Raw genomic sequence first — 93,455 nt, 5'->3', positions numbered from 1 at the left:
CATCCCTTCCTACTGATCAACAATGTCAAAGAACTCTAGAGCCGTAGCCCTCAACCTCCAGTCCGCGTCGCCGTCTCCTTGCCGCCGCACCCCGTCGGTGGAGGCGGGTTATAGGGCCCCTCGCCGGACCTGTAAACACCTTTTTTAAGAAAAAATGACAGAAAGTGCGAGACGCAAAATTTTTGCGCGAAACCACATATAGGTTTCACTTTTATGACCTGCAAGGTCGCGCCTGACGCGAAAATCCGGGTGAGGGACTATTGCGCACATGTTCAAGGCCGTTAAGATAGACCTGCCGCGCCAGGTAAAGCACCCGACTTGAGCCGGAATCCAGCCCCGAATTTCCTTTAAAAATTTGCAGAACACCGAAATGAGCCGCCAAATGCCCTCCAAACTGTCCCTGCCCGACCGGGAATCCCCGATCAAAGTCATTGATATGCATACCGGCGGCGAACCGCTTCGGATTATCACATCGGGATATCCAGCGATTCCGGGCGACGATATTCTGGCCAAACGTCGATATGCCCGCGACGAACTTGATCATCTGCGGCGGTTTCTGATGTTCGAACCGCGCGGTCATTACGACATGTATGGTGCCATTCTGGTCGAACCGAGCCTGCCGGATGCTGATCTGGCGGTTCTGTTCATTCACAATGAAGGCTATTCGACCATGTGCGGCCACGCCATCATCGCCCTTGGCCGATATGCGGTTGATTACGGGTTGGTTACACCGATTGAACCGGTAACGCCGGTTAATATTGAATGCCCCTGCGGGCTGGTACGTGCCGAAGTATCGGTGACCAATGGGAAAAGTGGTGCCGTCCGTTTCAAATCAGTCCCATCCTTCATGTTTGCTGCTGATATTGAGCTCGCACTTGCCGATGACCAGACATTCAAAACAGATATCGGATATGGCGGTGCATTCTATGCCGTTCTGGATGCCGGGCAATTCGGCCTTGAGGTCGGGTCTTCACCGGTGCGGCACCTGATCGATATTGCGCAGTCCGTATGCAGCGCGGTGAATGCCAGTGTCACGCTAAACCATCCTGATCATGATGATCTGGCGTTTTTGTATGGCGCGATCCTGACCGATGGCAAAGACGCATCCGCCCAGGAACCGACACGCAATATATGTGTCTTTGCCGATAATCAGGTTGACCGCAGCCCGACTGGATCAGGCGTTAGCGCAAGGCTTGCCATTCTTCATGCCAAAGGATTGATCATGCCCGGCACGGTTCGAAGGTTTGAAAGTGTTATCGGATCAGAATTCGATGGCAGCGTTGTTAGCACAAACCGATGCGGGCCCTTCCCGGCCATAATTGCCGAAGTATCCGGACAGGCTCATTACAGCGGCGAAGCCAGCTTTTGGCAGGATGGGAGTGATGAAATCGGACGTGGCTTTATTGTCCGGTAACAATTGACGTCAGTTCGAGAGGCCCTCGCTGGCGCGGGCACCACGCAGGCATTCGATCAGGCTGTTTTTCGAATTCTCGATATGGGCTTCGAGAAGTTCGACCGCATAGTCGACATCGCGCGCCTTGCAGGCATCAAGTATATGGTGATGTTCGCGTTCGGCCCGATCAGTTGCCCCGGAAAGAGCGAGCTGTGCCTGTGTGAAGCGGACCGTGTTGTTTCCGATCATGCGGATGATTTCCAGCGTTTTGGGCCGGTTCGACGCACGATAAAGCCGATCATGGAATTCACGGTTAAGTTCGCCCCATTTCGAAATATCCCCAGACCGAAAGGATTCGTCGTAAACGGCTAGTATGTCTTCGACCGATTTGATGTCTTCGGGTGTCAGACGCGGCACCGCATGACGCAGCAATTCGCATTCCAGCATTTTGCGAACTTCAAAAAGTTCTTCGATCTCGTCAAGCGAGAGATGGGCAACAATCGCCCCCTTATGCGGCTGGAACGATACCAGACCTTCGGCATCCAGACGTTGAAGCGCCTCACGGACCGGGATTCGAGACACATTATATTCGGTAGCAATCGCATCCTGACGCAACTGGAACCCGGCCGGGAAGTCACCCGACAGGATACGGGCACGCAAATCTTCAGTGACCTGATCAGTAATGGTGCGGCGGGTAAAACGCGGTGATGCGGTCATTTTGGCTCTTTTTATCTGTCCTGTGCGGTATCGGGTCCGGCTTCATATCCCCAAACGTCACCGCCCCCTTTTTCTAGTCATACCGATGCGTTGGTTTACGCGCAATATAATTGCAATCACGCCGCTACGGTATCAGGAGCTTGAGAACAGAAACCGGCCCCGATCAAACGCCTATTTCACGATAAATCCATGCGCGTAAGGATCACGGTCATCAATGAAAATCGTGTTGTAACCATGCTTGCGTGCCCAGCCCTCGATCCCGGGCACGACCGCGTCATAGTCGCCGACCTTTGTCTGTTCGACGACGGAGACACGGAACTGCGATCCGATAATGCTTTCATGAACCAGCTCATGCGCTGGGTCCCACTGCCCCTTGCCAACCAATTGTGCCAGACGCGCAGAAGAGCCCGTCCCGCAGGGAGATCGATCAATCCCCTTATCACCGTAAAACACTGCATTGCGATGGGTGCTGTCAGGCTGGGTCGGTTTTCCAGTCCACTGGATATGTGACAGGCCCTTGATATCCGGGTGAAGTGGGTGAATGAACTCGCCAACCTCGTTCAGGCGACGACGAAGTTCCGGACTGATGCGCTGAAAATCGCCAACCGCGTATTCGGCCATGTCAAGGAAGTTTTCCTGTGGCTCGACAATCGCATAGAAATTGCCGCCATAAGCAACATCAACCTTGATCGGGCCAAGATCGGGACAATCGACCTCGATATCCGTTTTATACAGGAAGGACGGTACATTGGTCAGCTTGACCGATTCCACGTAATCGCCAACCTGTTTGTATTCGGCAATCACCAGCCCGGCAGGCGTTTCAAGACGCAGTACTCCCGGGGTTTTCGGCTTTACCAGACCTTCCTCGATTGCCATGGTGACCGTCCCAATTGTGCCGTGACCGCACATCGGTAGGCAGCCAGACGTCTCGATAAACAGGATGGCTACATCGCAATCATCGCGGGTCGGTTCATAAAGGATCGAGCCCGACATGATGTCATGGCCACGCGGCTCGAACATCAGTCCGGTTCGTATCCAGTCATATTCCGCCAGAAAATGCGCACGCTTTTCAAGCATATTTGCACCTTCAAGCTTTGGTCCGCCACCGGCAACCACACGCACCGGATTACCGCAGGTATGTCCATCAATACAGAAGAAGCTGTGTTTTGCCATTTGGGGCGGCCTTATCCTTGGAAACGATCAATACGATACGGGGTCATGTTAATGGGGGCAGTCGCTTCACTCATCAGGTCGGCGATCAGCCGTCCGGTGGTGGCCGCCATGGTCAGGCCAAGATGGCCGTGACCGAATGCGAAGAAGACATTTTCATGTTTGGGGCTTGCCGAAATCACCGGTTTGGAATCCGGCATTGAGGGGCGGAATCCCATCCATTCTGTCCCCCCTTCAGCACTGAGTTTCGGAAGAACTTCCTTGCCTTTGGCAAACAGAGCCTTGGCGCGATCATAATTGGGGGCAGCAACCAGACCGCCAAGCTCAACCGCCCCGCCCACACGAATACCCATTTCCATCGGCGTCAGAACAAAGCTGTCATCGGCACAAATAATCATGCGCGATAGCTTCACGCCATTATAAGGGACCGTTGTGTTATAACCCCGTTCGGTATCAAGAGGCACCGATGAACCAAGTCGCGTGGCCAGCGTTTTTGACCATGCACCGCATGCAATAACAACCTTGTCGAAGGTAATCTGTTCACCTTGTGCCGTCATCGCGGCACGCGGTTTGCCATCGCGGTAAACGAAATCGATAACCTCGGCATTCTGAAACTTTCCACCGCGTTCGATGAAATGGTTGTAAAGGCCGGTAACAATCCTGAACGGATCCAGAACCCTGCCCCAATCCTCCTCCATCACACCACACGTGAAGATCGGGGCCAGATCGGGCTCAATATCCCTGACCTCATCCTTGGTCAGATCACGAATTTTGACCCCGTTACGACGGCGAAGATCAATTCCGTATTCGGCATCCCGGCGTGTTTTCTCGCTGCGATAAACCCCCATAGCGCCTTCTTTTTTAAACACCGCACCGGAAAGGCCTGCATCTGCGATCACCGGATCGTAATCTTCCCAAGCGCGGTTGAGGATGGCTGCTAATTCGGTTGCAATCTGCTCTACCCGGCTTTTCGAACTGGCGGCCAGGAAACGGATCAGCCACGGCATCATTTTAGGCAAATAGGACCAGCGCACCGAAAGCGGCCCTAGCGGATCCATCAGCCAGCCTGGCACATTTGTCCAGACACCCGGCATGGCAATAGGCGCGCATTCAGTGACGGCAATTCCCCCAGCATTACCAAAGGATGCCCCCATCCCCGGTTCTCCGCGATCCAGAAGGGTGACGTCATAGCCCTTCTTCAAAAGAGCCAAACCGACATTGACCCCGACTATCCCGGAGCCGACAACGACGGCATGCTGTTTTGACTGTGAGGGGGACTTTGAAGCGGAAGAAGGTTTTGGCATGTTCCGGGCCCTGACTGCTTTGGTGTGCGCGTTTTATCTTGATCTCTCGTCTCGTGCCAGATGGCAGCAAACTCCCCTGCGAAAATCACAGGAGAGCTCACACTTGCCATCAAATCATACGCAAATGCAATCACGCCTTACGGAGCTGATGCGATGAATGCGTTGATTGCAAAGCGAATTAAAGTTTCGGGCGTGTGTCGATGGCTTTCTGGATGGTTGCGCGGATGCGTTCCATCTCCTCGCCAACCAGCGGAAGACGCGGAGCACGGACATGGGCCTTACCCACGCCGGTCATCTCCTGTGCCAGTTTGATATACTGAACAAGCTTGGCATGAACATCCATGTGCAGGACCGGGGTAAACCAGCGATAGATTTCAAGCGCTTCCTTGTATTTCCCCTCAGACAGCAGCTTCCAAAGTGCGACCGATTCCTGCGGGAAAGCATCGGTAAAGCCCGAAATCCAGCCAACCGCACCCAGAACCTGGGTTTCCATGACAAGGTCATCCATGCCACAGAACAGAACGAAACGATCACCACAGGCATTATAGATGTCGGTAATACGGCGCGGGTCGCCGGAGCTTTCCTTGATCGCAACCAGGTTCTTCACATCGGCAAGCTGGTTGAATTCTTCAGGCTTGATATCGATGCGATAGGCACCGGGGTTGTTATAGATCATGATCGGTAGCTTGGTCTTGGCAGCAACCGACCGGAAATGCTCGATATTTTCGCGCGGATCGGCGGTATAGATCATGCCCGGCAGAAGCATCAGGCCATCAGCGCCAAGTTCTTCGCATTTCTGCACGTAGCGAATGGCAGCCTGGGTCGAGTTTTCGGCAACGCCCGACAGAACCGGTATGCGACCGTTGGTAACTTCGACAGCAAGCTTGAGAACCGCGATTTTTTCTTCCGGCTCAAGGGTTGCGTTCTCGCCGACCGAGCCCAGCATGACAAGGCCGTCAACACCGGCCTTGATCAGGGCTTCGATCTGATGGGCGGTCATATCGAAATCGATTGAACCATCTTCATTCATCTGGGTGGCAACGGCGGGGAATACGCCAGTCCAGTTCACCTGCATGGAAAGTAACCTCCTGATTTGGTCGCGCGCCCATTAGTGGGTTAGACCGTTTAATCGTTAAAACCCGGATATTTTCGAGCCTAAATTACTCATATGTATATTGTATACAAATTTTAGAATTCGATAGCAATGGGAAATTTTAGAAAATAAAAGGCCCCGCCATGCGGAGCCCATCTTGGTTTCATTGTCTCAGTTTTCCAATTTTATTACGGTATTAATCCAGGCTTACCGGAGATAACATCAAGGGTCTCGCGGATGATCACTGCATCACACAGCTCTTGCTCGACCATGACACGCGCATTCTGGCCAAACTTCTGACGCTTTGCATCATCCTCCATAAGGTTCTCAATCGCATCTGCCAAAGCTTCCGCATCACCCAACCCTACCAGCAAACCGGTCTGTTCCTGTTTTACGATTTCACGACAGCCTGGAACATCTGTTGCAACCATCGCCAGACCGCTCGCAGCGGCCTCAAGCAAAGACTTCGGCAACCCTTCCCGCCAAGATGGCAGAACAGCCAGATCAGATTGCCTGAGCAATTCAGCAACATCGCTTCTTTTTCCAAGCCACTCTATCAAACCGTCATTCTGCCATTTCACAAGGCTTTCGGTGTCGGCAGAGTCAGGATTTACCGGATCAGAATCACCGACCAAAAGTATTCGGTAATCTCGGGCTCTGGATTTGAGGATACGCGCGGCATCAACCAGTTCTGCCAATCCCTTGGACCACAACATTCGGGCCACGAAGATCACAGTTTTGCGTAAACCATCAATTCCATCCTGCTCCCGCGGATGGAATTGCCTTATATCCACACCGGAACCACGCACGAGAGAAAGGCGCGTCTTGCGGAAGCCAAATCCACGCATCAGATCGAAATCATCCGAATTCTGAACAATGATGTGGATTGATGGGCATCTGGCATAAAATCGCAACAACATCGAAACCACAGCACGCACCAAACGCGCTTTGGTCCCGTTTGAAACGAACATGAACCCGAGCCCGGTTACCATGTTTACGGAACGACGCGCGCCAACCATCAACCCAGCAAGGCAAGATAAAACAACACATTGTATTGCGACATTGATAACCACATCCGGTTGCTCTCGACAGATAAGGCATGCAAGCGCCCTGATCGTCTTCAGCGATTTCAAAGGGCTAAGTCCACCGCGCGCAATCGGCACATCGATAACACGGAAACCCTCGGATCGCAGTTGGACAGCGGCGTCATTCGCGTTGCACGCGACAATCACCTCATCGCCACGCAAAAGTGCGGCCCGACCCAAACCAATCCGATGGGAAACGAAAGACCAATCCTCTCCGCAGACGAATAACAGTTTGCGACTACGCTTTGCCGAGACATTTTTTTTCATATGACGGATTCCGTGATTATGACATCGGCTTTGCTAAACGCCTGCCAAAGTCCCGTCAATGACGGATCGACCTGCACATACTGATATGATTTAATTCCTGTTCCATATTTCATCCCTAACGTGCATCAGGACGATATCATGACGGATATGCGGGCATTATTACGGTTTCCCGGTGAAAGGCGGCTTGCCGTGGCCGACTGCCCCGTTCCCGCCCTATTGCCCGGTACCATTCTGGTCCGCACAGAGATATCTGTCATCAGTAATGGTACGGAAAGACAGCAAGCTAGCGAAACCAAAGCGTCCCTTATTAGAAAGGCATGGCAGCGACCGGATCTGGTAGCGTTGACAATTGAAAAGTTTCGTCGCGACGGCGCGCAGGCAACCCTCAATGCCGTTAAAGGACGCCTTGGCAGACCAATGGCGACCGGATACGCCAATTGCGGAACTGTCGAGGCAATGGCCCCGGATGTCACCGACTTTGATATTGGTCAGCGCGTTGCCTGTGCGGGTATGGAGCATGCCAATCATGCAGAATATAACATTGTCCCACGCAATCTGGCTTGCCCCGTCCCCAACACTGTATCAGACGAGATGGCAGCTTTTGCCACCCTTTACGCCATCGGACTTCATGCCGCCCACCAAGGAGAACTTGAGATCGGGCAGAAGGTAGCCGTGATTGGATGCGGCCTAATCGGTCAAATAGTCACTCAAATCACAATCGCAGCCGGTGCGATTGTGACCGTGATTGAACCGTTTTCGGAGCGCAGAAAAAAAGCAGAAGAAAGCGGGGCCAAGTATGCCTATGCAGATATCAGCACCGCCCCTGTTGACCAGTTCGATGCTGTGCTTGTTTGCAGTAATAATAACAAAGCAGCACGCACCGTAATTGAATCGGCCGCAAAGCTTTGCCGTGATCGTGGCATCATTGTCTGCGTTGGAGACGTTGCTGTGAACGCACCGCGCAATATCCTGTATCGCAAGGAAATTACCATCCGGCAGGTGCGGTCCTATGGCCCGGGCCGTTATGACGCGAACTACGAGCAACTGGGACAGGACTACCCGATCGGCCATGCCCGATGGACGGTAAAACGGAACATGGCGGCAGCACTATCCCTGATGGAAAGTGGAAAGCTCGACCCGGCCTCGCTTATCTCCCATCGGATTAACCTGCATGAAGCTTCTGATTTTCTATCAGGAGGTGATGACCCGACCATAATGGCGACGGTCATTAAATATCATCGAACCGATAGCAAACCGCAACCACCAGCCCCAGTCAAAAAGATCAGCAAGCCTAATGTCATGCCGGTCCGGATCGGATTGATAGGCGCGGGAAATTACATGAACAGCGTTTTGCTCCCTCGATTAAAGCTGCGCAAAAAGGTCGCATTGAATGCGGTCGTCTCGGGCAAAGGTCTTTCGGCACTGGCCATCTGCCGGCATATGCCGGATATAACTACCGCGTCCGATCCGGATGAAATTCTGTCAAATCACGATATCAATACGGTGTTTATTGCCACCCGGCACGATAGCCATGCTGACCTCGCCAGTAAGGCCTTGGGCGCAGGGAAACATGTCTGGCTGGAGAAGCCGCTTTGCATCCATCCGAAACAGATCGGCGCACTCAAACAGGCCGCAGGATTGAGCCAAACACAGGTATTCATGGTTGGACATAATCGTCGCTTTGCGCCGATGACAGCCTGCCTGAAACAGCATCTAATCAAAGGCAAAAAGCAATTCCGCTATCAGGTACGTCCCAATCCACTCCCTTCCGATCACTGGCTGTACCGTCCTGATCAAGGTGGCAGAACAATCGGAGAAATCAGTCATTTCATTGATCTGATTGGCTATCTGACAGGTGCTGAAATGATCAGCCTTTCATGTGACTGGATTGATCGCAAGGCCGGTGACAGCGTTTGGTACATGCACTTTGCCGACGGATCACGAGGCGAAGTTTCTTACATGCATGCCGCCCGACGCAATATGCCAAAGGAAACTCTTGAGGTCCTTGCACCGGGATTTTCTGCCACGATCCAAGATTGGCGGAAGCTTGTGATCAATGGCAACACTGTCATGCGAAAAGGCATTTTTAAAAGCCCTGACAAAGGGCATGACAACGCCATTGATTGCTTCATTGATGCCCTAAGCTCAGGCATCCACGACCATCGAATGCAAGGGATCGCAGCAGAAATAAGCTTGATGGACCAAATTCTGTCCGCGGCCGAAGGCAGCCGTCATGATGCCCCGGCATAAAGCACAATAAGCGGCAAAGTGATCACACTGATCAGCGTCGTGATCAGAATGGTCGTGGAAGACCGATCGATACAAACACTGTAGCTACCAGCAATGATTGCCACATTCGCCCCCGCAGGAAGAGCTGCAATCAGAACCACGATGGTCAACCACAGCGGTTGCAAGTCAAAAATAAAATGAGCGATCAGGAACACAAGAACCGGCTGCACAAACATTTTCGCAACAGTGCACAGCATGCTTGCGGACATATTGCCACGAACGGACTGCCCATAAAGCCCAGCCCCGACCAGAAGCAACGCGATTGTGGGCCCTGCCGTCCGAAACCGTTCGAGTGTTCCATCAATCATTTCGGGCAATCGAAGATCAATCAGGGACGCCAGTACACCAAGGATAATCGCAATGATAATCGGATTGCGCAAAACCCGAATGATACTGCGAACGACATTGGGCAACCAATGCCCGCCGCCAGAACGCGAACCTTCCACGATCATCACCGTAAGCCCCAACAAGGTCAGCGGATGGATCGACAGGATAATCAGAAGCGGTACCAGACCTTCTTCACCGTATACCGCCTGAACCAGAGGAATACCGAGCAGCACAATATTGGAGAAAACCCCGCCCATGGCGGTTACAGCCGCCTCGTCCGTTCTCGCCTTAAGCCACGCCCGTGCCACCATAAACACCAGTAAAAAGTTCAGAAGTGCGCCCGCATAGTAGCTACCCCACAAGCGCAAATCGAAATGCGCACTGATGTCGGATTGCGACAGGGTTTGAAACAACATAGCCGGAATAAAGGCATTCATCGCAAGGCGGGCAAGGAACGGAATGCCTTCGCGGCTGATAACGCGGAAACGGGTTAAAAGATAACCACACAGGATCGTCAAAAAAACAGGTCCAACTTTTCCAACGATCAGATCAAGCATCTTCCCCCCTGGCCGCCCGGTGACGGTCCCCAAACGGTCGCACCCTGTATCCAATAGCAGCAGTTCTATGAAAATACGGACGAATATCCGCAAAAAGAAAGGACAGTACCACGTGGTACCGTCCCGATCTTACAAAGCAATTTATGCGATGACCAGTCTGTAAAGCCATCGGACAACAGCGAAACTATTCAGCCCTGCTCTGTCATGGTTCGCTTGACCGCACTCTTCCAGCCGCCCAAAAGATGTTTCCGGCGACCAGCTTCAAGTTCTGGTTTGAATTCAGCATCCATATGCCAGTTTTCGGCGATATGATGGAGGTCGCGGTAAACCCCCGCCTGCAACCCCGCAAGATAGGCGGCACCAAGTGCAGTTGTTTCCGTCACAACCGGGCGCTGAACCGGAATATCAAGAATATCTGAGAGGTTCTGACACAACCAGTCATTGGCAACCATACCACCGTCAACCCGAACGGCCTTGGGCGAAACACCGTCTGCCGCCATCGCTTCGAACAGATCAAAGGTCTGATAACAAACGCTTTCAAGTGCGGCACGAACGAATTCACGTGGCCCCGTGTCACGGGTCAATCCGAAAATGGCACCGCGCGCATCCGGATCCCAATAAGGCGCACCAAGTCCGGTAAAGGCCGGAACAAGATAAACGCCGTGATTATCGTCAAGCGATTTGGCCAAACCTTCACTTTCGGCGGCCGATTTGATGATGCCAAGACCATCACGCAGCCACTGCACCGCCGCTCCGGCAACAAAAATCGCCCCTTCGATGGCATAGCTGGTTTTGCCATTCAAACGATAACCGACCGTGGTCAGCAAACGATGCTGCGATGTCACAGCATCATCCCCGGTATTGAGAATCACAAAACAACCGGTGCCATAGGTGCTTTTGATGTCGCCTGGCTCAAAGCAGCACTGACCGAATGCGGCCGCCTGCTGGTCGCCTGCCATACCCAGGACAGGAATTTCACGCCCAAAGATATCGGCATCCACCATTCCGAAATCGGCAGCACAATCCTTGACTTCCGGCAACATGCGCTTGGGAACACGGAAGATTTCGCACAACCTGTCATCCCAGACATTGTCGCGAATATTGAAAAGATTGGTGCGTGCGGCATTGGTGGCATCCGTCGCGTGCGATTTTCCGCCGGTCAAACGCCACAGCAGGAATGAGTCGACCGTACCAAACGCTAGGTCACCCTGTTCGGCCAGCGCCCGTGCACCGGTGACATGATCGAGTATCCACGCAGCCTTGGTTGCCGAGAAATACGGATCGATCAAAAGCCCGCTTCGATTATTGACATCAGTTTCAAGGTCCGGATCACGCTTTTTCAAATCATGGCACAAAGCCGCAGTCCGACGATCCTGCCAAACGATGGCATTATAAACGGCTTTGCCCGTCTTGCGGTCCCAAACCACGGTGGTTTCACGCTGGTTGGTGATGCCTATTGCCACAACGTTGGCAATATCGATCCGCGACAAAGCTTCGCGACAAACCGCAACAACCGTTTCCCAAAGGTCTTCAGGATCATGTTCCACCCAGCCACTATTGGGAAAATGTTGGGGAAATTCCTGTTGCGCGACCGCCACGGATCGGCCAGTGGCATCGAACACGATGGCGCGTGAGCTGGTGGTACCCTGATCAATTGCCAGAATGTAACGTGTATCGGTCATTTCTGTTTCCTCCCGAGCCGACAGTTGGTCTGCCGTACCGTTCCGGTCCTTTGCGGCGGCTGATTTTTACCGTGCATCCGACCGGTTCAACTGATTTTCTGTTTCTATTTAGAAAAGAAACACACCAAAAAACAATTCGTTTTCGAAAATTTTATCACATTTATTGACAAACCACCTATCCCGTTTGGCAGCTGATCAGCCAAAATGATATAAAAGACAACACGTTATCATACGCTCATCCAGCTTGAGCATTCATCAGGAAAAACGCCGCAATGATCATCGATCTGGTCTATGGCACCCGCCCCAACCTGATCAAGGCTGCCGCCCTTTATCTGACGTGGTGGGAAAGGCGCGATGATTTACCTTTTACCCTTCGTCTGATCGATACCGGCCAACACTGGGACCCGGCCCTTTCCGAAGGTTTGCGTTTTTCGCTTGGCATACCTGCTCCTGAAATCCGACTTGGAATCGGGCAACCGGGAAATAACCGGAGCACACTCGTTCAGAATGCAGACGATGCCTATTGCCGGGTGCTAGACCAATCACTGCCGCAGGCAACGATCGTCATCGGTGATGTTAACGGCTCTTTGGGTGTCGCGCGCGCGGCAAGAAGACATTCGATTTTTCTGATCCACCTCGAAGCCGGCTTGCGAGGCGGGTTTGATGCCATCGCCGAAGAAGCCAACCGGACTGAAATTGACATCCTTTGCGACATGCATTGGGCCCCGGATGAAACTGCGGCCAACAACCTGCGCAAAGAAGGCATCGACGCAAAGGGAATCCAAAATGTCGGTAATATCATAATTGATGCGATGCTCCGCTTTGGTGGAACGAGCATACCAATTGATCCTTCTTCGCCCGGTACCGGGCCTGTATTACTGACACTACATCGGGCTGAAAATATTGATAACCTTGTTCGACTATCATCAATCGTGAATGCGATTGTTGACCTTGCCCGGGAAACTCAAATCGTCTGGCCGCTTCACCACCGCGCACAAGAATCCCTTGTAAAAAGCAGTCTTTGGCGCCGAATTCGGGATGCCGAAAACATCAAGGTCACATCCCCCATGCTCTATCCCGATTTCCTGTCAGTTCTTTTTCACGCCCGCTATGTGATAACGGATTCTGGTGGTATGATTGATGAATGCGCCTGGCTTGGAAAAGCTGGGTGTATTTTGCGACCGACAACAGAACGTCCGACTGCATTGAGTGCTTCCGCACTGGAAATTTGTGAACCGGAAGACCTGGTCAAAAAAGCCGACAGCCTGTTCGAGGTAAAAATGCCCCCGTCCCCTTTCCGGCCTGCCGGCTGGGATGGCAAGGCAGCCGGGCGAATGCTTGATACGCTAATTCCGTTTGTTCGGTGAAGCTTACCGATAAATCGCGGCACGGGATTTGCAACCTTAAGTCCCATGACAGGATTTTACCGGCATTATTTTCCCATGGAGGATCGGGATGGCAATATATGACACCCTGATGAGCATCACCAACACGACGTCCAGCGTCAAAAGCACCTATGCGGCGGCAAAAACCATTGCGTCGAACAGTCGACCGCTGCCCGAAGAGAACAAGGAAAAAAATGCCGATATCGCCTATATCAAGGAACACGGCTTCACGACTTATGTGAAGGAGCTTGAAGAACGCAAGATCGAAGAGATGCGCCGCAAGATCCTTCAATCGATGGGCCTTGATGAGGAAAGTCTGGCCAAGATGGGCGCAACCGAACGTCAAGCAATCGAAAAAGCGATTGCTGATGCGATCGAGGAAAAGCTGAACGGCGCGTCACTCGCCAACAAGCAAAACAACGACGATGAAACACCGTCAGAACGACGTGATCGCATGCAGGCTGAAATTGCATTCAACCCGAATATGTTCGACGTTTTCACAGCACTTCAGTCTGAACTTTCGGATGGCTCGGTCCAGTCGATCACATCCGATAACAAGAAAAAGAACGAGAACGCAGCATAACATTGTGATTGCGTGTAAAAACCAAAGGCGCTGTCATTTCGACAGCGCCTTTTTCGTTTCGGAAGTCCGAAAATGCCTTAATCGTCAATGCCTGCCATGCAGACATATTTGACTTCAAGGTAATCCTCTACCCCGTATTTTGAACCTTCGCGGCCGATACCGGATTGCTTGTAGCCGCCAAACGGGGCAACTTCGGTTGCGATCACACCAGCATTGACACCGACCAGACCGGTTTCAAGGCCCTCGGCCAGCTTCCAAATGCGGCTAATGTCGCGTGAATAGAAGTAAGAGGCCAGACCGAACTCTGAATCATTGGCCATTTCCAGCACTTCATCATCACTGTGGAAGCGGATCAGCGGTGCCATCGGACCGAAAGTTTCCTCGCGGAAGACCAGCATATCCCGGTTGGCATCGGCAATCACGGTTGGCTCAAAGAAGCTGCCGCCTTTTGCGTGGCGCTTGCCACCGGTCAGAACCCGGCCACCTTTGGAAACGGCGTCGGCAATCTGGTTTTCAACCTTCTCGACAGCCTTTTCCGTGATCAGCGGGCCAAGGACAACACCTTCTTCGGTGCCATCGCCAACTTTCATCGCCGATGCCTTGGCGGCATATTTTTCGGCAAATTCGTCATAGACAGCATCATGAACAAAGATACGGTTTGCGCAAACACAGGTCTGGCCACTGTTGCGGTATTTCGAGGCAATCGCCCCTTCGACTGCGGCATCAATATCGGCATCTTCACAGACAATGAACGGAGCATTACCACCGAGCTCGAGGCTGATTTTTTTGACCGTGTCGGCACATTGACGCATCAGCAAACGTCCAACTGCGGTTGAACCGGTAAAAGTCAATTTGCGAACCGTCGGGTTTTCGGTCATTTCGGCACCGATGGTTTTGGCATCACCGGTCACAATAGATAGAAGCCCCTTTGGCAAACCGGCGCGTTCGGCCAGAACTGCCATGGCCAGAGCCGAATATGGAGTTTCTATTGCCGGTTTGACGACCATCGCACAGCCCACTGCCAAAGCCGGTGCCGCCTTGCGCGTGATCATCGCGGTGGGGAAGTTCCACGGCGTGATTGCCGCACAAACGCCAACCGGCTCTTTCAGAACAACAACCCGGCGCCCCTGTGCAAAAGTCGGAATAACATCGCCATAGATGCGTTTGCCTTCCTCGGCAAACCATTGGAGGAAAGACGACGCATAGGCTATTTCACCGCGCGCCTCTGCAAGCGGCTTGCCCTGTTCGGCCGTCATCAGGCGTGCCAGGTCTTCCTGATTTTCCATCATTAGGTCGTACCATTTCATCAAAATGGTCGAGCGTTCCTTGGCAGTCCGTTTCTTCCACTGCTTTTGCGCCTTTTCGGCGACTTCAATCGCGTGGGCAACGACATCGCGGCCCAAAACAGGCACAGTGCCAAGCACTTCGCCATTCGCGGGATTGGTGACCTGTTCGGTTTTGCCGTCTGGGGCGTCGACCCATTCACCGCCAATATAGGCTTGCTGGGTGAACAAGGACGGGTCTTTTAAAGAAATCATAGGAATGCCTCCGGAGTTTTGCTTTGGGATCGAAGCATGAAAGTCATGAACATCATCTAGTTCGATCCGTGGTGGTTGCCACATCTTCGCAAGTTAAAAGACCATTTGGCAATCGCAAACACCTCGACCGCCGCGCTTTGCAACAAGATTGCGTTGCCCATCAGCCATGGCTGGCATTTTCGCATAGTGGGCTGGCAAAACCGTAAGCTTCCGCGCCCGGGGGCAAATTGCACCGGGGTGACGTTGCAATCTTATGCAATTAGGGAACAGGTGATCTGTTTTATTTTTTTCGGATTCAAACGATTCTGATCAACTTTCCAGATCAAACCGGATCATCCCGTCATCGAACGGAAAGCCGAAACAAATCGTGCAGAATCGAAGATCTCAATTATAACAATACACTACAACCCCACATTCTTATTTCGTTATCGAAAATTAAAATTCTTCATAATTTTCGCTTGCAATTATTTTGGGTGGTTCGTAACGTTTTTGACATAACAGAATGACAGTTGAGAACATCTGTCACAAATCAGGGCAATCAGGGAGGAAGCGGTTGCTCACTTCAGAAACATACGACATTGCCATTATCGGCGGTGGCATCAACGGTGCAGGCATTGCGCGCGATGCGTCCGGCCGCGGCCTTAAAGTCTTTCTTTGCGAGAAGAACGACCTTGCAAGTGCGACTTCATCGGCCAGCACAAAGCTGATCCATGGCGGGTTGCGTTATCTGGAACATTACGAATTCCGTCTGGTGCGAGAGGCCCTGATCGAGCGCGAAGTGCTTTTGAACGCTGCCCCGCACATCATCTGGCCGCTTCGCTTTGTTCTCCCCCACGTTAAAGGATTACGTCCGGCCTGGATGATTCGACTGGGCCTGTTCCTGTATGATCATCTGGGGGGGCGCGAAAAACTTCCTGGCTCCGAAGGCATCCACCTTGATCATCATGTCGCCGGTGCCCCACTGGTAACTGGCATGAAAAAGGCGTTCATCTATTCCGATTGCTGGGTGCAGGATGCGCGCCTTGTTGTGCTTAATGCCATGGATGCCCGAAATCGCGGTGCAGTTATCCGTGTCGGCACCGAATGTGTATCGGCACGTCGCGAGGGCGATCTTTGGTCTGTTGCGGTTCGCGACAGTGCGGGTGAACACACGATCAAGGCCCGCTCGCTGGTCAATGCTGCCGGTCCATGGTGTGCCGAAATCCTTGAAAAACGCGTCGAAGCGAAAAAGAAGCATGGTATCCGCATGGTGCAGGGCAGTCACATCGTGGTGCCAAAACTGTTTGACCATGATTACTGCTATATCTTCCAGAATCCCGATGGTCGCATCGTATTTGCCATCCCCTATGAACAGGATTTTACTCTGATCGGCACTACGGACCGCGATTACGAAGGCGACCCGTCCAAAGTCGCGATCAGCAGCGATGAAATCAGCTATCTGTGCGAATTGGCCAACTCCTATTTCGCTCACAAGATCGCACCGGCCGATGTCGTCTGGTCCTATTCTGGTGTTCGCCCGCTTTATGGGGATGGCTCCGAAGACGCATCCCAGGTCACGCGCGACTACGTTCTTGAAATCGATAATGGTGACAAAGGTGCGCCACTTCTGAACATCTACGGCGGCAAAATCACCACCTATCGCAAACTGGCCGAATCAGCGATGAGCAAACTTTCGCCCTATCTCGGGGTTGCGGATGATCGCTGGACCGATAGCGTGCCCCTTCCAGGGGGCGACATGCCTAATGGCGATTTCGAAAGCTATCTTGCTGCAACGCAAAAGAAATTTCCGTGGATTCCGGCGGCTCAACTCTACCGCTATGTGCGAAACTACGGCACACTGACCCACACCATCATTGGCGATGCATCCGACCTTTCGGGGCTGGGCACGCATCTTGGCGATGATATTTACGAATGCGAACTGCGCTATCTGGCGGCTCAGGAATGGGCGCGTACTGCCGATGACGTTCTGTGGCGCCGATCCAAACTCGGCCTGCATCTGTCAAAGGACACCCAGACCGCCATTGCGCAATGGTTTGCGACTGAAACCAAATCGAATAACGCCGTGAAAACGGGCGAAGGAACAAATGTGAAATGACCCTTACGCTTGAAAACATAACCAAGACCGTGGAAGGGGAAACCCACGTCGACAATGTGTCGATGTCGCTGGAGCCGGGATCATTTAACGTCCTGCTCGGGCGGACACTGGCTGGCAAAACGACGCTTATGCGCATTATGGCCGGTCTTGAACCACCAACCGGCGGACGCATTCTGGTCAATGGCAAGGATGTCACCGGCATGCCGGTTCAGAAACGCAACGTCGCCATGGTCTACCAGCAGTTCATCAATTATCCGTCGATGAGCGTCTATGACAATATCGCATCACCGCTTAAATTGCAGGGCGTTGATGCTGCTGAAATTGAACGCCGTGTGAAATCCACCGCCGAACTGATGCATATCGAACATCTGCTGGATCGACTGCCACAGGAACTGTCGGGTGGTCAGCAGCAGCGCACCGCCATGGCGCGCGCCATGGTCAAGGATTGCACTCTGCTTCTGCTTGATGAACCACTGGTCAACCTTGACTATAAACTGCGCGAAGAACTGCGCGAAGAAATCCCGAACCTTCTGGCGAAACGCGACACAATTGTCGTTTACGCCACCACCGAGCCGATGGAGGCCCTTTTGCTGGGCGGCAAATGCGCGGTGATGCATGAAGGTCGCGTAACCCAGTTCGGCCCGACGACGCAGGTCTATCACAACCCGGCATTTGTCGAGACGGGTCTGATCTTTTCCGATCCGCCGATCAATCTGGTCAAGGCCGAAGTCCGCGATGGCGCACTTTATCTGGCAAGCGGCCATCAGGTCCCGCTGACCGGCCATCTTTCGGTACTCGCGAATGGCCAATACACCATCGGGGTTCGTGCAAATCATTTGTCGGTCGATCAGACCAGTACGGAATGCGTTGCGATGCAGGGCCAGGTTGAACTTGCTGAAATCACTGGCTCCGAGACTTTTGTCCATGTCCATTTCAATGATGTTTCCTGGGTGATCCAGGAAGAAGGTGTGCACAACCCGCGGCTTGGCGAGGCAGCCACCTTCTATGTCGATCCCAAACGTCTGTTTGCCTATGACGCCAATGATCGCCTTGTGGCGGCACCGCCCGTTGAAATTCAAAACGGCAAGGCCGCCTGAGGTTGGAGAATTAAAATGGCACGTATCGATCTTAAAAGCCTTGCGCACTCTTATTTCCCAGACCCGAAAGGGGACGAGGACTACGCCCTTCGCCGCATGGAACATGTTTGGGAAGATGGCGGGGCCTATGCCCTTCTTGGCCCGTCGGGCTGTGGCAAGACCACTTTGCTTAACATCATTTCCGGTCTTCTAACCCCGTCCGATGGACAGGTCCTTTTTGATGGCAAGGACGTCACCAGACTGGCCCCGGAAGAACGCAATATTGCGCAGGTTTTCCAGTTCCCGGTAATTTACGACACCATGACCGTTTACGAAAACCTTGCCTTCCCGCTGCGCAATCGTGGCGTTGATTCAAAACGGGTTGACGAACGTGTTCGCGAAATTGCCGGAATGCTCGACCTGACCGGCAAGCTAAAGCAAAAAGCACGCGGTCTGGGTGCGGACGAAAAACAGACGATTTCGCTTGGCCGCGGACTGGTTCGCGACGATGTTTCGGCGATCCTGTTTGACGAACCGCTAACCGTGATTGACCCGCATCTGAAATGGGTCCTGCGTCGCAAGCTTAAGGAAATTCACAACAAACTGCGCCCCACCATGGTCTATGTGACCCATGACCAGGTCGAAGCCCTGACTTTCGCAGACAAAGTCGTTGTCATGTATGGCGGCAAGGTCGTGCAGCTTGGAACCCCGCAGGAACTGTTTGAAAATCCGGCCCACACCTTTGTTGGTTACTTCATCGGAAGCCCCGGCATGAACATCATGCCCTGCAATATCGATGCAGGTGCAGCATGGATTGATGGCAAACGCATCGCGCTTTCGGATCGCCACATCGAAGCCGTTGCCAAGGCATCAGGCCCGATTGAACTTGGCATCCGTCCCGAATTCCTGCGCATCGAAACCGGAAACGGCTCCGAAGGCGACAACGGGATCGAGGTCAATATCGTCAAGGTCGAAGACCTTGGCCAATACAAGATCGCAACCACCCGTTTCGGATCATCCGAAATGAAGGTCAAGGTTAGCGAAGATCAGCAGATCACAGGCCAAAGTGGCATCCTCCGGTTTGCACCGGAATGGACCAAGCTTTACGCCGACAGTCAGCTGGTCGCGTGAGGGGGATGGGGAAATGAACAAGATTACCAACAATAAGGCATGGTTCCTCGTCCTGCCGGTCTTCTTTATCGTCGCCATCAGCGCGATCATTCCTTTGATGACGGTCGTGAACTATTCGGTTCAGGATATTTTTGATCCGCAAACCCGTTTCTTTGTCGGTGCCGACTGGTTCCGTCAGGTCCTTGAAGACAGCCGTCTGCATGATGCCCTGATCCGCCAGATCATTTATACCGGCAGCGTGCTGTTCATCGAAATTCCGCTGGGTATTGGCATTGCGTTAACCCTGCCACGCAAAGGCTGGGGTGTTTCGGCCTGCATGGTTCTTCTGGCTTTGCCATTGCTTATTCCATGGAACGTGGTTGGCACCATCTGGCAGATTTTTGGCCGTGCCGATATCGGTCTTGGTGGTTATGCGCTTAACATGATTGGCATGGACTACAACTACAGCCAGAACCCGATGGATGCGTGGGTGACCGTCCTTGTGATGGATATCTGGCACTGGACCAGCCTGATTGTTCTGCTGTGCTATGCCGGTCTTCGGTCGATCCCGGATGCCTATTATCAGGCCGCCAAGATTGACGGTGCTTCGAACTGGGCCGTGTTCCGGTTTATCCAGCTTCCGAAAATGCAGTCGGTCCTCGTGATCGGTGTCCTGCTGCGCTTCATGGACAGTTTCATGATCTATACCGAACCCTTCGTGCTTACGGGCGGCGGGCCCGGTACGGCCACCACATTCCTCAGCCAGTTTCTGGTCACGATTGCAGTGGGTCAGTTCGACCTTGGTCCGGCTGCGGCATTCTCGCTGATCTACTTCCTGATCATTCTGCTGGTTTGCTGGGTTTTCTATACCGTCGTAATGAACGCCGGAAAGCGGGAGGAACAATAAAATGCGGTTCCAGAAACGTCATATCGCACTTCTTCTTTATATCGTGTTCCTGTTGCTGCCGATTTATTGGCTGTTCAACATGTCGATCAAGACCAATTCGGAAATCCTGGGCGCAATGACCCTGTTCCCGGATAATCCGACACTGGCAAACTATGCAACCATCCTGACCGATCCGGCATGGTATTCGGGCTATATCAACTCAATGATCTATGTCGGGATCAACGTCGTGATCTCGCTTCTGGTTGCTCTGCCCGCGGCATATGCTTTTTCCCGCTATAACTTTACCGGTGATAAGCATCTGTTCTTCTGGCTCCTGACCAACCGCATGGCACCGCCTGCCGTGTTCCTGCTGCCGTTTTTCCAGCTTTATTCAAGTGTTGGCCTGTTTGACACCCATATCGCTGTGGCGCTTGCGCACTGCCTGTTCAACGTGCCGCTGGCCGTATGGATCCTTGAAGGTTTCATGTCGGGCATTCCAAAGGAAATCGACGAAACCGCCTATATCGACGGTTATTCCTTCCCGCGCTTCTTCACCACGATCTTCATTCCGCTGATCCGTTCGGGTATCGGTGTGACGGCCTTCTTCTGCTTCATGTTCAGCTGGGTTGAACTGTTGCTGGCCCGCACTCTGACTTCGGTCGATGCCAAACCGATCGTGGCTACCATGACCCGTACCGTTTCGGCATCGGGGCTTGATTGGGGTGTTCTGGCAGCGGCGGGTGTATTGACAATCGTGCCGGGGGCTTTGGTGATCTGGTTCGTTCGCAACTACATCGCCAAGGGCTTCGCGATGGGCCGCGTGTAATCGGAAAACAGGAAGGAATAAAACAATGACTTGGATGGCCTGGACCCCGATTACCGCCGTGTTCTTTTCCTGCATCATTTTGATGCTGATCGGAATGGGAATATGGCAGGCGGTTTCACCAACCGTTCCGCGCCGTGGCTTCCTGCCACTCGAAACAACCCGCGGGGATCGCCTTTTCATCAGTTTGCTTGGTGCAGCCTATATCCATCTCGGCTTTATGGCATTTAGCGATGCCGCCATCTGGATCGCATCAATCGTTGCCCTTTTCTGGCTCATCATCGTGATGCGATGGGGCTGAACAATCCGGAACGGGTACTGTTTCCTGCAACGGTGCCGTTCCTGTCGTCATTCATCGCGGCGGGTACTGTCTTCCCCCGTCACGGGTGAACCGGATTTTTCCGGAAGTGCAATGGAAGACAACCAGGGAGGAACGACATGATCGTCAAAGCCAAAGGCTCCTCTGCCATTCTCAAAGGCAGTGCAATTGCGGTCGCACTCGGTCTTGCGGTATTTGCCAATCCGGCAGCAGCAGACCAGTACACCGACGCGGCAAAAAAATGGATCGATAGCGAATTCCAGCCGTCGAGCCTTGATAAAGATGCCCAGATGGCCGAACTCGAATGGTTCATCAAAGCAGCCGAGCCGTTCCGCGGCATGGAAATCAACGTGGTATCCGAAACCATCACCACGCACGAATATGAATCAAAGGTTCTGGCTAAAGCCTTCTCGGAAATCACCGGGATCAAGCTGACCCATGACCTGATCGGTGAAGGCGACGTGATCGAAAAACTGCAGACCCAAATGCAGTCCGGTCGTAACATTTATGACGCCTACATCAATGACTCCGACCTGATCGGTACGCATTCGCGTTACGATGCGGTCGTTCCGCTGACCGACTTCATGGCAGGCGAAGGCAAGGACGTTACCTCGCCGACGCTCGACCTTGAAGACTTCATCGGCCTGTCCTTCACCACCGGTCCGGATGGCAAACTTTACCAGCTTCCCGACCAGCAGTTCGCGAACCTTTACTGGTTCCGCTATGACTGGTTCCAGCGCGAAGACCTGCAGAAGCAGTTCAAGGACAAATACGGCTATGACCTGGGTGTTCCGGTCAACTGGTCGGCATACGAAGACATCGCCGAATTCTTCACCAACGACGTGAAGGAAATCGACGGTAAAAAAGTCTATGGTCACATGGACTACGGCAAAAAAGACCCGTCTCTAGGTTGGCGCTTCACCGACGCATGGCTTTCGATGGCTGGCGCTGGTGACAAGGGCATCCCGAACGGTCTTCCTGTTGATGAATGGGGTATCCGCGTTGAAGGCTGCGCACCTGCAGGCTCCAGCGTCACCCGTGGTGGTGCGGCCAACGGCCCGGCGGCTGTTTACGCTCTGACCAAATACATCGACTGGCTTAAAGCCTATGCTCCGCCAGAAGCAGCCGGCATGACCTTTGGCGAAGCCGGTCCGGTTCCGGCACAGGGCCAGATCGCCCAGCAGATATTCTGGTACACCGCCTTCACCGCCGATATGGCGAAAAAAGGCACCCCGGTCGTGAACGAAGATGGCACGCCGAAATGGCGTATGGCACCTTCGCCGCACGGCCCGTACTGGGAAGAAGGCATGAAGCTTGGTTATCAGGATGTGGGTTCCTGGACCTTGATGAAGTCCACCCCGCCTGAGCGTCGTAAAGCTGCATGGCTTTATGCGCAGTTCGTCACGGCGAAAACCACCTCGCTCAAAAAGACCCTTACCGGTCTGACTCCGATCCGTCAGTCTGACCTTGATACCCAGGCGATGACCGACATCGCACCGAACTGGGGTGGTCTGGTTGAATTCTATCGTTCCCCGGCTCGCGTCCAGTGGTCGCCGACCGGCACCAACGTTCCGGATTACCCGAAACTAGCTCAGCTCTGGTGGCAGAACGTTGCCGAAGCTGTAACCGGCGAACGCACCCCGCAGGAAGCAATGGATAACCTTGCAACCGCGATGGACCGCGTTTTGGAACGTCTGGAACGTGCAGGTATCGGTGGTGAATGCGCACCGAAACTGAACGAGGAACAGGATGCCCAGTACTGGTTCGACCAGCCCGGTGCTCCGAAACCGAAACTTGATAACGAAAAACCGCAGGGTGAGACCGTCAAATACGACGATCTGATCGCGGAATGGAGTGCGGCCCAGAAATAATCCAGGCCTCACAACTGGGGGTGCCGGGGGTGATTTATCATCCCCGGCCGTCCCAACAATTTCTCTAACAACTTATTTGTTCGTACCGATTTCAAAACACGATCCGGCTTTTATGGATCGATAAAAACCGAAGACATCCGGCAAACCGGATGCAAGGTCCCATACAGGGAATGTCTGGCTCATGGCGGGCACGACAGGGAGGAAACAGTGAATACCGCGATTAAAAAACGTCGCGCTGGCCTTGGCATTCAAGGTCGGCTCATGGCTTCTTTTGCCCTGATTCTGGTGCTGGCCGGTATTTCATCGGTGGTTTCCTGGATCTCGTTTGGCAACAGTCGGGCGCTTGTCGCCGACATAACTAATGATAGCCTACCCTCGATCATCCGGCAGATGGAACTTGCCATGGATGGTGTCGGACTGGCGGCTCAGGCACCGGCACTGGCAACATCGCGCAATGCCGATGAACTGGCTGAAACAGAGGCACGCCTTGATGCCCTGATAGGCGATGCCCGCACCCGGCTTGGCGAAATTGCAGCGACCAATCCGGAACCTTTGATGTTGCCGGTTGCTCCGACCAATTCCGAAACGAACGCAAATGCGGGTGACGCAGAAACACCGGATCAGGTACCGAACCAGACCGTGGAACCGGAACAAACCGTTGCTGTCGACGCAATTGAAACCCTGACCGCACAGCTTGACGATATTGTTGCACGCCGCAACACACTGCATGAATTGACCATGCAGCGGCTTGAACTTGAAAAGCAGCGCGGTGATCTGACCCTTGATATGGTCTTTGCCTATAGCGATCTTTCAGAATTCATCAATCCGCTGGTCGAGGTTGTTGATATCGATGTCTCGCGCGGTATATCGCGTGTTGTAGATGGCAATAGCGATACGGTGGCTGAGCTGGAAGAAGCCATCAGATTTTCCCAACTGATTTCCGAAATCCGCGCCAACATGAATCTTGCATTTGGCATGTTGACCGCCGCCATCGCCGTGCCAGAAGGCGATGCCATGGACGAGGTCCGCAATCAATGGAGTTGGGCGGAACTTCGCATTTCAGACGCGCTGGAAAAATTGCCCAATAACAATGATGGCACTCAGATAAAAAAACTGGCCGAGGCATTGCTGGTTTATGGCGCAGGTAAAGACAGCGTTTTTGATCTTCGCGAAACCGAATGGGACAATCAGTACAAGACAGAACAAACTCTTGATGCGACCCTGACCAGCGCCGAAGCACTGAGTACATCCATCACACAACTCGTTGACGCCAAACGTCTTGAGGTTGACGACAGTGCAGCCAATGCGCTGACACAGGTGGTCCGTGATCAGCAGCTAATTGCCCTGATTGGTGTTACGGTGCTGGTGATCTCGCTTCTGATCCTGATTTTCTATGTCCGTGGCAACCTGATCAAACGTCTTCTGCGTGTGATTGACGGTATGCGCCGCGTCGCAAATGGTGATCTTTCGACCGAGGTTCGCGATGCCGGTCACGATGAAATCGGTCGCATGGCAGAAATTCTGGGACAGTTCCGCGAAACCAGTCTTGCCGCCCGGCGGGCCGAGGAAAATGTCACCCACGAACGCGAGATTGCCGAAACCGAACGCCGCCGCGCCATGCTGGAACTGGCCGACGCGTTCGAAGCATCGGTAATGCAGGTTGCAAAGGATGTCTCACGCGAGGCCGAAAACATCCAGATAACCTCCAATCAGGTGCGCGAACAGGCCGAAGTCGCATCCAGTAACGCCACAGGCGTTGCCGGTGCGTCCGAGGAAATATCGATCAATATGGCATCTGTTTCCGATGCGGCAAAGTCGCTGTCTGAGCGAGTCCGTGATACAGGCCTTCGCGCCCAGCAATCGGTGGATGCCGCCACCAACGCGGTAGATGCCGCCCGCCACACCAGCGAAACCATGCACGAGCTTGAAACCGGTGCGCAGGAAATCGGCGAAATCCTTAACCTTATTCAGGATATCGCCGCCCAGACCAACCTTCTGGCTCTGAATGCAACAATCGAGGCAGCCCGTGCAGGCGACGCAGGCAAAGGCTTTGCAGTTGTCGCGCAAGAGGTCAAAAACCTCGCCAATCAGACCGGCACGGCTACCGACCGGATTGCCCAGCGCATCACCGGGATCCAGACAACAACCGGTATCGCGGTACAGGCCATCACCACCATCCGCGACAGCATCACCGGCATTCACGAAACGGTTGGCGAAATGTCGGCAGCCGTTGACGAACAACAGGAATTCGTCGCCGAAATCGCAAGCAACGTCGAACAATCCGCCACCGCGGCCAGTGAAATGAACGCAACAATTGCACAGGTCAGCACAGCAGCAGATGACAATCTAAAGGCCGTCGATGGCCTGCGACAGGCAACAGATCGTCTGCGCCATCAATCCGACGATCTCGGAAAGCGCGTGCGCGATTTCCTTGACTCCATCCGGTCCGAGAAAGCAGCGACAACCCGCCAGCAAAACAACAAAACCATAGATGAAGCCTCCCTCCCGTGAGCGCACTTGTCTGGGGCCCGATAAGGATGCCCTTCCCCCGAACGTCACAGTCGGGTCCCGGATTTTTCGCCCGGTTTCGTTGGCTAACAAAAAGCGATATACAGGAAGCAGCATGAAAAATTTGATCGCGCATATCCTGAAATCCTCGACAGTGACGACAGGCATCACGCTTTGCCTGATGGCGACGGCAACCGCCGCATCCCCGCTTGATGAAGGGGTAAATTCGTATCGTCACGGCAATTTCGAAGCTTCGGCCAAAACATTTGCGCCGCTTGCCGAACAGGGCAACGCCACCGCGCAGTACCTTCTGGCCTGTCAGATGATTAACGGGGTTGGCGTCAATGCCGATGAAAAACGTGGCTGGGAGTTGATGAAAGCATCAGCCGACAATCACAATCCGGATGCCAGCATGGTCATCGCCCGAAGACTGGAAGCAACCGGTGCGAAAACCGACAATATCAGACCGCTTTATCAACAGGCTGCAGATCAGAACCAGACACAGGCAATGCTGTGGCTTGCCCTTGACGCCATGGATCAGGGCAAGCCCGATCAGGCAAAACAGCATCTGAGCACTGCCTGGGAAGCTGGCGATCCGCGGGCGGCAACCTTGCTTGCCAATCGGTTTGCAGACAGTGACGCCGCCCGTTATCAATATCTGCGTCAAGCCGCCGAACGTGGTGAAATGCGTGCAGCGGCCTATCTTGCTGAAGAAGCCCGCATCCTTGGTGACCCCGTCGAAGCTATTGGTTGGTGCGCCATCGCGACAGGCCTTCCAGGCCATGATCAGCATGCGGACTGGAAATCGATTGGCGATGCCGTAGAAAAAAACTGCAGTCAGTATGACAAGGATCTCTCCTCAGCTGACCGCGCCACAAACCGCGAAAAGGTCGATCAGTTCCTTGCAAGATTCTTTGACGGCTACAAACCCTGGAAGCCATGGCGACCCTGCGCCGTGAACTAGCCAAATGAAAAAATCCCCGATCTTGCTGATAGGGGATTTTAACTTGCAGGCCACATTAATTAATCTGGATCGTCGGCTTTGACCGCCTCGACAAGAAGCGTACTTCCTTCAATCCCGCAGACACGGACTTTCTGACCTTCAACAAGTTCCTCATCCGACTTCAGAACCCAGCTTGATCCATAGACGTTTTGACGAACGCGGCCATTGGTCGTCTTTTCAGTCAGAACAGTCGTTTTTCCGACCAGCGATGACCGCGTGCTGCTGACATCTTCCTCTTGCGCCCCCGAACGCGCGGGGCGAAAGAACCGCCGCCCGATTACAAATGACAGCACACTGAACACGCCAAATGCGATCAGTTGTAGTTCCACCGAGACATCGGGAACCAACAGAACAACAAAACCCGCTGCTGCTGCTGCAACTGACAACCACAGGAAAATGATCCCCGGCAGCAACATTTCAAGCACCAGCATAAGGCAGGCCAGAATCCACCAATGCCAGAACTCGATGCCCAGTTCAGAAAATAAATTCATTTTGGCAATCCCGAGATCGTTTTAGCTTTTGTCTGTCTGAGAAATCGTTTTGATCAATTCGGTTACACCGCCAATCGATCCAACAACACCAGACGCATCCAGCGGCATGAAGACAAGTTTGCTGTTAGGGCTTGATGCGATCTGGCCAAGCGATTCAACATATTTCTGGGCAACAAAGTAGTTGATTGCCTGAACATCGCCTTCGCGGATGGCCTTGGAAACCGTTTCGGTTGCTTTGGCTTCTGCCTCGGCGGTGCGTTCGCGTGCCCGCGCATCAAGCTCGGCAGCGGCCATGCGTCCTTCGGCAGCCAGGATCGCCGCAGATTTTTCACCTTCGGCGCGCTTGATGTTAGCTTCTCTCTCACCATCGGCCTCAAGAATCAGCGCGCGCTTCTCGCGCTCGGCCTTCATCTGACGGTTCATCGCTTCCGTAAGATCCTCGGGCGGCTGTACATCCTTGATTTCAACCCGGGTGATCTTAACCCCCCAATCACTGGTCGCTTCATCAAGAACAGCCAGAAGCAGCAGGCTGATTTTCTCCCGATTTGACAGCATTTCATCAAGTTCCATGGAACCAAGAACACTGCGCAAATTGGTCATGGCCAAATTCTGTACGGCATAATCAAGGCGCTCGACCTTATAGGCGGCATCTTTGGTATTGGTTACCCGGATAAAGACCACACCGTCGACCACAACGGATGCGTTATCGCGCGAAATCACTTCCTGGCTGGGGATATCAAGCACACGTTCCATAAGGCTCATGCGCTGTCCGACACGATCAAAAACCGGGATCAGGATATGCATTCCAGGATCAAGTGTCCGCAAATACCGACCAAGCCGTTCGACGGTAATTTCGTAACCCTGCGGCACGATCTTGACGCTCAAAAACGTCAGCACAACAGCCAGAAAGACAAAAGCGACAGAAAATATTGCAAAGGTCGAATGCATGATAAGCCCTAATTATTTAAGCTGGACGCCGAATAAACGGCATCAACAAGGTCCGTTTTATTCAAAACCTCAGCGAAACGATACGTTTAAAACAAAACAGATTTAATCATAGGGATAATATGCATTTGCTATGCAAGAAAATTGTGTGAATGCCTTATCGTAAAACCACCAGATACTTGAAGTACACGTCGAAACTCAAAGACGCTTTTCGTCGATATATCCCGACAGCATTTCATCAAGCGCACTGAGATCTTCGGGTGCGTTGACATTGACAAACGGAGCCATGTCGCCAGACCGCACCGGAAACGCCACATTAGCGGCCCCCATGGCACGCAGTGCCCCGCCAACGCGGCGGTCTTCATCGCGAAGTTGGTTGCCAATGATACCAGCCCCGGCGCGATGCCAGATAGCAGACAGGTAGTGATCCCGTCCGGCATGGCTGGCAAAGGCTGCTTTTTTACCGCCCTCTGTCGCCGCCTTAAGCAATTGGACGACCATATCATCGGGTACAATCGGGCAATCGACGGGAAAGGAAACCAGCCAGTCGACACCATCGGGCAAGCTCAATAGTCCGCCCAGAATCCCGCCCAACGGCCCCAGCCCCGGTTGGGGACTGTCTGGAACGACCGGCAGATTGAATTCAGCAAAAAATGCCCCGCCTTCGTTGCTGGAAATCATCAGGTGATTGCATTGCGCGGATGCCGCGCTGATCACATGCGCAATCAAGGGTTTGCCTGCCAGTTCACGAAACGGCTTGTTTCCACCCATACGTCGCCCCTCGCCCCCGGCAAGAATCAATCCGGCGACTTTGGGATGATCGGACAGGCTGTTTGCATCGGCTGACATCGGCAGGATAACGTCCGTTTATTTTGATCACGATGGCATGGCATCATTGCTGGGCAGGCATTTGCCAGTGGGGCATTTTGCCCCTATATAAGGGTCGAAGACAATGACAGCGTGCTGTCACGTGATCGGACGACCGAATACGCTTGATGATGACGACCGGGGACGGCCCCTTTGAACAAGGAGGCCGTTATGGCTTGGGTTGCATTACTTTTGGCCGGAATTCTGGAAGTTTGCTGGGCTGCGGGCCTTAAATATTCCAACGGTTTTACCAATCCTCTTCCGACAATTTTCACCCTGACGACCATGGCCGGAAGTTTCTGGCTGTTGACCTTTGCCATGCGTAGCATCCCGCTTGGCACCGCCTATGCGATCTGGACCGGTATCGGTGCGGTTGGCGCGGTGATATTTGGCGTGGTGGCACTTGGTGAAATGCTGAGTGTCGCAAGGATATTGTCCATTTCCCTGATCCTTGCCGGAATCGTCGGACTTAAGTTTTTCAGTCCGGCATGATCACTATCAAATGGAAACGGGCGGCCCCAAAACCACCCGTTTCCCTGATTTTATTTGAATGAGGATAAATCACACGCCGGCAGGAATGCCGCTACGCTCTACTTTACGCGGAGACGTCAGCTCTTTCCATTTTGAAAGCGCCTTGTTCACTGCTGGATAAGCATCCCGCCGCACGAATTCACCATCGCCGCATTTGCCAATCACGACGCCTTCTTCAGCGGCAATCCGGCCGCGGCTGATGGTGTAGCGTGGCAGACCGGTGACTTCATGGCCTTCGAACACGTTGTAATCAATTGCCGATTGCTGATGTTCGGCGGTGATGGTTTTCGATGCCTTCGGGTCCCAGACCACAAGGTCCGCATCCGCCCCGACAAGAATCGCGCCCTTGCGCGGATAGACGTTCAGGATTTTGGCGATATTGGTCGAGGTCACGGCAACGAATTCGTTCATCGTCAAACGACCGGTATTGACCCCATAGGTCCACAGCAACGGCATGCGGTCTTCAAGACCGCCGGTGCCGTTCGGGATTTTGGTAAAATCACCAACTCCCATGCGTTTCTGCTTTGTCGTGAAAGCACAATGGTCGGTCGCAACAACCTGCAAGCTGCCCGATGCCAGACCGTTCCAAAGACCGTCCTGATGCAGTTTGCTGCGGAAAGGTGGCGACATGACGCGACGGGCCGCGTGATCCCAGTCCGCGTTGGCATATTCACTTTCATCCAGAATCAGATGCTGAATCAGCGGCTCACCAAACACGCGCTTGCCATTGGCACGCGCACGGCGGATGGCTTCGTGCGCCGGTTCGCAGGACACATGCACGATATAAAGCGGCACATTGGCCATATCTGCAATCATGATCGCGCGGTTACACGCCTCGCCCTCGACATCAACAGGCCGGGAATAGGCGTGCGCTTCGGGCCCGTTATTACCAGCATCAAGCAGACGTTGCTGAAGTGTCGCGACCACATCGCCGTTTTCGGCATGAACCAGCGGCATCGCGCCGAGTTCCGAACAGCGAGAGAAGGATGCAAACATTTCATCGTCATCGACCATCAAAGCCCCCTTATAGGCCATGAAATGCTTGAAGGTGTTGATGCCCTTTTCCTCGACAACGATTTTCATCTCGTCAAAGACCTGCTCTCCCCACCATGTGATCGCCATGTGGAAAGAATAATCGCAAACCGCCTTGGTCGATTTGTTATCCCACGCCTGAAGTGCTTCAAGCAGCGACTGATTAGGTGCCGGCAGGCAGAAATCGACAACCATCGTTGTGCCACCTGCAACGGCGGCCTTGGTGCCGCTTTCAAAATCGTCTTCGGAATAGGTGCCCATAAAAGGCATTTCAAGATGGGTGTGCGGGTCAATCCCACCGGGCATGACATAGCAGCCGTCGGCATCAACAACCTTGTCCCCGGTCAGGTTCTGACCGATCGCGGCAATCTTGCCATCTTCAATCAGGATATCGGATTTATATGTCAGATCGGCGGTAACGATTGTTCCGCCACGAATAACCATGGACATGGGTGGCTCCTTGTCTGTCAGTCTATCGTAAGGCCCGGAAAGTTGCGGGAAAGCCCCGGCATCCCTGCCCGTTTTCAGTTTCATAAGATGGCTTGTCACCCGGCAGGTCAGTTACACCTGCCGGGTGACAGGATCGGATCGTTACATCGACGCCTTGTCGGTAACGGCGTGGCTCCACGCACCCTCCGGCTTTTTGGTGATAACCGGGTCGGAACCGCCCGACAGAAGGCTATCAACGGTGCGCTGATAGGCCGCTTCGTCAAGCTTTCCGTCGTCATCCAGCAGCTTGGCAATTTCCTGCATCATGCGTATCTGATGCTTTTCTGTCTGGGCACCGGTTGCGTCGTTATCCAGAACGATCATTGCGGCGTCTTCCGGGTTTTCCTTTGCCCACTGCCAGCCTTTCATGCTCGCAGCAACGAAGCGGCCCATCTTCTCGACAAATGCCTCGTCCTTCAGATTGTCTTCAAGAACATAAAGGCCGTCTTCAAGCGTCGCGACACCCTGATCTTCGTATTTGAAGACGTTCAACTGATCTTCGGTGATACCGGCATCAATGACCTGCCAGTATTCGTTATAGGTCATTGTTGAAATGCAATCGGCCTGCTTTTGCAACAGCGGATCAACGTTAAAGCCCTGTTTCAGAACCGTAACACCCTTTTCGCTGCCATCGGTCGGAATGCCAAGCTTCGACATCCAGCTCAGGAACGGATATTCGTTGCCAAAGAACCAGACGCCAAGCGTACGACCCGGGAAATCATCCGGGCTTTCAACACCGGTCTCCTTAAGGCAGGTCAGCATCATGCCTGACTTGGCAAAGGGCTGCGCAATGTTTACCAGCGCAACACCCTTTTCTCGCGATGCCAGTGCGGATGGCATCCAGTCGACGATCACATCGGCACCACCACCGGCAATAACCTGTGGCGGGGCAATGTCCGGGCCGCCCGGATTGATCGTGACGTCAAGACCGGCTTCTTCATAGAACCCCTTGTCCTGCGCCACATAGTAACCGGCGAACTGTGCCTGGGTTACCCATTTAAGCTGCAGGGTGACTTCGTCCGCTGCCATCGCCGAAAACGATGCCATACCGACACTTAACCCTAACGCAGTCGCAAATATTTTCTTCATTCGTCGATGTCTCCTCAGGTTATTGTCAAGTCCTCCCGACGGGCCGTCTTTTGATGCCTTTAATGGCGACGTACCCGAAATGACGGATGCCATGACGTCGCCTTTCTTTCGACGTAGGCCACAGCTCCGTAAAAGGCGGTCCCCGCCAGGGCCGCCAATGCAATTTCCGCCCAGACCATATCGACATTCATCCGCCCGACTTCTGTCGATATCCGGAATCCCATGCCTACAATCGGGGTGCCGAAAAATTCGGCAACGATGGCGCCAATCAGCGCCAGCGTGGAGTTGATTTTAAGTGCATTAAAGACAAACGGCATTGCGGCCGGTAACCGCAACCGAAACAGGGTCGACCAGTAACCCGACGCATAAGTCGCCATCAGGTCCTTCTCAAGCGCGCCTGCAGCATTCAACCCGGTCACGGTATTCACCAGCATCGGGAAAAACGTCATGATCACGATCACTGCCGCCTTGGATTGCCAGTCAAACCCGAACCACATCACCATGATCGGTGCCACACCGATGATCGGCAGGGCAGACACCATATTGCCCAGCGGCAAAAGCCCCCGTTTCAGAAACGGTACCCGATCCACCGCAATCGCCACGATAAAGGCACTGCCGCAACCGATCACATAGCCGCTGATCACGGCCTTGATGAAGGTCTGATGGAAATCGGCAGCCAGAATGTCGGTCGAATTGACAAAGCGAACGCCAATGGCACTTGGCGCAGGCAGCAAAACCTGCGGCACGCCAAAACCGGCCACGATCACTTCCCAAAGGAACAGCAACCAGACACCAAACGCGATTGGCACCAGAATATTCGCCGATTGCTGTTTGGCAGTTTCAAGGCTGCGATAGCGCGCAACAACATCAATCCCCCGCCAGACAAACGCCCAAAGCGACAGGATAAACAACCAGAACCCGGTTCCAGCATGACCGGCAATACCATAATCATAAAGTGCTTCAATCGCCTGCCAGCAGCCAAACACCGCCACCGCAAGGATGATCACCGCATACTGAATGTGCCCCACACCAAGCCACGTAAATGCAGCACCGGCAATCACGCATAGTGCCATCGCCACCGCAATACCGGAAATGTCGCTGACAAAGGCGATCTGTTTGCCGCTTTCCGGATCAACCCCGCTCAGCGGAAAGATCAAAGCCAGCAAAGCCGCGATTGCCGCAACCAGACAGAATTTATCAAGTTTCACGTCGGTCATCCGCGTACTCCCATCCGGGCAAGAACGCGACGTTCACACCAGCCGACCAACACCACCATAATCGCGGCAACAAAGGCCGCCGTCAGTAATGCCGACCAGATCTGGATCGTCTGCCCGTAGTAGGACCCGGCCAAAAGGCGTGCGCCCAACCCTGCCTGTGCCCCCGTCGGCAATTCACCGACAATTGCCCCCACCAGACTGATCGCAATCGCGACCTTCAGGCTGGCAAACAGATAGGGCATCGCCGATGGCAATCGCAACGCCCAGAAGGTCTGCCATTTCGAGGCATTATAGGTACGCATCAGATCAAGCTGGATCACCTGAGGCGACCGCAGTCCCTTGACCATGCTGATCGTCACCGGGAAGAAACACAGATAGGTCGAAATAATCGCCTTTGGCACCAGTCCCTTAAGGCCAATCGCACCCAGCACAACCACAATCATCGGTGCGATGGCAAGGATCGGAATGGTCTGGGATGAAATCACCCACGGCATCAGACTTTTTTCAAGTGTGATCACATGAACAATTCCGACCGCCAGCAGAATGCCAAGTGCGGTTCCGATCACAAACCCCAGCAGAGTCGATGAAAGCGTCACCCAGGTATGGTAAACCAGCGACCGTTTCGACGTGATCGCAGTCGCAAAAATGGTTTTATACATTTCCTGCGCGACCTGATGCGGGGCCGGAAGGATCGGTCGTTCCTGCGCCAGTGTATCTTCGATCAAACGCGTCGTTGTCCAGGTTTCCCCGGCACGGTTATAGCGGTCAATCTGGGTCGGCGCGTTCATGAACACCGCCCCGATATACCAGATGACAAACAGCGCAATCAGCACCACCGTCACCGGACCAGCCTGCCCGGACATCAAACGCGACCACAGCGATTCTCCGCCAATCGCGCCATTCATCGTTGCGGCATTACTCGTCATAGCTATGCCCCGCCCGCAGCCCTTCGCGCACACGATGGGCGACTTCCAAGAATTCTGGCGTTTCGCGGATGTCAAGGCCTCGATCCTTCGGGAAATCGGTTTTGATCACATCAATGATCCGGCCCGGCCTTGGCGACATCACAACGATCTTGGTCGACAGGTAAACCGCCTCGGGGATCGAATGGGTGACAAAGGCCACCGTCTTGTTGGTCCGCGCCCACAATTTCAGAAGCTGTTCGTTCAGATGATCGCGCACAATCTCATCCAACGCCCCGAACGGCTCATCCATCAGAAGCAGATCGGCATCGAAACTTAGAGCACGCGCAATTGATGCACGTTGCTGCATCCCGCCCGAAAGCTGCCACGGGAATTTCTTTTCAAACCCGTTCAGTTCAACAAGTTTAAGTGCCTCGTGCCCCCGCTTGATGCGTTCTTCGCGGGGAACTTCCATAATTTCCAGCGGCAGGGTCACGTTGCGTTCAATCGAGCGCCACGGCAGCAATGCCGGCGCCTGAAACACATAGCCATAGGCACGATTTTCACGCGCTTCCTGCGGGGAAACGCCATTGATCGAAATATCGCCACCCGTGGCCTTTTCCAGATCGGCAATCACACGTAACAGCGTTGTCTTGCCGCAACCCGACGGGCCGATAAAGGAAACGAACTCGCCGCGTTCGATTTTCAGATCAACATCAGACAGGGCATAGACCGGCCCGTCAGCGGTTTGAAAGGTCAACGACAGTTTTTGAATATCAACAACTGCGTCGGCGGATGCGGGCATTTGCGCCACATTATTGACGACTGCTTTTAACGTCATGGGGTATCCCCTGATCGAATGTCTCTCTAAAGCCTCCCTCAGGGTCGTTGCCCTGAACCTTGCCGACTTGTCTTTTGCCCGGTCATTTGGCGCCGGAATATAAAATGTCGGTCAAAGCAAAACGGCGAGCGGGACACATGCTCCGTTCGCCGTTAAATCTCAGTTGCCGTCGGTCAGGCGGGTATAGGTCGAAGGCCGACGGTCGCGGAAAAACTGCCATGTGTTCCGCACTTCACGTACCATGGACATATCCATGTCATGCACGATCAGTTCGTCCTGATCGCGCGATGCTTCCTTTTCAATCACGCCACGCGGATTGACAAAATAGCTCTGGCCGTAAAACTCGCCAATGTTCCACGGCATTTCGCGGCCAACCCGGTTGATCGCCCCGATATAACATCCGTTGGCAACTGCCGATGCGGGTTGTTCCAGCTTCCACAGATGTTCCGAAAGCCCGGCCACGGTTGCCGACGGATTGACGATATATTCCGCACCATTTAACGCCAGCGCACGCCAGCCTTCCGGGAAGTGTCGGTCATAGCAGATATAAACGCCAAGCTTGCAATATTGGGTATCAAACACCGGCCAGTCCGAAACGCCGGGCTTGAAGAAAAACTTCTCCCAGAAACCGGCAACCTGCGGAATATGGGTTTTGCGATATTTGCCAAGATAGGTCCCGTCGGCATCAATCACGGCGGCGGTGTTGTAATACACACCGGTAATTTCCTGCTCGTAGATCGGAACGACGATGACCATTTTATGCTTTTTGGCCAGTTCGCACATCAACTGCGTGGTCGGGCCATTCGGGATTTCTTCGGCCGCGGCGTACCATTTCGCATCCTGGCTCGGACAGAAATAGGGTTGTGTGAAAACTTCCTGAAAACACAAAACCTGCACGCCCTGCCGCCCTGCCTCTTCGATATAGGGCAGATGCGCGTCGATCATGGCCTGACGAATTTCGTCTGGCGACTGTTCGGTTGAACCCTTAAGGCTCATCTGAATCAGTCCGCCTCTCAGCATAGACATCCGAGATACCTCCTTGATCTGATATGTGCCATATGCCGGCTTTTGCCGATCTTGTGGCTTGGTCCGGTTTGCGTCCCCAATTCCCATGATGGGACGCAAACCGGAAAATCGTGAAACGTAACGTCTCCTTCGGGCTTTCGCCCACCCTGTCCGCAGCGGAACAGGGGAAAAAATCCCTAGTCGATTTCTTTCAGCACATCGCGCAGCGTGCCAAACAGCTGATCGATATGTGATTTTTCAATGATCAGCGGCGGCGAAAGCGCAATGATATCGCCCGTCGTGCGGATCAGAATGCCCTTCTCGAACGCCTGCAGGAACGCGCTGAAGGCGCGCTTGGTCGGGAAACCTTCGATCCCTTCAAGCTCGATCGCGCCGATCAGGCCAAGGTTACGAATATCCTTGACCTTCGGCAGATCAATCAGGCTGTGAACCGCATCTTCCCAATATTGACCAAGTTCCTGCCCTCTGGTGTAAAGGCCGTCCTCTTCATAGGTCTCAAGCGTCGCAAGGCCCGCCGCACAGGCAACCGGATTGCCCGAATAGGTGTAACCATGGAACAGCTCGATCATGTTTTCCGGGCCGGACATAAAGGTATCATGGATGTCGTCGGTCGCGAAAACAGCCCCCATCGGGATTGTCCCGTTGGTAAGCCCCTTTGCCGTTGTCACCAGATCCGGCTGAACACCGAAATAATCAACGGCAAACGGGGCACCAAGGCGCCCAAAACCGGTAATGACTTCATCAAAGATCAGAAGAATACCATGCTTGGTGCAAATCTCGCGCAGGCGTTCCAGGTAGCCTTTTGGCGGGATCAGAACACCGGTCGACCCAGCAACCGGTTCGACAATCACAGCAGCGATGGTCGACGGATCATGAAGCGCGCAAATACGTTCCAGATCATCGGCCAGAAACGCACCATGTTCCGGCTGGCCGCGGGTAACGCCGTTTTCGTCAGGCAGATAGGTGTGACGGATATGGTCAACCCCGCCCAGCATCTGGCCAAAGGTCTTGCGGTTGCCCGAAATACCACCAACCGAAATACCGCCAAAGTTAACACCGTGATAGCCGCGTTCACGACCGATCAAACGGGTCCGCTGCCCATCCCCGCGTGCCCGGTGATAGGCAATCGCGATTTTAAGTGCGGTTTCAACCGATTCAGAACCGGAATTGGTATAAAAAACATGGTTCAAATCGCCCGGCATAAGCTGCGCCAGACGGCTGGCAAGCTCGAACGCCTTGGGATGGCCCATCTGGAATGCCGGGGCATAATCCAGTTCGTCCATCTGTGCCTTGACCGCCTCGACGATCTTGGGACGCTTGTGACCTGCGTTGCAGCACCAAAGCCCGGCAGTACCGTCCAGAATCTGGCGGTTGTCATCGGTCTGGTAATACATGCCTTCCGCACTGACAAGCAAGCGTGGGGCCTGCTTGAACTGGCGGTTTGCCGTAAACGGCATCCAGAATGCCGAAAGATCGTTCGGCCGACTGATTTTCGTGGTGGCTGTCATAAAAAGGTCTCCCGTACCTTTCTTGTGCTTCCCTGACATCGTTCTGACGGACAAAATCCGTGACCAAACCAATGTCCGACTTTATTTAATATCCATCACACCCCGGATGCGTGATATGTCGCACACAGGATGGTCAGAACTGCACCGCATGGCGGCACAGGAAAAAATCGTTAGCACGGGAATCTCCCATGCACTAGCGCTTTAAAGTCACCGGGAACTGGTTTCGAATTTTCGACTGCCAAATGCCATTTCAGCGACCCTGATTTTTGTTTACGGCACCGAATTTCTGTTTATCTTTCACCGGAGTTGTTCAAAATTCTGGACATCTCTGGTTGGTTCGGCGCGTATTTTAGACTTGCTTTTTAGTATCTAAAGTAGAGATTATTTTAACCTGACCAAACGGTCAAGATAAATGACGCAATTTCGGGGAACGTCGATGAGTGCAGTCAAATCCGGGCAAAACGGCGCACATAAAGCCGCCATTCGCCAGGAAAACGAAGAGCAAATTCTTGCCGCTGCCGAGCTGGTTTTTGCCGATTACGGCTTCAAGGGCGCAACCACCGCGCGGATTGCCGAAATTGCCAAGGTGCCCAAGGCCAATGTGCATTACTATTTCAGCACCAAGGAAGCCCTTTACCGACGGATCATGGAAGACATTTGCGATCATTGGCTTGAAGCGGCAATGACATTTGAAAACAGTTCCGACCCGGCCGAAATTCTGCGCGGCTATATCGAAGCCAAGATGGATCTGTCGCGTGCCCGCCCGCACGGTTCGCGCGTCTGGGCGCACGAAATCATCCGTGGTGCAAAGTTCTCGTCCGACTACATTTCAACCACAGTCAAAAACTGGCTTGATAGCCGCGTGGTGGTAATCAATCGCTGGATCACAGAAGGCAAGATGGACAAGGTCGAACCCTACTCGCTAATGTATATGATCTTTGCCACAACCCAGCATTACGCCGACTTTGCCCGTCAGATCGAAATCTTCAATAACGATCACCCGTTATCGGATACCCAATTCGCCGAGGCCAAGGAAAATGTCGTGCGCATCATCCTGAAAGGCGTCGGGCTGTCTTAAAGACAACCACAGCAACAAAGCTGCCTGCCCCACACTAACGAATAGTTGAAAAATATACCCATCCCCCAAATCTGAAATCGACAAACACTGATCTATTTTCAACGGGGGCCAGCATGCATTTTCAACGCGTATTCATGTACGCGACCGGATTTGGCATCATGCCTATGCTTATTCTGACGTGCATGGTCCTGTCCGCAATCACCAATCATGCCCATGCCGCATCTGATACCTGCAAACAGATTGTCGTTGGTGGTGCGGCAGGATGGGAACCGATTTCTTACTTCGACAGCAATGGCCATGCACAAGGCATTTCGATTGATATCCTGCGTCGATACACGCAGGAAAACAATATCAGTCTGAAAGTACATTTTGAAATCCCGTGGAACCGGTCGATCCAGATGCTCGAAGCCGGTGAAATAGATGTGATGGCAGGCGCCTATTCCACGGCCGAACGGGCGATGACTTTCATCTATTCCCTTCCGTATGCATTCGATGATGTCATGGTCTTTCAGCATGTTGACCGACAATTTTCCGTGCAAAACATAGAAAGCCTGATCGGTCACAGCGGTGCCCGCCCGCAAGGCGGAAGCTACGGCGATTTCATTGACCGGTATGCCAATGATCGGCTCGACATGATTTATTCACCAACCGGCAACCGCATATTCGATATCCTGATGAACGGGCGGGTCGATTATGTGTTGCTCGGGCGGTATGACGGCATGGCCAATGTCGCGATTGATGGTATCGAGCAACAGGTGATTGCCATTGAACCACCACTGGCAGTGAATGAAGTTCAATTCATGTTTTCGCGCAGCAGCCCGTGCGTTCCGCACATCGCCCGGATCAACGACTTGATCACGGAACTCGACAGCAACGGACAACTTTCCGAATGGGTCGCCCTTCACCTGCCCAAATCCAACAGCAACTGACAAAAAAAGACCGGCACAAGGGCCGGTCCAGTCTGGAGTATTCAGGGGAGGTTCTCGATATCGCTTAAACCGACTGTGTCATGACCGTTTCATCGGCTTTGGCCAGAACGGCATGCAGCAAAACCTGCCCGCCTGCATCCGACCAATGCTTATGAACTTCTTCAATCTCGTTATGTGAAATGCCATCAACACACGGGATAAAGATCATCGCCGTCGGGGTCACTTGCGCCAGGTAGCACGCATCATGACCGGCACCCGACACGATCTCGCGAGCCGAATATCCGCCGATTTCGACAGCATTGCGGACCGCATCGACACAGGTTTTGTCAAACGGGACCGGGGCGTAATAGAAAATCTGTTCCAACTCGGTTTTCAGGCCGATGTCGGATGCGATTTTCTCCACCCCTTCGCGAAGCGCCTTATCCATATCGGCCAGGACCGCGTCGTCAGGATGGCGGAAATCGACAGTAAAGAACACCTCGCCCGGGATCACGTTGCGTGAATTGGGGTGAATCTGCATCATCCCAACCGTCGCACAGGCCAACGGGGAACGATCCAGACCGATCCTGTTGACCAGATCAACCACACGCGACGCCCCCAACAATGCATCCTTGCGGGTTTTCATCGGCGTCGGGCCGGCATGGGCCTCAACACCGGTGAACTTGATTTCGTACCAGCGCTGCCCCTGTGCATCGGTGACAATGCCGATATCCTTGCCTTCATCTTCAAGGATCGGGCCCTGTTCGATATGGGCCTCGAAATACGCGCCCATCGGATGGGCGTCAATCGTGGCTTCGTCATCGCCAAGATAGCCGATGCGTTTCAATTCCTCGCCCATCGTCTTGCCATCGACATCAGCGCGCGAATGGCCGTAATCAAGATCGAACACCTTGGCAAAAACGCCTGATGCCACCATTGCCGGGGCAAAGCGCGACCCTTCTTCGTTGGTCCAGCAAACGACTTCAAGCGGTGCTTCGGTTTCATATTTGGCTTCATTGAGCGTTCGGATCACTTCAAGTCCCGAAAGCACACCATAAACGCCATCATATTTTCCACCAGTCGGCTGACTATCAAGGTGGCTTCCCATAACGACAGGGGGCAGTTCAGGATTACGACCTTCACGGCGGGCAAAGATATTGCCCATCTTGTCGATACGGATCGTGCATCCCTCCGCCTTGCACCATTTGATGAACAAATCGCGGCTTTCACGATCCAGATCGGTCAGCGCCAATCGGCAAACGCCATCCTTGGCGGTTTTGCCAATCTTTGCCATCTCCATCAGGCTGTCCCAAAGCCGGTCACCATTGATCGACAGATTACGCACACTTGGTTGAACGGTCATGTAGATATCCTTTTGTCTGTCTTCCGGCTTGGGATTACTCGGCAGCCTGCCGCATCGGGTTAAGCGGATGTTCCGGCCAGGTCATATAAGGTTTGTCGGTTTTGACCGGCTCCATGGTGATGCAATCAGGGACCGGGCAGATGTGATAGCAAAGGTTGCAACCAACACATTCCTCGTCGATGACAACAAACTCACGGTGCCCGTCTTCCTTGACATTCATCGCAATCGCCTGATGCGATGTATCCTCGCATGCAATATGGCAACGACCACATTCGATACAATTGTCGGGGTTGATCACCGCCTTGGTATCGAAATTCATGTTAAGCTCGTTCCAATTCGCGACCTGCGGCACGGCCGCACGCGTGAACTGTTCGACACTGGTGTAACCCTTGTCATCCATCCACTGGCTCATGCCGTCGATCAGATCATCAACAACCCGGAAACCATAGATCATCGCGGCCGTGCAGACCTGCACCGCATTTGATCCCAGCGCCATGAATTCAACGGCGTCTTTCCATGTGGTAATGCCACCGATGCCGGAAATATGCAGATCGCGGGTTTCCGGCGTACGGGCAATTTCGGCGACCATGTTAAGGGCAATCGGCTTGACGGCCGACCCGCAGTAACCGCCATGCGTCCCCTTGCCATCAACCATCGGCTCGGGAACCATGCTTTCCAGATCGACCGAAATGATCGAGTTAACAGTGTTAATCAGCGACACGGCATCCGCCCCGCCTTTTAACGCGGCCTCCGCCGACCACAGGATGTTGGTGATGTTTGGCGTCAGTTTGGTAAAGACCGGAATATCAACCGCATCCTTGACCCAGCGCGTGACCTGTTCGACCATTTCAGGAACCTGCCCGATGGCCGATCCCATGCCGCGTTCGCACATTCCGTGCGGGCAGCCAAGGTTAAGCTCGATCCCGTGCACACCGCTTTCGGCGATCTGCTGAGCCAAATCCTTCCATGCCCGTTCTTCAATCGGGGCCATCATGGATCCGATAATCACATGATCGGGATATTCTTTACGGCATTCACGGATTTCCTGAAGGTTGACCGAAAGCGGCCTGTCGGAAATCAGTTCGATATTGTTGATACCAAGCAAACGGCGGTTCTGGTCATGATGCGCGCCATAGCGCGACGATACGTTAACCACCGGCGGGTCAATCCCCAGTGTCTTCCAGACAACGCCGCCCCATCCGGCTTCGAATGCGCGAACAACGTTGTATTTCTTGTCGGTCGGCGGTGCGGAGGCCAGCCAGAACGGGTTCAGTGAATCGATCCCGGCAATTTTGCAGCTTAGATCAGCCATTTTCTCTCTCCCTTTCTGGCTTATGCGGTTTTAAGGAACGCGTCGATGGCAATCGCGGCCTGCTTGCCGTCTTCGACCGACTGAACTGTCAGGTCCTCGCCACTTTTGATGCAATCCCCACCAGCAAAGATGCCAGATGCGGTTGTCTGGTAATTTTCATCGACCACGATCTTGCCACCGGCGATCTCCATTCCGGCAAGATCATCTGTTTTGATTTTCTGCCCGATGGCCTTCAGGATCTGGTCGGCGCGAATTTCAAATTTCTCACCGGTGCCGACAAGCTTGCCGTCATGAAGTTCCGTTTTCTCGAACTCCATGCCGATCAACTTGCCATTGGCCTTGATCGCGACCGGCTTGGCCCAGTGGCGCACGACAACGCCATTGATCTTGGCCAGTTCCTGTTCATATTCTGTGGCCGACATATGTTCAGCCCCGCGACGATAGACCAATGTGACTTCGTCCGCGCCAAGGCGTTTGGCCTGGATCGCGGCATCAACTGCAGTGTTGCCACCGCCGATCACGATCACATTATTGCCAACCGGCATGTCGGATTTCGGTTCGGTCTGGCGAAGTTGCTCGATAAAGGCAATCGCGTCATCGACACCATCAAATGCCTCTCCCGGCAGGCCAAGTTCGTTGGTCGCGCCAAGCCCGACCCCAACAAACACCGCATCATATCCGTCACGCAAAGCCCCAAGACTGATGTCACGGCCAAGCGCCTTGCCATACTCGATCCGGATGCCGCCAATGCCCAAAAGGAATTCAACCTCGCGCTGGGCGAAATCATTGGTCATTTTGTACGCCGCAAGACCATATTCATTAAGCCCGCCCGGCTTTGCCTTGGCCTCAAACACCGTCACATCATGGCCAAGCATCGCCGCGCGATGCGCGCATGAAAGCCCCGCCGGACCGGCACCGACCACCGCAATCTGTTTACCGGTCAGGGGGGCCCGTTTGAACGGATGGGGCAATTCATCGCGCGCCATCAGGTGATCAACCGCAAAACGCTGCAGACTGCCGATTTCAACCGCGACATCTTCGGACACATTGCGCACACAGGCTTGTTCGCACAGCACTTCTGTCGGACAGGCGCGCGCACAGGTGCCCCCCATGATATTGGCCGACAGGATGGTTTTGGCTGCCCCATCAGGGTTGCCGGTGCTGATTTTGCGGATGAAGCCCGGAATATCGATTGATGTCGGGCATGCCGTAACGCATGGCGCGTCATAGCAATACAGGCAGCGATTGCTTTCGGCCATGGCCTGCAAGGTGGAATAGGCCGGATGCAGATCGGAAAATCCGTCATCGGGATCATTATGGCCGATATGTCCCGAGCCGTGGATAGCACCTGATTTCGAAACTTGCTTGCCCTGCAAGATGGTCATGTTTTGTCTCCCTGCCAAAAAGGCGTCCTCTCCTGGCGTCAGCGAGAGACAAAACAAGAATGGCATTCTCAAAAAACCAGCCGCCCTTGGAAGCCTAAAAAAGCTCCGGATGGATTTATGGCGTATGCGGACGGGCGGGCCCGACCAACTCTGGGTCTTCAGTCAATGACATTCTTGGCGTATCCGTCCGGCTTATTGCCGGACTGTTTCCCAGTATTCGATCTGTCGCGCCTTTTTTGAATTTCGGGTTATTCCCGGTTGATAGCGCGTACAGATGCCTCTCTCTGACCCATACAGCATGTCCAATCCTGATCATTTGGTCAAGATTAAAATTCAACACAGGATTGCAAGATGTGTGAGACATTAAAATCGCGCCTTGCTATGCATCCATGCGCGCAGGCTTCCTTTCTGTAGTGACCGTTTCCGCGACCGAAATCACCAGTACACAAATCGACATCAAAACAACTGAAATCGCCGATGCAGCAGGCAAATCACTGCCCGTTTCCGCAATTTTGGAGTAGAGCACCAGAGGCAGGATATTTACTTGTGTCCCAACCAGAGCTAACGCCGTACCGTACGCACCAAACGCCACCGCCGATGTAAGACAGAATGCCGAGACAAAACCCGGTACAAGTTGGGGCACCAAAACATCAACATGCGCCCGAAAACCCGACGCCCCCATAGTCTTTGCAGCCTGGATCTGGCTTCGGTCAAAATTTATAAGTGGTGGCAACAAGATCATCACTACCCGCGGTATCAGATAGTATGAGTAGGCAAATCCCAAGCCGATTGGCGAGAAAATAAATCCGCCAACAACAGAAGGCTCAGCCCCGACTTCCGCCAAAAGCATTGTAACAAATCCCGCCCTGCCAAAGGTCAGAATAAATCCATAAGCAATAATCAGCCCGGAAAACGTCAGCGGCAGCGAGATCAGAAACATCAAAGCTGAGCGAAACCGTTCTGATTTTTGCGACAGATGCAAAGAGACGAAATAGCCCACGATCAAAGAAAAGAGCGGTGCGGCCAATCCGATCACCAGACTGCCACGCAACCCGGCCCAGAAAACGGGATCGGAGGCGACCCTGCCATAGGCAGAGCCACCATCCGAGAGCGAGTCAGCAACAACGAAAACCAGCGGCAAAATGAAGAACGCACCGAGAAACACCGTTGCCGGTAATGCAAGCCAGAGCAACGTGCTCTTGTGACGTCCAACCATTATCTTCATTCTCCGCTTTTCAGGTCTTTTTATTGCGTTAAAAACTCAGTCAATCACCAAGAACGGCCTTGGACCAACCGGTATCAATATCCGCCTTCAGCGCAGTCGCCTTGACGATATCAATCGGGCGAATCTGAGGGGCGTCGGGCATTTTATCAGCCACTTCTGGAGACAGCTTGACACCCGGAACCGACGGACGGACATATCCTTCGGCAAAGGTGGCCTGGCCCTCATCTGTCATGATGTAGTTGAGCCAAAGCTTTGCAGACGAAGGGTTCGGACCGTTTTTTACCATGCTGATCGCATAAGGCGCAGCCGCCGATGCTTCTTTCGGGATGACGACATCTATGTCATCCCCCATGCCGTCCTTGTATTTCGCTTTCAAGCCATCATTTTCATACCCAATCCAGATCGGAATTTCGCCTTTGAGGAACTGCGCATAGGGCGTCGTCCCGACGGTGCGCAGGACATTGCCGCTGTCATGCAGACGCGCAAGGTAATCGATACCCGGCTGAATGTTATCCATATCGCCGCCGTTGCCAAATGCCGCACCAAAAACAACAACCTGCCCCTGACCAGTCGAGCGCGGATCAAGATAGACAATCGAATTCTTGTATCCGGATTTCAGAAGATCAGCCCAGCTTTCCGGGGTTTCTTTGACCAGCTTTTTGTTTACCAGAAATGCAATATTGAGCTTGTGAACGGTAAACCATTTTCCGTCTTTCTCACGAAGTTCATCCGGCAGCTTGTCAAAATTGACAGGCTCAAACGGCGCAACAACATCCTTGGCTACCGCATCAAGTGCAGAACCGGCAAAGTAATAGGCAGTATCGGCTTGCGGACGATTGCGCGACTTGTCCAGCGCAACAACAGTCGCAGCCGAGCCTAGATCGTTATAGACCATTTCAACCCCCGGATAGCGGGCCTTGAAATTCTTGAATTGTGATGACCAGTTTGCCCAGGTCGGCCCGGTATCAAATGATACAATAAGACCTTCTTCCTGCGCTTTTTCATAAAGGGCCTGTTCACCATCATAAAGCTCAGGCCCGTCAAAGGCGCTGGCGGTAAACGGCGCAAGAGATAGAGCAGCAACCAGCGCCGCCTTGAACTTGAAATTCATCGAATGTCTCCTTGAGGGGGGGGGGATATCGGAATGGACTAAGAGCGAAGAATCCGAACCTGGTCCGGAGCAATCGAGACACCCGCAACAGTGCCACGATATCCTGTTTCACCAGTTATGATCTGGTCTCCAAGGGCAATGTCGTATCGACGTACTGCGCCAAGGAACCTGTCCTGAACAAGATCACCTTGGAAATAATTTACGCTATGATGCGTCCCACCCTCTGCGGCGGAGGGCTCACTGATCACCGGCATAACGGCTTCGGGGCGAACAAGCAGCGTCACGGATGCGCCGACTTGCCAATCCTCTGCGTTACAGACGACTTCGCCAAGCTCGGTCAACACCCGGTTGGGGCACAGCACTTTGCCCGGCCACAGATTGGCCTTGCCGACAAAGGCGGCGACTGTTTTATCAACTGGATTGTCGTAAAGATCACGCGGCGCGGCAAGCTGAAGCAAACTGCCTTCATGAATGACGGCGACCCTGTCTGCCATGGACAAGGCTTCTTCCTGATCGTGGGTAACAAGGATCGCGGCGATGTTGGCCGTGCGCTGGATATGGGTAATCAGATCACGCATCTCGCCACGCAAAGAAGCATCAAGCGCTGACAACGGTTCATCAAGCAAAAGCGCCTTTGGCTGATAGACAAGCGCACGTGCAAGCGCAACACGCTGCTGCTGCCCTCCAGAAAGGGTCGCGGGCATGCGATCAACGGCATGAGCCAGACCGACCTCCTGCAAGGCTTTGCGTGCGCGCTCAATTCGTTCATCGCGTGCAACACGGCGAAGCTGAAGCGGGTAGGCTATGTTTTCAAGCACCGTCATATGCGGGAACAGGGCGTAGGATTGAAACACAATGCCAAGATCACGATGCCGTGCAGCAACACCTTTCATATCCCGACCGCTGATCTCGATGCGTCCCTGCTGCGGGTCCATAAATCCGGCGAGAAGCTTCAAAAGAGTACTCTTCCCGGAACCGGAGGGACCGATCACCGCCAGCAGTTCTCCGGTTTTGACATCAAAATTGATATCAGTAAGACCGCCTTTGCCATCCGCATAACGATAGGTGACATTTTCAAAACGGATGGTCATGGGCGTGCCTTTTGACGAAAATGTGAGAAATGCGCCCCGGCAGCACTGGCACATGCCGCCATCAAGGCAAGAAAGATCAAAACCACCGTGGCCGCACAAGCCAACCCGGTCGCACCATAAAATGCCTGCAACAGGACAACCGGATAGGTTCGCGAAAGAAAGCCCGCCACAAGGTTGGAAATCTGGAATTCACCAATGGAAATCGCTGTAACCATCATCAGACCGGACAAGAGGCTGTAGCGGAGTGAGGGAATAACGATATCGCGAAAACGCTGCCAGAAACCTGCACCAAGCGTTTCGGCAACCCTTTCCATTCCAGCAATACCAAGCCGATCCATATCCCCAAGGAGGGTTCCCACCAGATATGGCAGCGTCAACACCACATGCGCACAGACCAGAAGCCAGGTCGTACCGAGCCAAGGGGTATAATTGCTTGAAAATACGATAATAAATCCAAAGCCCAAGACAAGCTCAGGTACGGCAACGGGCAATAGGGTGAAAATACGCGCGGCCAGTCGAATGCCACGGTTAGCTGCCGAAAACACAGCGTAAGCAAACGGCACCCCAAGCAGAACGTTGATAACACATGTAGCAACAACGACCTGCAAACTGGTCAGAAAGGCTCGCTGAAAACTGGAATCCCCGGCGACCTCAAGGTACCAATCGAATGTCATACCGCTGGGCAGCAGGCTGTTGGTCCAGCTCGTGCCAAATGACCCTACCACCAACAGAAGAATCGGTGTCACCAGATACAAACAATATAAAAAAGTCACCAGACCCATAAAAAAAATTCCAGAGTGGCAAGACTAGAAGGGAAACGATATCGCGGCCAAAAAAATGGCCCACCGAACATCGTCCGAGGGCCAAGCTATGCGAGTCTGAAAATTTACACAAATGTAAGTTTAATGACATTTGTGAACACAAAAATCGCCGCGACTGTCAATTCACACCCAGCCCCAAAAATGCACTGGCGATCTTTGACAAAACACTATCGACATCCTCGCAACGCACGACGCCGGGCACAACCGGCGCACTGGGAAGAGCGAAAACAGGACGATCATAATGCAGTCCATAAGCCATTTCCGTGATCGTGCCATATCCACCGCCCACAGCAATCAAAAGCCGTGCGGACCTTGCAATAACGGAATTACGCGTCGGACCAATACCGGTTGCCAACGGGATTGTGACATATGGATTTGCCGTCTCGAACTCATCACCGGGCAACAGACCAAGGACCATGCCCCCCGCTTCATAAGCCCCGCGTGACGCGGCTTCCATAACACCAGTGCGCCCGCCAGTCAGCAGGGTATAGCCAATTTCAGCCAACCCCTTCCCAAGCGCTTCGGCATCCGCGCACTCAGCGTCACTAGCAATCTTTGCGCCAATGACCGCAACCGGAACCTGGCGCACTTTTTGATTCTGAAACAACCAACGCACAGCCTCTTGTGGGGTAACCGCCTGTAAGTTCACCTCGGATATCACAACCGAACCGGCGACCTCATCGTCCTGAGCTTCCCAGCAAAGTGCCCAAGGATCAAATACTTTGCCCGCACAGCGCAGGACAGAGTTTCCCGTATCAATATGCAATTGCATGTTGCAATATCCTTTTTCCATCGCAATAAACTGGCCCGTTATGTAAACTAATTTACAATTCGAAACCAGAAAAGATTACAAGGCAGAAGAATGACATCGCCGACGACGCACGATATTCCAGTCGATCTGAGCCCCAGACAAAATGAAATCCTTCACATCATCCGTGATCAGGGATTTGCAACTCTTGAAGCTTTGGCCGACATTTTTGACGTGTCGACACAAACCATTCGTCGCGATGTCATCGACCTCAGCAAACAGGGATTTTTGCAACGTTTTCATGGCGGCGCAGGCCTACCCAACAGCATGGTCCGTCTGGGGCATGAACAGAAAAACCGCCTTTCGCCAGAAGCCAAACAACGTATCGGAGAGCGCGCAGCACGCATGATCCCGAACGGGGCATCTGTATTTCTTGATGTCGGCACCACGGTCGAAGCCCTTGCTCGTGCCCTTGGTAAACATCGTAACCTGCGACTGGTGACCAACAGCTTGCTGTGCGCTTCAATCGCCTCGGCGCAATCGCATCAGGAGATTCACGTTATCGGTGGCCTGATATATGGCAGCGACGGATCCTTGGTCAGCAACGACGCCCCCGCAGCCATTCGACGCTTTGCCTTTGATTACTGCGTGATCGGGTGTTCGGGCTTTGACAAAAATGGCACTCCGCTCGATCATGACAGGCAAAAGGTCGCGATCAAGAATGCAGCGATCCGCTCGTCACGGCACAGCATCCTGATTGCGGATCAATCGAAATTCCAAGCTCATCCCTTCATGCGAATTGCCGAAACCACGGATTTCAGTGATTTCGTTACCGACATGATCCCACCACCCCACATCAATGATGCCTTTGAACAGGCAGGGGTCTGCATCACCGTCGTCTGATAGAGAGTGACAGCAACACTGCGTAATGCAAGGACATGGCTGTTGCGCAGCAATGCTCCTATGCAACATAGCGCAAATATGCGATTTTAATCGGCACAGGCAGCAGGCTGTGATAGAAGCCGCAGCACAAGATTTCCCGCAGACGACAAAATAGAAAAGACCCGCAAGTGATGAGTAATCAATCGCGCCGTTCCGAATTGCTGATGCCCGCTGGCTCGCTCGAAAAACTGAAAGTCGCCGTCCTTTATGGGGCTGACGCGGTTTACATGGGCACGCCGGACCTCTCACTTCGGGTCAAAAGCCAGATGTCGCTTGATGATGTGGTCGAAGGGATCGACTTCGCCCATGAACATGGCGTTCGCGTTTACCTGACGCTGAACCTGTTCTCGCACAACAAGGATATCGACAAGCTGCCGGAATATGTCGACACCGTGCGCAAGGTCCGCCCCGACGGGCTGATCGTTGCCGATCCCGGTGTTTTCATGTTTGTCCGTGAACATGCCCCGGAACTTGACCTGCATGTTTCGACACAGGCCAATGTCTGTTCTTGGCAATCGGTCAAATTCTGGCAAAGCATCGGTGCCAAACTGGTCGTTCTGGGCCGCGAGGTTTCCTACGAAGAACTGACCGAAATCCGCGCCAAATGCCAGGACATCAAGATCGAGGCCTTCGTGCATGGCTCGATGTGCATGACCTATTCCGGGCGTTGCCTGTTGTCGAACTTCATGGCCGAACGCGGTGCAAATCAGGGTGCCTGCGCCAATTCGTGCCGCTGGAAATACAAAGTCCACATGAAGCTCAAGGACGGCACGGTCAAGGAACTCAAACTGACCGAAGAAAACCTCGAAATGTTTGACTTCTTCCTTGAAGAAGACATGCGTCCGGGCGAACTGATGGAAATTCAGGAAGACGAACGTGGTTCTTATATCCTGAATTCGCGCGATCTTTGCATCATGCCGAAGCTCGAAGATTACCTGAAAATCGGTGTCGATAGCCTCAAGGTCGAAGGCCGCGGCAAAAGCCCCTATTACGCTGGCCTCGTTGCGCGCGCCTATCGCATGGCGATTGATGACTGGTACAAGGACCCGGAAAACTGGTCAGCCGAAGAATATATGAAGGAACTGGCGACCATCCCGAACCGTGGCTATACGTTGGCATTCCACGATGGCCGCCTGACCAATTATGCACATGGCTATGACAGCAATACCAATGTGTCCGATTGGGAGTTTGCCGGAATGATCGAAGAAGTCGAAGACGACGCCTTCATCATGTCGGTCAAAAACCGCATGCTGCCCGGCGATGTGATCGAAATCGTCCCGCCGCGCTCGCGCCAGACCATTTTCATCCGCATGTATGAATTCATTGATGCTGCCACCGGTAAGGTCGGCGAAGCGGTGCATGCCAATACCCATCCGCGCATCCGCCTGCCGTTCTCCCTGTTTGAACAGGAAGACCCGGAATTCCTGAAGCGCGAAATCCTGCCGATGACCATCGTGCGCAAGGAAAAGGCCCTGTCCGAAGACGAATGGCAACGCCTGAAACTTGATCAGGAAGGCCACAAGATCGAAATGGGCAAAGGCAATGAAGAACGCTATGACGCCAAGCGCGAAGCGCTTCAGACTGCCCTTGATGACCGCCAGAAAGAACGCTCTTTCAGAACACCGCGCGTCGGCACCAAGGGATGCTGCGGCCGTGGCTGTAATGGCTGCCTGATCTTCTGGCACGATGAAAGTTACGCCAAGGCGCGTGAAATTCTTGCCAAACGCAAACAGGGCGAGATGCTCGAAAAAGACGGCAAAACGATTGCGGCTGAATAAGCTCGCGCCAAGCCCGAAGACAGAAACGGCAGTCTGATCAGGCTGCCGTTTTTCTTTTGGCTACCTGATGGCCTTTTCGGCCTGTTGCTCCAGCTTTTCGATCCGGCGCAAGCCCAGCCAGCCCAAGGCAAGAAACATAACAAGCAGGATCGGACTGAGCAGCGTCAGATTGCGTTCCAAAAGTTCCGACATCCCCTCGCCCAAGACGTATCCAAGCGCAAAGAACGCTCCGATCCAGATCAGAATCGAGATGATGCTCAGAGGCAGGAACCGCATGAATGACATGGAACTCATGCCGACCGGAAACACACTGATCGAGCGGACGGTGTTGGGATAGCGACACAGCATGATATAGGCGACACCATAATGCTCGAACAGGCGCATGGTTTTGCCCAGCCACTTTGAAAACGAGTCAGGAAGTTTTCTGACAATCGCATCGCCATATTTCCGGCCCAGCCAAAAGCGCACCATGTCTCCGACAAATGCGCCGGAAATCATCGCAGCCATGGATGGACCGATCAGAAGGCTTTCGGAGACGACAAAGATGCCGACAAAAACCGGCAGGATGCTGGCCTTGCTGACGCAATAGGTAAAGATCAGCGTATAGACCAGTTGCTGATGATCCTGAATCCAAAGATTTATTGTCTCGAACACGTCCGCACTCGCCCGACTGCCCCAAAGATAAGAAGGTTTCTAGATCAGTCAGGTCATATAAGCGAGTGTGCGGCTTCACACTATCATTAAGTCTCTTCGGATGTTTTGCCATCCAGAGGTTCACACCCCAGTGTGATCACAGAATTAAATACGTGACAAGCAAGGTGAGCTATGTGGCTTTGTAGCTCCGTGAGAAGTGCAACATCAATTGCGGTCTCAAATCTCCTCAGCTTTCGATCCACATAAAACACTTCAGACTGCCCTCTACTATCCGGCGCTCTCCAAGACCCGTGGCATAGTGGATTTCTGTAGGCAGCAACTTTCTTCAGCTCGTCGATTAACTCATCAATCATCAAAATCCGAACATTTTGATGAGCACGCACTGCATTTTCAAAATCAACGATTAGTTTCCCTAAAGGATCATACAAAGCCTTCGCTAACGTCAATTCCCATTTATCTAGCGCTTCTTCAGCTTGCTCTTCAGGAGCTTTCTTTGCTCCTGTTATGGCGGAAATAGCATGTCCAAGTCTTTCTTCCAAAAACCCGAATGAAGCAATCACACGACCTAACTGTTCCCAAAGTTCAGGAGGATGTCTATGCGTAGGAAACTGAGCAGGTTGGCTAGATGGATCACAATCCAAGAGCTTGGGTTTATGCTTAGGCTCCATTTAAGACCACCCTACACAAGTGATTAAGCTTCGGTCACACGATTTCAAACCGGATCGGCTGAGCACCTTCCCAAAGCGTCATCTTGCCGAGCTTCTCAAGGTCCTCAAAATTGCTGATGACCGTGATGAAATGGTTGCCCGCAAGCTGGCCGACCTTGGATGCAAAATGCACACCGCCATAGGCCAGCAGGATTTCGGTTTCGCTGATCCCGCCGAGATAGAGGATGATCTGGCCCGGAGCCGGAAAACTGGTATGGTTTTCGTAACCGACACCAAACTGATAATCGCCAAGCGGCATCCACACGCCCTCGCCGCTCCATCGGACATGGACGGCTTTGCTTTCAAACGGCATGCGATCCATGAACGCCTTGCAGGTTTGCGGCGCCTTGTCGATTTCAAGCCCCCCGTCAAAGGTAAAAGGGCCAGCGGTGATTTTAATCTTGGTCATGATAAATCCATTCAAACAAATAGCATGATCCAGCCCCACGCAAACGCAAGACTGATCAGGGTAACCGGGATGCCGATGCGGGCATAATCGCCAAAGCCGATGGTAATACCGGCGGCACGGGCCTGTTCGACCGCAATGATATTGGCAACCGAACCGACAATTAAAAAGTTGCCCGACAATGTGCTGAAAACCGCAAGCCCATGCAACAGCTCCGGCGTCCAGTCCGGGCCAAGCGACAGCAACATCATGACCAACGGCACATTGCCAATCGTGTTACTGCCCGCAAGCGAAAGGGTTGCCAGCACCGCCGGATTATCAATCCGAAGCCCGGACAAAGCATCACGGAAAAACGCGGCAATAGCATCATCCCCGGCCATTGCCCCGGTAACGATGAACAGCCCGCAAAACAGGGCCAGCAAATGCCAGTCGACTCTGCCCAGCACCTGATCAGTGCCAAGCCTTCGGCTGAGCAACAGCACGGCCACAATCAGCAGTGACCAAAGGGCGCGGTCCTCGACAAAGATAAAAATCGCAATTACCGCAAGGGTCGCCGCCACCGCCTTGATCAGCATCAGCCGGTCAAGGATGATCGCAGTGCCTTCGTCCAGCGCCGAGCCGTTTGGCACCGGATCAAACGCGGCCCGTGTCATCGGCCCAAAGCCAATCACGCCATAGACAATTAAAAGCCCGATCAGGGCGGGCACTCCGCACGCCAAAAGGAAGGCGGTAAAATCAAGCTGCCCGAATTCGGCAATCATCAGGTTCTGCGGATTGCCGATCAATGTCGCGGCCGATCCGGCATTGGCCGCACACGCCACCGCAATCACATAAGGACGCGGATCAAGCCTGCGTGCCATCACCCCCTGTATCAGGATCGGCGTCACCGCCCAGACGACAACATCGTTGGTCATCACCGCCGACAGGCCGCCACAAATTGCAATCACCCCGGCCAGAAGCCCGCGCGGAGTCAAATCAAGATGGGTGATCCGGCTACCGATCCAGTCAAAGAAACCGCTGGCGGCATATTGCGATGACAACACCATCAGGGTCAGCAAAACCGAAAGTGTCGCGAAATCGACCGATGCGAGTGCCGCATCCCCATCAACCGCGCCGCTTAACAAAAGCACCAGCGCCCCGATCAGCGCAATCCCCGTGCGATTGATCGCAAGCCCCGGCCAACGCCCCAGCGCCATGCCGATGTAGACTCCGCCAAATACGGCAACAACCAGCCAGTCCAATCCGTGTCATCCTGTTTAAATTCGGCGCGCAATAGCCGCCTGTTATTTACCGCTACTCTGGTAATCGGACGCGGTCAATCACATCTCGGGCAGGCTGCGGGATATGCACAAATTGCAATGCCCCATGTTGAAATCCGATAAATCACCTTCTTGCCAATCCCAAAACCGGCCTTTCGCGCCATTTTGTGCGAAGCAACATGCTTTGTTCGACGTTTCTGCGGTTGTTCCATGACAAAACGCCATAAAATTTCACTTGCACGTGGAGTTTAACAGGCGTACATCGCGACTTGCCCAAAGTCGCACGTGCCTGTGGTGGTCCTGCTTATGGAACCCTGTAGGACTTACTTAAAGCAACGACGGTGTAGGGCTTTTTTGGTCTCAGGTGGTTGTCCAAATACCACCGACACTGAAGAGGCACACCATCATTGCCCTACGTGCGGACGGGAAACTCCCATCCATAGCGAGGCAAAAAGTTTCGCAAGTTCCGGTAGGCACCGGAGCTTATCAGCCTGTCGGTAGTCCGCGTTACTGCGCCTCCACCGCGCCTAAACGCATCAGGTACCGCAAGCTGCCATATCGTGGAATGGGAGAACGCCCCAATGGCAACGCAGCGTATTATCGATTTTCTCGCCCAGAACCGACCGGAAGGTCCGTGCCTGGTCGTCGACCTTGACGTGGTTCAGCGTAACTACGAAACCTTCACCCGTGCCCTGCCGGATTCCCGCATTTTCTATGCGGTCAAGGCAAACCCGGCACCGGAAGTTCTCAGCCTGCTTGCCGATCTAGGTAGCAACTTCGACACTGCATCCGTGCCCGAAATCGAAATGGCGATGGCCGCAGGTGCGAGCCCAGAGCGTATTTCGTTTGGCAACACCATCAAGAAAGAACGCGACATTGCGCGTGCCTACGAAATGGGTGTTCGTCTGTTCGCCGTTGATTGCGTGGAAGAAGTCGAAAAGATTGCCCGTGTTGCGCCAGCTTCGCGTGTGTTCTGCCGTATCCTGACCGACGGCGAAGGTGCCGAATGGCCGCTGTCGCGCAAATTCGGTTGCGCGCCGAGCATGGCGCTTGAAGTACTCGAACATGCCCATCACATGGGTCTGGACGCCTATGGCGTTTCCTTCCATGTCGGATCGCAGCAGTGCAATCTTGATGCTTGGAACATCGCCCTTGCAGAAGCCTCTTCGATTTTCCGCACCCTGGCCGAAAAGGGCATCGTCCTTCGCATGGTCAATATGGGCGGCGGTTTCCCGACCCGTTATCTGCGCGACGTTCCGGCAACCGAAGCATACGGTGCTGCAATCATCGACGCGCTTCACAACCATTTCGGCAATCACATGCCCGAAACCATCATCGAACCGGGCCGTGGCATGGTTGGCGATGCAGGCGTGATCAAAGCTGAAGTCGTTCTGATTTCGCGCAAACATGCCGATGACGATGTGCGTTGGGTTTACCTTGATATCGGTAAATTCGGCGGCCTTGCCGAAACCATGGACGAGGCAATCCGTTATCCGATCACCACGATCCATGACGGCGGCGATGTTGCACCGTGCGTTCTTGCAGGTCCGACCTGTGATTCGGCCGACGTACTCTACGAAAAGAAACCCTACGACCTGCCGGTTGCACTGACAATCGGTGACGAGGTTCTGATCGAAGCAACCGGTGCTTATACCACCACTTATGCCTCGGTGGCGTTCAACGGTTTCGCACCGCTGACCGCCTATGTGATCTAGGGATCGCATCAATGATCGTGATTGATCGCGAAAACAGCCTTTCGCACGTTGAACGTGAAAAGCTGCTTGATCGCGTCATGGGTCCGGCGCGCTTTCAGAAATCGTCTGAATTGCTGCGTCGTGGCCGCCTTCCGGCTGACGGTCTGGCGTTTGTCGCCTTTGATGGCAAACACATGATCGGAACTGTCCGGTTGTGGAATGTCAAAGCCGGTGACAGCGGATCTTCGCTGTTGCTGGGGCCGCTTGCGGTTGAAAAGGCCTATAACGGCTCGGGCGTTGGTGCGGGTTTGATGTATGCGGCGCTCAATGCTGCACAGTCAGCCGGGCACCAGTCAGTTCTGCTGGTCGGCGACCCGGATTATTACGCGCGCTTCGGCTTCCATGCGGCCCCTGCCAACGGGCTTCTGATGCCCGGACATTTTGATCGCCACCGGTTCCTTGGCATCAATCTTGGCAATGGCGATGCCCTTTCAGGTTCCACGGGCATCCTTCGGGCCACTGGCCAGATGACACATTAAGATGGCACATTGATAAAACCGACCTTAATCTGATAAAAAAGCCCCGCAGCCGATGCTGCGGGGCTTCTCTGTTGCGGGCTTTTCGATCATCAACTAGTGCAGTTGTTGCGCGACAGCCAGCCGATAAAGATACCGTTATGTTCAAGCCGCTGATGGCTGAAACATTCGCCGCCGGGATAGGCACCGCTTGCCGGAGTAAAGCGCACGGTTCCCTCGCCTGGCAGACGGTTGGTATTGGCCTCGACCAGTTCGGTATGAACCTCGCCAAGTCCATCTGTTGGCGCAAGACAGTCATAGCGCCCGCCATTATTATTGATCGTGCGAACGCCGACCATGCCATGGTTCAACGGCCAGGCTTTCAGAACCGATGTCAGATCACCGCTTGATACGGCAAGGCAGGAATTGATTGCTGGCATCAGTTCGTTGATCAAACGTGTCCATTCCGGATTGTCGGGCTTTTCAAGTTCCTCGATATCGACGACCGGGAAATCGCCGGGGGCAAGTGCAAGCCCGGTAATTTCGGCCGAAACCGCACATTTGGTCGAACCACTCGGCCCGGTCCAGATCGCTTCCTGCCCTTTGCCACGAATTGAATATATCTCGTTGGCATATTCGTATCCCGACCCGGTCCGCTTGATGTTCAGAATCAGGGGTTCCCGGCCAAGGAATTCCACGACCGCCTCGTCCTTGCGGCCTTCAAATGTTGCAAAGAACCGGCTTTTATCCTCGCAGACAAAGGTCTGGCGTCCGGTAACCGGGGCCATTGCCGCCTCGACCAGGGCGGCTTCGATCCGGCTTAATGCGACCTTGCTTTGTGCCATCGCACCGCTGACTTCATGTTCATCCGGGGTACCCGGCGTGCCATTGACGGTTTTTGATCCCCCGGCAAACCGTCCCATCGCAAAATCAAGATTCAGGGTAAAGTTCAATGTCTCGCCATCGCTGCTGCCACCAAAATTGATACGCTTGGCATCTTCGGTGAAGCGCAGCAATGTGCCATTACGGTAATAGAATTTGATGTCCGAACTGCCATAATCGCCAAGGTCACGATGTTCCTCGACATAGACCGGCTCACCGTCTGTCGTGACATAGGCCTTGAATGTCGCCTTGCTGTCCCCGGCGCTATAACTGCCCGGGATCACGCGCAGATCGGGCAATTGCGCCTTGATGGCCGCTACATCGCGATCAACATCGGAGCTACCACCATTCCGTGCGGCGGCGGCGGATTCCGGTCCGACCCGCTTGACCAGAACCGAGACATCATCGGGCGCATCATTGGTCAGCACGGGATATGCCTGATCATTGCGAAACAGAAGATCGCCATTCTTGGTCTCGATCTTTGCCTCGATCACATATCGATGGCGTGGATCAATCTGTTTGGCGTCATAGGGCAGGATAAATACCATCGGCGGATTGGTCACCGGATGGGTGATGGATGCAATTTCCATCGACGGCGCATCGGCTTTTGATACATCAAGAAGTCGCACGACAAGGTTCGCACTGTTTGGTGCCAGCGCAATCCTTTCGCGGAAAACGACGGTGCCGGTAACCCGGTCCTGATTGGATTGTAGTCCGGTACAGCCCGTGACCAGGGCCAAAAGCCCGATCATCAATACCGCCTGCAACCTTCCCCAAATCCATGAAGAGAGTTTCATTATGGCCTCAGTTTGCTCGTGTTTTTATCGGGTGTAGTCCCCCACCCCTAATCGTGAACGCAAACAACAAGAAAACCAAGGCCAAAAAGCGGCAAAATTACTGATTAAAGTTATGTTATTTCATCACGGCACTCAGGCGGCAAAACCGCCTGACACCATGGAACCCAGTACCTGCCTAACCGGCAAAGCGGGTGCAAACCTGCCCCGCCACATCGGTTTCAATCGACAACAAAGCACCTTCAAGATCGTTGCCATTGCCGTCCAGCCCGACGGATGCTGACGTGATATAAAGCGTCTTGAGATCCGGGCCACCAAAAACACAACTGGTCGGCTGGGTCACCGGCAATTCGACTATACGATCCACCGATCCATCGGGTGCAAACCGGATCAGGCAACTCCCCCCCCAACGCGCGTTCCAGATATAGCCATCCGCATCCATTGCCGATCCATCCATATTCCCGCGCGCGTGCGGGCCAAAGAACAGTTTCGGGTTTGAAGGCACACCGGTCGCCATATCGAAATCATAGACATCAAGCGTGTTCCTGATCGTGTCGCCAAAGAACATCTTTGTGCCATTGGCCGACCACAGCAACGTATTGGAAATCCCGATATCAGCAACAAAGCGTTTGATATCGCCATTCGGCTCGACCCGGTTCAAAGTTCCCGTCGATACCGTCACGGGCAGGTCTTCGCCATTCGGGCCAATATTGTTTTGCATGCTCCCGTGCCAGAACCGCCCTGCCGGATCGACACGCGCCTCGTTCGACCGATTGCCGGGGTGATCTGCATCTGGGGCAACAAACGGCGTGGTCTGTCCACTTTCGGCATCCAGAAACGCCAAACCGTCGGCCAAGGCCACCAACAGCCCGCCAATCGTGCGTGGTACGATGGCCGATACTGGCTGATTGAAAGTCCAGCTGCGCGATCCGCCATCGCTCGGGCGCAAGGCGAATGCGGTTTTACCGACAATGTCGACCCAATAAAGGACACCATCCTCGACATCCCAATGCGGTCCTTCGCCCAGCGTACAGCGCAGATTTGGCAGAACCGTTTTAACTTTGGACATAATATCTCCCTGATATTCTGGCGGGTTTTCCCCGTTTTAACCTGTCCCTTTAATGCAAACCAGTCGGCCATCAAGCCACGATCCGGCGCAGGGAAATCATTATGTCTATTGCTATCGCGAAAGGGAGAAACTGAAAAGTCATTTTGTATGATGATTGACTTAAACCGCCAAACGCAATCGCAACTCGGTTGCATTTCCATCAGGTTATTGATAGGCATTCTCATATTCATGCAGCCTGCTTTGCCGGATGCGATCCGCGATTTTGCACCGGCACCGACTTCTTGCGAGTTTCCGCCCAATGTTCGATCTGAAAAATATCTCCTTCCAAAGCGAAGGCAAGAACCCGAAAACGCTGCTTGGCGATATATCGGTGTGCTTCCCGACAGGCGAATTCAGCGCGATTGTCGGACATAACGGATCGGGCAAAAGTACGCTTTTGAAATTGCTCGCCCGCAAAAATAAACCGGCATCCGGCCAGATCACGCTCGATACCCGGATTCTAGATACTCACAGCACGCGCGATTTCGCCCGCAAGGTCGCCTATCTGCCGCAAAGCCCGATTGTCCCAGCCCATCTCAGTGTCCGCGAACTGGTTGCCTTTGGCCGATATCCGTGGCGCGGTGCCTTTGGCCGATATCGCGCGGAAGATCACGAAAAAATCGACCGTGCTATGGAAATGACCCACGTCACCGAATTTGCCGACCGCTTTGTCGCAAGTCTTTCGGGTGGGGAACGCCAACGTGTCTGGCTCGCCATGCTGCTTGCCCAGGATGCCCCGGTTCTGTTGCTTGATGAACCGACATCCGCCCTTGATGTCGGTCATCAACGCGACATCCTGCAACTTGTCGCCAATCTTAAATCCGAAATCGGCCTTACCGTGATTGCCGTTCTGCACGATATCGACATGGTCGGGCGGTTTGCCGATCATATCCTCGCACTTCGCGGCGGCCAAACATGCTGGCAGGGCACAGCAGCCGACTTCATGCAGGCAGATACGCTTCGCAATATTTTCCAAACCGAAATAGGTGTGATCCGCTTGCCGGAATCCACTCATTATGTCAGTTACATAGCCTAGGACCCTGACCATGCGAAACCGTCTGATCGCTTCAATTGCCTGTTCCTGCATGATTGCAACCGGCATCCTTGCACCGACCATCGCCCCGACAATCGCATTGGCTGAAACCTATCGCCATGAAATGGGAACGGTAAATTTCGCAACACCCCCGACCCGGATTGCCGTATCGAACTGGTCACTGACGGAAACGGTTCTGGCCCTTGGTCTTGATCCGGTCGCCATCCCGGAGGCCGACGGATATCGCGCATGGGTCGTCGAACCTGCCCTACCCGCTGAATTTGCCGATCTTGGCGAACGCAGATCTCCTAACCTCGAAGTTCTGCGCGATAGTCGCCCCGACGTCATCCTGATCAGTAACGAAGTCGCCATGGCCTATGACAAGCTATCTGCTCTTGCCCCAACCATGGCCTATTCGATCTATAACAGCGATCAGTCCGCCCTTGAAAAGGCCGAGGAGCTCACGCGCAATATCGGTAAACTGACCGGGCGCAGCGACAAGGCCGAGGAAATCATCGCGTCGGCCAATCAACGGATCGCCGCCGCCGCCGACCGCATCCGTAAGGCCGTTGGTGATGATGCCAAATTCTCGGTCGTACGCATCCTTGATGGCGCCCATTTCCGCATTCACGGCACTACATCGCTTTTCGGATCGACACTGGCGCGGATGGAATTTGCCAATGCATGGACCGGCCCGCTTAATGGCTGGGGCTTCAGCAATGGCGAAATTGGCGATCTTGCCAAACTCGGCCCGGCTCATGTCGCCTATATCGAACCCACCCCCGATCCGGTAAAGGCCAAACTTTTTGCTTCTCCGGTCTGGAAGGCACTACCGTTCAACCGGCAAAACACCGTCTATGAAGTCCCTGCAAGCTGGACATTTGGCGGGCTTTTGTCGGCAGCACGTTTTGCCGAACAGCTCGCTGATGCCGTGACCAAGACCACCGCACAGGGATCGTAGACCGATATGATCAGACACCTGTTTCTTCGCCTCTTCGTGATCGCCGGTTTAACCGCACCACTTACGCCACAAATGGCCCATGCCGATCCGATCACCATTGAACATGAGCACGGCACCCTGAAGCTTGATGCCCCGGCTAAACGCATTGCCGTGACCAATTGGGCGACAACCGAAACCGTCATTGCACTGGGGTTGGACCCGGTCGCAATTGCCGATCCCGACGATTACCTTGACTGGGTTGCCAAGCCGGACCTTCCCGAGAACTTCACCGATATTGGCCAGCGCGCCGCCCCCAATATGGAAGCCCTGCGCGCAGCCAAGCCCGACCTGATCGTGATCAGCAAGAACCTTGAAATGGCATATGACAGTTTCAATGCCATCGCCCCAACCATCGTATTGTCGGTCTATAACAACAATCGCGATGCCCTGCCCGAGGCGCAAAAACTTCTCGAAACCCTCGCCAAGGCAACCGATCGTCAAGCCGAAGCCAAAGCATGGCTTGACGATGCCGATGTCAAATTCGCTGAATATGGCAATCGTGTCCGGGCCGCCATGCCGCCGGGTCGCGCCCTTGCCATTACCCAGTTCGTCTCCGAAAGTCATATCGGACTTTATGGCAAATCATCTCTGCCCGGCACGGTACTTGCAAAAATGGACCTGCCGCGGGCCTATCAGGGGCCAGTCAATAATTGGGGCTTTGCCAAGGGTGGCGTCGAGATTCTTGGGCCCCGCGCCCGGGATACACTGGTGTATCTGAACCCGGTGCCCGACGTGATCCGTGAAAAAGTCTGGGCATCCCCGGTCTGGAACATCCTTGATTTCGTTAAGAATGACCGGGTCTATGAATTGCCCGTCGTATGGGCCTATGGCGGCATGCCATCGGCCTTGCGCTTTGCCCGGCTTCTTGCCGAAAGTATGGAAAGCGGCCCGGTTAAATGAGCGGCCAAAAGTCCCGTGAAGCGAACCCTGCAATGACACGCGCCATCAATAGTGACATGAACCGCTTTTTCCATCGCGGCCCGGCGATCCTGTGCCTTGTCCTTGCGATCTGTTCCGTTGCCATCCTGATCAACGACCTTTGGCCGTTCCTGCAAAACGGCGCCGGGATGAATGCGCTGTTTCATCCCGACGAAACCGATTTCGACCAAATCCTGTTTCATTTCAGCACCCTGCCCCGTATCACAATGGCCTTTATCTGCGGGGCCGGTCTGGCCTTGGCTGGGGCGGCGATCCAGACGGTATTGCGCAACCCTTTGGCATCGCCGACCACCCTTGGGGTTGGTGCCGGTGTTGAATTTGCCTTGACGGTATTTCTGCTTCTGGCCCCTGCGGCCTTGGCCCCGTTCAAAGAAGCCGCTGCCCTTGCCGGTGGCATGATCGCCCTTGGCGCGGTTTATCTGATTGCATCGCGGCGCGCCAATGCGACACTGTGGCTGATCCTGGCCGGGATGATCATCAATCTGATGCTCCAATCGGGTACGCAGATTTTCTTGCTGTTTAACGAACAATATCTGCAATCGGTCTTCATGTGGGGGGCAGGAGACCTCGCGCAAAATGGCTGGGACTCAACGCAGTTTGTTTTGCCCCGCCTGCTGGTTGGTGTTGCGGTTGTGCTGTTGCTGTCACGCCCGCTTGATCTTCTTGCCCTTGGTGACGACACCGCAAGCTCGCTTGGTGCGCGTGTAACCATCCTGCGACTGCTGATTCTGGGCTTTGCCGTCTTCATTACCGCATCGGTCATTTCGGCCGCCGGATTGATCGGTTTTATCGGTCTGGCGGTTCCAGCCGCCCTGCGCATTGCCGGTCTGACGCGTTCGCGCGATCTGATGATCTATTCGCTGTTGACCGGGGGCTTTGCATTGCTGTGCATCGACTTCCTTGTCCGGCAGATGAACGGGCTTGGCGGTGACATCGTTCCGACGGGTGCGGCCACCGCATTGATCGGTGCCCCCTTCATCATTCTGATCCTGCGCAAGGCACGGATCATGCCCGGCCAGCAAAGCGAGGACCACCACCCCGATCAGCAGATTGTCTCGAAAAATGTGCTGAGCCTGGTACTGGTATTAGGGTTGGTTACAGGCCTCGGCTTATCTTTGTTTGTATCGTTTAACGGCCATGATTTTGTGCTTCTGACCGGCGGTGAAAGCTTCAACGACATCCTCCTCCAGCGTTCCGAACGGACCTTTGCCGCGGTCATTTGTGGTGCGGCACTGGCGGTTTCAGGCACGTTAATTCAACGCGTTGGTCGCAATCCTTTGGCCAGCCCTGAAATTACGGGCGTCAGTTCTGCTACAGCACTTGCCATGATCATCGCCCTTGTCTTCTTTGGCTTCGGGCAACGCGCCGATCTGATGTTTGTCGGGGCGGTCGGCGGGATCATTTCGCTGATCATTTTATTACTTCTATGCCGAAAATTCACCCACGCCCCGCATTACCTATTACTCAACGGCCTTGCTTTAACCGCCATTTTGGGTGCCATTGTACGGATTGCTCTGACCCGCAGCGGCACACAGACCTCAATGCTGATTTCATGGCTGGCTGGCACCACATATTTTACCCGCATGGACGAAGTCCTCATCGTAGCGGGGGTTACTGTGGCCTTGCTGATTGTGGTGATTGCGGTCCGTCGTCCGCTTGAACTGGCATCATTTGGCAATGATCAGGCCACCTCGCTAGGCCTTGGCATTTCAGGCTTTCAGTTCTTCATCATGCTGATTGCTGCCATCCTTGCCGCCAGTGCCACCCTGCTTGTCGGGCCGCTTAGTTTTGTCGGACTGATGGCACCGCATTTGGCGCATATTGCCGGGTATCGGCTTGCAGGCGGCCATTTGCTTGGTGCGGTTCTCATCGGGGCGAATGTAATGATGGTGGCCGAATGGATGGCCAGAAACCTGCTTTATCCGCAACAACTGCCAACCGGCCTGATCGCGGCACTGATTGGGACGGCCTATTTCCTGTTTCTGGCAATCCGAAAACGCTAGCGCTTTGGCCAGTTCTCAGCCATCGCATAAGCCTTTTCAAGGCTATCAGCATGTTTAATCGGAAATGGCAGCATCTTTGCAAAGTTGCTGCTCTCCAATTCTTCTGCATGACCTTCGTGGTCGTGGTCATCGACCCGGATCACGCCATACAGAAACGCCGATAACCTGTCACGATTTTGCTTAAACCAAAGGGCGGCCTGTTTGCGGGTTTCGTGATCCTGATCAGTATGGCCCTGAACCGTCATGATCAGAAGCACCGGTTGTGTTCGGACCGAAAGCGCATGAAGGGCGGTGATATAGGCAGCCCCGTCCGCTTCGCTTTGGGCATCTTTCATTTCAAACAGGACAATCCCGTGACGCGGTTCCGAACTTGTAAACATTCCGTCTCCTGAACACCGAAACACCCGGCGGGATGCCCCGCCGGGTTGCTATGCTGCTATATACCGCCAGATCAGAATTCCCGACGGAATCCGATCAGGATCGTCCGGCCAAGTCCGGCAATGGAATATCCGCGAAGGGCGGTTGCTGCCGGGTTTTCATAGCTGGCATCAAGAATATTCTCGATCCCAAGCCGCGCCGTTCCGCCCATCACCGGGTAATTCGCAGACAGGTTGAAAACCAGACTTGGTTTGATTGTCTCGTCTTTGATACGGTTACGTTGGGCGGTATATGTGCCATCAAACCGAACATTCAGATCATCCCAGACATAACTGTCGACATAGCCCGTGAACCGGAAGGGCGATGGAATGCGGTTGTTGGGCAGCCAGCTTTCCAGATCGCCGTCTTTATCTTTGTCATATTTTCCTTCAACATAAGACGCCAAAGCCCCGACATAGGTATTTTCGGTCAGATCATATTCTGCACTCAGCTCCGCACCGATGATGCGTTCTTTTTCCTGACTGAGCGCATTGGTCGCAGGGTCAAAATTGTTACCGTGTTCGTTGGTGCTCATATATACCGCCCCAGACGTCCGGAAATTACGCGCGTCATAACTTGCGGCAAGTTCATATGTCTTGACCTTGGATGCTTCGACATCGATCTGCGAGAAATTCAGTGGTACCCCTTGGGTCCCGGCACGACGGGTGTAGGCACCAACATCGGGAACGGCAAAACCTTCGCTATAGCTCAGTGATGTATCAAACTGATCGGTCCAGTGAACCACCGCAGATGCGTTATAGGTAACGGCATCATAGGTCGTGCTGCCGCCGGTAAATTGTGCTGCAGGGAAAAAGGCAGTCGCGACGCCACCGACATAGCGCATATAGTTAGGCCGCAGGAAATCATCGACCATCAGATCATATATCTCATAACGAACGCCGCCAGAAACATCGACAAAACGCGTGATCGGCGCACTTAATTGGGCAAAAACCGCTTTGCCGTCCTGATCCATTGGTGCGCCGATGTCGCGTCCACTAACGGTGCGATACTTGATCTCATCAAATGTCAGATCCCCGCCCCAGCTAAGTGTCAGTCCGTCATACAAATCGTCAATTCCGGTATCGGTTGAAAGTTTGACCCCATATTTCTGCCCATCAATAACCGACTGTCCCAGCGGATCCTCAACAGCGGGGCTGCCCGGTAATGCGACCAGCGCAAAATTGTAGGTCGCATCATACTGTGCCCGCGACGCCTGCTTGTAGGTGTCATTGTAAAACAGTTTAAGATCGCCACGGCCCAAAGCCCCCAGATCAAACTCGTATCCAGCAGTCAAATATTCGCTTTCTTCCTCAAGCGGCTGCCCGTCATATGGGGCCAAAAAATTCACTGCCGCAGGATTGGCCCGCACGTCGGGATAGTAATCCGGCTTCTGACTGAACCGGACGATTTCGGTCGAAAGCGAAACCCGGTGTCCTTCAAGAAAACCATAGCCGAGCTTGCCAAACAGGTTCAGATTCTCGGCATTGTCAAAACTACCCTGCCCCATCATCGGGTCGGACGGCATTTGTTTCCCATAGCCGCTATACTGGTTTTCGGATGTTGATCCGGTAACACTTGCAGCATAGTCGAATTTCCCCACGCCACCGCTGCCGGAAAGAGTAAGCGACGGCGCAAGGCTGTCACCGATATCCTGAGTGAATGCTTTTACATGGGTATCGACAACAAAGATGTTCTCCCCCGGTGTCCCGGTCTTGGTTACGATATTGACCGTCGCCCCGGTTGCACCCTCTCCGTTCAGGGCGCTTGAACCCGGAATAACTTCGATGCTTTCGATCAGTTCCGGATCAATCATTGACAGAATGCGGCTGGAATTACGTAGCGGCGTATTGCGACCAATCCCGTCAACAAGCACCTGTATGTCGCGCCCTCGAAAAGTTTCCGTGCTGCTGGTCAGGGTTTGCGCATCGAACATAAAGCCGGGAACAGCATCCCGCAAAAGGGTCGAAAGACTGTTGGACTTTGCGAGCTGCGCCTCAATCTGGTCGCGGCCAATTACCACCACTGACGGAGACATGCTTTTTATTGAGCGTTTCGAACGACTTGCCGAAACCACAATATCCTGCAGGATGATCTCGCCACTATCCGACTTTGCCGCCGGAATGATTTTTACGCTGTCAGCCCCGATAAACTCAAAATCATACCCACTACCTGCCAGCAGGGTTCGCAATGCTTCCGTCGCGGTTACATCCCCTGCAAACGGCGTTGCAACCACCCCTGCAAGATCGCCCTGTACAATCAGCTGCAAAGCAAACTCGGTCGCCAGTTGATCAAGTGCCGCGCGAAGATCTTGCGTTTCAATGCGGATTGTATGGACCGTATTAGCGTCCTGTGCCTGCACCATTCCGGTACTGCAGATCATCAGGACAGACACAAGTGCGCTTGTTCCAAGCAGGCGCATCATCGCGCTTCGTTCGTTTTTCAAGATCATTCCCCCATATCTGAAAGATAATAATGCAAATCACTATTACCCTCATGACGAATGGCTCGCGGGAATGAGGAGGTCATTTTGTTTATTTTTTTGAAATCAGATGAAAACCACCCGGATAGGCCTTATTTTCAAGGTCATAGGCTGCCATCAGAGCATTCATCGCACTGTCGGGTTTTGCCAGATCGAAATTTCCGGTAACGAAAATATCGCCCATACGCGGATCAAGGATAAAGTTCTGCCCCGGCAAAAGCGGCGAAATCCGTGCGATCAATTCCTCAAGCGACATCTCGTTAACCATCCAGCGACCATTCCGCCATCCGGCAATGCGATCCACATCGCGCGTACCATAACGCATGTCACCCGTTGGCAACTGCCACGCGGCACGCCCGGCGGAAAGCTTTGCCAAACGTATGTTGCCGTCACTCTGGCGCAGATCGACCAAACCTTCGCTGACTTCCACCCGGGCGAGCCCCCCCCATTTCGAAGCCACAAAGGCGGTGCCGACGGCCTGGGCGGTAATATCATTCAGACGAACCCGCAAAGGCCGGGATTTGTCAGGAGCAACTTCAATATAAATGCCACCTTCAAGAACCGTAATATCGCGCCCGGTATCATCATATTTGACCGCAAGCCGTGTTCCCGGTTCCATCCAGACCCGTGAACCATCTGTCAGTTCGTGAATTTCGCGGACCGCACTGGCATCGTTGGCTGCGATCAGATCCGGATCGCGACGAAGCCCGCCCAGCACAAACAGACCAACGAGGACCAATCCGATAGCTGCCGCCAGCTTCGGCCGAAACCGGCGTTTGCCGGATCGCATTCCCGGCAATCGCCCCTGCCCGCCTTCAAGTGCGCCAAGACGTTCAAGATCGGCGCGGATGCCGTCAAGATCGACGGGTTGTCTTTCAGTGTTTTCCTGCACTGGTCGCGGACTATCCGTTACGGCTATTTCCATGCTGCGCCATGTCTGGCGTGCCCGCATCAAAAGCCGCACATTGCCTGAATTTTCAGCCTGCCAGTTCTCAAAAGCCGTCTGCTCACATCGATCCAGATCCCCCTGGTCAAGTCGGATTGCCCAAAAATCGGCAATGTCTTCATTGCTTTGGCAGTCGTCGGGATAGCGAAACTCTGTCATGGCAATGGCGGGATCCGGCAATTGATCGAATAGCTTGATATGTAAAAGACGAATGGCAAAGCACAAAGAGGATATTCAGTTTTCATATCGCGCCAGCACCGTTCGACAATGTTTAAGGGCATGACGCAAGTGTTTTTCGACCATATTGCGACTGATGCCAAGGGCTTCTGCGGCCTCCGCCGGACTGAGATGGTCGCGCTTGCACAGCAGGAAAGCATCCCGGCAGCGCGGCGGCAATCCATCAATCGCCCGACCGACAATAGCGATACGTTGCCGGTCTGCACTTATTTGTTCTGGTGTCACACTATCCCCGATTGCATCGGGTATATCGGCAAGATCGGCGGGATCGGTAAAATCAAGCGGATTTCGATTGCGACGGCGCAGCGTATCAATCGCCAGATTGGTTGCCATTCGCATCAGATAGGCAGGCGGATTGTCAACGTCGCGCGGGTCGACGCCACGTTTGCGAAGTTGGATATAAAGGTCTTGCAACACATCATGGCTTTCCTCGCCAGCGGGCAGATATTTCTGCACCTGACGCAACAGGCGCCCGTGGTATTGTTGATATATCCCATCCCAGAAACGGTCCCTGACCGTCATGTCTCTCACCGGCTCAATCAATAATGATAACGGTTATCATTTTCATCAATGCTTATACAGCGCACGGTTTCAGGGTCAATCCCAAAAGCAAAAGGCCCGCTTGCGCAGACCTTTGACTTTAAAGTGAGCGGTGATTTGATCAGTCTTCAAAGTGGCCTTTGGCAGCAAAACCACCACCCTGATAGATCACAGCCGGGTCGTGACGGTCTTCGACCGGGAAGGCTGCCTCGATTTCTGCGCGGAAGATCTCGGAACTATCCAGCGGCTGCCAGCCGATCAGTTCGGCATGGTCGTTGCTCCACCATTTGGTGCGGTTGTTCGAAACCCCATACATCACCAGATGGCCGGTCATCGGTGCATCAAACACTGCCTTCATCAGGGAAATGAAGTCACGCGGGCTCATCCAGGTCGACAACATCCGGCGATCGCGCGGCTTTTCAAAACATGATCCGATACGAAGCGAGACGGTTTCAACATCGAACTTGTCGAAATAGTAACTCGCCAAGGCCTCGCCGTAGCATTTGGTGACGCCATACAGACTGTCAGGGCGCAGTTCGGATTTGTCATCAAGCTTGGTCGTGCGCTTGTGGAACCCGATGGCGTGGTTCGAACTGGCAAACAGGATGCGTGGCTTGCCGTTTTTGCGGGCACCTTCATACAGGTTATAGGTGCCAAGGAAATTGGCCTGCAGCAGGTCATCAAATGCGGCTTCGACCGAAATCCCGCCCAGATGAATGATCCCGTCGCAATCCTTGGTCAATTCATGGACAGCCGAACGATCCGAAAGATCGCACGGCACGACTTCCTCGCCCGGACCAGCCGGATCCATCGGCGCGATATCCGAAAGGCGCAGCACATCGGCATAGCCTTTCAGCCCCTCACGCAGGATTTTCCCAAGGTTGCCAGCAGCACCGGTAATCAGCAAACGTTTCATTGTCTTCCTCTTTGAAGTCATCTTGCCCCGCGATCAGCCACCACCAAACACAAGGTTCGGCAACGTCAGCGAAATCGCAGGCACATAGGTTGTCAGCATAAGCGCCGTCAGGATCGCCAGATAAAACGGCCAGATCGTCATGACGGCCTTTTCAATCTTCACCCCGCCAATCGCACAACCGACAAACAGGCAGGAACCCACCGGCGGCGTACAAAGGCCAAGGCCCAAATTCATCATCAAAACCATGCCAAACTGGATCGGATCCATGCCAAATTGGGTCGCCAGCGGCAGGAAGATCGGCGTACAGATCAGGATCAATGCCGCCATATCCATGATCATGCCCGCCACCAGCAACATAAGATTGATCAGCAACAGAACCATGATCGGATTATCGGTGATCGATGTAATCGCATGGGCCAGTGCATCGGGCACCTGATAGAAGGCCAGCATATAGCCATAGGCCGATGCACACCCGACCAGCAACATGACAAGAGCCGTCGTTTTAGCCGATTGCTTGACCGCAGCAACAAAGCCCGCCCAATTGAGTTCACGATAAACAATCCCGGTAATGATCAACGCATAAGCCACGCCAATCGCACCGGATTCTGTCACGGTAAAGATACCGCTCAGAACGCCGCCGACGATAATGACCGCCGTGAAAAATCCGGGGATGGCACGAATGGCCGTAACCCCGACAACGCGCCATCCCGGAAACGGAACCGACGGGTAACCGTGTTTTATCGCTACCAGCCACGTGGCAAGCCCAAGCAACAGACACATGATGATACCCGGCACCAGACCGGCCATGAACAGCTTGGAAATCGAAATCCCGCCGCCGGCCGCGACAGCATACAGGATCATGTTATGGCTGGGCGGGATCATGATACCCGCAATCGACGAGGTCACCGTGACGTTGACCGCATAATCCGCACGGTAGCCTTCCTTTTTCATCACCGGAATAAGGATCGAGCCAAGCGCGGAGGTATCGGCAACAGCAGACCCGGAAATGCCGCCAAACAGCATCGATGAAAATACGTTTACAATGCCAAGTCCGCCACGGCGGCTGCCGACAAGGGCGGTTGCGAACTGCACCAGCCGGTTGGCGATCCCGCCATGCAGCATCAGTTCACCGGCAAAGATAAAGAACGGAATGGCCAGAAGCGAAAAGGCACTGATCCCCGAACCGATGCGCTGAAATGCGATCAGGGTTGGCAGACCTTCGAAGAAGAAAGTCGCAAGGGCAGCAACGCCAAGTGCAAGGGCAACGGGCATACCAATGACAATGCCAATGGCAAACAGGCCCAAAAGAATGGTCATGCCCATTTATTCGGTGTCCTTATCAAGCAATTCGTCACTGTAAAAACGGCTTTGTGCGATGGTGTTCCAGCCACTGAGGATTTTAAGGATATGGACAACGCTGTAAAAAGCGATGCCTGCCCCGCAAACCATCATCGGGATCGACCGCATGCCATCGGGGATGTGAATGATCGGCATTTTCTTGGCCCAGTTAAAGACAACAAGATCATACCCGCCGATAAACATGTAATAACCAAACACCACCATTGCGGCATAGCTGATCAGTGCCATGACCGCCGCCGCCTTGGGCGGCAATGCATCGCGGAAAAACGATACCGAAAGATGGCTGTTGTCGCGAATACAGGCGGCAGCAACCGGAAAGGTGATCAGAACGATCAGGATCAGAGAAAGCTGCTCGACCCAGGTAGGGGTTTCATTGAGCACATAGCGCCCGAAAACCAGCCAGGCAAAAGCGGGAATAAGCGCCACCAGCGCAATTCCGCCGATCAGATTAAGGATTTTGGCAAGTCTGCCACCCAAACGGTCAAGCATCCCGGTGAGTTGAGAAAACATTCGCACGCCGCCAGAAATGGATTAACGAAAAAGACTGGATACAAGCGTAAAGAAGGGCGGCGAGAATGTCGCCGCCCTTCCATGGCTTGATCAATTATTTCTGGGCGTCCTGGATCGCCTTGACCAGACCGGCCAGATCCGGGTTGGCTTTGATGAAGTTGTCATAGACAGGCTTCATCGCATCTTGGAACGCGGCCTTGTCAGCGATTTCGTTCACTTCGATACCGGCAGCAACAACTTTCTCTTTGGACTGTTCTGCACGTTCCGCCCAGGCAGCGCGCTGAACCTTGACCGACTCATCGGCTGCTTCCTGAAGGATTTTCTTTTCGTCATCCGACAGACCGTCATACAGCGCCTTGTTGACGCACAGGCATTCCGGAAGGATCAGGTGCTGGGTCACGGAATAGTATTTCGCCGCTTCGAAATGGCCCGAGCTGTCATAAGACGGATAGTTATTTTCCGCACCGTCGATCACACCGGTTTTAAGCGACTGGTAAACTTCGCCATACGGCATCGGGGTTGCGTTACCGCCAAGGGCACCAACCATCTGTACATACAGATCGTTGCTCATCACGCGGAATTTAAGCCCCTTGAGGTCTTCTGGCGTGTTGATCGGGTGCTTGGTGTTATAGAAGGAACGCGCACCTGAATCGTACCAGCCAAGTGCCTGAAGGCCCGCATTTGCAAGGCCGTCTGCGATCTGCTGACCTGCCGGACCATCCATGACGTCATGCATGGCATCGACGTTTTTAAAGATGAAAGGCAGCGAAACAACGTTGGCTTCCGGTGCGACTTCACCCAACGGACCAAGGTTGAAAACAGCCCAGTCCAGACCGCCAAGGCGAACCTGCTGGATGGCATCGGGCTGATCGCCCAGAACGCCGCCGTGATAAACCTTGGCTTCAAGGTTTCCACCGGATTTTTCATTGATCAGACGGGCGAATTCCTCCATTCCGGTCGAAACAGGATAGTCTGCCGGATGGATATTCCAGCCGCGCCATTCACGTGCTTGCGCACCGGCAACAAAAGCGACCGATATCGCCGCTGCGGCAAGTGTCAGCGTCGTGGTTTTCATAAACTTGTTCATTGATATTCCTCCCGTGACTTTATGTCGTTTAACGTTAAAGTCTTGTTTTCCCTGATGGGACCAGTTGTTGTCAGAAAACCTTACATCTTGTAACTTGTAACAACAAGTAATGGTTTTTCTGACAGCCGAATTTTGCGCGCCATTTACTTTTGCGGCGTCACAGAGGTAATCCCGGCAGAAGCCACCTGCCGGGGTCGTCAAGCTTAGGCAGCCTTAAGTGCGTCCTCGCCGAACGCCTTACGGATAACGTCAGCCAGCATGTCATGTTCTTCACCGCTCAGATCGGTAAGGGGGCTGCGAACCGGGCCGGTATCACGGCCAATAACGCGCATCCCTGCCTTGACGATCGACACGGCATAACCCGTGCCGCGATCACGCACCGCAAGATACGGATAGAAGAAGTCGGTCAGGATACGGTTCATCGTCGCATCGTCGTCAGTTGTCAGCGCGTCATAGAATTCCAGCGCCTGCTTGGGCAGGAAGTTAAAGATCGCTGACGAATAGGTGGTCACACCCGCCGCCTTGTATGCCTTGGCAAAAACTTCGGCCGTCGGCATCCCACCGATATAGGAAAGACGATCCCCCATCGTGACACAAACGCGCGTGACCAGTTCGATATCGCCGTGCCCATCCTTGAAGCCGACCAGATTGGGACACTCGTCACACAATTTCGAAAGCGTTTCAGCAGACAGGATCGAGTTGTCGCGGTTGTAAACAATCACACCGACACTCACCGCATTACAAACCGCCTTGACGCGCTCATACAGGCCTTCCTGCTTGGCACCAACCAGATATTGCGGCAGCAAAAGCAGGCCATCGGCACCGGCTTTTTCGCATTCACGGGCCAGTTCGACGGCCATGGCGGTGCCATAACCGCAACCAGCAATGATCGGGGTATCACCAGCAACTTCTTTCGCGACACGGACGGTTTCAACAACTTCCGCCGGGGTCAGCGAGAAAAATTCACCCGTACCACCAGCCGCAAACAGTGCCGCTGCCGGATACTGGGCCAGCCAGGCAACATGCGTACGGTAGGTATTCATATCCAGAGAACCATCCGCCCTGAACGGCGTAACCGGGAAAGACAGAAGACCGGCACCAATTGCCGTTTTCAGATCCTGATAATGCATAAAACGTCCTTCAATTCACAAGTCAGCGACATAATCTATGATGATCCTATAAATTCATCATATCATTGTGTCAATCATATTACTTATCGACTTTAGTCTGGGTGTAAAACCGCCACTTTCCAGGATTATTAACCGTTATCGCCTTTATCGAAAATCATCATACAAACGCAACCTACATCAAAAAGAGACGACTCCCGGAAATTGATATGATGACTTCATCCAAATGCTCCGCTAGGCTGCTGAGAACGCCACGAAAAACACTCCAAAAACATAAGGATAGGCACAGGGAATGACCGACATCACCAAAGCAAGCCGAATTCTGGCCGATGCTTTCACCCAAAACATCCTGATTGATCCCCTGCCCGACGGTGCCAACCCGACCGACTTCGAAACGGCGTACGAGGTTCAGCAGGCAACCCTTGCCCTGACAGGTGCAAAACAAACCGGCTGGAAGCTCTCGGTGGCAACACTTGACGCACAGGCGGGGCTTGGGCTTGACGGGCCGTTGATCGGGCCACTGCTTGATGGCCGGATCATTGCCGACGGAGCCACCATCACCACAAATGATGTCCATTTCCCGAATATCGAGGCCGAGATTGCCGTGGTCATGGCGAGCACTCCTGGTGCCAATGCTACCGCCAAAGCGATCCTTGATCACATCAAAAGCGTGCATCTGGCGATAGAGATCGCAGATCGCCGGTTTACCAAAAAACAGGGACCGGTCTCGACATTGGCCGATTTGAATTCCACCGGCTATCTGGTGCTTGGCCCGGAAATTGCCGATTGGCGCGAGATGGCGTTTCTGAATGGCCCGGTAGAAACACGGTCCGATGACAAGGTTCTGGCGCAAAACAGCGCCCCCGCCGCATGGCCTGATCCGTTTGGCGGATTGGCCTATCTGGTGCGGTTTCTGGCCAAACGCGGTCAGCACTTAAAAGCAGGCGATGTCATCACCACCGGGGCCTGCGCCCCGCCGACCTTGACCAAACATGGCCGTATCGAAGCGATTTTTGAAGGTGTCGGCACCGTGCGCGCCGAAATCAAAACCGCCTGAAAACGTACAGAAAATGGCAAAGGGGCCTTGCGCTGCAAACCGCACGGCCCTTTTGTTTTCAGTATCTATACATCTTCGCGGAACCGGTTGACCGGCACCCCCACGACATCGACACGCAGCATGACAAGTTTGCCCGCATCGGGGAATTCGGCGCGTTTATCAGCCGGGTAATTTTCCATGTGACTGGTGACATAAAGCGTTTTCATATCCACCCCGCCAAAGCACGGCATGGTCGGATTTGGCATCGGCATATCAATTGATAGCAACAAGGTACCATCAGGGGCAAAACGGTTCAGTTTGCCCGCCGAAACGCCTGCACTCCAATAACAGCCTTCCATGTCAACCGCCGCACCATCCGGGCGTCCGACCGTGTCGTTAAGGTCAAGGAAAAGCTCGCAATTACTGATCGCGCCGGTCTTGGCATCAAAATCCCAGCGATTGACCCAAGGCCCACGAGAATCCGAATGATACATAATGCGACCATCGGGCGACCATGCCAGACCGTTGGAAATCTTGATCCCGCCGACCTTGTGTTCGACTTCCCCCGATCCGGTCACGCGATACAGCGATGCCACGGGCTGCTTGTCGGCATTCTGATCCATGGTGCCGACCCAGAATGCCCCGTCCGGGCCGATTTTGCCGTCGTTAGTGCGGCTCATGTCATTATCGCCTTCGACCGCGGCAAGCTTTTCGCGCACCCCGGTTTTCGGATCAAACAGGATAATGTCACTTTTCAGCGCCACGACCAGACGCCCCTGATCGGTCAGACCGAAACAGCCGACTTCGCTTTCAAATGACCAGCTATGGCGCTGCCCGGTTTCGATATCAAGCGCATGGATTTTCTGACCGATGATATCGGCCCAGTAAAGGCGGTTATTGTCGCCGTCCCAGTTCGGGCATTCGCCCAGTTCAAACCGTTCCTCCAGCAGAATGCAGGGCTGCTGTACGGCTGAAATATCACCTGACATGATCCGTTCCTGTATTCTTTCCGACGCAATTCGTCATATGACTTGTGTGCAGGCGCACAGGGGCACTTGTCAACAAATTTGCGTGGAAACTTTACAGGATGTTCTGTGCGTGGAAGTCGCGACGTTACATATCACGCGCATGGTCGGTTACCCGCTGGCGGGCTTGATGCAGGTGATAGCGCATCAGCAATTCCGCGCTTTCGCCGTCCTGTCCACGGATCGCGTCATAAATCTGACGATGTTCCAAAAGAACCTTTTTTACCCTTTCGGCCGATCCGGTGCGCGTGATGTTCAAGGCGACATTCATGGTTTTGGCAATCACGCCATGTAGGGACGTCAGCATGGTGACAAAGATATCATTGCCGCTGGCGCGTGCGATTGACATGTGGAACTCAAAATCCGCCTGATCGGCTATATCACCGGCTGCAATGCCTTCTTCAAGCATCTTAAGCGCACGTTCGATGTCGCGATGATGACGCAGTGTGGCGCGTTCGGCGGCCATGCGCGCGGTTGCCCCCTCGATCGCAATGCGGGCTTCAAAACAGCGCAGTAACCCGGCCACATCATTGATCCCGCCAAACTCGATCAACCCTTGTGGTGGTCGTTTCTTGACGAATGATCCAACTCCCTGACGGGCATAGACCAACCCGTCAGACTGCAATTTGCGCAGGGCTTCGCGCACCACGGGCCGCGACACACCAAAGGATGCACATATTTCATTTTCAGAGGGCAGCTTGGCCCCTTCGGACAGATTGCCCGATACAATCTGCTCAAGTATCTGCCCATAAAGCTGATCCGCAAGCTTTTCACGCTTCTGGATTTTAAGTTGCAAGCCGGTCATTTCCCCAATCCCCGTCAACTTGTCATCTTGTCATTCTTACTTGTAAGTTTTATCGGCAAATACTTGCAGGGTAAAGGGGAAGCAATCAGTCGACGAGTGAATAATCGCGCCTGCCAATCTGCTCTTCATCCTGATCGACAAGACCATGACCCGATCCGGTCAAAAGGCTTGGCGTCAGCGTCATGACACCCGAAAGCGTATCATTATAGCCCAGCACCCTGACATCGCCGAATTCCTTGAAATCTGGACGATTATGGACGTTTGGCACATGCGATACCGGTTCGACACAAAATGTCTTGCCGTTGTCCGGGATATAGAATTGCAGGTTCGCCAACGTATCGCTGGCTTCCAGAAGCAGGCTTAACTGCCTGTCTGCCCAGACCATCGTCGCCTGTTTGTTCCAGCCGATATAATGAATATCCAGCCCCTTGTGATGGCGGATCATTTTTCCATCGGCAAAATCGCGACCAAGATCGATCACCGTGCGCGTAGTGGGTAACTTGCCTTCGTCCGTTCCGAAACAGTCGGTCGCAACAAACTGTACCCACGCACTTTCGCCGCCAGGGAACCATGGATGCAACCCGATCCCGTATGGCATCGGGTCCTTGCCAAGATGGCGCACACCGATTTCGATTGAAATGGTATCGTTTGCGACCTTGATCTGCTGCCAGGCGACATAACAAAAACCGGTCTGCGGATCATCATGTTTGTGATTGAGCCGGATGGTATCAACCGTTGGACGTTCGATCTCCCAGATACTTGAAATACCAAATCCGTGAATGGCATGCGGGTCCGGTGCCCGATTTACTGGAACATTGATGGTTTTGCCATCGAATTCGAACTGGGCATAACCCAGCCGGTTGGCAAAGGGTACCATCGGAAAACATCCAAGATGCGAAGGATTGCCCGATGTCAGGGAATAATCGTCAACCGGACGCAACAGGTTGACCACCCCGTTACCGTCGGGACGCACCCAGTCGATGCGCGAAATGGCCCCGCCGCGGGGCACAATTCCGACCCTGAACGGGCCACTGTTCCAGCGATATTCCGGTTCGGCCGATTTGGCCATTTTCCTTGCCTCATCACTATATCAAAATCATATGATGACTTTCCGTCACCAACATCGTAGGACTATTTCAGGATGTTAAATTCATCGTTATTAACATCCGGTTCCGATCATAGCGGATTTGCAGAGCAAGAAAATGAGCAACAACTCCGCGCAGAACGCGCCACGAAAAGTTTCGCTAACCGAAAAGGTCATTGCAAGCCTGCGTCACGAAATTGAAAGCGGCATGCGCACGCCCGGCAGCAAACTTCCGACCGAGCCGGTTTTGACCGAACAGTTCGGCGTCAGCCGCACGGTGGTCCGCGAAGCCATTGCAGCCCTTAAGGCCGATGGCCTGCTCGAACCGCGCCAAGGAGCAGGTGTGTTTGTGCTGGCTCCCAGTCCACGCAAACTAGGCAGTACGATCTTTGCCGTCGATTCCGCGCAGATTTCCGATGTCCTGGAAATTCTTGAACTGCGCATGGCCGTCGAGATCGAGGCCGCCGGTCTTGCCTGTGCACGAAGCTCTGCCGCCCAACAGGCCAAAATATACGAAGCCCTGCAGGAAATGACCGATTGCTTTGAACGCGGCAATCCGACCGAAAAGGCCGATTTCGAATTCCATCGCGCGATTGCCGATGCGACCAATAACCGGCGTTATGTCGAGTTTCTCGAACATCTGGGCGATAAAACCATCCCGCGCGCGCAATTGCGCCGCCGCCCTCCCGAGGTCGAAGACCAGAAAAACTATATGCAGAAAATTCTGGCCGAACACCATCGCATCTTTGATGCGATTGCATCGCGTGATGCCGAAACGGCCCGCACCGCAATGCGCGAACATCTCAGCCAAAGTCAGGCCCGCTATCAAAGCCTGCTGCGGCAGCGCTAGGCAGACTCTAGCTCTGCTCGATCAGGGTGACGATATCACGCATGTCATCGAAAACAATATCGGCCCCGGCGTCATAAAGCCGGGTCGATGCATCTTCACGCTGCCCGGCATAATGCCCGCCCCCGATATAACCGATGCAGGTCATGCCTGCTGCCACGGCGGCCTTCACCCCGGCAATCGAATCCTCGATCACGATTGCCTGATCCGGACGAAACCCCATTTTATCAGCGGCATATAAAAACAGGTCCGGTGCCGGTTTACCGTTCAGGACGAAATCGGCGCTGTAAATATCGGTTCCGAACCAATGGCCCAGTCCCGTCACCTTCATTGTCCGTTCAAGCCGCTGCACCGAACTGCTTGATGAAATGCAAAACGCGATCTTGCGTTTTTTAAGCGCGGCAAGGACCGTATCGATCGCGTCTGTTTTCCGAAGTTCAACGTCATAGCGGGCAAACAGGCGCTCATAAAAGAACGGCTTGAATTCGAGGGCAATGTCACGTCCGGTTTCAAGGCGGATATGTTCGATCGGGGCGACACTTGATCGCCCGGTAAAGCGTGCTGCAACTTCTGCTAGACTTAGCGGTGCACCGTAATGATCAAGCACATCGACAAGTGTCGCCAAGGAGATCGGTTCGCTGTCGACCAAGACGCCGTCACAATCAAAAAGAACGACACCCTTACCAGTCATGATCGGTGCCAGTGTCTGGGTGCGGACGTTATCTTGGACATTTCCGGGGGCCATGTTGAACCTGGCTTCATTGGGTTTGATGACAAAAGTCTATACAAATGCGAATATCACCGTCAACCAAAATGAGCATTTGACCAAATGATGCACTTTTGCTCAATTACGCATCATGTAAATTTATTGCGGACAAAAAGATACGCGGAAATCGCTTGAAATCAGGGTCGGATTTGCGCTCAAAACGCATCACACTACCAATCGGCCCCGCGGGAGGAAGATCAAATGAGCCCTACAGATAAGTTCATCATCGGTGTGGATGTTGGCACCGGAAGCGCACGCGCTGGCGTGTTTAGCGTCGATGGAAAGTTACTTGGCAGCGCCGCCCATGCCATCGCCATGAACAAGCCAAAACCTGATTTTGTCGAACAGGACTCGGAAAATATCTGGCAAGCGGTTTGCCAGTCGGTTCGCGATGCGCTGGCAAAATCAAATATTGCCGCCGATCAGGTCGCAGCCATCGGATTTGATGCCACCTGTTCGCTCGTGATCCGCGATATCGATAACCGTCCGCTTGGCGTAACACCGGGTGGTGCGGATAACTGGGATGTTATTGTCTGGATGGATCACCGTGCCATCCGCGAAGCCGAAGAATGCACCAAAACCGGCGCCAAGGTGCTAGAATATATCGGCGGCACCATGTCCCCCGAAATGGAATTGCCCAAACTGATGTGGCTGAAACGCCATCATCGTCAGAACTGGGATAAAATGGGCGCGGCATATGACCTTGCCGATTTCCTGTCTTTCCGCGCAACCGGCAGCAACGACCGGTCCTGCTGCACGATCACCTGTAAATGGACTTACCTGGCACATCAGGATGATCCGTGGGATCGCGCGTTTCTTGATCAGATCGACCTGGAAGATTTCCCTGCCAAGGCCGGAATTGACCGCAAGGCATTGGGTGTTGGTGATCTGATCGGCAATCTGTCAGATCAGGGGGCCGCCGAACTTGGCTTGACGACCGATTGCGTTGTGGGGGCAGGCTTGATTGATGCTCATGCAGGTGCCCTTGGCACGCTTGGCGAATATCTGGATGGCAATCTTGATGAACGCTTTGCCATGATTGCCGGAACATCCACTTGCCATATGGCTCTATCCTCCAAACCGCGTTTCATTAAAGGTGTCTGGGGCCCCTATTTCGGGGCGATTGCGCCGGGTCTTTGGCTCAACGAAGGAGGTCAGTCTGCAACCGGTGCGCTGCTTGATCATATCGTGGCCATGCATCCGTTTTCGCACGACATGGGCCGTGATGCGCACAAACTTGCCGGGGAAAAACTTTTGCCGCGAATGACGGAAACACCCGATCTTGCACCGCGCCTGCATGTCCTGCCCGATTTTCATGGCAATCGGTCGCCACTTGCCGACTCAGAAGCACTCGGCGTGATTTCAGGCCTCAGCCTTGATCAAAGTGAGGAAAGCTTCCTTGATCTTTACTGGGCAACTGCCTGCGCGATTGCCTATGGCACACGCCATATCATCGATGCGCTGAACGCGACGGGTTATGACATCAAACACATCCATCTCAGCGGCGGACACACCGCAAGCCCGCTTCTGGTCAAGCTTTATGCCGATGTTACCGGATGCAATGTCGTGATGTCCGATTGCGCCGAGCCGGTGCTGCTGGGGTCCGCCATGCTGGGCGCTGCCGCCCTTGATCCCGAAGGCGGCCTTGCCCTTGCATCGCGCCGGATGGCTGGCAAGGAAACTATCCACGCACCGGACCAAACCGCGAAGGACGCCCACGATAGGCGTTATGCCATTTTCCACAAGCTTCATGCCCACCGGCAGGAACTTGATGCCATGGCCCTAGGCTGATTCATCAAAAAAGCCCCGCAACATACACTGCGGGGCTTTTCATTTTGTTCACAAGCCTCATCAGGCCTGAACGGTTTTCTGACGCTGGCTTCCCAGCCCTTCGACGCCTAGTTGCATGACATCTCCGGGTTTCAGGAAGCGTTGCGGCGTCATGCCCATGCCAACACCGGGCGGGGTGCCGGTCGTGATGATGTCGCCCGGTTGCAGGGTCATGAATTTCGACAGATAGCTGATAAGATGGGCAACGCCGTAAACCATGGTTGCCGTGCTGCCATTCTGAACGCGTTCGCCGTTCAGCTCCAGCCAAAGGCAAAGGTTCTGCGGATCAGCAACCTCGTCACGTGTCACCAGCCACGGGCCAATCGGGCCAAAGGTATCGTGGCTTTTGCCCTTTACCCATTGGCCTGCATGTTCAAGCTGAAACGCACGTTCGGACACATCATTGACCACGCAATAACCGGCAACATGGCCAAGCGCCTCCGCCTCGGTCACATATTTGGCTTGCTTGCCGATCACGATGCCCAGCTCAACCTCCCAGTCAGATTTTTCCGACCCACGCGGGATTTCGACATCATCATTCGGGCCGCAAACCGCCGATGTTGCCTTGAAAAAGATGATCGGCTCGGGCGGCACCTGCATGCCCGCCTCGGCGGCATGATCGGAATAGTTCAAACCGATGCAAATGAACTTGCCAGGTTTGGCAACACAGGCACCAATTCGCGGATTGCCCGAAACTGCCGGAAGGTTTTTGGGATCAAGGGCTGCGATTTTGGTAAAGGTCGCATCGGAAATGGTATCGGGATTGAAATCCTCGATCACCGCTGAAAGATCGCGGATTACACCATCCGGATCAAGAAGCCCGGGCTTTTCCGCACCGGCAGCTCCAAAACGCAGAAGTTTCATTTACTTATTCCTCCCATGATCGATTTATTTGCATTCCTCATACAAATAAACCATCCCTTGGTCCAGCAACGATCATTGATCTTGTAAATTAAAAGGGCCGCAGATTTGCGGCCCTCGTTGGGATCACGTTGTGACGATCACACAAGATTGGCTTGGAAAAACTCGGCCGTCCGCGCATTGGCGGTTTCTGCATCCTTCTCGTCGTAATGCGCCCCGCCCTTGCGCGCAAACGCATGATCGCGACCGGGATAGAAATGAAGCTCGGTCAACGGATGGTCATCAAGCGCATCCTTGATAACGGCCTGTGCATCGGCGGGGATATATTCATCATTCCCGGCCAAGTGAATGATCACCGGCTGTTTGATCTTCCCGGCTTCACCGACATAATTGTTCATGCCGCCGCCGTAATAGACTGCAAAGGCATCGCCATCAGTGCGCGTCGCCGACAGGAAGGTCAAAAGCCCGCCAAGGCAGAAACCGACAACACCGGCCTTGCCATTTGCACCATCAATCTTGCGTGCTGCCGTCAGGGTTGCCGCAATATCCTCGACACCCTTATCGACATTGAATGCCTGATAATAGCCAAATGCCTGTTTCCATTCTTCTTCGGTCTTGTCGGTGATTTCGATCCCCGGCTCGATCCGCCAGAACAGATCGGGACAAACCGCGATATAGCCCTGTTTGGCATAATCATCGGCAATGCTACGCATCACGGCATTAACACCAAAGATTTCCTGAATAACCACCACCACCGGTGCCGGTAATTTGGCTGGCATGGCAACATAGGCATCGAAATTACCGTTCGGCGTCTGCACCGTCAGCTTGCTGGTCATGATGGTCCTCCTTGTCGATATCAGATTTTCCGGCGACGCCGGTTCTTTCCCTGATGAGGTATTGGATCATACTGATTTCGCAAGGGCGTGGCAGAAATCCCTCCCCCTCAGATCAGCTTCGCCACGGATTGACCGCACGACGATCCACCACACCGGGGACAATCCCGCGTGCAGCGTTCGATACATGATCCATCACGTTGCTGGCTGCGATATCGTATTGACGTGCGATCATGCGTTTTTGCCGTTCAGCAAATAACGACGCACGATCCGCCAGATCAATCGGGCTTCCGGCCGTTTCCATCCCTGCAAGGAACGCATCGCGATCCAGCCAGTCCAGTGTATTTTTTGTCAGATCAAGACGCAGCACATCCCCGTCGCGCAGATGACCGATGCCGCCACCCACGAATGCCTCGGGCACCATATGGCCGATACACGCCCCCTTGGTCACGCCGGAATAACGGCCATCAGTGATCAGCATGCTTGACGCTTCAAGGATGCGATGGTGGCGCAGGTTCTGGGACGGTGAAAACATTTCCGGCATGCCATAGGCTTCCGGCCCCTGCCCGCCAATCACAAAGGCAAAGGACAAATGCCCCTGTGCCAGCATATCCTTGGGGGCGTCCATATCAACCCGGTTACCACCATTGCGCCGGACCACGGCTGCAATCAGTTCTTCGTCCACGCCATCGGTTTCAATCAGGCGCGTCACCAGATCGGGCGAGGCAAAATCAGCGTTACAGACATGCTCATTTTCATAATAGCGTACGATGAAAACGTGATTGTCGAAATGTTCGATCAGATGGTCGCTCATGCCCGATGTCTTGACCGCACAATTTTCAAAGAAGCTGCCGGTCAGAACATCCACGCCGGACCGCTTGCGTACAGGGGTCGCCCGGATAACCGATTTATCGCCAAGTGACAGATCGACGGGGTTTTCAAGATTGGCAATCCGTTCGCCCCATGTTTTGCCAAGAACCGTCGGCGCATCCAGATCCATCGCCACACCAAGATCGGCAAGAACGCGATAGATACTTTCCATACCACGATTTTTGCCTTCGGCCATTTGCTGGGCCAGAACAAAGGTATCGCGATTTTCCGTCAGGCTATGGGCGAAGATTTCCGGCACCGGCGTTTTAAGACGCACATCCTGATAATCATCAATCGTCACGTCAAACCCGGCATAGCGCATCATGAAGGGCAAATGCAGCAGCATGTTGCTGCTTGACCCCGTGGCATTATGAATACGCACGAAATTGGCAAAGTTGCGTTTCAACAGATTGCTGATCGCATATTCGGGTTTGTTGAAGACCCCAAACATCGCATCAATCCCGGCCGCCACTGCTGCATAGGGCGGCACATCGGTAAGCAATTCCAGTTCGGGCGGTGTCAGGCCAAAGGCAGCCAGCATGGTGCGCGATGAATTACCTGTACCGTTAAAGGCGCAAATTCCCCCCTTGGAATCACAGGTCGCCCCGGCAAGCTCATCAAGAACCCGGCGCTCCATCTTGCCATCGATAATGCCCAATAACCGCGCCCGGTCCAGCAACCCGGCAAAGGCTTCGTCAGACGTGCATTGCAGAATATAGCGCATATTTTCGCGAATATCCGAACCAAGGTCATCATGCCCGGCCCGATCTGCATCATCGGCAATTTTATCCAGCAACCGGCGGGTTCCATCGGGAATTTCCCCGCCCTTCAGGACGTGGGACGGGGCAAACACCGCCCAGACCGGGGCCTGATCACCACGATATTTGCGCGCCTGATCGGCGGCTGCCAGCCCAGCCACCACCGCGGCGGGTGATTTGTCGCACCCGGCAATGACGTAGGCCGCATGATAGCTGTGGCCTTCAAAGGTAATATTGACCGCCGCCGCCGTATGGTTCCGCGATGCCAGGGAATAGCTTTGGCCGATATTATTCTGCGCGGTGCCATCGCAAATTACCGGCACATGAAACAGGAACGGCACCCCACCCATTTCCCATATGCGAATTGCCGCCATCAAAGCCTGTGGCCGATCCAGCAAATGCGCCGGATGATCCGGGGCCCCGCCAATAATCGCAATGCGTGGCCGGTTTTCCACCAGTCGCCCGACCACATCTCGGATTTCGGGTACATTGAATTTCCGGTCGCTGGCGACAACCGGGTTTTCATTCACCGCATCGCGCAATAGCCGCACAACCGTAATCGGCTGATTGGCTAGCCCCTGAATGCAGTCGCGATAGGGATTGGCTTTTTCGTCAATGGTGATGGCATTGGGAAGGGATTGGGGCATGATGGTCTCTGACTGCGGGAATCGGGACGAAATGGTGCGAATTTATTTGATTGGTGGCAGACTATCAGACAAGCCCGCCATCGACGATAAAGCTTTGTGACGAGCACGCCGATGATACGTCGGATGCCAGGAAAAGCACCATCTGTGCAACATCATCCCCGACAAGGCGGCGTTTGACGCATTGCTGTGATTGAATGCGTTCCTCGTCCTCCGGGCTGATCCAAAGATCAAGCTGGCGCTGGGTAATAATACAGCCCGGAATCACGGTATTGACCCGAATGCCATCCGCACCCCAGTCACGTGCCAAGGCGCGTGTCATGCCGACAATGCCTGCCTTAGCGGTTTCATAACCGACCAGATCGGGCAACCCCATCAAGTAACTTACCGAACTGAAATTAATGATGCTGCCACGGCCCTTTTCGGCCATGCCCTTTGCCACGGCACGCGAACAGAAAAACTGATGTGACAGATTGACATCAAGCTTCTCACGCCATTCATCCGGCCCGGTTTCTTCTGGACTGTGGCGATCATCGCGAGCCGCATTATTGACCAGCACATCAATCACACCGATTTTCGATGCCATTTCGGTAACGGCCTTGGGAATCCGAACCTGATCACGCAGATCAAGCGAGATATAATGCGGGCGCACGCCCAGATCGTTTTCGATTTCGGCACACAGTTTTTCCGCGGCAGCATCATCGATATCAAAAAAGCCGACCCGCGCGCCCTGCGCACAAAAAGCCCGGACGATAGACGCCCCGATGCCCGACGCGCCACCGGTCACCAGAACCGATTTGCCCTCTATGTCGTGATAACTCGCTGTCATGACGTTCCCTGACTTGTTTTCATCTTTTATTTTTCACTATCAAATTAAATGCTGCGCTGCACCAACTCAAATCCGCCTGAAATCAACCAATGATGCGGATTAACGGTGGATTTGAGCGTAAAAGCGAGATTTTTAATTTGTTCATTAAAAAAAATTTGACAGGACGGATCGAAGGCGTCAACATTTTTTCGACAACAAAAATAAATGTCACTGCAAGACACATATCATTCAGGGAAGAAACAGATGAAAAAACTCCTCTCCTCGGTCGCACTGGCCGGTGCCGTGCTGTTTTCCGCTAACGCCTTTGCCGACGATCTGATCGTTGGTGTCAGCTGGTCGAACTTCCAGGAAGAACGCTGGAAAACCGACGAAGCCGCCATTGTCAAGGCGCTTGAAGCAGCTGGCGCACAATATATCAGCGCCGACGCCCAAAGCTCGCCCTCCAAACAGCTTTCCGATATCGAAAGCCTGATTTCGCGTGGTGCAGATGCCTTGATCGTTCTGGCACAGGATTCCTCATCCATTGGTGCTGCAGTCACGCAGGCGATCAATGAAGGCATTCCGGTGGTTGGTTATGACCGCCTGATCGAAGACCCGAACGCCTATTACATTACCTTCAACAACAAGGAAGTCGGCCGTCTTCAGGCCGAAGCCGTGTTTGCCCAACAGCCGAAAGGCAATTACGTATTCATCAAAGGCGCACCGACCGACCCGAACGCCAATATCCTGCATGAAGGGCAGCTTGAAATCCTTCAGGCGGCAATCGATAGCGGCGATATCAAGGTTGTCGGCGAAGCCTATACCGATAGCTGGCAGCCAGCCATCGCCCAGCGCAACATGGAACAGTTCCTGACTGCTGCCGATAACAAGGTTGACGCCGTTGTCGCCTCGAATGACGGCACGGCGGGTGGCGTTGTGGCCGCCCTTTCCGCACAGGGCATGCAAGGCATTCCGGTTTCCGGTCAGGATGGCGATCACGCCGCCCTTAACCGTGTTGCGCTTGGCACCCAGACGGTTTCGGTCTGGAAAGATGCCCGCCTTCTGGGACAGCGCGCGGCCGAAATCGCGGTTGAACTGGCAAAAGGCACCAAACTGGGTGACGTCGAAGGAACCCAGGATTGGAACAGCCCGAACGGTGTCACCATGAAGTCCTACTTCCTTGATCCGGTCGCGATCAACCAGAACAAGCTTGATCTTGTGATCGACGCGGGCTGGGTATCCAAGGACGTCGTCTGCAAAGGGGTTGAAAGCGGCAAGGTCGCTGCCTGTAACTAGGCAGGTTTCCTCCATCCGACCTTGTTAAACCCCGGGGCCGGCCGCATCTGATCGACCGGCCCCGCTGCCTGACGAGCATTTTACATGACAAGACTACTTGCCAAGATGGAAGTCGACCGCCGCCTTGTAGGGCTCGCCGTTGTGCTTCTGGTTATCTGGATCGGCTTTGACATCGCATCCGGCGGACGCTTCATCACCCCGCGCAATATCTTCAACCTGTCGGTTCAGACGGCATCCGTTGCCGTGATGGCGTGCGGGATGGTGCTGATTATCGTCACCCGCCATATCGACCTTTCGGTCGGTGCGATACTGGGTGTTCTTGCGATGATCATGGGTGTCGTGCAATCCGACATCCTGCCACAATTCCTTGAATACAATCACCCGATGACATGGATCATCACCCTTATTGTCGGGTTGGTGATCGGGGCGGCAATTGGTGGCATACAGGGGCTTGCCGTTGGCTATCTTAGCGTTCCGGCCTTTATTGTGACCCTGGGCGGGCTTCTGGTCTGGCGCGGGGCGGCATGGTGGGTCACGCAAGGGCGTACTGTTGCCCCGCTTGATCACAATTTCATGCTGCTGGGCGGCGGGATCGAAGGCACGATTGGCGCAACCTGGAGCTGGATTGTCGCAGCCATCGCCATTGTCGCCATCATCTATGCCGCCATCATGGAACGTCGCAGCAGGCTTTCCTTCCAGTTCCCGGTCAAACCGATCTGGGCGGAATATACCAATACACTGATCAAGGCCGGGCTGGTTCTGGTGGCGATCATCACATTGAACGCCTATCATCTACCCGAACGTGCAGCCGAACGCATTCTTGAAGATCGCGGTATTCCGGTGACGCCGGAAAACCTTATGATTTCGCACGGCATTCCGATTCCGCTTCTGATTGTTGCCCTTGTGGCGATTGTTCTGACCATCGTTGCCAAACGCACCCGGTTCGGGCGCTACGTTTTCGCCATGGGCGGCAACCCACAGGCCGCCGAACTGGCAGGCATTAACGTCAAACGCATGACGGTTGCGGTTTTTGCCCTGATGGGAATTCTGTGCGCGATCAGTGCGGCGATTTCATCGGCACGCCTGCAATCGGCGGGCAATGACCTTGGCACGCTTGACGAATTGCGCGTGATTGCCGCGGTTGTGATCGGCGGAACGTCGCTGGCCGGCGGTGTCGGCACCATCTATGGCGCGCTGATCGGTGCCCTTGTGATGCAAAGCCTGCAAAGCGGCATGGCGCTTCTGGGTGTTGATACATCACTGCAAAGCATCGTCATCGGCCTTGTGCTTGTCCTTGCCGTGTTCAGCGACAAATATTTCCACCGTCGCTATAGCGACCCGACCAGTTAGGAGTATGGGGAAATGAACGATATCAAAACCGGTCAAAACCCGCTGGTCGAAATGCGCGACATCCATATCAGCTTTGGCGGGGTCAAGGCGGTCGACGGGGTTTCCATTGATCTTTATCCCGGCGAGGTGGTTGGCGTGCTTGGCCATAACGGTGCAGGCAAATCAACTCTGATCAAGGTGCTTTCGGGTGCATACAAGGCCGACACCGGCCAGATCATTGTTGATGGCCGCGAAGCCAAAATCGAAAATGCCCGCGATGCGCGCGACAACAATATCGAAACCATCTATCAGAACCTTGCCCTTGCCGATAATCTTGATGCCGCGCAGAACCTGTTTCTCGGCCGTGAAATCGTTGATAAATTTGGCTTTCTTGACGATGCCGCGATGGAACACAAGGCGCGTGAAGTGCTTCATCGCCTGAACCCGAATTTCCATAAATTCACATCCCCCGTTTCTGCACTTTCGGGCGGGCAACGGCAATCGGTGGCAATTGCGCGTGCCCTTTTGTTCGAAGCCCGCGTTCTGATCATGGATGAACCGTGTGCCGCCCTTGGCGTGCATGAAACCCGCATGGTCGGCGAACTGATTGATCAACTTAAACGCGACGGGCTCGGTATTTTGTTGATCAGTCACGATCTTCATGATGTGTTTGATTTGTCTGATCGTTTGCATGTTATGAAGAACGGCAAGCTGGTCGGCACCGTCCCGACCAAAGATGTTACCCATGATGACGTTCTTGGAATGATCATTCTGGGCAAAATGCCCGATCATCTTTTGCATCTTGCCGGACCGGGTGCCACCAACGCCCCGAACAAAGAGGCCCTTCAATGACTATCGACTTCCCAAATACCGCAAGCGACATCCTGCCCGACGATCATGGCAATGCCATTCTGGTTGGTCGCGTCTGGGATCCGCGCGTTTCCGGCCCGACCCCGGTTGTTGTCGATCAGGGCAACCTTCGCGATATCAGCAAACTGGCCCCGACCATCAGTCAGCTTCTTGAACGCGATGACCTGGTATCACAGCTTCGCAATCCGTCTGGTTTCCCGCTGGTGGGTACTTTGGATGACATTGTTGCCGCATCAAAACCCGGTGCAGGATCGCAAACACTTCATTTGCTCAGCCCCAACGACCTTCAGGCGATCAAAGCCAGTGGCGTGACATTTGTTGCAAGTCTTCTGGAACGTGTGATCGAAGAACAGGCGCGCGGCGACGCCAGCAAGGCCGACCTGATCCGCGCAGAAATCACCGGCATCATCGGCGATGACCTGTCGCAAATCGAACCGGGATCTAAAAAGGCCGCCGACATCAAGGAAGTCCTGATCGCCAAAGGCGCATGGTCGCAATATCTTGAAGTCGGGATTGGCCCGGATGCGGAAATCTTTACCAAATCCCCGCCGATGTCCGCCGTCGGTCATGGCGCGCATGTCGGCCTGCATCCGATTTCAAACTGGAACAACCCGGAACCCGAAGTGGTTCTGGCTGTCAGCTCAAAGGGCAAAATCGTCGGCGCCACCCTTGGCAATGATGTCAATCTGCGCGACGTCGAAGGCCGCTCCGCCCTGCTTCTGGGCAAGGCAAAGGACAATAACGGCTCCTGCGCCATCGGGCCGTTCATCCGCATTTTTGATGGTAATTTCACGCTTGAAACCGTCAAGCAGGCCGATCTTGAAATGGCGGTCGACGGGCAGGATGGCTATCACCTTGATGCTGGATCCTCCATGAGCCAGATCAGCCGCTCACCCGAAAGCCTCGCCGCACAGGCATGCGGCAAACATCATCAATATCCGGATGGCTTCATGCTGTTTCTGGGCACCATGTTTGCGCCCACCGATGATCGTGGTGGTGCTGGCAAGGGCTTCACCCACGAAATGGGCGATCTCGTTACCATTTCGACCCCCTGCCTCGGCAAGCTTTGCAATCAGGTCGAGCGGTCCGATACCATTGCGCCATGGACCTTTGGCATTACGGCACTGATGACCAATCTGGCCGCACGTGGATTGCTTTAACCCGCTGCATCACCAGCTTGCCAAAACGATAAAAAACATGCCCTTATCCGGAACCGGGTTTGCCCCCGGTTCCGATCCCGCCTTGCAGAATAACAGGCCCCGCCGATGAGCCGTCGAACCGATCACGATACCCCACGCCAGCCATCCCAGATTGCCATTCTGCGTTTTCTGCGTATTCATGGCCCTGCCGCCCGTATCGATATCGGCAACGCCACCGGATTAAGCCCGGCGACAGTAACATCGCTGACCGCCGATCTGATTGCCCAGGGGCTGGTAAAGGAAACACAAGGCGCACCAAACGGCACAAATGGCAATAACGGCCAAAGCGCTACACGCGGCCGCCCCAAGGTTCTACTTGATCTTGTGCCCGGCGCGGCCTGTGTGGTTGGCGTTAAACTAACGATCAATCTGGTTGAAATCGCACTGGGCAATTTCAAGGGCGAGATTGAACGCAGCATCCAGCACAGCATCAACACACGTGATCTTGATGAAACATCGCTGGTGACAACACTTTGCGATCTGATTGATCAGTTCATTTCCGATAACCGCGACATTGCACCAAACCCGCCCATCGGGATCGGTATCGCCATTCAGGGCGTTGCCGACAGCAACAGCGGCGAAATCATCTGGTCACCGGCCCTTCGCAATCGACATATCGCAATCACCAAACCGTTGCGCGAACGCTTTGGCGGCATTGTACAGATGTCAAACGATGCTAACTGCATTGCAACTGCCATCACCCAGAATAACGATCTTGGCGGCAATGGTGATTTTGCCGTCATCATGCTAGGCTACGGCGTCGGCATGGGGCTTGTCCTGAACGGGGCGGTGTATAATGGCCATTTTGGCGCTGCCGCCGAATTCGGTCACATGAAATATCAACCCGATGGCCCGCTTTGCAATTGCGGACGACGCGGTTGTATCGAAGCCTATATCGGGGATTACGCCATTCTGCGCGATGCCAGTGGCCTGATTGATATGCCCGATGCCAACAACCTGCATCCCAGCGAAAAACAGATGATGGATCTGGTCAAACGGGCACGTGACGGCCACGAAGATCTTGCCGATCTGTTCCGCCACGCCGGAAAGGTACTCGGATATGGCATTGCCAATCTGATCGCCCTTCTGGGACCGGAACGCATCCTGATCACCGGTTCCGGCGCACGGGCCTACGATCTGATGGAACCCGAAATCGAACGTGGCCTTCGCGAGGCACAGGTGCCGGAACTGCGTAACGGGCCCAAGATCATCCACCTGCCGTGGGACAAGGATCTGGCATTGCAGGGTGCAATCGGCCAAAGCCTTTTGCGCCATGACGAAAGCATGTTCGCCAATCCACCGGCAAACTGACCGGATCACTTGGCTAGACCCGAAATGCAAAAAGCCGCCCGAGACGGGGCGGCTTTACGCGATATTCAGCAAAGCATAACGGGATCAGCGACCCGTTTTTTTGCGCCATGCCTCATAATTGGCTTTGGTTTCGTCCTTGGTCGCCGGATAAAGGCCGATGATCGGCTTGCCGGCCAGAACTTCTTGCAGAACGAAGTCCTCGAAGCTCTCCATGCCTGCGCATTCTTCGGCCAGTTCGTCGGCAAGATGGGCCGGAATGACAACAACGCCATCCTTATCCCCGACCAGAACATCCCCCGGGAAAACCGGCGCATCGCCACACCCGATCGGCACGTTAAGGTCATAGGCCTCGTGCAGGGTCAGGTTGGTCGGTGCCGACGGACGGTTGTGATAGGCGTGAATATCAAGTTTGCCAATACCCTCCGCATCGCGGAAACCACCATCGGTAACGATACCGACAACGCCGCGCTTCATCAGACGGGTTACAAGGATCGAGCCCGCCGATGCCGCCCGGGCATCCTTGCGGCTATCCATCACCAGAACATGACCAGCCGGGCATTGTTCAACCGCAACACGCTGCGGATGATTAGGATCGCGGAAAACCTCGATCGGGTTGCGGTCTTCACGTGCCGGGATATAGCGCAGGGTATAGGCCTGCCCGACCATGTTCTCGCCTTTTGGCGCAACCGGGCCAACCTCCTGAATAAACTGATTGCGCAGACCGCGTTTGAACAGGGCGGTGCACAGCGATGCCGTGCTGACCCGTTTAAGCTTCTCGCGCGTTGCGCCACCAAGGACATAATCGCTCATTATCTGAACTCCGTAGGTACGCCGGGGTGCAATCACCCCGGCAAATCAATGAAAGGCGATCAGGCCAAATCAGTCGGCAG

General features: G+C 53.9%; 82 protein-coding genes. 32 read left to right on the top strand and 50 right to left on the bottom strand.

The annotated features are described in order from the left end of the window. The first annotated feature begins 370 nt into the window (after window positions 1-370). Window positions 371-1,414 (top strand): proline racemase family protein, encoded by a 1,044-nt coding sequence (locus SMB34_RS06720; protein ID WP_240478766.1) that lies wholly within the window; start codon window positions 371-373, stop codon window positions 1,412-1,414. 9 nt (window positions 1,415-1,423) lie between these two features. Here SMB34_RS06720 and SMB34_RS06715 read toward each other — a convergent pair whose 3' ends face one another. The 5 genes from SMB34_RS06715 to SMB34_RS06695 form a co-directional block, all read right to left on the bottom strand. Then, the gene (locus SMB34_RS06715) at window positions 1,424-2,110 is read right to left on the bottom strand and encodes a GntR family transcriptional regulator (protein ID WP_007091511.1); all 687 of its coding nucleotides are present in this window, start codon (window positions 2,108-2,110) and stop codon (window positions 1,424-1,426) included. Window positions 2,111-2,281: 171 nt separating this feature from the next. Further along, window positions 2,282-3,283, bottom strand: a complete 1,002-nt coding sequence (locus SMB34_RS06710; RefSeq protein ID WP_037988694.1) for a 4-hydroxyproline epimerase — start codon at window positions 3,281-3,283, stop codon at window positions 2,282-2,284. 11 nt (window positions 3,284-3,294) lie between these two features. Further along, window positions 3,295-4,584 carry an NAD(P)/FAD-dependent oxidoreductase gene (locus tag SMB34_RS06705; RefSeq protein WP_051682158.1) on the bottom strand — a complete coding sequence of 430 codons (1,290 nt, stop codon included), beginning with the start codon at window positions 4,582-4,584 and terminating at the stop codon, window positions 3,295-3,297. 178 nt (window positions 4,585-4,762) lie between these two features. Continuing rightward, the gene (locus tag SMB34_RS06700) at window positions 4,763-5,659 is read right to left on the bottom strand and encodes a dihydrodipicolinate synthase family protein (protein ID WP_037988692.1); all 897 of its coding nucleotides are present in this window, start codon (window positions 5,657-5,659) and stop codon (window positions 4,763-4,765) included. Between the two features lie 206 nt (window positions 5,660-5,865). After that, window positions 5,866-7,029, bottom strand: coding sequence for a glycosyltransferase family 4 protein (locus SMB34_RS06695; protein WP_037988691.1), 1,164 nt, complete (start codon window positions 7,027-7,029; stop codon window positions 5,866-5,868). Window positions 7,030-7,167: 138 nt separating this feature from the next. Here SMB34_RS06695 and SMB34_RS06690 point away from each other — a divergent pair, with 138 nt between their 5' ends. After that, window positions 7,168-9,279: a bi-domain-containing oxidoreductase gene (locus SMB34_RS06690; RefSeq protein WP_156962651.1), complete on the top strand. Its 2,112-nt coding sequence runs from the start codon at window positions 7,168-7,170 to the stop codon at window positions 9,277-9,279. On the opposite strand, the gene SMB34_RS06685 is transcribed toward SMB34_RS06690, so the two are convergent. Together SMB34_RS06685 and glpK are read right to left on the bottom strand one after the other, a co-directional pair. Then, a complete protein-coding gene (locus tag SMB34_RS06685; RefSeq protein WP_037988687.1) occupies window positions 9,261-10,202 on the bottom strand; it encodes an AEC family transporter in 942 nt (313 codons plus the stop codon). The two genes, SMB34_RS06690 and SMB34_RS06685, sit on opposite strands and share 19 nt — an antisense overlap. A 188-nt stretch (window positions 10,203-10,390) precedes the next feature. Continuing rightward, window positions 10,391-11,884 carry a glycerol kinase GlpK gene (gene glpK, locus SMB34_RS06680; protein ID WP_037988685.1) on the bottom strand — a complete coding sequence of 498 codons (1,494 nt, stop codon included), beginning with the start codon at window positions 11,882-11,884 and terminating at the stop codon, window positions 10,391-10,393. A gap of 272 nt (window positions 11,885-12,156) precedes the next feature. Here glpK and SMB34_RS06675 point away from each other — a divergent pair, with 272 nt between their 5' ends. Beyond that, window positions 12,157-13,251 carry a UDP-N-acetyl glucosamine 2-epimerase gene (locus tag SMB34_RS06675; RefSeq protein ID WP_037988683.1) on the top strand — a complete coding sequence of 365 codons (1,095 nt, stop codon included), beginning with the start codon at window positions 12,157-12,159 and terminating at the stop codon, window positions 13,249-13,251. A gap of 88 nt (window positions 13,252-13,339) precedes the next feature. Next, complete coding sequence (locus SMB34_RS06670) at window positions 13,340-13,852, top strand: hypothetical protein (protein ID WP_037988681.1); 513 nt, start codon at window positions 13,340-13,342, stop codon at window positions 13,850-13,852. 77 nt (window positions 13,853-13,929) lie between these two features. On the opposite strand, the gene SMB34_RS06665 is transcribed toward SMB34_RS06670, so the two are convergent. Then, window positions 13,930-15,390 (bottom strand): NAD-dependent succinate-semialdehyde dehydrogenase, encoded by a 1,461-nt coding sequence (locus tag SMB34_RS06665; protein WP_037988678.1) that lies wholly within the window; start codon window positions 15,388-15,390, stop codon window positions 13,930-13,932. A gap of 553 nt (window positions 15,391-15,943) precedes the next feature. On the opposite strand from SMB34_RS06665, the gene glpD reads away from it, so the two are divergent. The 9 genes from glpD to SMB34_RS06615 all read left to right on the top strand — a co-directional run bounded on the left by glpD (window position 15,944) and on the right by SMB34_RS06615 (window position 27,042). Then, on the top strand, window positions 15,944-17,485 hold the full coding sequence (glpD, locus tag SMB34_RS06655) for a glycerol-3-phosphate dehydrogenase (protein ID WP_037988674.1): 1,542 nt from the start codon (window positions 15,944-15,946) through the stop codon (window positions 17,483-17,485). Continuing rightward, window positions 17,482-18,582, top strand: coding sequence for an ABC transporter ATP-binding protein (locus SMB34_RS06650; protein WP_037988671.1), 1,101 nt, complete (start codon window positions 17,482-17,484; stop codon window positions 18,580-18,582). The genes glpD and SMB34_RS06650 overlap by 4 nt, the downstream gene beginning before the upstream one ends. A gap of 15 nt (window positions 18,583-18,597) precedes the next feature. Further along, entirely contained in the window at window positions 18,598-19,692 is a 1,095-nt protein-coding gene (locus SMB34_RS06645) for an ABC transporter ATP-binding protein (protein WP_037988667.1), read from the top strand. 13 nt (window positions 19,693-19,705) lie between these two features. Then, window positions 19,706-20,578 (top strand): carbohydrate ABC transporter permease, encoded by an 873-nt coding sequence (locus SMB34_RS06640; protein ID WP_007091526.1) that lies wholly within the window; start codon window positions 19,706-19,708, stop codon window positions 20,576-20,578. Between the two features lies 1 nt (window position 20,579). Further along, window positions 20,580-21,383, top strand: a complete 804-nt coding sequence (locus SMB34_RS06635; RefSeq protein WP_007091527.1) for a carbohydrate ABC transporter permease — start codon at window positions 20,580-20,582, stop codon at window positions 21,381-21,383. A gap of 25 nt (window positions 21,384-21,408) precedes the next feature. Further along, a complete protein-coding gene (locus tag SMB34_RS06630; protein WP_007091528.1) occupies window positions 21,409-21,681 on the top strand; it encodes a DUF2160 domain-containing protein in 273 nt (90 codons plus the stop codon). Between the two features lie 137 nt (window positions 21,682-21,818). Further along, window positions 21,819-23,570 carry an ABC transporter substrate-binding protein gene (locus SMB34_RS06625; RefSeq protein WP_037988665.1) on the top strand — a complete coding sequence of 584 codons (1,752 nt, stop codon included), beginning with the start codon at window positions 21,819-21,821 and terminating at the stop codon, window positions 23,568-23,570. A gap of 207 nt (window positions 23,571-23,777) precedes the next feature. Next, on the top strand, window positions 23,778-26,081 hold the full coding sequence (locus tag SMB34_RS06620; RefSeq protein ID WP_156962650.1) for a methyl-accepting chemotaxis protein: 2,304 nt from the start codon (window positions 23,778-23,780) through the stop codon (window positions 26,079-26,081). 112 nt (window positions 26,082-26,193) lie between these two features. Further along, a complete protein-coding gene (locus SMB34_RS06615) occupies window positions 26,194-27,042 on the top strand; it encodes a tetratricopeptide repeat protein (RefSeq protein WP_037988660.1) in 849 nt (282 codons plus the stop codon). A gap of 59 nt (window positions 27,043-27,101) precedes the next feature. Here SMB34_RS06615 and SMB34_RS06610 read toward each other — a convergent pair whose 3' ends face one another. The 3 genes from SMB34_RS06610 to SMB34_RS06600 form a co-directional block, all read right to left on the bottom strand. Then, a complete protein-coding gene (locus tag SMB34_RS06610; RefSeq protein ID WP_037988658.1) occupies window positions 27,102-27,572 on the bottom strand; it encodes an NfeD family protein in 471 nt (156 codons plus the stop codon). 21 nt (window positions 27,573-27,593) lie between these two features. After that, window positions 27,594-28,520 (bottom strand): SPFH domain-containing protein, encoded by a 927-nt coding sequence (locus SMB34_RS06605; RefSeq protein ID WP_007091533.1) that lies wholly within the window; start codon window positions 28,518-28,520, stop codon window positions 27,594-27,596. A 195-nt stretch (window positions 28,521-28,715) separates the two neighbouring features. After that, a complete protein-coding gene (locus SMB34_RS06600; protein WP_051682157.1) occupies window positions 28,716-29,366 on the bottom strand; it encodes an NTP transferase domain-containing protein in 651 nt (216 codons plus the stop codon). 189 nt (window positions 29,367-29,555) lie between these two features. Between SMB34_RS06600 and sugE the strand changes: the two genes are divergently transcribed. Beyond that, entirely contained in the window at window positions 29,556-29,876 is a 321-nt protein-coding gene (gene sugE / locus SMB34_RS06595; protein ID WP_037988656.1) for a quaternary ammonium compound efflux SMR transporter SugE, read from the top strand. A 69-nt stretch (window positions 29,877-29,945) separates the two neighbouring features. Here sugE and hydA read toward each other — a convergent pair whose 3' ends face one another. The 7 genes from hydA to aptA all read right to left on the bottom strand — a co-directional run bounded on the left by hydA (window position 29,946) and on the right by aptA (window position 38,019). After that, complete coding sequence (gene hydA, locus SMB34_RS06590) at window positions 29,946-31,397, bottom strand: dihydropyrimidinase (protein WP_007091536.1); 1,452 nt, start codon at window positions 31,395-31,397, stop codon at window positions 29,946-29,948. 141 nt (window positions 31,398-31,538) lie between these two features. Further along, entirely contained in the window at window positions 31,539-32,525 is a 987-nt protein-coding gene (locus SMB34_RS06585; RefSeq protein ID WP_037988652.1) for an ABC transporter substrate-binding protein, read from the bottom strand. 59 nt (window positions 32,526-32,584) lie between these two features. Next, window positions 32,585-33,742 carry an ABC transporter permease gene (locus SMB34_RS06580; protein WP_037988650.1) on the bottom strand — a complete coding sequence of 386 codons (1,158 nt, stop codon included), beginning with the start codon at window positions 33,740-33,742 and terminating at the stop codon, window positions 32,585-32,587. Further along, window positions 33,739-34,668, bottom strand: a complete 930-nt coding sequence (locus SMB34_RS06575; protein ID WP_051682156.1) for an ABC transporter permease — start codon at window positions 34,666-34,668, stop codon at window positions 33,739-33,741. The genes SMB34_RS06580 and SMB34_RS06575 overlap by 4 nt, the downstream gene beginning before the upstream one ends. Beyond that, window positions 34,658-35,449, bottom strand: coding sequence for an ABC transporter ATP-binding protein (locus tag SMB34_RS06570; protein ID WP_037988720.1), 792 nt, complete (start codon window positions 35,447-35,449; stop codon window positions 34,658-34,660). The genes SMB34_RS06575 and SMB34_RS06570 overlap by 11 nt, the downstream gene beginning before the upstream one ends. Before the next feature lie 195 nt (window positions 35,450-35,644). Further along, on the bottom strand, window positions 35,645-36,511 hold the full coding sequence (locus tag SMB34_RS06565) for a nitrilase-related carbon-nitrogen hydrolase (protein ID WP_037988718.1): 867 nt from the start codon (window positions 36,509-36,511) through the stop codon (window positions 35,645-35,647). A 176-nt stretch (window positions 36,512-36,687) separates the two neighbouring features. Next, complete coding sequence (aptA, locus tag SMB34_RS06560) at window positions 36,688-38,019, bottom strand: omega-aminotransferase AptA (protein ID WP_037988716.1); 1,332 nt, start codon at window positions 38,017-38,019, stop codon at window positions 36,688-36,690. 436 nt (window positions 38,020-38,455) lie between these two features. Here aptA and SMB34_RS06555 point away from each other — a divergent pair, with 436 nt between their 5' ends. Both SMB34_RS06555 and SMB34_RS06550 read left to right on the top strand, forming a co-directional pair. Then, the gene (locus SMB34_RS06555; RefSeq protein ID WP_037988647.1) at window positions 38,456-39,097 is read left to right on the top strand and encodes a TetR/AcrR family transcriptional regulator; all 642 of its coding nucleotides are present in this window, start codon (window positions 38,456-38,458) and stop codon (window positions 39,095-39,097) included. A gap of 158 nt (window positions 39,098-39,255) precedes the next feature. Beyond that, window positions 39,256-40,026 carry a substrate-binding periplasmic protein gene (locus SMB34_RS06550; RefSeq protein WP_240478764.1) on the top strand — a complete coding sequence of 257 codons (771 nt, stop codon included), beginning with the start codon at window positions 39,256-39,258 and terminating at the stop codon, window positions 40,024-40,026. Window positions 40,027-40,090: 64 nt separating this feature from the next. On the opposite strand, the gene SMB34_RS06545 is transcribed toward SMB34_RS06550, so the two are convergent. The 8 genes from SMB34_RS06545 to SMB34_RS06510 form a co-directional block, all read right to left on the bottom strand. Then, entirely contained in the window at window positions 40,091-41,368 is a 1,278-nt protein-coding gene (locus SMB34_RS06545; protein WP_037988642.1) for a Zn-dependent hydrolase, read from the bottom strand. A gap of 34 nt (window positions 41,369-41,402) precedes the next feature. Continuing rightward, the gene (gene preA / locus SMB34_RS06540) at window positions 41,403-42,680 is read right to left on the bottom strand and encodes an NAD-dependent dihydropyrimidine dehydrogenase subunit PreA (protein ID WP_037988641.1); all 1,278 of its coding nucleotides are present in this window, start codon (window positions 42,678-42,680) and stop codon (window positions 41,403-41,405) included. A 20-nt stretch (window positions 42,681-42,700) separates the two neighbouring features. Further along, on the bottom strand, window positions 42,701-44,065 hold the full coding sequence (locus tag SMB34_RS06535; RefSeq protein WP_037988639.1) for an NAD(P)-dependent oxidoreductase: 1,365 nt from the start codon (window positions 44,063-44,065) through the stop codon (window positions 42,701-42,703). 379 nt (window positions 44,066-44,444) lie between these two features. Continuing rightward, window positions 44,445-45,281 (bottom strand): ABC transporter permease, encoded by an 837-nt coding sequence (locus SMB34_RS06530; protein ID WP_037988713.1) that lies wholly within the window; start codon window positions 45,279-45,281, stop codon window positions 44,445-44,447. A 49-nt stretch (window positions 45,282-45,330) separates the two neighbouring features. Continuing rightward, entirely contained in the window at window positions 45,331-46,401 is a 1,071-nt protein-coding gene (locus SMB34_RS06525; RefSeq protein ID WP_037988636.1) for an extracellular solute-binding protein, read from the bottom strand. 38 nt (window positions 46,402-46,439) lie between these two features. After that, on the bottom strand, window positions 46,440-47,492 hold the full coding sequence (locus SMB34_RS06520; RefSeq protein ID WP_037988634.1) for an ABC transporter ATP-binding protein: 1,053 nt from the start codon (window positions 47,490-47,492) through the stop codon (window positions 46,440-46,442). Further along, complete coding sequence (locus SMB34_RS06515; RefSeq protein WP_037988631.1) at window positions 47,489-48,274, bottom strand: ABC transporter permease; 786 nt, start codon at window positions 48,272-48,274, stop codon at window positions 47,489-47,491. Before SMB34_RS06515 ends, SMB34_RS06520 begins: the two co-directional genes overlap by 4 nt. A gap of 157 nt (window positions 48,275-48,431) precedes the next feature. Further along, the gene (locus tag SMB34_RS06510; protein ID WP_037988710.1) at window positions 48,432-49,085 is read right to left on the bottom strand and encodes a TIGR00725 family protein; all 654 of its coding nucleotides are present in this window, start codon (window positions 49,083-49,085) and stop codon (window positions 48,432-48,434) included. Window positions 49,086-49,175: 90 nt separating this feature from the next. Here SMB34_RS06510 and SMB34_RS06505 point away from each other — a divergent pair, with 90 nt between their 5' ends. Further along, window positions 49,176-49,964 (top strand): DeoR/GlpR family DNA-binding transcription regulator, encoded by a 789-nt coding sequence (locus tag SMB34_RS06505; RefSeq protein WP_037988628.1) that lies wholly within the window; start codon window positions 49,176-49,178, stop codon window positions 49,962-49,964. A gap of 170 nt (window positions 49,965-50,134) precedes the next feature. Beyond that, window positions 50,135-51,781, top strand: a complete 1,647-nt coding sequence (locus SMB34_RS06500) for a U32 family peptidase (RefSeq protein WP_037988625.1) — start codon at window positions 50,135-50,137, stop codon at window positions 51,779-51,781. 60 nt (window positions 51,782-51,841) lie between these two features. Here SMB34_RS06500 and SMB34_RS06495 read toward each other — a convergent pair whose 3' ends face one another. The 4 genes from SMB34_RS06495 to SMB34_RS06480 all read right to left on the bottom strand — a co-directional run bounded on the left by SMB34_RS06495 (window position 51,842) and on the right by SMB34_RS06480 (window position 54,789). After that, window positions 51,842-52,435 carry a DedA family protein gene (locus tag SMB34_RS06495; protein ID WP_037988622.1) on the bottom strand — a complete coding sequence of 198 codons (594 nt, stop codon included), beginning with the start codon at window positions 52,433-52,435 and terminating at the stop codon, window positions 51,842-51,844. 86 nt (window positions 52,436-52,521) lie between these two features. Beyond that, on the bottom strand, window positions 52,522-53,103 hold the full coding sequence (locus SMB34_RS06490) for a hypothetical protein (RefSeq protein ID WP_007091556.1): 582 nt from the start codon (window positions 53,101-53,103) through the stop codon (window positions 52,522-52,524). A gap of 34 nt (window positions 53,104-53,137) precedes the next feature. After that, window positions 53,138-53,551, bottom strand: coding sequence for a DUF3830 family protein (locus tag SMB34_RS06485; RefSeq protein ID WP_037988706.1), 414 nt, complete (start codon window positions 53,549-53,551; stop codon window positions 53,138-53,140). Between the two features lie 11 nt (window positions 53,552-53,562). Then, window positions 53,563-54,789, bottom strand: a complete 1,227-nt coding sequence (locus tag SMB34_RS06480; protein WP_007091558.1) for an ArsB/NhaD family transporter — start codon at window positions 54,787-54,789, stop codon at window positions 53,563-53,565. Between the two features lie 599 nt (window positions 54,790-55,388). Here SMB34_RS06480 and SMB34_RS06475 point away from each other — a divergent pair. Then, a complete protein-coding gene (locus SMB34_RS06475) occupies window positions 55,389-56,522 on the top strand; it encodes a type III PLP-dependent enzyme (protein WP_007091559.1) in 1,134 nt (377 codons plus the stop codon). Window positions 56,523-56,533: 11 nt separating this feature from the next. Next, window positions 56,534-57,040 (top strand): GNAT family N-acetyltransferase, encoded by a 507-nt coding sequence (locus SMB34_RS06470; RefSeq protein WP_007091560.1) that lies wholly within the window; start codon window positions 56,534-56,536, stop codon window positions 57,038-57,040. Window positions 57,041-57,129: 89 nt separating this feature from the next. Here the strand turns inward: SMB34_RS06470 and SMB34_RS06465 are convergent, their stop codons facing one another. Beyond that, entirely contained in the window at window positions 57,130-58,695 is a 1,566-nt protein-coding gene (locus SMB34_RS06465) for a YbaY family lipoprotein (RefSeq protein WP_037988618.1), read from the bottom strand. 175 nt (window positions 58,696-58,870) lie between these two features. After that, window positions 58,871-59,761 carry an SMP-30/gluconolactonase/LRE family protein gene (locus tag SMB34_RS06460; RefSeq protein WP_007091562.1) on the bottom strand — a complete coding sequence of 297 codons (891 nt, stop codon included), beginning with the start codon at window positions 59,759-59,761 and terminating at the stop codon, window positions 58,871-58,873. Window positions 59,762-60,059: 298 nt separating this feature from the next. Between SMB34_RS06460 and SMB34_RS06455 the strand changes: the two genes are divergently transcribed. Genes SMB34_RS06455 through fhuB form a run of 4 tightly spaced genes read left to right on the top strand, consistent with a single transcriptional unit; the run spans window position 60,060 to window position 64,775 of the window. After that, window positions 60,060-60,836: an ABC transporter ATP-binding protein gene (locus tag SMB34_RS06455; RefSeq protein WP_007091563.1), complete on the top strand. Its 777-nt coding sequence runs from the start codon at window positions 60,060-60,062 to the stop codon at window positions 60,834-60,836. Window positions 60,837-60,846: 10 nt separating this feature from the next. Further along, window positions 60,847-61,794, top strand: coding sequence for an iron-siderophore ABC transporter substrate-binding protein (locus tag SMB34_RS06450; protein WP_037988616.1), 948 nt, complete (start codon window positions 60,847-60,849; stop codon window positions 61,792-61,794). Window positions 61,795-61,800: 6 nt separating this feature from the next. Then, entirely contained in the window at window positions 61,801-62,733 is a 933-nt protein-coding gene (locus SMB34_RS06445; protein ID WP_037988614.1) for an ABC transporter substrate-binding protein, read from the top strand. 32 nt (window positions 62,734-62,765) lie between these two features. After that, window positions 62,766-64,775, top strand: a complete 2,010-nt coding sequence (gene fhuB, locus SMB34_RS06440; RefSeq protein WP_240478763.1) for a Fe(3+)-hydroxamate ABC transporter permease FhuB — start codon at window positions 62,766-62,768, stop codon at window positions 64,773-64,775. Here fhuB and SMB34_RS06435 read toward each other — a convergent pair. The 9 genes from SMB34_RS06435 to kdgD all read right to left on the bottom strand — a co-directional run bounded on the left by SMB34_RS06435 (window position 64,772) and on the right by kdgD (window position 74,396). Further along, window positions 64,772-65,155 (bottom strand): hypothetical protein, encoded by a 384-nt coding sequence (locus tag SMB34_RS06435; RefSeq protein ID WP_037988610.1) that lies wholly within the window; start codon window positions 65,153-65,155, stop codon window positions 64,772-64,774. The genes fhuB and SMB34_RS06435 overlap by 4 nt on opposite strands. A 71-nt stretch (window positions 65,156-65,226) precedes the next feature. Then, window positions 65,227-67,641, bottom strand: a complete 2,415-nt coding sequence (locus SMB34_RS06430) for a TonB-dependent receptor (RefSeq protein ID WP_037988607.1) — start codon at window positions 67,639-67,641, stop codon at window positions 65,227-65,229. An 82-nt stretch (window positions 67,642-67,723) separates the two neighbouring features. Beyond that, complete coding sequence (locus SMB34_RS06425; protein WP_240478762.1) at window positions 67,724-68,776, bottom strand: FecR family protein; 1,053 nt, start codon at window positions 68,774-68,776, stop codon at window positions 67,724-67,726. 75 nt (window positions 68,777-68,851) lie between these two features. Next, window positions 68,852-69,376, bottom strand: coding sequence for an RNA polymerase sigma factor (locus SMB34_RS06420; protein ID WP_037988603.1), 525 nt, complete (start codon window positions 69,374-69,376; stop codon window positions 68,852-68,854). Between the two features lie 139 nt (window positions 69,377-69,515). After that, a complete protein-coding gene (locus tag SMB34_RS06415; RefSeq protein WP_037988600.1) occupies window positions 69,516-70,310 on the bottom strand; it encodes an NAD-dependent epimerase/dehydratase family protein in 795 nt (264 codons plus the stop codon). A 33-nt stretch (window positions 70,311-70,343) separates the two neighbouring features. Further along, complete coding sequence (locus tag SMB34_RS06410) at window positions 70,344-71,633, bottom strand: TRAP transporter large permease (RefSeq protein WP_007091572.1); 1,290 nt, start codon at window positions 71,631-71,633, stop codon at window positions 70,344-70,346. Then, a complete protein-coding gene (locus SMB34_RS06405) occupies window positions 71,634-72,179 on the bottom strand; it encodes a TRAP transporter small permease (protein WP_007091573.1) in 546 nt (181 codons plus the stop codon). Between the two features lie 94 nt (window positions 72,180-72,273). Next, on the bottom strand, window positions 72,274-73,266 hold the full coding sequence (locus SMB34_RS06400) for a TRAP transporter substrate-binding protein (RefSeq protein WP_037988597.1): 993 nt from the start codon (window positions 73,264-73,266) through the stop codon (window positions 72,274-72,276). A gap of 203 nt (window positions 73,267-73,469) precedes the next feature. Further along, on the bottom strand, window positions 73,470-74,396 hold the full coding sequence (gene kdgD, locus SMB34_RS06395) for a 5-dehydro-4-deoxyglucarate dehydratase (protein WP_037988596.1): 927 nt from the start codon (window positions 74,394-74,396) through the stop codon (window positions 73,470-73,472). 289 nt (window positions 74,397-74,685) lie between these two features. Between kdgD and SMB34_RS06390 the strand changes: the two genes are divergently transcribed. Continuing rightward, window positions 74,686-75,450, top strand: coding sequence for a 2-keto-4-pentenoate hydratase (locus tag SMB34_RS06390; protein WP_037988594.1), 765 nt, complete (start codon window positions 74,686-74,688; stop codon window positions 75,448-75,450). 65 nt (window positions 75,451-75,515) lie between these two features. Here the strand turns inward: SMB34_RS06390 and SMB34_RS06385 are convergent, their stop codons facing one another. From SMB34_RS06385 to SMB34_RS06375, 3 genes are all read right to left on the bottom strand, one after another. After that, window positions 75,516-76,418: an SMP-30/gluconolactonase/LRE family protein gene (locus tag SMB34_RS06385; RefSeq protein ID WP_037988592.1), complete on the bottom strand. Its 903-nt coding sequence runs from the start codon at window positions 76,416-76,418 to the stop codon at window positions 75,516-75,518. Window positions 76,419-76,542: 124 nt separating this feature from the next. After that, window positions 76,543-77,259 carry a FadR/GntR family transcriptional regulator gene (locus tag SMB34_RS06380; RefSeq protein WP_007091578.1) on the bottom strand — a complete coding sequence of 239 codons (717 nt, stop codon included), beginning with the start codon at window positions 77,257-77,259 and terminating at the stop codon, window positions 76,543-76,545. A gap of 85 nt (window positions 77,260-77,344) precedes the next feature. Beyond that, window positions 77,345-78,328 (bottom strand): aldose epimerase family protein, encoded by a 984-nt coding sequence (locus SMB34_RS06375; RefSeq protein WP_037988588.1) that lies wholly within the window; start codon window positions 78,326-78,328, stop codon window positions 77,345-77,347. A 133-nt stretch (window positions 78,329-78,461) separates the two neighbouring features. Here SMB34_RS06375 and SMB34_RS06370 point away from each other — a divergent pair, with 133 nt between their 5' ends. Then, a complete protein-coding gene (locus tag SMB34_RS06370; protein ID WP_037988586.1) occupies window positions 78,462-79,193 on the top strand; it encodes a FadR/GntR family transcriptional regulator in 732 nt (243 codons plus the stop codon). Window positions 79,194-79,200: 7 nt separating this feature from the next. Here the strand turns inward: SMB34_RS06370 and SMB34_RS06365 are convergent, their stop codons facing one another. Continuing rightward, a complete protein-coding gene (locus tag SMB34_RS06365; protein ID WP_051682154.1) occupies window positions 79,201-79,935 on the bottom strand; it encodes an HAD family hydrolase in 735 nt (244 codons plus the stop codon). A 222-nt stretch (window positions 79,936-80,157) separates the two neighbouring features. On the opposite strand from SMB34_RS06365, the gene SMB34_RS06360 reads away from it, so the two are divergent. Beyond that, window positions 80,158-81,747 (top strand): FGGY-family carbohydrate kinase, encoded by a 1,590-nt coding sequence (locus SMB34_RS06360; RefSeq protein WP_037988584.1) that lies wholly within the window; start codon window positions 80,158-80,160, stop codon window positions 81,745-81,747. Between the two features lie 60 nt (window positions 81,748-81,807). Here SMB34_RS06360 and SMB34_RS06355 read toward each other — a convergent pair whose 3' ends face one another. From SMB34_RS06355 to SMB34_RS06340, 4 genes are all read right to left on the bottom strand, one after another. Beyond that, entirely contained in the window at window positions 81,808-82,650 is an 843-nt protein-coding gene (locus SMB34_RS06355; RefSeq protein WP_037988581.1) for a fumarylacetoacetate hydrolase family protein, read from the bottom strand. Between the two features lie 137 nt (window positions 82,651-82,787). Then, window positions 82,788-83,483 carry a dienelactone hydrolase family protein gene (locus SMB34_RS06350; protein WP_037988580.1) on the bottom strand — a complete coding sequence of 232 codons (696 nt, stop codon included), beginning with the start codon at window positions 83,481-83,483 and terminating at the stop codon, window positions 82,788-82,790. A gap of 112 nt (window positions 83,484-83,595) precedes the next feature. Beyond that, the gene (locus SMB34_RS06345) at window positions 83,596-85,755 is read right to left on the bottom strand and encodes a dihydroxy-acid dehydratase domain-containing protein (RefSeq protein WP_037988578.1); all 2,160 of its coding nucleotides are present in this window, start codon (window positions 85,753-85,755) and stop codon (window positions 83,596-83,598) included. 64 nt (window positions 85,756-85,819) lie between these two features. Beyond that, complete coding sequence (locus tag SMB34_RS06340) at window positions 85,820-86,581, bottom strand: SDR family NAD(P)-dependent oxidoreductase (RefSeq protein ID WP_037988575.1); 762 nt, start codon at window positions 86,579-86,581, stop codon at window positions 85,820-85,822. 243 nt (window positions 86,582-86,824) lie between these two features. On the opposite strand from SMB34_RS06340, the gene xylF reads away from it, so the two are divergent. From xylF to SMB34_RS06315, 5 genes are all read left to right on the top strand, one after another. Then, window positions 86,825-87,856 carry a D-xylose ABC transporter substrate-binding protein gene (gene xylF / locus SMB34_RS06335; protein ID WP_007090589.1) on the top strand — a complete coding sequence of 344 codons (1,032 nt, stop codon included), beginning with the start codon at window positions 86,825-86,827 and terminating at the stop codon, window positions 87,854-87,856. Between the two features lie 84 nt (window positions 87,857-87,940). Beyond that, entirely contained in the window at window positions 87,941-89,206 is a 1,266-nt protein-coding gene (locus SMB34_RS06330) for a sugar ABC transporter permease (RefSeq protein WP_084716508.1), read from the top strand. A 12-nt stretch (window positions 89,207-89,218) separates the two neighbouring features. Next, window positions 89,219-90,037 (top strand): ATP-binding cassette domain-containing protein, encoded by an 819-nt coding sequence (locus tag SMB34_RS06325; RefSeq protein ID WP_007090591.1) that lies wholly within the window; start codon window positions 89,219-89,221, stop codon window positions 90,035-90,037. Beyond that, on the top strand, window positions 90,034-91,215 hold the full coding sequence (locus SMB34_RS06320; RefSeq protein ID WP_051682153.1) for a fumarylacetoacetate hydrolase family protein: 1,182 nt from the start codon (window positions 90,034-90,036) through the stop codon (window positions 91,213-91,215). Before SMB34_RS06325 ends, SMB34_RS06320 begins: the two co-directional genes overlap by 4 nt. A 105-nt stretch (window positions 91,216-91,320) precedes the next feature. Further along, window positions 91,321-92,565, top strand: a complete 1,245-nt coding sequence (locus SMB34_RS06315; RefSeq protein ID WP_037988569.1) for an ROK family transcriptional regulator — start codon at window positions 91,321-91,323, stop codon at window positions 92,563-92,565. A gap of 84 nt (window positions 92,566-92,649) precedes the next feature. On the opposite strand, the gene SMB34_RS06310 is transcribed toward SMB34_RS06315, so the two are convergent. Further along, on the bottom strand, window positions 92,650-93,375 hold the full coding sequence (locus SMB34_RS06310; protein ID WP_037988567.1) for a ribonuclease activity regulator RraA: 726 nt from the start codon (window positions 93,373-93,375) through the stop codon (window positions 92,650-92,652). Window positions 93,376-93,455: the final 80 nt, after the last annotated feature.

Source organism: Thalassospira permensis NBRC 106175, from assembly GCF_000714555.1.
Taxonomy (GTDB): Bacteria; Pseudomonadota; Alphaproteobacteria; order Rhodospirillales; family Thalassospiraceae; genus Thalassospira; species Thalassospira xiamenensis.
This window is presented reverse-complemented; position numbering and strand designations above follow the sequence as displayed.

Excerpts from the sequence above, each read along its gene's own strand:
- SMB34_RS06685 (WP_037988687.1), bottom strand. The coding sequence starts at position 10,202 with ATGCTTGATCTGATCGTTGGAAAAGTTGGACCTGTTTTTTTGACGATC.
- aptA (WP_037988716.1), bottom strand. The coding sequence starts at position 38,019 with ATGACAGCCACCACGAAAATCAGTCGGCCGAACGATCTTTCGGCATTC.
- SMB34_RS06585 (WP_037988652.1), bottom strand. The coding sequence starts at position 32,525 with ATGAAGAAAATATTTGCGACTGCGTTAGGGTTAAGTGTCGGTATGGCA.
- SMB34_RS06720 (WP_240478766.1), top strand. The coding sequence starts at position 371 with ATGAGCCGCCAAATGCCCTCCAAACTGTCCCTGCCCGACCGGGAATCC.
- SMB34_RS06570 (WP_037988720.1), bottom strand. The coding sequence starts at position 35,449 with ATGCCCGCATCCGCCGACGCAGTTGTTGATATTCAAAAACTGTCGTTG.
- fhuB (WP_240478763.1), top strand. The coding sequence starts at position 62,766 with ATGACACGCGCCATCAATAGTGACATGAACCGCTTTTTCCATCGCGGC.
- SMB34_RS06310 (WP_037988567.1), bottom strand. The coding sequence starts at position 93,375 with ATGAGCGATTATGTCCTTGGTGGCGCAACGCGCGAGAAGCTTAAACGG.
- SMB34_RS06430 (WP_037988607.1), bottom strand. The coding sequence starts at position 67,641 with ATGATCTTGAAAAACGAACGAAGCGCGATGATGCGCCTGCTTGGAACA.
- SMB34_RS06385 (WP_037988592.1), bottom strand. The coding sequence starts at position 76,418 with ATGTCAGGTGATATTTCAGCCGTACAGCAGCCCTGCATTCTGCTGGAG.
- SMB34_RS06325 (WP_007090591.1), top strand. The coding sequence starts at position 89,219 with ATGAACGATATCAAAACCGGTCAAAACCCGCTGGTCGAAATGCGCGAC.
- SMB34_RS06375 (WP_037988588.1), bottom strand. The coding sequence starts at position 78,328 with ATGGCCAAATCGGCCGAACCGGAATATCGCTGGAACAGTGGCCCGTTC.
- SMB34_RS06400 (WP_037988597.1), bottom strand. The coding sequence starts at position 73,266 with ATGAACAAGTTTATGAAAACCACGACGCTGACACTTGCCGCAGCGGCG.
- SMB34_RS06630 (WP_007091528.1), top strand. The coding sequence starts at position 21,409 with ATGACTTGGATGGCCTGGACCCCGATTACCGCCGTGTTCTTTTCCTGC.
- SMB34_RS06635 (WP_007091527.1), top strand. The coding sequence starts at position 20,580 with ATGCGGTTCCAGAAACGTCATATCGCACTTCTTCTTTATATCGTGTTC.
- SMB34_RS06610 (WP_037988658.1), bottom strand. The coding sequence starts at position 27,572 with ATGAATTTATTTTCTGAACTGGGCATCGAGTTCTGGCATTGGTGGATT.
- SMB34_RS06640 (WP_007091526.1), top strand. The coding sequence starts at position 19,706 with ATGAACAAGATTACCAACAATAAGGCATGGTTCCTCGTCCTGCCGGTC.
- SMB34_RS06350 (WP_037988580.1), bottom strand. The coding sequence starts at position 83,483 with ATGACCAGCAAGCTGACGGTGCAGACGCCGAACGGTAATTTCGATGCC.
- SMB34_RS06555 (WP_037988647.1), top strand. The coding sequence starts at position 38,456 with ATGAGTGCAGTCAAATCCGGGCAAAACGGCGCACATAAAGCCGCCATT.
- SMB34_RS06535 (WP_037988639.1), bottom strand. The coding sequence starts at position 44,065 with ATGACCATCTTGCAGGGCAAGCAAGTTTCGAAATCAGGTGCTATCCAC.
- SMB34_RS06345 (WP_037988578.1), bottom strand. The coding sequence starts at position 85,755 with ATGCCCCAATCCCTTCCCAATGCCATCACCATTGACGAAAAAGCCAAT.
- sugE (WP_037988656.1), top strand. The coding sequence starts at position 29,556 with ATGGCTTGGGTTGCATTACTTTTGGCCGGAATTCTGGAAGTTTGCTGG.
- SMB34_RS06370 (WP_037988586.1), top strand. The coding sequence starts at position 78,462 with ATGAGCAACAACTCCGCGCAGAACGCGCCACGAAAAGTTTCGCTAACC.
- SMB34_RS06580 (WP_037988650.1), bottom strand. The coding sequence starts at position 33,742 with ATGACCGACGTGAAACTTGATAAATTCTGTCTGGTTGCGGCAATCGCG.
- SMB34_RS06575 (WP_051682156.1), bottom strand. The coding sequence starts at position 34,668 with ATGACGAGTAATGCCGCAACGATGAATGGCGCGATTGGCGGAGAATCG.
- SMB34_RS06520 (WP_037988634.1), bottom strand. The coding sequence starts at position 47,492 with ATGACCATCCGTTTTGAAAATGTCACCTATCGTTATGCGGATGGCAAA.
- SMB34_RS06445 (WP_037988614.1), top strand. The coding sequence starts at position 61,801 with ATGATCAGACACCTGTTTCTTCGCCTCTTCGTGATCGCCGGTTTAACC.
- SMB34_RS06600 (WP_051682157.1), bottom strand. The coding sequence starts at position 29,366 with ATGTCAGCCGATGCAAACAGCCTGTCCGATCATCCCAAAGTCGCCGGA.
- SMB34_RS06360 (WP_037988584.1), top strand. The coding sequence starts at position 80,158 with ATGAGCCCTACAGATAAGTTCATCATCGGTGTGGATGTTGGCACCGGA.
- SMB34_RS06615 (WP_037988660.1), top strand. The coding sequence starts at position 26,194 with ATGAAAAATTTGATCGCGCATATCCTGAAATCCTCGACAGTGACGACA.
- SMB34_RS06545 (WP_037988642.1), bottom strand. The coding sequence starts at position 41,368 with ATGACCGTTCAACCAAGTGTGCGTAATCTGTCGATCAATGGTGACCGG.
- SMB34_RS06340 (WP_037988575.1), bottom strand. The coding sequence starts at position 86,581 with ATGACAGCGAGTTATCACGACATAGAGGGCAAATCGGTTCTGGTGACC.
- SMB34_RS06565 (WP_037988718.1), bottom strand. The coding sequence starts at position 36,511 with ATGTCTATGCTGAGAGGCGGACTGATTCAGATGAGCCTTAAGGGTTCA.
- SMB34_RS06485 (WP_037988706.1), bottom strand. The coding sequence starts at position 53,551 with ATGACCAAGATTAAAATCACCGCTGGCCCTTTTACCTTTGACGGGGGG.
- SMB34_RS06355 (WP_037988581.1), bottom strand. The coding sequence starts at position 82,650 with ATGAAACTTCTGCGTTTTGGAGCTGCCGGTGCGGAAAAGCCCGGGCTT.
- SMB34_RS06315 (WP_037988569.1), top strand. The coding sequence starts at position 91,321 with ATGAGCCGTCGAACCGATCACGATACCCCACGCCAGCCATCCCAGATT.
- kdgD (WP_037988596.1), bottom strand. The coding sequence starts at position 74,396 with ATGCATTATCAGGATCTGAAAACGGCAATTGGTGCCGGTCTTCTGTCT.
- SMB34_RS06715 (WP_007091511.1), bottom strand. The coding sequence starts at position 2,110 with ATGACCGCATCACCGCGTTTTACCCGCCGCACCATTACTGATCAGGTC.
- SMB34_RS06690 (WP_156962651.1), top strand. The coding sequence starts at position 7,168 with ATGACGGATATGCGGGCATTATTACGGTTTCCCGGTGAAAGGCGGCTT.
- SMB34_RS06410 (WP_007091572.1), bottom strand. The coding sequence starts at position 71,633 with ATGGGCATGACCATTCTTTTGGGCCTGTTTGCCATTGGCATTGTCATT.
- SMB34_RS06530 (WP_037988713.1), bottom strand. The coding sequence starts at position 45,281 with ATGGTTGGACGTCACAAGAGCACGTTGCTCTGGCTTGCATTACCGGCA.
- SMB34_RS06460 (WP_007091562.1), bottom strand. The coding sequence starts at position 59,761 with ATGTCCAAAGTTAAAACGGTTCTGCCAAATCTGCGCTGTACGCTGGGC.
- SMB34_RS06505 (WP_037988628.1), top strand. The coding sequence starts at position 49,176 with ATGACATCGCCGACGACGCACGATATTCCAGTCGATCTGAGCCCCAGA.
- SMB34_RS06500 (WP_037988625.1), top strand. The coding sequence starts at position 50,135 with ATGAGTAATCAATCGCGCCGTTCCGAATTGCTGATGCCCGCTGGCTCG.
- SMB34_RS06455 (WP_007091563.1), top strand. The coding sequence starts at position 60,060 with ATGTTCGATCTGAAAAATATCTCCTTCCAAAGCGAAGGCAAGAACCCG.
- SMB34_RS06665 (WP_037988678.1), bottom strand. The coding sequence starts at position 15,390 with ATGATTTCTTTAAAAGACCCGTCCTTGTTCACCCAGCAAGCCTATATT.
- SMB34_RS06550 (WP_240478764.1), top strand. The coding sequence starts at position 39,256 with ATGCCTATGCTTATTCTGACGTGCATGGTCCTGTCCGCAATCACCAAT.
- SMB34_RS06705 (WP_051682158.1), bottom strand. The coding sequence starts at position 4,584 with ATGCCAAAACCTTCTTCCGCTTCAAAGTCCCCCTCACAGTCAAAACAG.
- SMB34_RS06710 (WP_037988694.1), bottom strand. The coding sequence starts at position 3,283 with ATGGCAAAACACAGCTTCTTCTGTATTGATGGACATACCTGCGGTAAT.
- glpK (WP_037988685.1), bottom strand. The coding sequence starts at position 11,884 with ATGACCGATACACGTTACATTCTGGCAATTGATCAGGGTACCACCAGC.
- SMB34_RS06425 (WP_240478762.1), bottom strand. The coding sequence starts at position 68,776 with ATGACAGAGTTTCGCTATCCCGACGACTGCCAAAGCAATGAAGACATT.
- SMB34_RS06330 (WP_084716508.1), top strand. The coding sequence starts at position 87,941 with ATGACAAGACTACTTGCCAAGATGGAAGTCGACCGCCGCCTTGTAGGG.
- SMB34_RS06475 (WP_007091559.1), top strand. The coding sequence starts at position 55,389 with ATGGCAACGCAGCGTATTATCGATTTTCTCGCCCAGAACCGACCGGAA.
- SMB34_RS06525 (WP_037988636.1), bottom strand. The coding sequence starts at position 46,401 with ATGAATTTCAAGTTCAAGGCGGCGCTGGTTGCTGCTCTATCTCTTGCG.
- SMB34_RS06490 (WP_007091556.1), bottom strand. The coding sequence starts at position 53,103 with ATGGAGCCTAAGCATAAACCCAAGCTCTTGGATTGTGATCCATCTAGC.
- hydA (WP_007091536.1), bottom strand. The coding sequence starts at position 31,397 with ATGTCCATGGTTATTCGTGGCGGAACAATCGTTACCGCCGATCTGACA.
- SMB34_RS06390 (WP_037988594.1), top strand. The coding sequence starts at position 74,686 with ATGACCGACATCACCAAAGCAAGCCGAATTCTGGCCGATGCTTTCACC.
- SMB34_RS06675 (WP_037988683.1), top strand. The coding sequence starts at position 12,157 with ATGATCATCGATCTGGTCTATGGCACCCGCCCCAACCTGATCAAGGCT.
- SMB34_RS06700 (WP_037988692.1), bottom strand. The coding sequence starts at position 5,659 with ATGCAGGTGAACTGGACTGGCGTATTCCCCGCCGTTGCCACCCAGATG.
- SMB34_RS06435 (WP_037988610.1), bottom strand. The coding sequence starts at position 65,155 with ATGTTTACAAGTTCGGAACCGCGTCACGGGATTGTCCTGTTTGAAATG.
- preA (WP_037988641.1), bottom strand. The coding sequence starts at position 42,680 with ATGGCTGATCTAAGCTGCAAAATTGCCGGGATCGATTCACTGAACCCG.
- SMB34_RS06365 (WP_051682154.1), bottom strand. The coding sequence starts at position 79,935 with ATGGCCCCCGGAAATGTCCAAGATAACGTCCGCACCCAGACACTGGCA.
- SMB34_RS06450 (WP_037988616.1), top strand. The coding sequence starts at position 60,847 with ATGCGAAACCGTCTGATCGCTTCAATTGCCTGTTCCTGCATGATTGCA.
- xylF (WP_007090589.1), top strand. The coding sequence starts at position 86,825 with ATGAAAAAACTCCTCTCCTCGGTCGCACTGGCCGGTGCCGTGCTGTTT.
- SMB34_RS06605 (WP_007091533.1), bottom strand. The coding sequence starts at position 28,520 with ATGCATTCGACCTTTGCAATATTTTCTGTCGCTTTTGTCTTTCTGGCT.
- SMB34_RS06695 (WP_037988691.1), bottom strand. The coding sequence starts at position 7,029 with ATGAAAAAAAATGTCTCGGCAAAGCGTAGTCGCAAACTGTTATTCGTC.
- SMB34_RS06650 (WP_037988671.1), top strand. The coding sequence starts at position 17,482 with ATGACCCTTACGCTTGAAAACATAACCAAGACCGTGGAAGGGGAAACC.
- SMB34_RS06420 (WP_037988603.1), bottom strand. The coding sequence starts at position 69,376 with ATGACGGTCAGGGACCGTTTCTGGGATGGGATATATCAACAATACCAC.
- SMB34_RS06510 (WP_037988710.1), bottom strand. The coding sequence starts at position 49,085 with ATGCAATTGCATATTGATACGGGAAACTCTGTCCTGCGCTGTGCGGGC.
- SMB34_RS06380 (WP_007091578.1), bottom strand. The coding sequence starts at position 77,259 with ATGACCGGCTTGCAACTTAAAATCCAGAAGCGTGAAAAGCTTGCGGAT.
- SMB34_RS06470 (WP_007091560.1), top strand. The coding sequence starts at position 56,534 with ATGATCGTGATTGATCGCGAAAACAGCCTTTCGCACGTTGAACGTGAA.
- SMB34_RS06465 (WP_037988618.1), bottom strand. The coding sequence starts at position 58,695 with ATGAAACTCTCTTCATGGATTTGGGGAAGGTTGCAGGCGGTATTGATG.
- SMB34_RS06645 (WP_037988667.1), top strand. The coding sequence starts at position 18,598 with ATGGCACGTATCGATCTTAAAAGCCTTGCGCACTCTTATTTCCCAGAC.
- SMB34_RS06515 (WP_037988631.1), bottom strand. The coding sequence starts at position 48,274 with ATGGGTCTGGTGACTTTTTTATATTGTTTGTATCTGGTGACACCGATT.
- SMB34_RS06320 (WP_051682153.1), top strand. The coding sequence starts at position 90,034 with ATGACTATCGACTTCCCAAATACCGCAAGCGACATCCTGCCCGACGAT.
- SMB34_RS06670 (WP_037988681.1), top strand. The coding sequence starts at position 13,340 with ATGGCAATATATGACACCCTGATGAGCATCACCAACACGACGTCCAGC.
- SMB34_RS06625 (WP_037988665.1), top strand. The coding sequence starts at position 21,819 with ATGATCGTCAAAGCCAAAGGCTCCTCTGCCATTCTCAAAGGCAGTGCA.
- SMB34_RS06405 (WP_007091573.1), bottom strand. The coding sequence starts at position 72,179 with ATGTTTTCTCAACTCACCGGGATGCTTGACCGTTTGGGTGGCAGACTT.
- SMB34_RS06415 (WP_037988600.1), bottom strand. The coding sequence starts at position 70,310 with ATGAAACGTTTGCTGATTACCGGTGCTGCTGGCAACCTTGGGAAAATC.